Annotated in this window: 120 protein-coding genes, 1 pseudogene and 1 riboswitch (2 of these 122 cut by a window edge); of the genes and pseudogenes, 50 read left to right on the forward strand and 71 right to left on the reverse strand. The window is 70.1% G+C overall.

From position 1 onward, the window contains the following. Positions 1-200, reverse strand: the 5' portion of a protein-coding gene (locus ACOACQ_RS15080) for a hypothetical protein (RefSeq protein WP_420288656.1). It extends 94 nt beyond the left edge of the window; 200 of the gene's 294 nt are visible here — the first part of the coding sequence; the start codon lies at positions 198-200; its stop codon lies beyond the left edge, outside the window. Positions 201-262: 62 nt separating this feature from the next. On the opposite strand from ACOACQ_RS15080, the gene ACOACQ_RS15085 reads away from it, so the two are divergent. Together ACOACQ_RS15085 and ACOACQ_RS15090 are read left to right on the forward strand one after the other, a co-directional pair. Further along, positions 263-535 carry a hypothetical protein gene (locus tag ACOACQ_RS15085; RefSeq protein ID WP_378605400.1) on the forward strand — a complete coding sequence of 91 codons (273 nt, stop codon included), beginning with the start codon at positions 263-265 and terminating at the stop codon, positions 533-535. A gap of 69 nt (positions 536-604) precedes the next feature. After that, on the forward strand, positions 605-1,066 hold the full coding sequence (locus ACOACQ_RS15090) for a hypothetical protein (protein WP_378605403.1): 462 nt from the start codon (positions 605-607) through the stop codon (positions 1,064-1,066). A 120-nt stretch (positions 1,067-1,186) separates the two neighbouring features. Here ACOACQ_RS15090 and ACOACQ_RS15095 read toward each other — a convergent pair whose 3' ends face one another. The 3 genes and pseudogenes from ACOACQ_RS15095 to ACOACQ_RS15105 all read right to left on the reverse strand — a co-directional run. Beyond that, positions 1,187-2,503 carry a DUF222 domain-containing protein gene (locus tag ACOACQ_RS15095; protein WP_420288657.1) on the reverse strand — a complete coding sequence of 439 codons (1,317 nt, stop codon included), beginning with the start codon at positions 2,501-2,503 and terminating at the stop codon, positions 1,187-1,189. Between the two features lie 237 nt (positions 2,504-2,740). Beyond that, on the reverse strand, positions 2,741-3,046 hold the full coding sequence (locus ACOACQ_RS15100; RefSeq protein ID WP_378596304.1) for a cation:proton antiporter regulatory subunit: 306 nt from the start codon (positions 3,044-3,046) through the stop codon (positions 2,741-2,743). Positions 3,047-3,073: 27 nt separating this feature from the next. After that, positions 3,074-3,934, reverse strand: a pseudogene (locus ACOACQ_RS15105) (RimK family alpha-L-glutamate ligase); the annotation flags it as partial. A gap of 51 nt (positions 3,935-3,985) precedes the next feature. On the opposite strand from ACOACQ_RS15105, the gene ACOACQ_RS15110 reads away from it, so the two are divergent. The 10 genes from ACOACQ_RS15110 (at position 3,986) to ACOACQ_RS15155 (ending at position 14,770) form a co-directional block, all read left to right on the forward strand. After that, complete coding sequence (locus ACOACQ_RS15110) at positions 3,986-4,480, forward strand: ATP-dependent zinc protease (protein WP_378596274.1); 495 nt, start codon at positions 3,986-3,988, stop codon at positions 4,478-4,480. Then, positions 4,470-5,453, forward strand: a complete 984-nt coding sequence (locus ACOACQ_RS15115) for a succinylglutamate desuccinylase/aspartoacylase family protein (RefSeq protein ID WP_378596275.1) — start codon at positions 4,470-4,472, stop codon at positions 5,451-5,453. The genes ACOACQ_RS15110 and ACOACQ_RS15115 overlap by 11 nt, the downstream gene beginning before the upstream one ends. Before the next feature lie 41 nt (positions 5,454-5,494). Further along, a complete protein-coding gene (locus ACOACQ_RS15120; protein ID WP_420288658.1) occupies positions 5,495-7,012 on the forward strand; it encodes a molybdopterin-dependent oxidoreductase in 1,518 nt (505 codons plus the stop codon). Positions 7,013-7,100: 88 nt separating this feature from the next. Further along, positions 7,101-7,775, forward strand: a complete 675-nt coding sequence (locus tag ACOACQ_RS15125) for a fasciclin domain-containing protein (RefSeq protein ID WP_378605028.1) — start codon at positions 7,101-7,103, stop codon at positions 7,773-7,775. Positions 7,776-7,833: 58 nt separating this feature from the next. Beyond that, positions 7,834-8,448: an ECF RNA polymerase sigma factor SigK gene (gene sigK / locus ACOACQ_RS15130; protein WP_420288659.1), complete on the forward strand. Its 615-nt coding sequence runs from the start codon at positions 7,834-7,836 to the stop codon at positions 8,446-8,448. Continuing rightward, positions 8,445-9,194, forward strand: coding sequence for an anti-sigma factor (locus ACOACQ_RS15135; RefSeq protein ID WP_420288660.1), 750 nt, complete (start codon positions 8,445-8,447; stop codon positions 9,192-9,194). Before sigK ends, ACOACQ_RS15135 begins: the two co-directional genes overlap by 4 nt. Continuing rightward, positions 9,194-11,374, forward strand: coding sequence for an FAD-dependent oxidoreductase (locus ACOACQ_RS15140; RefSeq protein WP_420288661.1), 2,181 nt, complete (start codon positions 9,194-9,196; stop codon positions 11,372-11,374). Before ACOACQ_RS15135 ends, ACOACQ_RS15140 begins: the two co-directional genes overlap by 1 nt. Next, positions 11,371-12,645 carry a class I SAM-dependent methyltransferase gene (locus ACOACQ_RS15145; RefSeq protein WP_420288662.1) on the forward strand — a complete coding sequence of 425 codons (1,275 nt, stop codon included), beginning with the start codon at positions 11,371-11,373 and terminating at the stop codon, positions 12,643-12,645. Before ACOACQ_RS15140 ends, ACOACQ_RS15145 begins: the two co-directional genes overlap by 4 nt. Continuing rightward, positions 12,645-13,955 (forward strand): class I SAM-dependent methyltransferase, encoded by a 1,311-nt coding sequence (locus ACOACQ_RS15150; RefSeq protein ID WP_378605043.1) that lies wholly within the window; start codon positions 12,645-12,647, stop codon positions 13,953-13,955. The genes ACOACQ_RS15145 and ACOACQ_RS15150 overlap by 1 nt, the downstream gene beginning before the upstream one ends. Further along, complete coding sequence (locus tag ACOACQ_RS15155; RefSeq protein WP_420288663.1) at positions 13,955-14,770, forward strand: DUF1295 domain-containing protein; 816 nt, start codon at positions 13,955-13,957, stop codon at positions 14,768-14,770. Before ACOACQ_RS15150 ends, ACOACQ_RS15155 begins: the two co-directional genes overlap by 1 nt. A gap of 114 nt (positions 14,771-14,884) precedes the next feature. Here ACOACQ_RS15155 and ACOACQ_RS15160 read toward each other — a convergent pair whose 3' ends face one another. Next, the gene (locus ACOACQ_RS15160; protein WP_378605049.1) at positions 14,885-15,694 is read right to left on the reverse strand and encodes a dienelactone hydrolase family protein; all 810 of its coding nucleotides are present in this window, start codon (positions 15,692-15,694) and stop codon (positions 14,885-14,887) included. A gap of 44 nt (positions 15,695-15,738) precedes the next feature. Between ACOACQ_RS15160 and ACOACQ_RS15165 the strand changes: the two genes are divergently transcribed. Beyond that, positions 15,739-16,524 carry a tyrosine-protein phosphatase gene (locus ACOACQ_RS15165; protein WP_378605052.1) on the forward strand — a complete coding sequence of 262 codons (786 nt, stop codon included), beginning with the start codon at positions 15,739-15,741 and terminating at the stop codon, positions 16,522-16,524. A gap of 29 nt (positions 16,525-16,553) precedes the next feature. On the opposite strand, the gene ACOACQ_RS15170 is transcribed toward ACOACQ_RS15165, so the two are convergent. The 12 genes from ACOACQ_RS15170 to ACOACQ_RS15225 form a co-directional block, all read right to left on the reverse strand. Then, on the reverse strand, positions 16,554-17,672 hold the full coding sequence (locus ACOACQ_RS15170; RefSeq protein ID WP_378605055.1) for a YihY/virulence factor BrkB family protein: 1,119 nt from the start codon (positions 17,670-17,672) through the stop codon (positions 16,554-16,556). Between the two features lie 46 nt (positions 17,673-17,718). Continuing rightward, on the reverse strand, positions 17,719-18,639 hold the full coding sequence (locus ACOACQ_RS15175) for an AEC family transporter (RefSeq protein WP_420288664.1): 921 nt from the start codon (positions 18,637-18,639) through the stop codon (positions 17,719-17,721). Between the two features lie 42 nt (positions 18,640-18,681). Beyond that, positions 18,682-19,074: a PLD nuclease N-terminal domain-containing protein gene (locus tag ACOACQ_RS15180; protein WP_420288665.1), complete on the reverse strand. Its 393-nt coding sequence runs from the start codon at positions 19,072-19,074 to the stop codon at positions 18,682-18,684. 161 nt (positions 19,075-19,235) lie between these two features. Further along, complete coding sequence (locus ACOACQ_RS15185; RefSeq protein ID WP_420288666.1) at positions 19,236-20,405, reverse strand: acyl-CoA dehydrogenase family protein; 1,170 nt, start codon at positions 20,403-20,405, stop codon at positions 19,236-19,238. Then, positions 20,402-22,390 carry a biotin carboxylase N-terminal domain-containing protein gene (locus ACOACQ_RS15190; protein ID WP_420288667.1) on the reverse strand — a complete coding sequence of 663 codons (1,989 nt, stop codon included), beginning with the start codon at positions 22,388-22,390 and terminating at the stop codon, positions 20,402-20,404. The genes ACOACQ_RS15185 and ACOACQ_RS15190 overlap by 4 nt, the downstream gene beginning before the upstream one ends. 13 nt (positions 22,391-22,403) lie before the next feature. After that, positions 22,404-23,987 carry an acyl-CoA carboxylase subunit beta gene (locus tag ACOACQ_RS15195; RefSeq protein WP_420288819.1) on the reverse strand — a complete coding sequence of 528 codons (1,584 nt, stop codon included), beginning with the start codon at positions 23,985-23,987 and terminating at the stop codon, positions 22,404-22,406. 65 nt (positions 23,988-24,052) lie between these two features. Then, positions 24,053-24,547 carry an SRPBCC family protein gene (locus ACOACQ_RS15200; RefSeq protein ID WP_378605079.1) on the reverse strand — a complete coding sequence of 165 codons (495 nt, stop codon included), beginning with the start codon at positions 24,545-24,547 and terminating at the stop codon, positions 24,053-24,055. After that, positions 24,547-25,686, reverse strand: a complete 1,140-nt coding sequence (locus tag ACOACQ_RS15205; protein WP_420288668.1) for an acyl-CoA dehydrogenase family protein — start codon at positions 25,684-25,686, stop codon at positions 24,547-24,549. The genes ACOACQ_RS15200 and ACOACQ_RS15205 overlap by 1 nt, the downstream gene beginning before the upstream one ends. A gap of 5 nt (positions 25,687-25,691) precedes the next feature. Then, complete coding sequence (locus tag ACOACQ_RS15210; RefSeq protein ID WP_420288669.1) at positions 25,692-27,425, reverse strand: acyclic terpene utilization AtuA family protein; 1,734 nt, start codon at positions 27,423-27,425, stop codon at positions 25,692-25,694. After that, on the reverse strand, positions 27,425-28,258 hold the full coding sequence (locus tag ACOACQ_RS15215; protein WP_420288670.1) for a TIGR03084 family metal-binding protein: 834 nt from the start codon (positions 28,256-28,258) through the stop codon (positions 27,425-27,427). Before ACOACQ_RS15215 ends, ACOACQ_RS15210 begins: the two co-directional genes overlap by 1 nt. Next, on the reverse strand, positions 28,255-28,905 hold the full coding sequence (locus tag ACOACQ_RS15220; RefSeq protein WP_420288671.1) for a TetR/AcrR family transcriptional regulator: 651 nt from the start codon (positions 28,903-28,905) through the stop codon (positions 28,255-28,257). The genes ACOACQ_RS15215 and ACOACQ_RS15220 overlap by 4 nt, the downstream gene beginning before the upstream one ends. Positions 28,906-28,968: 63 nt before the next feature. Further along, positions 28,969-30,324: a cytochrome P450 gene (locus ACOACQ_RS15225; RefSeq protein ID WP_378597345.1), complete on the reverse strand. Its 1,356-nt coding sequence runs from the start codon at positions 30,322-30,324 to the stop codon at positions 28,969-28,971. A gap of 73 nt (positions 30,325-30,397) precedes the next feature. Between ACOACQ_RS15225 and ACOACQ_RS15230 the strand changes: the two genes are divergently transcribed. Together ACOACQ_RS15230 and ACOACQ_RS15235 are read left to right on the forward strand one after the other, a co-directional pair. Further along, positions 30,398-31,147: an HAD family hydrolase gene (locus ACOACQ_RS15230; protein WP_378597344.1), complete on the forward strand. Its 750-nt coding sequence runs from the start codon at positions 30,398-30,400 to the stop codon at positions 31,145-31,147. Beyond that, a complete protein-coding gene (locus ACOACQ_RS15235; RefSeq protein WP_420288672.1) occupies positions 31,147-33,669 on the forward strand; it encodes a glycoside hydrolase family 65 protein in 2,523 nt (840 codons plus the stop codon). Before ACOACQ_RS15230 ends, ACOACQ_RS15235 begins: the two co-directional genes overlap by 1 nt. Before the next feature lie 9 nt (positions 33,670-33,678). Here ACOACQ_RS15235 and ACOACQ_RS15240 read toward each other — a convergent pair whose 3' ends face one another. Next, positions 33,679-34,146 (reverse strand): hypothetical protein, encoded by a 468-nt coding sequence (locus ACOACQ_RS15240; RefSeq protein WP_420288673.1) that lies wholly within the window; start codon positions 34,144-34,146, stop codon positions 33,679-33,681. Positions 34,147-34,234: 88 nt separating this feature from the next. Between ACOACQ_RS15240 and ACOACQ_RS15245 the strand changes: the two genes are divergently transcribed. Next, positions 34,235-35,467 (forward strand): MFS transporter, encoded by a 1,233-nt coding sequence (locus tag ACOACQ_RS15245; protein WP_378597341.1) that lies wholly within the window; start codon positions 34,235-34,237, stop codon positions 35,465-35,467. On the opposite strand, the gene ACOACQ_RS15250 is transcribed toward ACOACQ_RS15245, so the two are convergent. Continuing rightward, entirely contained in the window at positions 35,460-36,332 is an 873-nt protein-coding gene (locus ACOACQ_RS15250; protein ID WP_420288674.1) for an exodeoxyribonuclease III, read from the reverse strand. The two genes, ACOACQ_RS15245 and ACOACQ_RS15250, sit on opposite strands and share 8 nt — an antisense overlap. Positions 36,333-36,366: 34 nt before the next feature. Further along, entirely contained in the window at positions 36,367-37,332 is a 966-nt protein-coding gene (locus ACOACQ_RS15255) for an NAD-dependent epimerase/dehydratase family protein (RefSeq protein WP_420288675.1), read from the reverse strand. Between the two features lie 33 nt (positions 37,333-37,365). On the opposite strand from ACOACQ_RS15255, the gene ACOACQ_RS15260 reads away from it, so the two are divergent. Both ACOACQ_RS15260 and trxA read left to right on the forward strand, forming a co-directional pair. Then, positions 37,366-38,169 carry a glycoside hydrolase family 25 protein gene (locus ACOACQ_RS15260; protein WP_420288676.1) on the forward strand — a complete coding sequence of 268 codons (804 nt, stop codon included), beginning with the start codon at positions 37,366-37,368 and terminating at the stop codon, positions 38,167-38,169. A gap of 135 nt (positions 38,170-38,304) precedes the next feature. Continuing rightward, positions 38,305-38,649 carry a thioredoxin gene (gene trxA, locus ACOACQ_RS15265; protein ID WP_378597337.1) on the forward strand — a complete coding sequence of 115 codons (345 nt, stop codon included), beginning with the start codon at positions 38,305-38,307 and terminating at the stop codon, positions 38,647-38,649. Between the two features lie 119 nt (positions 38,650-38,768). Here the strand turns inward: trxA and ACOACQ_RS15270 are convergent, their stop codons facing one another. Both ACOACQ_RS15270 and ACOACQ_RS15275 read right to left on the reverse strand, forming a co-directional pair. Next, the gene (locus ACOACQ_RS15270) at positions 38,769-39,560 is read right to left on the reverse strand and encodes a choice-of-anchor E domain-containing protein (protein WP_420288677.1); all 792 of its coding nucleotides are present in this window, start codon (positions 39,558-39,560) and stop codon (positions 38,769-38,771) included. 30 nt (positions 39,561-39,590) lie between these two features. Then, positions 39,591-41,498, reverse strand: coding sequence for a choice-of-anchor E domain-containing protein (locus ACOACQ_RS15275; protein ID WP_420288678.1), 1,908 nt, complete (start codon positions 41,496-41,498; stop codon positions 39,591-39,593). Between the two features lie 264 nt (positions 41,499-41,762). Here ACOACQ_RS15275 and ACOACQ_RS15280 point away from each other — a divergent pair, with 264 nt between their 5' ends. After that, on the forward strand, positions 41,763-42,569 hold the full coding sequence (locus tag ACOACQ_RS15280; RefSeq protein ID WP_420288679.1) for an RNA polymerase sigma factor: 807 nt from the start codon (positions 41,763-41,765) through the stop codon (positions 42,567-42,569). A 110-nt stretch (positions 42,570-42,679) separates the two neighbouring features. Here the strand turns inward: ACOACQ_RS15280 and ACOACQ_RS15285 are convergent, their stop codons facing one another. From ACOACQ_RS15285 to ACOACQ_RS15300, 4 genes are all read right to left on the reverse strand, one after another. Further along, a complete protein-coding gene (locus ACOACQ_RS15285) occupies positions 42,680-45,019 on the reverse strand; it encodes an LPXTG cell wall anchor domain-containing protein (protein WP_420288680.1) in 2,340 nt (779 codons plus the stop codon). 365 nt (positions 45,020-45,384) lie between these two features. Further along, positions 45,385-47,193, reverse strand: coding sequence for an LPXTG cell wall anchor domain-containing protein (locus tag ACOACQ_RS15290; protein WP_420288681.1), 1,809 nt, complete (start codon positions 47,191-47,193; stop codon positions 45,385-45,387). A 284-nt stretch (positions 47,194-47,477) separates the two neighbouring features. Beyond that, positions 47,478-48,902 carry a phytoene desaturase family protein gene (locus tag ACOACQ_RS15295; RefSeq protein ID WP_420288682.1) on the reverse strand — a complete coding sequence of 475 codons (1,425 nt, stop codon included), beginning with the start codon at positions 48,900-48,902 and terminating at the stop codon, positions 47,478-47,480. After that, positions 48,899-50,644, reverse strand: coding sequence for a DUF3556 domain-containing protein (locus ACOACQ_RS15300; RefSeq protein ID WP_420288683.1), 1,746 nt, complete (start codon positions 50,642-50,644; stop codon positions 48,899-48,901). Before ACOACQ_RS15300 ends, ACOACQ_RS15295 begins: the two co-directional genes overlap by 4 nt. 70 nt (positions 50,645-50,714) lie before the next feature. Here ACOACQ_RS15300 and ACOACQ_RS15305 point away from each other — a divergent pair, with 70 nt between their 5' ends. Further along, entirely contained in the window at positions 50,715-51,992 is a 1,278-nt protein-coding gene (locus ACOACQ_RS15305; protein ID WP_420288684.1) for a PucR family transcriptional regulator, read from the forward strand. Between the two features lie 130 nt (positions 51,993-52,122). Then, the gene (locus ACOACQ_RS15310; protein ID WP_378602160.1) at positions 52,123-52,314 is read left to right on the forward strand and encodes a hypothetical protein; all 192 of its coding nucleotides are present in this window, start codon (positions 52,123-52,125) and stop codon (positions 52,312-52,314) included. Here the strand turns inward: ACOACQ_RS15310 and ACOACQ_RS15315 are convergent. The 4 genes from ACOACQ_RS15315 to ACOACQ_RS15330 form a co-directional block, all read right to left on the reverse strand. After that, positions 52,268-52,921 carry a hypothetical protein gene (locus tag ACOACQ_RS15315; protein WP_378602163.1) on the reverse strand — a complete coding sequence of 218 codons (654 nt, stop codon included), beginning with the start codon at positions 52,919-52,921 and terminating at the stop codon, positions 52,268-52,270. The genes ACOACQ_RS15310 and ACOACQ_RS15315 overlap by 47 nt on opposite strands. A 172-nt stretch (positions 52,922-53,093) precedes the next feature. After that, positions 53,094-53,420 (reverse strand): 4a-hydroxytetrahydrobiopterin dehydratase, encoded by a 327-nt coding sequence (locus ACOACQ_RS15320; RefSeq protein WP_378602165.1) that lies wholly within the window; start codon positions 53,418-53,420, stop codon positions 53,094-53,096. A 1-nt stretch (position 53,421) separates the two neighbouring features. Then, positions 53,422-54,012 (reverse strand): DUF664 domain-containing protein, encoded by a 591-nt coding sequence (locus ACOACQ_RS15325; RefSeq protein ID WP_378602168.1) that lies wholly within the window; start codon positions 54,010-54,012, stop codon positions 53,422-53,424. Between the two features lie 110 nt (positions 54,013-54,122). Then, on the reverse strand, positions 54,123-56,030 hold the full coding sequence (locus tag ACOACQ_RS15330; protein ID WP_420288685.1) for an amino acid transporter: 1,908 nt from the start codon (positions 56,028-56,030) through the stop codon (positions 54,123-54,125). Between the two features lie 122 nt (positions 56,031-56,152). On the opposite strand from ACOACQ_RS15330, the gene ACOACQ_RS15335 reads away from it, so the two are divergent. Genes ACOACQ_RS15335 through ACOACQ_RS15350 form a run of 4 tightly spaced genes read left to right on the forward strand, consistent with a single transcriptional unit; the run spans position 56,153 to position 58,796 of the window. Beyond that, complete coding sequence (locus ACOACQ_RS15335) at positions 56,153-56,482, forward strand: hypothetical protein (protein ID WP_420288686.1); 330 nt, start codon at positions 56,153-56,155, stop codon at positions 56,480-56,482. Between the two features lie 47 nt (positions 56,483-56,529). Beyond that, positions 56,530-57,591, forward strand: coding sequence for a sensor histidine kinase (locus ACOACQ_RS15340; RefSeq protein WP_420288687.1), 1,062 nt, complete (start codon positions 56,530-56,532; stop codon positions 57,589-57,591). Then, complete coding sequence (locus ACOACQ_RS15345; protein ID WP_420288688.1) at positions 57,588-58,271, forward strand: response regulator; 684 nt, start codon at positions 57,588-57,590, stop codon at positions 58,269-58,271. The genes ACOACQ_RS15340 and ACOACQ_RS15345 overlap by 4 nt, the downstream gene beginning before the upstream one ends. Before the next feature lie 54 nt (positions 58,272-58,325). Beyond that, positions 58,326-58,796 carry an acyl-CoA thioesterase gene (locus ACOACQ_RS15350; protein ID WP_420288689.1) on the forward strand — a complete coding sequence of 157 codons (471 nt, stop codon included), beginning with the start codon at positions 58,326-58,328 and terminating at the stop codon, positions 58,794-58,796. On the opposite strand, the gene ACOACQ_RS15355 is transcribed toward ACOACQ_RS15350, so the two are convergent. From ACOACQ_RS15355 to ACOACQ_RS15375, 5 genes are read right to left on the reverse strand one after another with little or no spacing between them, the layout of a single operon-like run. After that, positions 58,732-59,523: a DUF4184 family protein gene (locus tag ACOACQ_RS15355; RefSeq protein ID WP_420288690.1), complete on the reverse strand. Its 792-nt coding sequence runs from the start codon at positions 59,521-59,523 to the stop codon at positions 58,732-58,734. The two genes, ACOACQ_RS15350 and ACOACQ_RS15355, sit on opposite strands and share 65 nt — an antisense overlap. 9 nt (positions 59,524-59,532) lie before the next feature. After that, positions 59,533-59,826: a DUF1905 domain-containing protein gene (locus ACOACQ_RS15360; RefSeq protein WP_378599202.1), complete on the reverse strand. Its 294-nt coding sequence runs from the start codon at positions 59,824-59,826 to the stop codon at positions 59,533-59,535. Between the two features lies 1 nt (position 59,827). Then, the gene (locus tag ACOACQ_RS15365; RefSeq protein ID WP_420288691.1) at positions 59,828-60,166 is read right to left on the reverse strand and encodes a hypothetical protein; all 339 of its coding nucleotides are present in this window, start codon (positions 60,164-60,166) and stop codon (positions 59,828-59,830) included. A 44-nt stretch (positions 60,167-60,210) separates the two neighbouring features. Next, positions 60,211-61,449: an ankyrin repeat domain-containing protein gene (locus ACOACQ_RS15370; RefSeq protein ID WP_420288692.1), complete on the reverse strand. Its 1,239-nt coding sequence runs from the start codon at positions 61,447-61,449 to the stop codon at positions 60,211-60,213. Further along, complete coding sequence (locus tag ACOACQ_RS15375; RefSeq protein WP_378599193.1) at positions 61,446-62,435, reverse strand: SMP-30/gluconolactonase/LRE family protein; 990 nt, start codon at positions 62,433-62,435, stop codon at positions 61,446-61,448. The genes ACOACQ_RS15370 and ACOACQ_RS15375 overlap by 4 nt, the downstream gene beginning before the upstream one ends. Positions 62,436-62,545: 110 nt before the next feature. Between ACOACQ_RS15375 and ACOACQ_RS15380 the strand changes: the two genes are divergently transcribed. Continuing rightward, complete coding sequence (locus tag ACOACQ_RS15380) at positions 62,546-63,769, forward strand: sensor histidine kinase (RefSeq protein WP_420288693.1); 1,224 nt, start codon at positions 62,546-62,548, stop codon at positions 63,767-63,769. Then, the gene (locus ACOACQ_RS15385) at positions 63,766-64,392 is read left to right on the forward strand and encodes a response regulator (RefSeq protein WP_378599184.1); all 627 of its coding nucleotides are present in this window, start codon (positions 63,766-63,768) and stop codon (positions 64,390-64,392) included. The genes ACOACQ_RS15380 and ACOACQ_RS15385 overlap by 4 nt, the downstream gene beginning before the upstream one ends. Before the next feature lie 25 nt (positions 64,393-64,417). Here the strand turns inward: ACOACQ_RS15385 and ACOACQ_RS15390 are convergent, their stop codons facing one another. Genes ACOACQ_RS15390 through ACOACQ_RS15400 form a run of 3 tightly spaced genes read right to left on the reverse strand, consistent with a single transcriptional unit; the run spans position 64,418 to position 66,563 of the window. Further along, positions 64,418-65,164 carry a hypothetical protein gene (locus ACOACQ_RS15390; RefSeq protein WP_378599181.1) on the reverse strand — a complete coding sequence of 249 codons (747 nt, stop codon included), beginning with the start codon at positions 65,162-65,164 and terminating at the stop codon, positions 64,418-64,420. Between the two features lie 13 nt (positions 65,165-65,177). After that, positions 65,178-65,468 (reverse strand): hypothetical protein, encoded by a 291-nt coding sequence (locus ACOACQ_RS15395; protein ID WP_420288694.1) that lies wholly within the window; start codon positions 65,466-65,468, stop codon positions 65,178-65,180. A 36-nt stretch (positions 65,469-65,504) separates the two neighbouring features. Beyond that, entirely contained in the window at positions 65,505-66,563 is a 1,059-nt protein-coding gene (locus ACOACQ_RS15400; RefSeq protein WP_420288695.1) for an oxygenase MpaB family protein, read from the reverse strand. 62 nt (positions 66,564-66,625) lie between these two features. Between ACOACQ_RS15400 and ACOACQ_RS15405 the strand changes: the two genes are divergently transcribed. Then, a complete protein-coding gene (locus ACOACQ_RS15405; RefSeq protein WP_378599173.1) occupies positions 66,626-67,246 on the forward strand; it encodes a TetR/AcrR family transcriptional regulator in 621 nt (206 codons plus the stop codon). On the opposite strand, the gene ACOACQ_RS15410 is transcribed toward ACOACQ_RS15405, so the two are convergent. Beyond that, a complete protein-coding gene (locus ACOACQ_RS15410; RefSeq protein ID WP_378599170.1) occupies positions 67,239-67,460 on the reverse strand; it encodes a hypothetical protein in 222 nt (73 codons plus the stop codon). The two genes, ACOACQ_RS15405 and ACOACQ_RS15410, sit on opposite strands and share 8 nt — an antisense overlap. 103 nt (positions 67,461-67,563) lie before the next feature. On the opposite strand from ACOACQ_RS15410, the gene ACOACQ_RS15415 reads away from it, so the two are divergent. Beyond that, positions 67,564-67,950: a VOC family protein gene (locus tag ACOACQ_RS15415; RefSeq protein WP_420288696.1), complete on the forward strand. Its 387-nt coding sequence runs from the start codon at positions 67,564-67,566 to the stop codon at positions 67,948-67,950. Between the two features lie 3 nt (positions 67,951-67,953). Here the strand turns inward: ACOACQ_RS15415 and ACOACQ_RS15420 are convergent, their stop codons facing one another. After that, positions 67,954-68,553, reverse strand: coding sequence for a dihydrofolate reductase family protein (locus tag ACOACQ_RS15420; RefSeq protein ID WP_420288697.1), 600 nt, complete (start codon positions 68,551-68,553; stop codon positions 67,954-67,956). Positions 68,554-68,622: 69 nt separating this feature from the next. Here ACOACQ_RS15420 and leuE point away from each other — a divergent pair, with 69 nt between their 5' ends. Then, the gene (gene leuE, locus ACOACQ_RS15425) at positions 68,623-69,279 is read left to right on the forward strand and encodes a leucine efflux protein LeuE (protein WP_378602912.1); all 657 of its coding nucleotides are present in this window, start codon (positions 68,623-68,625) and stop codon (positions 69,277-69,279) included. A gap of 115 nt (positions 69,280-69,394) precedes the next feature. On the opposite strand, the gene ACOACQ_RS15430 is transcribed toward leuE, so the two are convergent. The 4 genes from ACOACQ_RS15430 to ACOACQ_RS15445 are packed head-to-tail and all read right to left on the reverse strand — an operon-like array spanning position 69,395 to position 72,118. Further along, a complete protein-coding gene (locus tag ACOACQ_RS15430; RefSeq protein WP_378595925.1) occupies positions 69,395-70,444 on the reverse strand; it encodes an NAD-dependent epimerase/dehydratase family protein in 1,050 nt (349 codons plus the stop codon). Positions 70,445-70,462: 18 nt separating this feature from the next. Further along, positions 70,463-71,383, reverse strand: a complete 921-nt coding sequence (locus ACOACQ_RS15435; protein WP_378595924.1) for a cation diffusion facilitator family transporter — start codon at positions 71,381-71,383, stop codon at positions 70,463-70,465. Next, positions 71,383-71,757, reverse strand: coding sequence for an ArsR/SmtB family transcription factor (locus ACOACQ_RS15440; protein ID WP_378595923.1), 375 nt, complete (start codon positions 71,755-71,757; stop codon positions 71,383-71,385). Before ACOACQ_RS15440 ends, ACOACQ_RS15435 begins: the two co-directional genes overlap by 1 nt. 49 nt (positions 71,758-71,806) lie before the next feature. Further along, the gene (locus ACOACQ_RS15445; RefSeq protein ID WP_420288698.1) at positions 71,807-72,118 is read right to left on the reverse strand and encodes a hypothetical protein; all 312 of its coding nucleotides are present in this window, start codon (positions 72,116-72,118) and stop codon (positions 71,807-71,809) included. Between the two features lie 58 nt (positions 72,119-72,176). On the opposite strand from ACOACQ_RS15445, the gene ACOACQ_RS15450 reads away from it, so the two are divergent. Next, positions 72,177-72,971 carry a hypothetical protein gene (locus ACOACQ_RS15450; protein ID WP_378595921.1) on the forward strand — a complete coding sequence of 265 codons (795 nt, stop codon included), beginning with the start codon at positions 72,177-72,179 and terminating at the stop codon, positions 72,969-72,971. 27 nt (positions 72,972-72,998) lie between these two features. Then, entirely contained in the window at positions 72,999-73,976 is a 978-nt protein-coding gene (locus ACOACQ_RS15455) for a zinc-binding dehydrogenase (RefSeq protein ID WP_378595920.1), read from the forward strand. A 109-nt stretch (positions 73,977-74,085) separates the two neighbouring features. Here ACOACQ_RS15455 and ACOACQ_RS15460 read toward each other — a convergent pair whose 3' ends face one another. After that, a complete protein-coding gene (locus tag ACOACQ_RS15460; RefSeq protein ID WP_378595919.1) occupies positions 74,086-75,090 on the reverse strand; it encodes a zinc-binding dehydrogenase in 1,005 nt (334 codons plus the stop codon). An 88-nt stretch (positions 75,091-75,178) separates the two neighbouring features. On the opposite strand from ACOACQ_RS15460, the gene ACOACQ_RS15465 reads away from it, so the two are divergent. Beyond that, positions 75,179-75,802 (forward strand): glyoxalase, encoded by a 624-nt coding sequence (locus ACOACQ_RS15465; RefSeq protein ID WP_420288699.1) that lies wholly within the window; start codon positions 75,179-75,181, stop codon positions 75,800-75,802. Between the two features lie 6 nt (positions 75,803-75,808). Here ACOACQ_RS15465 and ACOACQ_RS15470 read toward each other — a convergent pair whose 3' ends face one another. The 6 genes from ACOACQ_RS15470 to ACOACQ_RS15495 form a co-directional block, all read right to left on the reverse strand. Then, a complete protein-coding gene (locus tag ACOACQ_RS15470) occupies positions 75,809-76,255 on the reverse strand; it encodes an SRPBCC family protein (RefSeq protein ID WP_420288700.1) in 447 nt (148 codons plus the stop codon). Positions 76,256-76,259: 4 nt separating this feature from the next. After that, complete coding sequence (locus tag ACOACQ_RS15475) at positions 76,260-77,105, reverse strand: lysophospholipid acyltransferase family protein (protein ID WP_420288701.1); 846 nt, start codon at positions 77,103-77,105, stop codon at positions 76,260-76,262. 66 nt (positions 77,106-77,171) lie between these two features. Further along, the gene (locus tag ACOACQ_RS15480; protein WP_378595915.1) at positions 77,172-77,513 is read right to left on the reverse strand and encodes a DUF2784 domain-containing protein; all 342 of its coding nucleotides are present in this window, start codon (positions 77,511-77,513) and stop codon (positions 77,172-77,174) included. Between the two features lie 52 nt (positions 77,514-77,565). Continuing rightward, entirely contained in the window at positions 77,566-78,339 is a 774-nt protein-coding gene (locus ACOACQ_RS15485) for an SDR family oxidoreductase (protein WP_378595914.1), read from the reverse strand. Positions 78,340-78,426: 87 nt separating this feature from the next. Further along, entirely contained in the window at positions 78,427-78,711 is a 285-nt protein-coding gene (locus ACOACQ_RS15490; protein ID WP_378595913.1) for a hypothetical protein, read from the reverse strand. 84 nt (positions 78,712-78,795) lie between these two features. Continuing rightward, positions 78,796-79,491, reverse strand: coding sequence for a DUF305 domain-containing protein (locus ACOACQ_RS15495; protein WP_420288702.1), 696 nt, complete (start codon positions 79,489-79,491; stop codon positions 78,796-78,798). A gap of 90 nt (positions 79,492-79,581) precedes the next feature. On the opposite strand from ACOACQ_RS15495, the gene ACOACQ_RS15500 reads away from it, so the two are divergent. From ACOACQ_RS15500 to ACOACQ_RS15520, 5 genes are all read left to right on the forward strand, one after another. Next, on the forward strand, positions 79,582-81,102 hold the full coding sequence (locus ACOACQ_RS15500; protein WP_378595911.1) for an LVIVD repeat-containing protein: 1,521 nt from the start codon (positions 79,582-79,584) through the stop codon (positions 81,100-81,102). A gap of 93 nt (positions 81,103-81,195) precedes the next feature. Next, a complete protein-coding gene (locus ACOACQ_RS15505; protein ID WP_420288703.1) occupies positions 81,196-82,674 on the forward strand; it encodes a DHA2 family efflux MFS transporter permease subunit in 1,479 nt (492 codons plus the stop codon). A gap of 109 nt (positions 82,675-82,783) precedes the next feature. Further along, positions 82,784-83,233: a DoxX family protein gene (locus ACOACQ_RS15510; protein WP_378595908.1), complete on the forward strand. Its 450-nt coding sequence runs from the start codon at positions 82,784-82,786 to the stop codon at positions 83,231-83,233. 42 nt (positions 83,234-83,275) lie between these two features. Continuing rightward, positions 83,276-83,944 (forward strand): hypothetical protein, encoded by a 669-nt coding sequence (locus ACOACQ_RS15515; protein ID WP_420288704.1) that lies wholly within the window; start codon positions 83,276-83,278, stop codon positions 83,942-83,944. Positions 83,945-83,955: 11 nt separating this feature from the next. Further along, positions 83,956-84,723: a hypothetical protein gene (locus ACOACQ_RS15520; protein WP_378595906.1), complete on the forward strand. Its 768-nt coding sequence runs from the start codon at positions 83,956-83,958 to the stop codon at positions 84,721-84,723. 16 nt (positions 84,724-84,739) lie between these two features. On the opposite strand, the gene ACOACQ_RS15525 is transcribed toward ACOACQ_RS15520, so the two are convergent. From ACOACQ_RS15525 to ACOACQ_RS15535, 3 genes are read right to left on the reverse strand one after another with little or no spacing between them, the layout of a single operon-like run. Further along, entirely contained in the window at positions 84,740-85,501 is a 762-nt protein-coding gene (locus tag ACOACQ_RS15525) for a MerR family transcriptional regulator (RefSeq protein WP_420288705.1), read from the reverse strand. Between the two features lie 4 nt (positions 85,502-85,505). Further along, the gene (locus ACOACQ_RS15530) at positions 85,506-86,294 is read right to left on the reverse strand and encodes an ABC transporter permease (RefSeq protein ID WP_378595904.1); all 789 of its coding nucleotides are present in this window, start codon (positions 86,292-86,294) and stop codon (positions 85,506-85,508) included. Further along, positions 86,291-87,082 carry an ABC transporter ATP-binding protein gene (locus ACOACQ_RS15535; RefSeq protein WP_420288706.1) on the reverse strand — a complete coding sequence of 264 codons (792 nt, stop codon included), beginning with the start codon at positions 87,080-87,082 and terminating at the stop codon, positions 86,291-86,293. Before ACOACQ_RS15535 ends, ACOACQ_RS15530 begins: the two co-directional genes overlap by 4 nt. A gap of 82 nt (positions 87,083-87,164) precedes the next feature. On the opposite strand from ACOACQ_RS15535, the gene ACOACQ_RS15540 reads away from it, so the two are divergent. Genes ACOACQ_RS15540 through ACOACQ_RS15550 form a run of 3 tightly spaced genes read left to right on the forward strand, consistent with a single transcriptional unit; the run spans position 87,165 to position 88,610 of the window. Beyond that, a complete protein-coding gene (locus ACOACQ_RS15540) occupies positions 87,165-87,539 on the forward strand; it encodes an MmcQ/YjbR family DNA-binding protein (RefSeq protein ID WP_378597564.1) in 375 nt (124 codons plus the stop codon). Between the two features lie 59 nt (positions 87,540-87,598). Then, the gene (locus ACOACQ_RS15545; RefSeq protein ID WP_378597565.1) at positions 87,599-87,976 is read left to right on the forward strand and encodes a DoxX family protein; all 378 of its coding nucleotides are present in this window, start codon (positions 87,599-87,601) and stop codon (positions 87,974-87,976) included. A 34-nt stretch (positions 87,977-88,010) separates the two neighbouring features. Then, a complete protein-coding gene (locus ACOACQ_RS15550) occupies positions 88,011-88,610 on the forward strand; it encodes a DUF305 domain-containing protein (protein WP_378597566.1) in 600 nt (199 codons plus the stop codon). Here ACOACQ_RS15550 and ACOACQ_RS15555 read toward each other — a convergent pair whose 3' ends face one another. Beyond that, positions 88,611-89,726 carry a sensor histidine kinase gene (locus tag ACOACQ_RS15555; RefSeq protein ID WP_420288707.1) on the reverse strand — a complete coding sequence of 372 codons (1,116 nt, stop codon included), beginning with the start codon at positions 89,724-89,726 and terminating at the stop codon, positions 88,611-88,613. Further along, on the reverse strand, positions 89,719-90,411 hold the full coding sequence (locus tag ACOACQ_RS15560) for a response regulator transcription factor (protein WP_378597571.1): 693 nt from the start codon (positions 90,409-90,411) through the stop codon (positions 89,719-89,721). The genes ACOACQ_RS15555 and ACOACQ_RS15560 overlap by 8 nt, the downstream gene beginning before the upstream one ends. 90 nt (positions 90,412-90,501) lie before the next feature. Between ACOACQ_RS15560 and ACOACQ_RS15565 the strand changes: the two genes are divergently transcribed. Further along, positions 90,502-91,101 carry a M15 family metallopeptidase gene (locus ACOACQ_RS15565; RefSeq protein ID WP_378597572.1) on the forward strand — a complete coding sequence of 200 codons (600 nt, stop codon included), beginning with the start codon at positions 90,502-90,504 and terminating at the stop codon, positions 91,099-91,101. Next, entirely contained in the window at positions 91,098-91,676 is a 579-nt protein-coding gene (locus tag ACOACQ_RS15570; RefSeq protein WP_378597573.1) for a VanZ family protein, read from the forward strand. The genes ACOACQ_RS15565 and ACOACQ_RS15570 overlap by 4 nt, the downstream gene beginning before the upstream one ends. Here ACOACQ_RS15570 and ACOACQ_RS15575 read toward each other — a convergent pair. Continuing rightward, positions 91,634-92,581, reverse strand: a complete 948-nt coding sequence (locus ACOACQ_RS15575; protein WP_420288708.1) for an NAD-dependent epimerase/dehydratase family protein — start codon at positions 92,579-92,581, stop codon at positions 91,634-91,636. The two genes, ACOACQ_RS15570 and ACOACQ_RS15575, sit on opposite strands and share 43 nt — an antisense overlap. Before the next feature lie 100 nt (positions 92,582-92,681). Here ACOACQ_RS15575 and ACOACQ_RS15580 point away from each other — a divergent pair, with 100 nt between their 5' ends. Both ACOACQ_RS15580 and ACOACQ_RS15585 read left to right on the forward strand, forming a co-directional pair. Further along, complete coding sequence (locus tag ACOACQ_RS15580) at positions 92,682-93,590, forward strand: RNA polymerase sigma-70 factor (protein WP_420288709.1); 909 nt, start codon at positions 92,682-92,684, stop codon at positions 93,588-93,590. A 72-nt stretch (positions 93,591-93,662) separates the two neighbouring features. Next, entirely contained in the window at positions 93,663-93,872 is a 210-nt protein-coding gene (locus ACOACQ_RS15585; RefSeq protein ID WP_378597576.1) for a hypothetical protein, read from the forward strand. On the opposite strand, the gene ACOACQ_RS15590 is transcribed toward ACOACQ_RS15585, so the two are convergent. The 6 genes from ACOACQ_RS15590 to ACOACQ_RS15615 form a co-directional block, all read right to left on the reverse strand. Then, the gene (locus ACOACQ_RS15590; protein ID WP_420288710.1) at positions 93,821-94,654 is read right to left on the reverse strand and encodes an ABC transporter ATP-binding protein; all 834 of its coding nucleotides are present in this window, start codon (positions 94,652-94,654) and stop codon (positions 93,821-93,823) included. The genes ACOACQ_RS15585 and ACOACQ_RS15590 overlap by 52 nt on opposite strands. Continuing rightward, on the reverse strand, positions 94,651-95,613 hold the full coding sequence (locus ACOACQ_RS15595; protein ID WP_420288820.1) for a FecCD family ABC transporter permease: 963 nt from the start codon (positions 95,611-95,613) through the stop codon (positions 94,651-94,653). Before ACOACQ_RS15595 ends, ACOACQ_RS15590 begins: the two co-directional genes overlap by 4 nt. Before the next feature lie 110 nt (positions 95,614-95,723). Beyond that, entirely contained in the window at positions 95,724-96,719 is a 996-nt protein-coding gene (locus ACOACQ_RS15600; RefSeq protein ID WP_420288711.1) for an ABC transporter substrate-binding protein, read from the reverse strand. Positions 96,720-96,776: 57 nt separating this feature from the next. After that, positions 96,777-96,960: riboswitch (cobalamin riboswitch) on the reverse strand. A gap of 9 nt (positions 96,961-96,969) precedes the next feature. Beyond that, positions 96,970-97,533 carry a dihydrofolate reductase family protein gene (locus ACOACQ_RS15605; protein WP_378597580.1) on the reverse strand — a complete coding sequence of 188 codons (564 nt, stop codon included), beginning with the start codon at positions 97,531-97,533 and terminating at the stop codon, positions 96,970-96,972. Beyond that, positions 97,533-98,564, reverse strand: a complete 1,032-nt coding sequence (locus tag ACOACQ_RS15610) for an RNA polymerase subunit sigma-70 (protein ID WP_420288712.1) — start codon at positions 98,562-98,564, stop codon at positions 97,533-97,535. Before ACOACQ_RS15610 ends, ACOACQ_RS15605 begins: the two co-directional genes overlap by 1 nt. A gap of 70 nt (positions 98,565-98,634) precedes the next feature. Continuing rightward, a complete protein-coding gene (locus ACOACQ_RS15615; RefSeq protein ID WP_420288713.1) occupies positions 98,635-99,561 on the reverse strand; it encodes an esterase/lipase family protein in 927 nt (308 codons plus the stop codon). 261 nt (positions 99,562-99,822) lie between these two features. On the opposite strand from ACOACQ_RS15615, the gene ACOACQ_RS15620 reads away from it, so the two are divergent. Then, positions 99,823-100,491, forward strand: a complete 669-nt coding sequence (locus tag ACOACQ_RS15620) for an enoyl-CoA hydratase-related protein (RefSeq protein WP_378598321.1) — start codon at positions 99,823-99,825, stop codon at positions 100,489-100,491. A gap of 5 nt (positions 100,492-100,496) precedes the next feature. Beyond that, on the forward strand, positions 100,497-101,141 hold the full coding sequence (locus ACOACQ_RS15625) for a TetR/AcrR family transcriptional regulator (RefSeq protein ID WP_378598319.1): 645 nt from the start codon (positions 100,497-100,499) through the stop codon (positions 101,139-101,141). On the opposite strand, the gene ACOACQ_RS15630 is transcribed toward ACOACQ_RS15625, so the two are convergent. Continuing rightward, a complete protein-coding gene (locus ACOACQ_RS15630) occupies positions 101,131-101,406 on the reverse strand; it encodes a hypothetical protein (RefSeq protein WP_378598317.1) in 276 nt (91 codons plus the stop codon). The genes ACOACQ_RS15625 and ACOACQ_RS15630 overlap by 11 nt on opposite strands. 182 nt (positions 101,407-101,588) lie before the next feature. Between ACOACQ_RS15630 and ACOACQ_RS15635 the strand changes: the two genes are divergently transcribed. After that, positions 101,589-101,984 (forward strand): hypothetical protein, encoded by a 396-nt coding sequence (locus ACOACQ_RS15635; protein ID WP_420288714.1) that lies wholly within the window; start codon positions 101,589-101,591, stop codon positions 101,982-101,984. An 86-nt stretch (positions 101,985-102,070) separates the two neighbouring features. On the opposite strand, the gene dnaB is transcribed toward ACOACQ_RS15635, so the two are convergent. Further along, complete coding sequence (gene dnaB, locus ACOACQ_RS15640; protein ID WP_420288821.1) at positions 102,071-103,375, reverse strand: replicative DNA helicase; 1,305 nt, start codon at positions 103,373-103,375, stop codon at positions 102,071-102,073. A 573-nt stretch (positions 103,376-103,948) separates the two neighbouring features. Here dnaB and ACOACQ_RS15645 point away from each other — a divergent pair. Beyond that, positions 103,949-105,328: an MATE family efflux transporter gene (locus tag ACOACQ_RS15645; RefSeq protein ID WP_420288715.1), complete on the forward strand. Its 1,380-nt coding sequence runs from the start codon at positions 103,949-103,951 to the stop codon at positions 105,326-105,328. Continuing rightward, entirely contained in the window at positions 105,325-105,870 is a 546-nt protein-coding gene (locus tag ACOACQ_RS15650; protein ID WP_378596167.1) for a hypothetical protein, read from the forward strand. Before ACOACQ_RS15645 ends, ACOACQ_RS15650 begins: the two co-directional genes overlap by 4 nt. A gap of 96 nt (positions 105,871-105,966) precedes the next feature. Here the strand turns inward: ACOACQ_RS15650 and ACOACQ_RS15655 are convergent, their stop codons facing one another. The 6 genes from ACOACQ_RS15655 to ACOACQ_RS15680 form a co-directional block, all read right to left on the reverse strand. After that, positions 105,967-106,614 carry a hypothetical protein gene (locus ACOACQ_RS15655; protein ID WP_420288716.1) on the reverse strand — a complete coding sequence of 216 codons (648 nt, stop codon included), beginning with the start codon at positions 106,612-106,614 and terminating at the stop codon, positions 105,967-105,969. Between the two features lie 119 nt (positions 106,615-106,733). Further along, positions 106,734-107,180 carry a 50S ribosomal protein L9 gene (rplI, locus tag ACOACQ_RS15660; RefSeq protein WP_182378638.1) on the reverse strand — a complete coding sequence of 149 codons (447 nt, stop codon included), beginning with the start codon at positions 107,178-107,180 and terminating at the stop codon, positions 106,734-106,736. A 28-nt stretch (positions 107,181-107,208) separates the two neighbouring features. Beyond that, positions 107,209-107,445: a 30S ribosomal protein S18 gene (gene rpsR / locus ACOACQ_RS15665; protein ID WP_182378637.1), complete on the reverse strand. Its 237-nt coding sequence runs from the start codon at positions 107,443-107,445 to the stop codon at positions 107,209-107,211. 77 nt (positions 107,446-107,522) lie between these two features. After that, positions 107,523-108,089 (reverse strand): single-stranded DNA-binding protein, encoded by a 567-nt coding sequence (locus tag ACOACQ_RS15670; protein ID WP_378596169.1) that lies wholly within the window; start codon positions 108,087-108,089, stop codon positions 107,523-107,525. Positions 108,090-108,209: 120 nt separating this feature from the next. Further along, on the reverse strand, positions 108,210-108,497 hold the full coding sequence (gene rpsF, locus ACOACQ_RS15675; RefSeq protein ID WP_056710976.1) for a 30S ribosomal protein S6: 288 nt from the start codon (positions 108,495-108,497) through the stop codon (positions 108,210-108,212). A gap of 199 nt (positions 108,498-108,696) precedes the next feature. Beyond that, on the reverse strand, positions 108,697-108,779 hold the end of the coding sequence (locus ACOACQ_RS15680; protein WP_378596170.1) for an FHA domain-containing protein. 1,918 nt of this gene lie beyond the right edge of the window; the window shows 83 of its 2,001 coding nt (coding positions 1,919-2,001); the start codon falls outside the window, past its right edge; the stop codon is at positions 108,697-108,699.

Here is a 108,779-nt window from a genome sequence, read left to right on the forward strand (position 1 = left end):
AGGCCCCAACGCCGAAAGACCATCCATGCCGCTGCGGTCGTGACCACGATGGGCACGGGAACCAGGTAGATCCAGAGACTGTCCTCGTTGAGCAGGCCGGGCTCGCGCGTTGCGATGAACGCCAGGGCGGCCAGGTTCAGCAGGGCACTGATCAGGAACACGACGGCGGCCGTTGCCCACGTCCGGAACTTTGGGTTCACGACGTCAGTGTCGGGCATGCCGGCCCGCGTTGAGGTCGATTGTGGGATGGGACCATGTGCAGATGGAACCGGAGGGCGAGGTGAAGCCCGGCAACTGGTATGAGGAACTGCTGTGGGACATCGCCGGCGGGCCTGTGTCCGTCGGCCGGTTCATCCTGGGTTGGATCTTGCTCCTGGCGGTCGCGCTCCTCGCAGCAAACCTGAGCGGAACGGTGAGCGACCCGCTGTCAGAGCGAGTGGTTGCACTCGTCTCGATCCCGTACTGGCTGTTGGTCTGTCCCGGGTGGGCGTTGCTCATCCGCCGCCGCCGAGATCGTCCTCACAGTTCTCAATGACGCGCCATGCGCGGCAGCTGGAGCTGCGAACCGGGAGCTTGCCTGCCACGAGAACGGAATACTGTCGCTGTGCGACGAGAGCCAGACGCTGACGCCTTCTTCCTGCTGCTTCTGTGCCTTGTCGCGCTGGCGGCCAGCGTCGTCGCCGTCCCGTTCGCCATCGCCGCCAGTAAGAACGAAGGCACCCCCGGCACTTTCACCGCGGTGGACAGAGACTGCGACCGCTACGCCTGCCACTGGACCGGAACTTTCGAGAGTGACGACGGCCAGATACTCGACAAACACGCATACTTCTCAGGCGAGGACGTCGAGAGAGCCGGCGACAAGGTTCGGGCCCAGAAGGGCGTCGCCGGTGACGAGTCGGTCTACTCTCCGGACAGCAAAGACTGGTTGTACATTCTGGTCGCCGATGTGGGGTGCCTTGCCTACGTGGTCTGGTACTTCCGAGCTCGGCGACGTAGCCGCCGCCGTGCACCCGAGACCACCGGTCACAACGAGGACCGCACTGCCGCCGAAGGCGGAGCCCGATGAGGGAAGCGTTCCGCAGGTCGACGCCCCGAACGCGCCAGATGTGATCAGACAGTGAGGTCTCACGGCCTCGCCCCGACATGCCGCTGGCCCCGCTGGCGGGCGGGGTGCGGGGCGGGGTGGCTAGTGGGTGGCGGGTGAGCGGGGTGGGTCGAGTGCTCTGGTGCCGTCGGGTCCGACGAGGAAGTGGTGGCCGTGCGGGCTGGTCCACAGGTAGTGACCGGGCAGGACGATCACGTACCTCCAACTGCTGAAGGTCTTGGCGCGGTGATGTCGCCGACACAGCGGGACGAGGTTGCAGGGACAGGTCGCGCCACCTTGCCCGTGGGGTGTCGCGTGGTCGAGGTCGCAGGCGGTGGCCTGTTTCGGGCAGCCGGGGAACCGGCACGAATGGTCGCGGAGCTCGACCCGCCGACGGAGGCGATCAGGGATCTCGTAGGAATCGACCGGGACACAGTCGGCGAGGTCGATCACCGGACGCACGATCACGGTCGTGTTGGGTGCCTGGAGCCATTCCTTGATCTGCGCGACGCTGACCGGCGCACGGCCTTCGTCCCACCTGCCTACGGGGTTCGCGAACGGGTTCCCGGCCTCGTCCGTGTTGAGGGCGGTGTCGGTGATGTGGACGTTGAGGACGACCTTGCGACCGGGGACCGTGGCGATCACTTCACCGGTCTCTTCGTCGGCGAACAGCAGGTCAAGGCCGAGGTCATGGCGGGCGATGTCGCCGACGGACTTGGCGCGGCGCACGTCGAAGGAGTCGGTGTCGCCGAGTTGTCCGCGGAGCTTGGCACGGCGGGACAGGGCCTGGTCGAAGTCATGCGCATCCGCGGCGTCCAGGATCGCGTGGGACTCGACCTGCCCGTTCCCGTCCACGTCGTCGAAGTACACCCGCCGTCGGTCGGCGGCGGCTTGCCGCTCTTGCTCGGCGCGGTCGGGGTCGAACCGGATCACCGCTTCAGTGACGAGGCGTTCGAGCTGGGCCCAACCCACGCCCCCGACGGCAGCGAGTTGCCGGTCCACGAACGCTGCGGCGTCAGCGTTGAGCGACCGGGTGAGGTCCGCGATCCGTTCGGCACGCCACGGCTCCAACCTGCCCTCGACCACAGCGGCGTAGACGCCGGGCAGGCGCCAGGCGCACTCGATGATCCGCCCCACGTATCCACGACCACCATCCGGGCTCCTGCCGAGGACGGCGATGAGTTCCATCAGGTTGAACTCACTGACGAGCGGCGCGCCGTCGCCGGCGATCGGGACACCGGTGTCGATCACGCCCTCGACCAGCGTGGCCGCACCCTCGACAGTGGTCACGACGTTGTCCTGGGCCCAGGCGACGACGTCGATCCACTCGTCGACCAGCTCTGCCTGGCGACGGCGAACCCGGGCGCCGACGCGCGGCAGGATCTCGGCCGTCGAGGAGGGCTGGGTTCCGAGTTCCATACATGTATTGGATCACCCAGCACCGACACAACGAAGCAGCGCAAACCTGTCTGTGGACAGAGGAAAGCCCTGATGGTGCTTGTGGGGAGTTGGTGGACGGTGCGGGGTTTCGAGGCTCGTCGCTGGCGCTCCTCGCACCTCAACCACCGGCCCGAGTGGTCTCGAGACGGTTGCTGCGCAACCTCCTCGACCAACGGGTCGCGGTCCCAGAGTGACCGCCTCGACCTACGGACCGGCTCAGGCGTCGGTGTGGATCGGCTGCTTCGGCAGCTTCTTGACCCGGGCCCGGCGCTTCGGACGCGCGGGGATCATCGAGCGCATCTCCTCGAGCTTGCCGAAGCAGAGCAGGCGGTCGTCGGGCTCGAGCACGTGGCGGTCGAACGGGTTCGGGATCACGGTCGTGCCGCGGTGCAGGGTCAGGACGGTGACGTCGAGCTCGCGCAGGCCGGAGTCACCGAGGGTCTTGCCCACGAGGTCCGCGTCGCCGTGGACGACGATCTCCGCGACGCCGTACCCCGTGGAGACCGACAACCGTTCACGCACGTCGATCTGCGGGAAGGCGACCTGGTTGTCGATGTAGTCGATGATCGCGCCGGCGACGTCGAGCTTGGTGGCCATCTCGATGCCCTCGAGGCCCGGGGACGAGTTGACCTCCATGACCAGCGGGCCGTCGTCACCCTCGAGCATGTCGACACCGGCGACCTTGAGGCCCATGATCTGCGCGGCGCGCACCGCGACCTGCTCGTAGGCCGGGTCGAGGTCGACGCGTTCGACGGTGCCGCCGCGGTGGACGTTGGACCGGAACTCGTCACCCTGTGCGACCCGCCGCATCGCAGCGACGACCCGGTCACCGACGACGAGGGCGCGGATGTCGCGACCCCTGCTCTCCTTGACGAAGCGCTGGATCAGCACCTGCTGACGCGTGGACTGGAGCGTCTCGATGATCGCCTCGGCGACCTTCAGCGTGGGCGCGAGGATCACGCCGATGCCCTGGGTGCCCTCGAGGAGCTTGATCACGACCGGCGCGCCACCCACCCGTTCGATCGCGGGGATCACGTCGGCGCGGTCCCAGACGAAGGTCGTCGCGGGCATGCCGATGTTGTGGCGCGACAGGATCTGCGAGGCCCGCAGCTTGTCGCGGGAGTTGCCGATGCCGTTCGCGGTGTTGGGCGTGTAGACGTCCATCTGCTCGAACTGTCGTACGACGGCAGTACCGAAGTACGTGATCGAGTTGCCGATCCGCGGCAGGACCGCGTCGTAGTCCGACAGCTGGCGACCCCGGAACTGCAGGTCCGGATCCTCGCCCGAGAGGTCGATCGCGAACCGGAGCGTGTTGAGGACCTTGACGTCGTGCCCACGGTCGAGCGCCGCCGTACGGAGGCGCTGCGTGCTGTAGGACCGCGGGGCGCGCGAAAGGATGGCGAGCTTCATGATCGACCTGCTTGTTTCCCGACCTGATTGGATGGCCGTGTGGATGCGAGCGTGGTGAGACCCCATTCAAGCAGCCCGCAGGTCACTGCCGGCTGGCGAGAGTGGGTTCGTCTTCCCGGTCTGGGCGTCAACAACGTGAAGGCCAAGCTGGACACCGGCGCCCGCACGTCGGCGCTGCACGCCTTCGACCTCACCGAGTTCGAGCAGGACGGCGCCGAATGGGTCCGGTTCTCGGTGCACCCGTGGCAACGCTCCGCCGAGGACGCCGTCTTCGTCGAGTGCCCGGTGCACGACCGGCGTGTCGTCCGCAGCTCCACCGGCCACGCCCAGGAACGGATCGTCATCCTGACCGACCTCAAGCTCGTGGGTCGCAAGATCACCACCGAGATCACCCTGACCCGTCGTGACGAAATGGGCTTCCGGCTGTTGATCGGGCGCGAGGCACTCCGCCAGGGCTTCGTCGTCGACGCCAGCCACTCGTACCTCGGCGGTCGACCCACACGGCGCGTACGCCGCAGGAACCGGGGGGTCAGCAGTGGCGCGTGAGTCCTTTGCGATCGGCAACGTCCGGGTGCGCGCCGGCTCGTCCAAGGAGGTCGAGCTCCCGATCACGCGTCTCGTGACAGGCGGTGACGTCAGCCTGCCCGTCCGCGTGATCCACGGCCGCGAACCCGGCCCCACCGTCTGGGTGAATGCCGCGATCCACGGCGACGAGGTGCTCGGTGTCGAGGTGATCCGGCGGGCCCTCGCGCCCCTGTCGGCGAAGACGCTGCGCGGCACCCTGCTCGCCGTACCCGTCGTCAACGTCCTCGGCTTCATGACCGGCGACCGCTACCTGCCGGACCGTCGCGACCTCAACCGGTCGTTCCCCGGGTCGTCCCGCGGGTCGCTGGCGAGCCGGATCGCGCACCTGTTCATGACCGAGGTGGTCAGCAAGTGCGACGTCGGCATCGACCTGCACACCGCCGCCGACCGCCGCGAGAACCTCCCCCAGATCCGCGCGGACCTCGACGACCCCCGCACCCGCGAGCTGGCCCAGGCCTTCGGCGCCCCCGTGATGCTGCACGCGAAGCTGCGCGACGGTTCGTTGCGCCAGGCCGCCCGGGACCGCGGCGCCATCGTGCTGCTCTACGAAGCCGGTGAGGTGATGCGCTTCGACGAGGAGCCGATCGCCGTCGGCGTCGAAGGCGTACGACGCGTGCTGACCTCGCTGGACATGATCGACCCCACGACGGCGGACCTCGCCGAGGTCGTCGGGGCGATCGATCCCGTGCCCACACCCGTGGAGGCGCGCGGCAGCGGCTGGGTCCGCGCCCGCGGCACCGGGATCCTGCACCTCGAGGTCGGCCTCGGTGAGTACGTCGAGGTCGGCCGTCGTCTCGGCGGCCTTTCCGACACGTTCGGTCGCCGGGTCCGCCTCGTGCACGCCGACCGGGCGGGCATCGTGATCGGGCTGACCCGGGCGCCGATCGTCAACGCCGGCGATGCGTTGTTCCACATCGCCACCCCTGCTTCGTAGGGCCGACCCATCCGCTGAGCCGTCGGCTCCGAAGCACTCGCATGAAGCTGCGACTGCTGTGGCCCTGGTACGGCGTCCTCGCGACCCTGGTCGGTATCGGACTCGCGCACGCCGTCGCGGCCCTCACCGACCCGGCGTCCTCGCCCGTCCTCGCGGTCGGCTCCGCCGTCATCGACCTGACGCCGACGCCGATGAAGGAATGGGCGATCCGGAACTTCGGCAGCGCCGACAAGGTCATCCTGGTCGGCTCGGTCCTCGATGGCGTACTGGTCCTCGCGGCCGTCGCCGGTGTGCTCGCGCGACGGAGGCTGGCCTGGGGGGCCAGCCTGCTCGTCGTCCTCGTCGGTATTGCTGCTGTTGCCGTCCTGAGCCGTCCCGAGGCCCGGGCGCTCGACCTGCTCCCGAGCGTCGTCGCCGCGGTCACCGCCCCGCTCGCCCTCGCGTTCCTGGCCCGCCAGCAGCACAAGGTCACCGCCCCTGACGCCACGGGCGAGAGCTCCACCGGACGCCGCGGCGTGCTGATCGGCATCGGCGCCCTGACCGCGATCGCCGCCGTTGGTGGCGTGGCCGGTCGCGTGATCAACAAGCTGCGCCTGCGCCCCGAGGACGTCGACCTCCCGACGGCGGCGAGCCCCGCGCCGCCGCTGCCGCGCGGCCTCGACGACCAGGTCCCCGGGATCACGCCGTTCGAGACGCCGATCAAGGACTTCTACCGGGTCGACACCCGCCTCGACACCCCCATCGTGGGCGCCGACGACTGGACCCTGACCGTCGACGGCGACGTGGACAAGAAGCTCACGATCACCTTCGACGAGCTCCTCGCGATGCCGATGATCGAGCGCAACATCACCCTCACGTGCGTCTCCAACAGCGTCGGCGGCCCCTACATCGGCAGCGCCCGCTGGCTCGGCGTCCCGCTCCAGGACGTCCTCGACCTGGCCGGCGTCGGCACGAAGGCCGACCAGATCCTGTCCACCGACTTCGACGGCATGACGATCAGCACGCCGCTCGACCTCGCCACCGACGGGCGCGACGCGATGATCGTCGTCGGCATGAACGGCAAGCCGCTCCCGCGTGAGCACGGCTTCCCCGTCCGGATGATCATCCCCGGCCTCTACGGCTTCATCAGCGCCACCAAGTGGCTCACCCGGCTCACCCTGACGACGTACGACGACCAGAAGGCGTACTGGACCGACCGGGACTGGGCGACGGACGCTCCCATCAAGATCTCCGCGCGCATCGACACGCCCAAGGCGCTGGCGAACCTCGACCCGGGCAAGGTCGTCATCGGCGGCGTCGCGTGGGCCCAGGAGCGCGACGGCATCTCCGGCGTCCAGGTCCGCATCGACGGCGGGGGCTGGGTCGACGCGACCCTCGGCCCGGACGGCGGCGAGAACTACTGGCGCCAGTGGTTCTACCCCTGGGACGCGAAGAAGGGCTCCCACCGGCTCGCCGTACGGGCGATGTCGGGCAACGGCGAGGCCCAGGTCGCCGTACGCGCCGAACCCTTCCCGAACGGCGCCAGTGGGCTGCACGAGCTGATCGTCAACGTCTCCTAGAAATCTTCCGATCCGGCCAATCCGGATCGGCGGCACCTCCGAATCACCTGCAACACCAACACGAACAGACTCAACGGAAGGCACCACCATGAAGCTCCAGAACCTCCGCCGCAACGCCGGGATCGCCGCCGCGGCCCTCGCCCTGTCCGTGTCCCTGGCCGCGTGCGGCGAGGACGAGCCCAGTGGCTCGGACAGCACCGACAACACCAGCAAGACCCCCGACGGTGCCGACGGCGCCAAGGCTGACGGTGCCGGCGCCCAGACATTCGGCGACGGTTGCGCGAACGTCCCCACCTCGGGTGCCGGTTCGTTCGACGGCATGGTCAAGGACCCGGTCGCCACCGCTGCGAGCAACAACCCGCTCCTCAAGACGCTGGTCGCCGCCGTGACCTCGATCGACGGCCTCGCCGACACCCTCAACGGTGCCGAGGCCCTGACCGTGTTCGCGCCGTTCGACGGTGCGTTCGCCGAGATCCCCGAGGCCGACCTCAACGGTCTGGTCATGGAGGGCCAGGAGAAGGGCCAGGAGAGCACGCTCTACAAGATCCTCGCCCACCACGTGGTCGGCGCGAACGAGGACAAGGACTCCATCGCCGGCAGCCAGGAGACCCTCGCGGGCGACAAGCTGACGATCGAGGGCGACGCCGAGTCGGGCATGACCGTCACCGACGGCACCGTGACCGCCAACGTCATCTGCGGCAACGTCCCCACGGCCAACGCCACGGTCTACGTCATCGACAAGGTGCTGACCGGGGTCAAGTGACCCAGGTCAGTTGATCAAAGCCTCGTCAGCCACCTCCTGAAAGCGCAAGGATCACCTCATGGATCCGGTCCAGGACAACCCGATCGGCGTCCCCCTCGCGGGGGCGTCGGTCGGCGCTGACTCCAGCACCGCCGATCTCAGCGCGCTGCTCAAGCGGGCGTCGCGAGGCGACACCGAAGCGTTCGCAGCGGTCTACGACGCCACCGCAGCACGAGTCCACGGACTCGTGCTGCGGGTGGTGCGGGACCCGGCTCAGTCCGAAGAGGTCACCCAGGAGGTGTTCCTCGAGGTCTGGCGCCAGTCCAGTCGGTACGACGCCGAGCGCGGCAGTGCCCTGGCCTGGCTGATGACCATCGCCCACCGCAAGGCGGTCGACCGGGTCCGCAGCGCGGAGGCTGCCAGCCGGCGGGACGAGAAGTACGAACAGCGCAACCACACACCCGAGCACGACACCACGGCCGAAGCCGCCCACGCCTCCTTCGAGGCACACCGGGTACGGGCGGCCCTGGCCCACCTGACCGAAGTCCAGCGCGAAGCGATCGAGCTGGCCTACTTCGGCGGCTACACCCACACCGAAGTGGCCGCCCTGCTCGACCTACCGGTCGGGACCGCAAAAACCCGGATCCGCGACGGCCTCATCAGGCTCCGCGACACCATCGGAGTAGGACGATGACCGATTACCAGCCCACGAGCGGAGGAGACGACGTGCACGCACTTTCCGGCGCCTACGCCGTCGACGCCCTGGAGCCCGACGAGCGTGCCCGCTTCGAAGCCCACCTCCGCCAGTGCGCGGACTGCCGCGACGAGGTCGACAGCCTCCGTGAGGCAGCTGCGGTCCTCGGCACCGACGACGTGGCTCCGCCCGCCGCGCTCCGCGACCGCCTCCTCTCCGACATCACGAACATCCGTCCGCTCCCTCCGCTGCCCGTCGCACCGGTGGTCCAGCTCGACAGCCGCCGCCGTCCCGGCGCCCGGATCCCGTTGCTCGTTGCCGCGGCCGCCGTACTCATCGCCGGCGTTGGTGGCGCGATCGTCCGACCCTGGGCCGACGAGACACAGCCCGATCTCGGACCGCCCACCGCCGAGCAGGTCCTGGCCGCAGCTGACGCCACGAGCGTCGAGAAGCGCTTCCCCGACGGAGCCGAGGCCACGGTCGTCGTGTCCCGCTCGCTCCACGGCGCCGTGATCCAGACCGAGAACATGCGCGCCGCCCCGACCGGCAAGGACTACCAGCTCTGGCTGCAGACCCCTGCCGGGGTGATGGAGCCGGCCGGCCTGATGCCGGACCTTCGTGACGCCACCGTGCTGCTCGACGGTGACCCCGCGGATGCAGTCGGCGTCGGGATCACCGTCGAGCCCGACGGCGGCTCCGAACGCCCGACCAGCGAACCCATCGCAGTCTTCGCACTGGATTCGTGATGGACCAGCAACGACCACGGCGCCTCGCCGTGGTGGGTTCCGGCATTGCCGGACTCACCGCCGCCTACGTCGCCTCACGCTCCCACCAGGGTCAGGCAGGCGTCCACGTGACCCTGCTCGAGGCAGACACCCGCCTCGGCGGCCACGCCGACACGCACCGGGTGACCGACCCCACCGGCCGCGAGCTCGCGATCGACAGCGGCTTCATCGTCCACAACCGTCGTACCTATCCGGTGCTGATCCGGATCTTCGACGAGCTGGGCGTGCCGACCCAGGCCTCCGAGATGTCGATGTCGATCAGCGACGAGGGGACCGGCCTGGAATGGGCCGGCGCCCTCGGCCGACGCGGGCTGTTCCCGGACGGTGCCGGCAACCAGAGGCACCCGCGCTACCTGAAGATGCTCGGCGAGATCCCGCGCTTCCACCGCCAGGCGCGGCGCCTGCTGGACCGCCAGGACGACCCGTCGCGACCGACCGGGGACCTGACCACGCTCGCCGAATTCCTCGACCAGGGCCGGTTCTCGCCGTACTTCCGTCGCCACTTCATGGAGCCCCTCGTGGCAGCCGTGTGGTCGTGCGACCCCGACACCGCACGGGACTACCCGGCGGCGTACCTGTTCGCCTTCCTCCAGCACCACGGCATGTTGCAGGTGTTCGGGTCGCCCACCTGGCGCACCGTCACCGGAGGTTCGCGGGCGTACGTCGACCGGCTGGCCGCCGCGGTCCGTGCGACGGGCGGCGACATCCGCACCGGGACGCCCGTCGTGGCCGTCCGCGAGACGCCGCACGGGGTCGAGGTCACCACCACCGGCGCCGGTCGTGAGGAGTACGACGCCGTCGTGCTCGCCACGCACCCGCACCAGGCGCTGACGATGCTGGACGACCCGACGCCACTGCAACGCGAGCTCCTCGACGCGCTCCCCTACGTCCACAACACGGCGCTGCTGCACACGGACACGAGCGTGATGCCCGCTGCGCGCGATGCATGGGCGTCGTGGAACTTCCGCCGCCCGACGACCGCGAACGACAGCGTGCAGGTGACCTATGACCTGACCCGCCTGCAGCGGCTCGACACCGCGACGCACTACCTGGTCACCCTCGGTGGCGAGGACGTCGTGGACCCGGCGACCGTGCTGGTGCGTCGCGAGTACGAGCACCCGCTCTACACGCCGACCTCCGTCGCGGCTCGGTCCCGGTTGCCCGAGATCGACTCGGACCGGCTGGTCTTCGCCGGGGCGTACCACGGGTGGGGGTTCCACGAGGACGGTGCGCGGTCGGGGTTGCGGGCCGTCGAGCGGCTGGGGTTGTCGTGGCCGGAGGTTTCGAGGCTCGCTGGCGCTCGCACCTCAACCACCGGTGGGCTCGCTGGCGCTCGCACCTCAACCACCGGGGTTGCGTCGCTGGTTGAGGTGCGAGGAGCGTCAGCGACGAGCCTCGAGACCAAGGCGCCCGCGACGTCGTACGACACCGTCCTGGTCCACAAGCGCCGCGAGCCGCTCAGGAACAGCTTCCGGCTGAAGTCCCACCTGTACGTCGTCGACCTCGACCAGGTCTCGGAACGAGGGAGCATCGACGGCGCGCACGGCCGCTTCCTGGGCCGGGACCACTTCGACGGCGACACCGTGTCGGTGCGCGAGGGGCTGGACCGCTTCCTCGCCCGACACGACCTCGACCTGCGGGCCGGCCGCGCGCTGATGGCAAGTCAGCCCCGTGCGTTCGGACACTGTTTCAATCCGATCTCGGTCCACTGGTGCTGGGCCGATGAGCATGGAAACGGTCGGCCCGCAGCCACCGTCGTCGAGGTGCACAACACGTACGGCGACCGGCACGCCTACCTGCTCGACACCGACGAGGACGGCCGCGGCCGCGTGGACAAGGCGATGTACGTGTCGCCGTTCCACGGCACCGACGGCCACTACGACGTCCTCGCGCCCCCGCCCGACCCGGTCACCGGGGCGATCCGGCTCGGGATCACCCTGCACACCGACGCCGGGTCCCGGTTCGACGCCGGCCTCACCGGTGAGCCGGGGGTCGCTCCGTTGCTGCCGCTGTCCGGCCTGCGTGGGGCCGCCCTGATCCGGGTGCACGGCATCGCGCTGTGGGCGCGTCGGGTTCCCGTCCATCCGCGACCGCTGCACGAGCCCGATCCCGCTCCGACCGAGGAAGGCGTTCTCCGATGACCCAGACCACCGCTCCCCAGCTCCTGGCGTGGCCGGACCTCGACCCTGCTCCGAGTGGAGGCTTCTCGGCCCGGATCGCCCGGCGCCTGTTCCGCTCGGCCGTCTCCCGGCTCGACGTGACGGTGCACCTGCACCGCGGCGACGGGACGATCGAGCAGCTGGGCCGCGGCGGTCCCGCGATCGTCGTACGACGTCCGGACGAGTTCTTCGCACGCCTGGGCCGTGACCAGCTGATCGGGTTCGGCGAGGCGTACATGACGGGCGCGTGGTGCGAGGACGGCACGCCCGGCGACGGCGTCCTCGGGGACTTCCTCACCGTGCTGGCGGCGGAGCTGCCGTCGCTGGTGCCGCCGAGCCTGCAGCGGCTGCGCTCGCTGGTCGTCACCAGGATTCCCCGCACCCAGCGCGGCACCCGCGAGAACACGCAGAGCAACGTCGCGCACCACTACGACCTGTCCAACGACCTGTTCGCGGCGTTCCTCGACCCGACGCTCTCCTACTCCAGCGCACTGTTCGAGGACCCGGCCACGGCAACGGCCGAGCACCACGTCGAGGCCCAGCACCGCAAGATCGACCGGCTGCTCGACCAGGCCGGCGTCACCCAGGGCACCCGGCTCCTCGAGATCGGCACCGGTTGGGGCGAGCTGGCGATCCGCGCCGCCGCCCGGGGTGCGCTGGTCCGGAGCATCACGCTGTCGGTCGAGCAGCAGGCCCTGGCGCGCGAGCGGATCGCCGCCGCCGGGCACGCCCACGACGTGCAGGTCGACCTGTGCGACTACCGCGCGCTGCTCGACGAGCCCGCCGGTGCGTACGACGCCGTGGTGTCGGTCGAGATGATCGAGGCCGTCGGCTGGCAGTACTGGCCGACGTACTTCAGCACCCTTGACCACGTGCTCGCCCCCGGAGGACGCGTCGCGATCCAGGCGATCACGATGCCCCACGACCGGATGCTCGCGACCCGCTCGACCCACACCTTCATCACCAAGTACATCTTCCCCGGCGGTGCCCTGCCGTCGGTCCAGGCGATCGAGGAGACCGTCGGCAGGCACACCCGGTTGCGGGTCGTCGACACGTTGCCGATCGGCGCGCACTACGCCCGGACCCTGCAGCTGTGGGACGACGCGTTCGTCGCGTCCCGGCAGGCCGTGGCCGACCTGGGGTTCGACGAGACCTTCGGCCGGATGTGGCACTTCTACCTCGAGTACTGCCGCGCGGGCTTCGCCGCCGGCTACATCGACGACCACCAGCTCACCTTCGCTCGGGAGGCGTGATGAGCACCGTGACCACCACCGGAAATACCCAGCGGGAGGCGATGCCGGGGGGCGTCGCCTCCCGGCTGGCCGAAGCGCTCCGCCCGTTCATCGGCGGTGATCTGCCCGTGCGCCTCATCGCATGGGACGGCTCTGCGGCCGGGCCCGAGGAGGGCCCGGTCGTCGAGCTGCGTTCTCCCGACGCCCTGCGGCGCCTGCTCTGGCACCCGGGCGAGCTCGGTGCGGCGCAGGCCTACGTCACCGGCGAGCTCGAGGTCCACGGTGATCTCGACGCCGCCCTGACCCACGCCTTCGCGGTCGCCGCCGAACGCGGTCTCAGCGGGAAGCGTCCGTCGCTGAAGGCGATCGCGGGCGCGATCCGGACCGCCATCGGACTGGACCTGCTCGGTCGCCCACCCGCACCACCCGCCACCCAGGCCCAGCTGGGTGGGCGCCTGCACAGCAAGGGGCGCGACCGGAAGGCGATCAGCCACCACTACGACACGACCGCCGAGTTCTACTCGCTGATCCTCGACGAGCAGACGATGGCCTACTCCAGCGGCTACCACCCCTCGCCCGCCGCGTCCCTCGAGGAAGCGCAGAACGCCAAGCTGGACCTGGTCTGCCGCAAGCTCGGCCTCGAGCCCGGCATGCGCCTGCTCGACGTCGGCTGTGGCTGGGGCTCGCTGTCCCTGCACGCGGCCGAGCAGTTCGGTGCGCGCGTGGTCGGCGTGACCATCTCGGCGGAGCAGAAGCGCTTCGCCGAAGCGGCAGCCCGCCGCCGGGGCCTGTCGGACCGCGTCGAGTTCCAGCTCTGCGACTACCGCGACGCCGTACCCCTGCCGGGTGCGGAGTACGACGCCGTCGCCTCCCTGGAGATGGGCGAGCACGTCGGCGAGAAGAACTACCCGACGTACGCGAAGGTGCTCCACGACGCCGTACGACCGGGTGGGCGGGTGCTCGTGCAGCAGATGTCGCGCACCGGCCGCTGGCCCGGCGGCGGTCCGTTCATCGAGTCCTTCATCGCGCCGGACATGTACATGCGGCCGGTCGGTGCAACGGTCGCGCTGCTCGAGGAAGCAGGCCTGGAGATGCGTGACGTGCAGGCCCTGCGCGAGCACTACGTGCTGACCGTCGCGGGCTGGCTGGACCGCTTCGAGGCCAATGTCGATGCCATCACCGCCCTCGTCGGCGAGGAGCTCGTGCGCGTGTGGCGGCTCTACCTCGTGGGCGGCTCGATGGCGTTCCGCGACGGCCGGATGGGCGTCGACCAGATGCTCATGGTGCGTCCCGGCGCGGACCACTCGCTGCCCTGGACGCGGAGCTGGTGATGGCCGAACCGGTACAGGTGGCCCTGTCCCTCGGTGCGGCGGTCCTGGCCGCCGTGGCCGTGATGACCGTGACGGCGCTCGTTGCGCGTCGCCAGGGTCGCGTGGTGGTCGTGGACGTCGCCTGGGGACTGGGCTTCGTCGTGATCGCCGCCGCGTGCGCGCTGGTGGCGACCGCGGTCGGTGCGGGCGAGGGACTCCGCACCGGCGTCCTCGTCGTGATCGTGGGTGTGTGGGGGCTGCGGCTGGGATGGCACATCCACCGCCGCAGCAGTGCCCCCGACCACGGCGAGGATCCTCGCTACCTGGCCGTGCTCGGCGGCCCGCTCTCCGAGGTCGGAATGGGCGTCGCCGTACGCAAGGTCTTCGGCGTGCAGGGCGCCGTCATGGCAGTGATCGCGTTGCCGGTCGCCGTCGGCGTCGTGAGCGACGTCTGGTGCTGGCCCCTGGTCGCCGTCGGCGGAGTCGTGTGGCTGGTCGGTCTGGTCTTCGAGTCCGTCGGCGACGCCCAGCTCGCGGCCTACAAGTCGCTGCCGCGAGAGTCGCGCCCTGCGGTGCTGGACAGCAGGTTGTGGCGCTACACGCGCCACCCGAACTACTTCGGCGACGCCTGCGTGTGGTGGGGGGTGTGGCTGGCCGGCGGCCTCGCGTCGGGCTGGGTCGCCGGACTCGCCACCCTGATCGCACCCGTGGCGATGACCTGGTTCCTCGTCTCGGTCACCGGCGTGAAGCTGCTGGAGCAGACGATGATGCAGCGCCCGGCGTACGTCGAGTACGCATCCCGTACGTCCTCGTTCTTCCCCCTCCCGCCGAAGTAGCGCGAGTTGGGGTTTGTCACCCGCGACTTGGGGTTTGTCACCCGCGAGTTGGGGTTTGTGGACGGCAGCGCCGTCGACAAGTCACAACTCGACGGTGACAAACCCCAACTCGCGCTACCTGGTCGGGACGAGCAGCTTCGACCGGAACAGGGCGAGTACGTCGTCGAGGGCTTGCCGGGTGCGGCTGCCGGGCTCGTCGATCAGGTGCTCGGTCAGCACCGAGTGCGGCGGCAGCAGGCCGTCCGGGTTGGCGTCCTCGTCGTCCAGCTCGACCCCGACGAACGCGTCGCCGAGCTGTTCACGCAGGAATGCGAAGCGGCTGTCCGGGACGAGCTTGTCGCTGCGGAACCGGAGCCCCATCACCTGCAGGCCGGCCGCACAACGGTCCTTGACGATCGCCAGGTCCTCGTCGGAGATGTCGATGCTGCGCCGTCCCCTCGGCGAGATCGGGAGCGAGGGCTGGGAGAGGACGGGCGCGAGGAGCCGTTCGTCGGTGGCCATCGCCAGGGCGAAGCCACCGGTCAGGCACATCCCGACCGCACCGACGCCCGGGCCGCCGCAGCGCTCGTGCTCGTGCTCGGCAAGGGCCCGCAGCCAGGTCACCACGGGCGACGTCCGGCCCGTCGCGAACAGGCTGAACTCGCGGCTGACGCACACGCGGCCGAGCGCCTTGGTCGTCATGGCCACCGCGCCCAGCACGCCGGCGTTGGGGTCCCCGCCCGGGGCACCGAAGAGGCTGGGCATGATCACCGAGAAGCCCTCGTCGCGGACCCGCCGCGCGAAGTCGGCGACCTTGGGCGTGATCCCCGGGATCTCTGCGATCACGATCACCGCGGGACCGGTGCCCGATCGGTAGAGCGGATGCGTGACGCCGTCCGCGGTGAAGGTGCCGGTCTCGAATTCGCTCAGGGCGTCGTCGGTCATGGGCGGGACTCTAGGGCCAACGGCGCCCCGGTAGCGTCGGATCCATGAGCGAGCGCCCCGTGCCCGCGCCCGGTGACGAGGAGCGCGAGCTCCTCCGCCTGGCGTCGGTCGACAACTTCCGCGACGTCGCCGGCCCGGGCTACCCGACCCGCGACGGCGGCCGGGTGCGTACGGGCGTGTTCTTCCGCTCGAACGACCTGCGGCTCGCGGAGGAGGACCACACCACGATCGCCGACCTCGGCCTGCGCGCCATCCTCGACCTGCGCTCGGACGTCGAGATCGCGCTCCACCCCGACCCGGTCGTCCCCGGCGCCGAGCCCCTGCACTTCGACGCGATCGGCATCCCGATCGAGCGCCTCTCCACCCTCTCGACCCGTGCCGAGGCGATCGCCCTGATGGACGAGGTCTACCGCGGCTTCGTCGTCGAGCAGCACTGCCGTACGGCGTTCGGCGGCGTGCTGCGCCAGCTCGCCACCGGCGGCCCGCAGCTCTTCCACTGCTCCCAGGGCAAGGACCGCACCGGCTGGGTCGCCGCCCTGCTGCTCCATGTCGCCGGTGTCGACGACCCCACGATCGCGAGCGACTACCTGCTCACCAATGCCCTGACCGCCGCGAGCCGCGCGCGGGTCGAGGCCGAGATCGAGCTCCACGGCGGCCCCGACCTGCTCGACGTCTACGAGCCCACGTTGATCGTGGACATGGAGTACCTCAATGCCGCCTGGACAGCCGTCGAGGAGCTGTACGGCGACCGGTCGTCGTACCTCCGCGAAGGGCTGGGGCTCGACGACTCCGTCATCGCGCGGCTGCGGGAGCTGTTGCTCGCCGACTGATCCGCGCCGCCGTGGCCGACCGCCAACAGTCAGATGGACGGCGGCAGGTTGATCGGCATCGTCGGCTCGTCCGCCGCCTCGGGACGGGGCGGGGAACCGGGGATGTGCTGCTTGATGATCTCTTCGGTCTTCGGGTCGAGCAGGATCTCGTGGCTGTCGCCGTCGCGGCCGTCGAAGCGGACAGCGACGGTCTCGAAGCCCTTGTGGCGCTGCATCTGGGCGTACATCGCGTAGGCCCGGCGGTCGGCCTCCGTCAGATCGACCTGGTCGGTGAACGGGGTGAGCAGGGCGCGCGGCCAGAGCCGGCGGGCGAGGACGACGTTGACCTCGATGCCGAGGACGCCCATGACGGCGCCGATGTACAGCAGGCCCATCAGGCCCAGGACGACGCCGAAGGTCTCGGTCATGCTGTTGCGGTCGGCGCTGGCGACGACGTTGGTGACGTAGACGGTCCCGACCCACTGCAGCAGCTGCCACAGCGCGGCGATCGTGTAGCCGCCGGGGGCGGCCCGGACCACGTTGGCGCGGATCGCCCGGGCGGCTGCCATCCGGAGCAGGACGGTCATCGCGAAGCCGACGATGAGCATCGTCAGCAGGCGCACCAGCCAGTGGAACCAGGTGTGCTGGGACAGCTCACCGACGAGCCGGGTCTCGGTGAGGATGGCGGAGCCGACCGAGATCGCGAAGATGGTGGTGCCGGCCGCAGCCAGGATGAACAGGCTGTTGACCCGGGTCATCACGGGGTGCGGGCGGCTGTTGCGCGGCACCGCCCAGGCGGCGGACTGCACGTTCTGCAGGGCCAGCCCGAGGCCGAGTGCACCGTAGAGCGCCGTCAGCGAGCCGACGATGATGCCGCCGGTCGATCCCTGCAGGCCGTCGGGGCGGCCGAGCGCGTCGCCGATGATCGGGAACTGCGCGAGGGCCGAGTCGAGCACCTGCTTCTGCAGCGTCGGGTTGCCCTCCAGGATGAAGCCGAGGATCGAGGTGGCGAGCAGCAGCAGCGGGAAGATCGAGAGGAAGGCGTAGAAGGTGAGGATCGCCGCGAGGTAGTTCCCCTGGTCGTCGAAGAACTTGTAGATCACGGCCAGGGGGAACCCGAACACCGAATTGCGGCGCTGGCCGCGATCGATGTCCCCAACAAGTCCCACGGCCGAAACTTACGGCATGGGGTGCTGTCAACCCGGCAGCGCGACGTCAGGCGAGCAACGCAGCGATCACGACCGCGATCGGAGCGGACGCGATCGTGCTCACGAAGATGGCGTCGCGGGCGAGCAGGATGCCGCGGTCGTACCGGGTCGCGACGACGAAGACGTTCTGTGCCGTGGGCAGTGCCGAGAGCAGGGTGACGGCGAACAGGTCGGCATCATCGAGGCCCACGACGAACCGCCCGACGACGTACGCCGTCACCGGCTGCACGACCATCTTCAGCACCGTGACCGTGCCGAGCGCCTGGGCGCTCACCCCACGCCCGGGCAGTGGCCCGAGACGCAACGCGACGCCGTACGCGATCAACATGGCGGGGACCGCCATCCCCCCGACGAGCTCCAGCGGCGCGTGGACGGCGCCCGGCAGCTCGGTGTCGGTGAGGGCCAGCACCAGGCCGAGCATCGACGCGATGGTGAGCGGGTTGGTGACCGGCCGCGACAGGATCTTGCCGATGGACGGTCGCGTCGGGCTGGTCACGACGTCGAGCACGGTCAGCGCGAGCGGCTGCAGGAAGAGCAGCTGCATCAACAGGGCCGGTACGACGAGCGCTGCGTCCCCCAGCGCGTAGGCGGCGATGGGGATGCCGAGGTTGCCGGCGTTGACGTACGCCGAGCAGAGCGCACCGATCACGGCTGTCCCGGAGTCGAGCCCGCGCGCGATCGCGACCGCGATCAGGATCCCCGCGGCGACCACCACGCCGGCCGCCGTCGCGATCAGCGGCCCCGAGAGCACGCTGGACGGGTCGGAGTCCTCCAGCACCGTCACCAGCAGCGCCGGGCTGGCGACGTAGAACGCGGTGAGCGAGAGGCTGCGCTGGCCGCGCAGGTCGACGATGCCGAGGTGCGCGAGCAGGGACCCGAGCGCGATGACCACCGCGATCGTCAGGAACCCCTCGAGCACGCCGGTCATGGGTCGATCCCATCACGGCGTGCGCCGCGCGACCCAGCAGCCTCAGTCGGCCAGCGGCGGCCGCTCGTCATCGGAAGCGGGCTTGTCGGCGTCGCGCCGCTCGCGCTCGTACCGGAGCCGCTGCTCCTCGGCCCGCTCGCGCACCTTCCGCAGGAACTCCTCGTCGGCGGCGGGGTCGCTGGCCGCGAACCGTCCCGGGCGGCCGTACTCCGGGAAGTTCGGCGCCGCGCCCTGCTCGCGGGTCAGCGGGCGCTCGGGCGTCGGCCGGCCGGCGATCAACCAGGCGATCGACCCCGCGAGCGGGAAGAAGAACACGATGACGATCCACCACGTCTTGGCCAGGTTGCGTACGCCGTCCTCGCGGGCGCTGATGACGTCCACGAGGCAGTAGATCCACAGGACGAGGACGAGGACTCCCGGCAGCAACCTCAGCATGGGTGGCATTCTCGCCCGGCGCGGCCGCCCCCGTCCCGGGAATGGCCGCCGTTGGTCGAGGAGGCCGGCCACGGCCGTCTCGAGACCACCGGCAGCGTCGAGGCTGCGGAGGTCTCGAGACGGTTGCTGCGCAACCTCCTCGACCGACGCCGCTTCGCTTCTCAGTAGGACTTCGGCAGCCCCAGCGAGTGCATGGCCACGAAGTTCAGGATCATCTCCCGCGACACGGGGGCGATCCGGCCCAGGCGGGCGGCGATCAGCATGTTGCCGAGGCCGTACTCCTGGGTGAGGCCGTTGCCGCCGTGGGTGTGGACCGCGACGTCGGTGGCGTTGCAGGCGACCTCGCCGCCGGCGTACTTCGCCATGTTGGCGTACTCACCGGCCGTGAAGTCGTCGCCGGCGTCGTAGAGCGCTGCGGCCTTCTGCCAGAGCAGGCGGGCCTGCTCGAGCTCGATCTTCACCTTCGCCAGCGGGTGCGCGATGCCCTGGTGGGCGCCGATCGGCTGGTCCTTCCAGACGCTCCGCTCCTTGGCGTAGTCGACGGCCTTCTCCAGCGCGTAGCGGGCGATGCCGCACGAGAACGCGCCGCCCATGATCCGCTCCGGGTTGAGGCCGGCGAACAGCTGCCACAGGCCGCCGTCCTCGTCGCCGACCAGGGCGTCGGCAGGCACGCGGACGTTGTCGAGGAACAGGGTGAACTGCTTCTCCGGCGCCTGCCATGTCATCGGGATCGGCTGGGCGGTGAAGCCCTCGGCGTCGGTCGGTACGACGAACAGCGCCGGCTTGAGCTTGCCCGTCTTGGCGTCCTCGGTGCGCGACACGATGAGCACCGACTGGGCCTCGTCGACACCGGAGATGAACGTCTTCTGGCCCTTGATCACCCAGCCGTCACCGTCGCGGGTGGCCGTCGTGGTGATGTTGTGTGAGTTCGAGCCCGCGTCCGCCTCGGTGATGCCGAACGCCATCAGGTGCGTGCCGTCGGCGATGCCGGGCAGCCACTGCTGCTTCTGCTCCTCGGTGCCGCAGCGGGTGATGATCGACCCGCAGATCGCCGGCGAGACGACCATCATCAGCAGCGGGGCGCCGGCGGCAGCCGACTCCTCGAGCACCGCGGCCAGGTCGGCCATGCCGCCGCCCCCGCCGCCGTACGCCTCGGGGATGTTGACGCCGAGGAAGCCGTTGCGGCCCATCTCGAGCCACATCTCGGTCATCTTGCCGCCCTCGCGGGCCTGCTTCTCGACGAACTCGCGGCCGTACTTGCTGGCCAGCTTCTTGACCGCCTCACGCAGCGCGACGCGCTCTTCCGGCTCGCTGAACATGGTCTGGGTCATGCCTCTGCTCCTTCGGCTGATGCCAACGGTTCGGTGGGTTCGACAACGGCGAGCACGGTGCCCGCCTCGACCTGCTGGCCGGCACTCGCCGACAGCTCGGTGACGGTGCCGTCGTACGGCGCCGCGATGGTGTGCTGCATCTTCATGGCCTCCATCACGAGGATGGGCTGGCCCTTCTGTACGACGTCCCCGACCGCCGCACTGACGGTGATGACGCTGCCCGGCATGGGCGCGAGCAGCGAGCCCTCGGCCACCTGGCTCGCGGGATCCACGAACCGCGGCACGATCCGCAGCGTGGCGCCGCGGTACGGCGAGTCGACCAGCACGACGTCGCCCTGGATGCGGACCCGGTGCCGGGTGGTCGATCCCCCGCGGTCGATGACCACGAGGTCCGGGCTGGCCTCGACCACGGTGACCGGCCGGTCGCTGTCCGGCCCGGCGAGGCGGTAACCCTCACGACCGCCGAACCACTCGACCGCAACCTCTTCACCGGCGACCTCGAAGCGGGTGACCTGCGGCTGGGAGACCACGTTGCGGAATCCGGCGGGGATCCGGTTCTGCACCCTGGCCGTGAGCCGGCGGTGCTCGGCGAGCGCAACGGCACCGATGAACGGGGCCAGGTCGTCGGACTGCTGCTGCTGCAGGAGATCCGGGTGGTCGTCGTAGAACGACGTGGCCAGGTTGCCCGCGAGGAAGTCGGCGTCCTGCAGGGAGAACACCAGCTGGTCGCGGTTGGTGACCAGGCCGTGGATCGCCGCCGTCTCGAGGCGGCGCGCCAGCACCCGCGCTGCCTGCTCGCGCGTCGGCGCCCAGGCGATCACCTTGGCGAGCATCGCGTCGTAGAACGTGCCGACCTCGTCGCCGGGACCGAACCCGGAGTCGAGGCGGACGCCGGACGTCGCTGACCCGAACCCGGTGAACTCGACCTCGTGGGCGATGTCGAAGTCCAGCAGGGTGCCCGTCTGCGGCGAGTAGTCCGTGGCCGGGTTCTCGGCGTACAGCCGTACCTCGATGGCGTGGCCGCGCGGCTCGGGCACCTCGGGCAGCCCGCGTCCCTCCGCGACGGCGATCTGGAGCTCGACCAGGTCCACGCCGTAGATCGCCTCGGTGACGGGGTGCTCGACCTGGAGTCGGGTGTTCATCTCCAGGAAGTAGAACGACTCCTTCTCGGGGTCGTACAGGAACTCCACGGTGCCAGCGCCGATGTAGCCCACCGACGTGGCAGCAGCGCGCGCGGCCTCATGGATTGCCGTCCGCGTCGCGTCGGAGAGACCGGGGGCTGGAGCCTCCTCCACCACCTTCTGGTGGCGGCGCTGCAACGAGCAGTCACGCGTGCCGAAGACGACGGCGTCCGAGCCGTCGCCGACGACCTGCACCTCGACGTGGCGGCCCCGCTGGACGTAGGGCTCGACGAAGACGGTGCCGTCGCCGAACGCCGACTCCGCCTCGGCGGACGCCTTGGCGACCTCGCCGGCGAGGTCCTCGAGCCGGGTGACGACCCGCATGCCGCGACCGCCACCTCCAGCGGACGCCTTGACCAGCAGGGGCAGGTCGCCGTCGCGAGCCGTGTCCGGCGTGAAGTTGCCCAGCACCGGGACGCCGGCGGCCTCCATCAGCTTCTTGGACTCGATCTTCGAGCCCATCCGCTCGATCGAGTCGGGCGCCGGTCCGATCCAGACCAGACCGGCCTCGGCGACGGCGCGCGCGAAGTCGGCGTTCTCCGACAGGAAGCCGTAGCCGGGGTGGATCGCGTCGCAGCCGGCAGCACGGGCCGCATTGAGGATCAGGTCGGCGCGGAGGTAGGTCTCGGCCGGGGTGTTGCCGGGCAGCCGGATCGCGCTGTCCGCGTCCAGCACGAACGGCATTCCCGCGTCGGCGTCCGAGTGGACGGCGACGGTCTCGATGCCGAGGTCGCGACAGGTGCGGAACACCCGGCGCGCGATCTCGCCGCGGTTGGCGACGAGCAGACGATTGATGGTGGTCATCGAAGGTTCCCCGTCACATTCTGAAGACGCCGAAGTTCATGGCGCCCTCAATCGGCTGGTTGTCGATCACGGACAGGCAGATGCCCAGGACGGTGCGGGTGTCCCGCGGGTCGATGACGCCGTCGTCGTAGACCATTCCGGACAGGAAGTACGGCAGCGACTGCTCCTCGATCATCCCCTCGACCATCTCCTTGACGGCGACGAAGCCGTCGGCGTCGAAGACCTGTCCCTTCTTCTCGGCCGATTCGCGGGCGACGATCTCGAGCACGCCGGCGAGCTGTGCCGGACCCATCACCGCCGACTTCGCGGACGGCCAGGTGAAGAGGAACCGCGGGTCGTAGGCGCGGCCGTTCATGCCGTAGTTCCCGGCGCCGTACGACGCCCCCATGATCACGGTCAGGTGCGGCACCGTGGAGTTGGAGACGGCGTTGATCATCATCGCGCCGTGCTTGATGATCCCGCCCTGCTCGTACTCCTTGCCGACCATGTAGCCGGTGGTGTTGTGCAGGAACAGGAGCGGGGTGTCCTTCTGGTTCGCCAGCTGGATGAACTGGGTGGCCTTCTGGGCCTCCTCGCTCATCAGGACGCCGCGGGCGTTGGCGATGATGCCGATCTCGTGGCCGTGCAGCCGGGCCCAGCCGACGCACAGCGACGAGCCGTAGAGCGGCTTGAACTCGTCGAACGCGATCTCGTTGGTGGCGTCCGTCCCGTCGACGATCCGCAGGATCGCCTCGCGCGGGTCGAAGGGTTCCTTGAGGTCGGTCGGGATCAGGTCGAGCAGGTCCTCGGGGTCGAGGTCGGGCTCGGCGTAGGTCTCGAGACGGTCGCTGAGCGACCTCCTCGACCACCGGCTGTTGTCCAGGCCCCTCTTGCGCCAGTTGAGGCGGGCGACCGTACGCCGCGCGAGCCGGATGGCGTCGTACTCGTCGACCGCGAGGAAGTCGGAGGACCCGGAGATCCGCGAGTGCATCTCGGCTCCGCCGAGGCTCTCGTCGTCGGACTCCTCACCGGTGGCCATCTTGACCAGGGGCGGGCCGGCGAGGAAGACCTTCGCCTGCTCCTTGACCATGATCACGTAGTCGCTCATGCCCGGGACGTACGCGCCGCCGGCGGTCGAGTTGCCGAACACCACCGAGATCGTGGGCTGCTTGCGCGCCGACGACCGGGTCAGGTTGCGGAAGCCGCGGCCACCCGGGATGAAGATGTCCTTCTGCGTCGGCAGGTCGGCCCCGCCGGACTCGGTCAGGTTGATCGACGGGAGGAAGTTCTGTTCCGCGATCTCCCCGGCCCGGAACGACTTCTTCAGCGACCAGGGGTTGAGGGCGCCGCCCTTCACCGTCGGGTCGTTGGCGATGATCATGCACTCGACGCCCTCGACCACCCCGATCCCGGTGACCATCGAGGCACCGACCGCGAAGTCGCTGCCCCAACCGGCGAGCGGCATCAGCTCGAGGAAGGCCGAGCCCTCGTCCACGAGGAGCTCGATCCGCTCGCGGGCGGTGAGCTTGCCGCGCTCGCGGTGCCGGGCGATGTACTTGCCGCCGGCCTCGACCGCCTTGGCCTGCTCGACGTGCAGGTCGTCGATCTTGGCCTGCATGGAGGCCCTGCGGTCTCGAGACGGTTGCTGAGCAACCTCCTCGACCAGCGAATCATCTGTCGCGGTCATGATTCGACCACCGCCTTCACCCTCTCGAGAGTCGTGCGCATGCCGCGCTCGTTGGTCCTGCTGCGGAGCTGGCCCAGGACCAGCCAGTACGCGCGCAGGTAGATCGCCGGCGTCAGCCGGAAGTACTCGGTGACGCGGGTCCGTTCGCCGCCCGGGCCCTCGGCCTCGAGCCGGTAGCCCCAGGTGTTCATCGGGTTCTGGTCGAGGCCGACCGCGAACTCGAAGACGCCCGTCCCGTCGGCACCGGGCTCGACGGCCTTCGTCACCGTGCACGGCGTCCAGTACGTCGGCCCGACACCGTTGCGCTTCACGTGCCCCTTGAACCGGGCGCCCACGGCGGGCCCGGTGGCACCGTGCGTCCACGTCGCCTCGAACGTCTCGGGCGAGAACTCGCCGATCCGGGTGACGTCGCTGACCAGCGACCAGACCTTCTCGGGCGCCGCGTCCATCGTCACGCTCACCTCACCGCCGAGCGGCTTGAGGAGGCCCATCAGCCCGTGTAGCCGAGGAGCTTCGCCGCGAGGTCGGTCAGGACCTCCGTGGCACCGCCACCGATGGGGAGCAGCCGGGCGTCGCGGTAGTGCCGCTCGACCTCGGTGCCGTGCATGTAGCCGGCGCCGCCGAACAGCTGCACCGCTTCGTTGCTGACGTCGACCGCGGTGTCGACGGCGGTCTGCTTCGCCAGGCACGCCTCGGCGATGACCTGCTCGCCCGCGATGTGCCGCGCGGCCACGTCGAGCGTGTAGGTGCGCGCGACCTCCACCTGGCGGTGCATCTCGACGAGCTTGGCCCGCACCACCTGGTTGCTGATCAGCGGCTTGCCGAAGGTCTCCCGGTCGCGGCAGTACTGCGCCGCGAGGTCCAGGCAGCGCTTCGCGTGTCCGTAGCCCATCAGCGCGAGGAAGATCCGCTCCACGACGAACTGCTCGGCGATGTAGTAGAACGCCTGGTTCTCCTCGCCGACCAGGTTCGTGGCGGGGACCCGTACGTCGACGTACGACAGCTCGGCGGTGTCCGAGCAGTGCCAGCCCATCTTCTTCAGCGAGCGCTGGACGGTGAAGCCGGGCGTGCCCTTGTCGACGACGATCAGCGAGAGGCCGCCATGGCCGGGGCCACCGGTGCGGCAGGCGGTGACCACGAAGTCGCCACGGACGGCCGAGGTGATGAATGTCTTGGCGCCGTTGATGACGTAGTCGTCGCCGTCGCGGACGGCCTTGGTCGTGATGCCCGCGACGTCGGAGCCGCCGCCGGGTTCGGTGATCCCGAGCGATCCGATCAGCTCGCCGGCCAGCGTGGGGCGGACGTAGCGATCGATGAGGTCAGGCGATCCGTGGGCGATCATGTGCGGCACCGAGATGCCGTGCGTGTAGAGCGACGCCATCAGGCCGCCCGACGCACCAGCGTCCATCAGGCCTTCCTGCAGCGCGCAAGCGTCGAGCAGGTCGCCGCCGTCGCCACCTGCGTCCTCGGGGTAGCCGACACTGAGCATGCCGGCCTTCGCAGCGGCCTGGGTGAGGCTGCGCGGCAGCTCGCCGGCGTCCTCCCACTCCTGCAGGCCCGGGATGATCTCGCGGCGCGCGAACTCCGTCGCCGACTCCTTGAGCGCCTGGCGCTCCTCGCTCCACTTCATGCCGACTAGACCAATCCTTCCTGGATGTGGACGATCCGGCTGCGGACCCATTCACCGAGGCCCTTGGCCTGGGGGTCGAACCGGGTGGAGGCGGCGACACCGTCACCGAGCAGGCCGTGGATGACGATGTTGATCGCGCCGAGGTTCGGCAGCACGAAGACCTCGAGGTCGAGGTCCTTCGCCTCCGGCACCAGCTCGCGCACCTTGCGCGGGTTGAACATCTTCGCCAGCCACTGCACGCGGTCCGCGTACTTCGGAGAACCGTCGTTCTTCACCCAAAGGCCGAGGTTGGCGTTGCCGCCCTTGTCCCCGGAGCGCGCGTGGACGAAGGTGCCGAGCGGCATCCGCCGGGTCATCGTGTCCGTCGGTGCGGGGTACGGCGACGGGCGGAGGCCGAGCGTCGGGTCGAGCTCTTCGGGGGCGACCTGCTCCACGAACTCCGTCGGGTCGGCGATCACCTCGCGGGTCCCGTCGGCGTGGACCACCGTGTGCTGCACGGCCGACCGGTCGACGTACTCGGGGCGGTAGATGCCGAACGGCGAGGGCTTCTGGGGCGGCGTGGTCATGGTGAAGCCGGGGTACGACGCCAGGGCGATCTCGACGGCCGGGCCGGTGAACGGCTTGCCGAGCGGGCCGGCCGCCGGGTCCTTGCCGATGCAGCGCAACAGCACCGACGCGCCCTCCTCGGTGTCGGCGTCGCCAGTGCGGGCGGGCGTCTGGATCCAGGCGATCTCGGCGGCGGTGAACTGGTCGTCGAGCTGCGAGCGCACCCAGGCGGCCTTCGCCTCGATGTCCAGGCCGGTGAGCACGAACTCGACCTGGTTGCGGTACCCGCCGAGCGTGTTGACCGCGACCTTGAGCTTCTCGGACGGGGCCGTGCCGGTGACACCGGTGATCTGGACCCGGTCCGGTCCCTGCTGGCTGAGCTGGATCGAGTCGAGGCGGGTCGTGACGTCCGGGTTGAGGTAGCGGGTCGTCTGGATCTCGTAGAGCAGCTGCGCGGTGACCGTGTCGATCGTGACCGCGCCGCCGGTGCCTTCGTGCTTGGTGATGACGCTGCTGCCGTCGGCCGCGATCTCGGCGATCGGGAAGCCGAGCGGCTTGTCCATCGGCGCGCCGGCGCGGAACAGGTCGGTGAAGCCGGAGAAGTTCCCGCCCGTGGCCTGGGTGCCGCACTCGATGACGTGACCCGCGACGACGGCGCCGGCGAGGGCGTCGTACTCGGTCGGGGTCCAGCCGTGGTGCGCGATCGCGGGTCCGACGACGACGGAGGCGTCGGTGACCCGGCCGGTGACGACGACGTCGGCGCCGCGGGTGAGCGCGGAGGCGATGCCGAAGGCGCCGAGGTAGGCGTTGGCGGTCAGCGCGCCGTCGAAGAGGTTCGCGCTGCGCAGGTCGTCGCCCTCGACGTGGGCGATCTTCGCGTCGAGCCCGAGCCTTGCGGCGACCTCGCGGAGCTTGTCCGCCAGGCCGGCCGGGTTCAGGCCGCCCGCGTTGCTCACGATCTTCACGCCCTTGTCGAGCGCCAGCCCGAGCGTGTCCTCGACCTGCCGCACGAACGTGCGGGCGTAGCCGAGGTCGGCGTCGCGGAGCGTGTCCATGCCGAGGATCAGCATGGTGAGCTCGGCGAGGTAGTCGCCGGTGACGACGTCGACGTCGCCGCCCTCGATCTGCTCGCGCAGCGCGGAAAGACGGTCGCCGTAGAAGCCGGAGCAGTTGGCGATGCGGAGCGGGTTCATCAGCTCTCCTCGGTGGTTGAGGTGCGAGCGCCAGCGAGCCTCGAAACCCTTCCGCCGCCGGCGGGACCGGCGAAGGCTTGCGCGATGGTGAGCCACTTCTCGGCGTCGTCACCCTCGGCGACGAGGTCCGTGTCGTCGCGGTGGATGCGCTGGGTGACGAGCTGGCAGAAGTCGAACGCGGAGCCGCTCACTGTCTGTGCTGCGCCCTCCGGTCCCCATGCCCAGAGCTCGCCGCTCGGAGCCGTGAGCTCGATCCGGAACTCCTCGGCCGGGGCCGGGAGCTCGTTGTTGGCGAAGGAGAAGTTGCGGGTGCGCACGCCGATGTGGGCGACGTGGCGGATCCGGTCGGTCACGTCGGGCGTGAGGCCGAGGGCGTCGTACACGTCGAGGGCGTGCGCCCAGGTCTCCATGAACCGGGCGGTCGCCATCGAGGTGGGCGACATCGGCGGGCCGAACCACGGCATCTTGAACCCGTCGGGGTAGGCGCGCAGTGCCTCGGGGAGCGCGACGCGGCCGGCGTCCCAGCGGGCCAACAGCTCCTCCGGGGCCAGGGCGCCGAGCTCGAGCGCTCCCTTGTCGACGAACCCGGTCGGGTCCTCGATCGCCCGGAGCACGACGGCGTCCCATGCCTTCTTGCCCTCGTCGGTCAGCGCACCGGCAGCCAGCACGGCCACCTCGTCGGTCCAGAGCAGGTGCCCGACGGTGGTCGCGACGGTCCACCCCTCGGCGGGCGTGAACGTGGTCCACCCGTCGCTGTCGAGACCGGCGACCGCAGCGCGGAGCTGGTCCCCTTCAGCGGTGAGGTCGGCGATCACGCCGTCCAGGACAGTCATGTTTTCCTCTCGGTGGTTGAGGTGCGAGCGGAGCGAGCCTCGAAACCAAGCGCTTCGTCGAGCGTGCGCGCCCATTCGTCGAGGATCCGGTGGCGACGGCGGGCGTCGTCACCCAGCGTGTTGGCCAGGCCCAGGCCGCGAACCAGGTCGAGGGTCGCCTGGACGAGTTCACGGACGCCGGGAGCGGCTTCGTCGACGTCGAGCAGTTGCACGGTCAGCCGGTGCGTCTCGCGGCCGACCCGCTCCTCGAGGGGGGCGACGGCTTCGAGCAGGGCGGCGTCGGTACGCGCCGCGACCCACAGCTCGAGAGCCGCGGTGAAGACGGGCGACGCGAAGTGGTCGCCGAGCATCCCGACGATCGCGCGGGTGCGGTTCCTGCCGCGGGGCAGCTGTGCCGCAGCCGCGGCCAGTTCCTGACCGCGGATCTCGGTGAGATGGGCGACCGCCGCGACGACCAGGTCGTTCTTGGTCGGGAAGTGGTGCAGCTGGGCACCCCGGCTCACGCCGGCCCGCTCGGAGACGAGCGTGGTCGTCGTACCGCTGAAGCCCTTCTCGACGAGGAGGTCGACGGTGGCCTCCATCAGCCGCTGCCGCATGACGCGCGTGCGCTCCTCCTGGGGCACACGGGTCACGGCAGGGGTCGACACACCGCCAGCATGGACCCCAACTCACAAACAGTCAAGCATGACTGTTTGTTTACGTCGTCGTGATCAGGCGGTGACGGACTCCCGGTCACTGCCGTTGAGGTGGACCGGCAACGCCTCGACGCCGTACACGGCCGAGAGCTTGCGGAACTCCAGCGCCGAGATGTCGGCGGCCATGCTCAGGTCGGGGAAGCGCTCGGCGAGCATCCGCAGCGACGTGCGCAGCTCCATCCGGGCCAGCTCGGCCCCGACGCAGCGGTGCATGCCCCAGCCGAAGGCCAGGTGGCGCGTGGGTTCGCGGGTGGGGTCGAAGTCGCCGAGGCCCTCGCCGAGCTTCGGGTCGCGGTTCGCGGCGAGCAGCGAGACGCCCACCGCGTCGCCTGCCTTGATCTTCACGCCACCGACGACGACGTCGGTCTTGGCGAAGCGCAGGAAGGCGAGCTGGACCACGCACAGGTGGCGGAGCAGCTCCTCCACGACCCGGTCGACCGAGTCCGGGTCCGAGCGGAGCATCCGGCCGGCCTCGGGCGTGGTCGCGATCAGGTAGGTGCCGAGGGCGAGCATGCTCGCCGAGGTCTCGTAGCCGCCGAGGAAGACGCCGTCGGCGATGCCGCCGAGCGTCACGTCGTCGAGCTCGTCACCGTGCTCCTTGAGGAGCGCACCGATCAGGCCGTCGCCCGGGTTCTTGCGCTGCTCGCGCACCGCGTTGATCAGGAACTCGCGGGTGTGGGCGGCTGCGCCGAAGGCACCGGCTCCACCTTCGGTGAGGTCGAAGCGCGCGACGCCGAGCTCGAGGAACCGCGCCCGGTCGTCGACCGGCAGCCCGAGCAGGTCGCAGATGACGTCGAACGGTACGGCGAAGGCGAACTCCTGCACCATGTCGACCGACTGGCCGTCGGCTCCGGCCGCAGCCATCGCGTCCAGGCGCTGCGTGACGATGGTCTCGATGCCGGGCTGCAGCCGTGCGAGGCGGCGCATCGTGAACTCGGGGGTGAGGTACTTCCGCAGCTGCGTGTGCAGCGGCGGGTCGATCATGCCGAGCCCGCCGATCTGCTCCTCGTCGGACTTGCCCTCCTGGGAGACGAACTGGCCGAGGTCGTTGGACCACGACGCGGCGTCCCCGGCGAGGACGTCGCGGGCCTCGTCGTACCCGCTGACCAGCCAGACCGTCTTGCCGAACATGTCGGCGAGCTTCTTGACCGGCGCCTCGGCCTGGACGTCCATCAGCGCGGGCAGCGGGTCGAGCCCGTCGCGCTTGAGCGGCAGCGTCACCGAGTCGGGCAGGAAGCGCAGCTTGCGCAGGTCGATGCCGTTGCGCATGGTCCGGTTGAGCAACCAGATGCCGACACGCTGTCTGAGCGGGCCGAAGATGGGATCGAACACCGGCCCGACCTTGGGACCGACGAGGGGGAGGCGACGCATGGCTCCATTCCACCAGACGATTCGTGACACGCGCGAAACCGATGTGCTCGCCACTGAGGGCTAGCCTGACCGCGTGGCTGATCACACCGTGCGCTGGGACGACTGGGATGCCGTGCTCTTCGACCTCGACGGGGTGGTGACGCCGACCGCCGAGGTCCACATGCACGCGTGGGCGGCGATGTTCAGCGCGTTCCTCGTGGAGCAGTCGGCGAAGGACGGCGTCACCTACCCGCCGTACACGGAGCAGGACTACTTCGACCACATCGACGGCAAGCCGCGGTACGACGGCGTGCGGGCCTTCCTCGCCTCGCGCGGCATCACGCTTCCCGAGGGCTCTCCGTCGGACCCGCCGAGCGAGGCCACCGTGTGCGGTCTCGGCAACCGCAAGAACGATGTCTTCTCCGAGGTGCTGGCCACCGACGGGGTCGTCGCCTACCCCGGGTCGGTCGCCCTCGTCGAGGACCTGCACCGCCGCGGCAAGGCGATGGCGATCGTGTCGTCGTCGCGCAACGCACCGGCCGTGCTGGCCGCGGCCGGCCTCACCGACTACTTCGGGATCATCGTGCACGGCGGCCTGGCCGCCGAGCTGGGACTGCCGGGCAAGCCGGCGCCCGACACCTTCTCCTACGCGGCCGCGCACTTCGGCGCCACCGATGCCCGATCGGTCGTCCTCGAGGACGCCACCAGTGGCGTGGCCGCGGGACGCGCAGGCGCCTTCGGACTCGTGATCGGCGTCGACCGCGGCGCCGGACCGGACGCCCTGGTCGAGGCCGGTGCGGACCTCGTCGTCACCGATCTCGACCAGTTGCTGGAGGAGTCCTGATGAACGCTCCCGAAGGGCCCGGCCCCTCCCACAAGGCCCCACCGGTCGCCGATCCACTCGACCGGACCCGCTTCCCCATCGACGAGTGGCGACTGGTCGAGACCCGCTTCTCGGGCGCCGACCTCGGCACGACCGAGTCGCTGTTCACCGTCGGCAACGGCTACCTCGGCCTGCGCGGCAACTACTCCGAGAGCCGCGACGCCCACCTCGACGGCACCTTCATCAACGGGTTCCACGAGACCTGGCCGATCTCCCACGCCGAGGAGGCCTACGGCTTCGCCCGGATCGGGCAGACGATCGTCAACGTCCCCGATCCCAAGGTGATCAGGCTGTACGTCGACGACGAGCCGCTGCAGGTCTCCGTCGCCGACCTCATCGAGTACGAACGCGCGCTCGACTTCCGCACGGGCGTCCTGACGCGGGAGCTGGTCTGGCGCACCCCCGGCGGCAAGCGGGTGCGGGTGCGCAGCACCCGGATGGTGCCGCTCGAGCAGCGTCACCTCGCCGTCCTCACCTTCGAGGTGACCCTCCTCGACGAGCGGGCGTCGCTGGCGATCTCGTCGCAGCTGATCAACCGGCAGGACATCGAGCCCGAGGCCCCGACCGACGACGGTGACACCGGCGCCGGCTCAGACCCCCGCAAGGCCGAGTCGTTCAAGGGCCGCGTGCTGGTGCCCCGCCTGCACGACGCCGACCCGAACACCGGACGCGTCAAGCTCGGCTACCGCACGGCCCAGAGCGGCATGACGCTCGGCGTCGTCGCCGACCACACGCTGGAAACCGTCGCGCACACGTCGATGAGCGTGCACTCCGAGGACGACATGGCGAAGGTGATCTACCGCGTCGCCGCCGAGCCCGGGGTCACCGTGAAGCTCACCAAGGTCGTCTCCTTCCACACCGCCGACTCGGTGCCGCCGCGCGAGCTGATCGACCGCTGCGAGCGAACCCTCGACCGGACGCACGAGGAGGGCATCGCCCACCAGTACTCCGCCCAGGAGGCGTGGCTCGCCGACTTCTGGCAGCGCGCCGACGTCGAGGTGCCCGGCCAGCCCGCCATCCAGCAGGCGGTCCGGTGGAACCTCTTCTCGATCCTGCAGGCCTCGGCGCGCGCCGAGGGGCGCGGCATCGCGGCGAAGGGAGTGAGCGGCTCCGGGTACGGCGGCCACTACTTCTGGGACACCGAGATCTACGTGATGCCGTTCCTCACCTACACGATCCCGTGGGCCGCCCGGAACGCCTTGCGGTTCCGCCACGCCCTGCTCGACAGCGCCCGGTCCCGCGCCCGCGAGCTCTCCCAGAAGGGAGCGCTCTTCCCGTGGCGGACCATCAACGGCCACGAGGCATCGGCCTACTACGCCGCCGGCACCGCGCAGTACCACATCGACGCGGACGTCGCGTACGCCCTGAGCCAGTACGTCGGCGCCACCGGTGACCAGGAGTTCCTGGCCCACGCAGCCGTCGACATCTTCGTCGAGACCGCCCGCCTGTGGGCCGACCTGGGCTTCTGGCGCGACGAGAGCCGCCGGACGTTCCACATCCACGGCGTCACCGGGCCCGACGAGTACACGACCGTCGTGAACGACAACCTCTACACGAACGTGCTCGCGCGCTTCAACCTCCGTCGCGCGGCCCGGGCGGTGTGGGAGCTGGAGCGCGACGACCCCGAGGCGCACGCGGCGCTGGTCCGTCGTACCGGGTTGGCTCCGGAGGAGCCACAGGAATGGGCCGACTGCGCGCAGGGGATGTTCATCCCGTTCGACGAGTTCCTCGGCATCCACCCGCAGGACGGCCACTTCCTCGAGCGCGAGATGTGGGACCTCGAGAACACGCCGCTGGAGAAGCGCCCGCTGCTGCTGAGCTACCACCCGCTGGTGATCTACCGGTTCCAGGTGCTCAAGCAGGCCGACGTGGTGCTCGCGTTGTTCCTGCAGGGCGAGGAGTTCACGCCCGAGCAGAAGAAGGCAGACTTCGACTACTACGACCCCATCACCACCGGCGACTCGACACTGTCCGCCGTGATGCAGTCGATCGTCGCGGCCGAGGTCGGCTACCACGAGCTCGCGCTGCGCTACTTCGTCTCAGCCCTGTACGTCGACCTCGACGACCGCCACAACAACACCGCCGACGGCGTGCACGTCGCGTCCACCGGCGGCGTGTGGAGCGCGCTGGTGTCCGGCTTCGGCGGCTTCCGCGACATCGGGACCGCTGCCGGCGACCAGCAGTGGCAGATCGATCCGCGGCTTCCCGACGACTGGTCGTCGCTCGTCTACCGGGTGACGCTGCACGGCACCCGGGTCCGGGTCACCGTCCGTCCCGAGGAGCTCGAGCTGTTCGTCGAGGACGGCACGGACCCGGTGACCTTCTCGGTGCGCTCGGAGCTGGTCACAGTCGGCGCCGGGTCACCGGTGACCCTGTCGTTGAAGCACCAGGGACCGCGCCTGGAGGGCGAACCGCCGTACCCGGCCGGGATCCAGCGCGCCGACGGAACGGTGATCTCGGCGATCGTCCCGACGGGCGACTGAACCCTCCGGTCAGCTGGCGCCGCAGACCTCGAAGCCGTAGTCCTGGGCGATCTTGTTGGCGTCGGCGAACGGGTCGCCCTGGAGGATGGCGAGCGGGTCCGCCTCGACCTCGACAAGGCCCGACTCGATGGAGTCGAGCATCTCGTTGATCGTGGCCGCGTCCTCGGCCGGCGCCTTCAGCGCGCGCAGGTCCTCGACCTGGCCCTTGACCTCGGGGACGAGCGTGTCGTTGACCGCCGCCCGGAACTCCGCCTCGGTCGGGTTCTCCGGGTCGATGAACCGGTCGTCGGCCGCGTCGATCTTCTCGTTGCTCGCCTTGCAGATCGCGTCGCCCTGCTCGATCAGCTCGGCCTTGGTGAGCGTCTGGTCCCGGGTCTCGGACGCCTTGTCGTCGGACTTGGCGGGTTCGTCGTCACCGCCGCATCCGGAGAGGCTGACGCAACAGGCAAGGACAGTGGCGATGGCGAGCTTCTTCACGCCCGGAGTCTAGGGGGAGACCGATCTCACAGCCCGGGTCGGGCGGAACGATGTGCGTCGCGGGGACGCCCGGGCGTTCACTGGACCCGTGACCTCGACCGCCGCCCCCGAGCAGATCAGCATCGCTCGTCGCTGGGCGATGCTCGCGGTCGGCACCGGGTCGCAGGCGGCGTCGGCGGCCATGGTCGTCGCGCCGGCATTCCTGATCCCCGAGCTGCACCGTCCGGTCTCCGAGGGCGGGCACGGCATGAGCCTGGCCGAGGCCGGTCTCGTCGCGTCCGCATCGATGGCCGGGATGATGCTCACCCTCGTGCTCTGGGGCATGGTCGTCGACCGCCACGGTGAGCGGTTCGCGTTGCTCAGCGGCCTGCTCGTAGCCGCCGCCGGCGGTGCACTGGCCACCATGGCCGGCGGTCCGTGGCCGATGGCGGCCGCCCTGGCCCTGGCCGGCATCGGCGCCGCAGCCACCAACTCCGCCTCCGGCCGTGTGGTCGTGGGGTGGTTCCCGCCAGAGAGGCGCGGCTTCGCGATGGGGATCCGGCAGACCGGCCAGCCCCTCGGTGTCGGCCTCGCAGCCGGCACCGTCGCCGTCATCGCCCACGCACACGGCATCGGCCCGGCGCTGTGGGTGCCGACCGGCGCCGTCGCCCTGGGCGCCCTCCTCGTTGCGTTGGTCGTGATCGACCCGCCCCGCCCGTCGGTCGTCGCGGGCAGCCTGGCGAACCCGTATCGCACCGACTCCTTCCTCGCCCGCATCCACGGCGCCTCGGTGCTGCTGGTCGTCCCGCAGTTCCTCGTGTGGACCTTCGGCCTGACCTGGCTCGTCGAGGACCTCGACTGGTCCCCCGGCCTCGCCGGGCTCGTCATCGCCGGAACCCAGGTCGCGGGCGCCGCCGCCCGGATCGGCGCCGGCTGGGTGTCCGACGTCGTCGGCAGCCGGATGCGGCCGATGCGGTCGGTCGCACTGCTCGCTGCCGTGACGATGGCGTTGCTCGGGCTGGCGGCCGGCCAGGCGGGCCCCGACGGATCGACGTGGGTGACGGCGCTCGCCGTCGTCCTGCTCGTCGTCGCCTCCGCCATCACCGTCGCCGACAACGGCCTCGCCTTCACCGCGGTCGCCGAGCGGGCCGGCCCGTTCTGGTCCGGCCGCGCCCTGGGCATGCAGAACACCGCCCAGCACATCGCCGCCGCCGCGGTCCCTCCCGTGGCCGGCCTGTCCATCACGGTCTGGGGGTACGGCGCCACGTTCGCCCTCGCCGGCCTGCTCCCCCTGCTAGCGATCGCCGTCGTGCCGGTCGCGGCCGAGGGCGACTTCAGCTGACGTCGTAGTCGACGACGACCGGTGCGTGGTCGCTGAGCCTGGTGCCGCGGTGGTCGCGGTCGACCACCGCGCTGCGGGCCGAGCGCGCCAGTGCGGGTGTCGCGAGGTGGTAGTCGATGCGCCACCCGGCGTCCTTCTCGTACGCGCGGCCGAGCCAGCTCCACCACGAGTACGGACCGTCCACGTCAGGATGCAGGCGGCGCACCACGTCGACCAGGGTGCGCGGTGTCAGCTGGCTGTCCAGCCAGGCCCGCTCCTCGGGGAGGAAGCCCTCGACCTGGTTGCTGCGCCGCCAGTTCGCGACGTCCTGGCGGTCGTGCGCGACATTGAGGTCGCCGGTCAGGAGGAACTCCCGTCCGGCGGATGCTGCGGCACGGCGGGCGGTCGTCAGGTGCCGCGCGAACCCGGCGAGGAAGGCCATCTTCCGCTCGTACTTCGCTCCGCCGTCCGGCGCCTCCCGCATCCGCTTCGGGTCCTGCAGGTGCACCGGCAACCCACCCTTCGGAAGGTAGAGGCTGGCCACCGTGATCGGGTGGTCGGCGAGGTCCACCTCGATGTAGCGGCCCTCCAGCGCATGGGGACGCAGCGCTCGTGGCAGCGGCTGCGCGAGGTCCGGCGCCGCCCACGTGCGCACCGCCGCGGGCGGAGTCCGGGTGAGCACGGCCACCCCGTTTCGCCCGGGGATCGTCCCCGCGTCGTACGCGGCGTGGAAGTCACCGAACGCCCCGTCGGGCAACGCCTCGACGGGGCAGCGCACCTCCTGGAGAGTGATGACGTCGCAGCCGCGGGTCGCCATCCAGTCGTCGAAGCCACGGCGGTGCGCGGCCCGGATTCCGTTGATGTTGGCGGTGGCGATGCGGAGCACCGGGCGAGGCTAGTCGCCTGTTGCGCAGGCTGGGTCAGCGGTCCTTCCAGGCGGCCAGCAGCTCGGCCTCCCGCTCGGTCGTGATCCCGTCGATGCGGGCCGCCGGATCCGACTCGAGCCAGGCCCGCGTGTCGCTGGTCGTGTCCTTGACGGGACGGAGCACCAGCCCCGCGGCAACGGCCGGCGCTGCGTCGTGGGCCAGCATGCCGTCGTACTCGGGACGGGGGAGCCAGAGCGGGATGCTCTCCGGGCCGGCCCACGGCTGCACGCCCTGCTCGCTGAGGAACTCCTGGTCCACCCACACGACCGTGGCGTCGGGGAGTGCCTCGCGCAGCAGGTCCGCGAACGGGACCGCCGGCCCGATGGCGTCGAAGGTGCCGGGCGTACGACGGTCGGCGAGGTCCACCAGCCAGGCCGCGAGGTCGCGGACATCGATCACCTGGACCAGGTCGGCCGGGTCGCCGGGCCCGAGGACCTCGCCCGTCGCCACGGACCGGCGGGCCCAGTAGCTGAACCGCCCGGTCGGGTCACCGGGGCCGACGATCAGTCCGGGACGGACGACCGCCGCCGAGGACGCGGCACCCAGGACCAGCTGTTCGCAGGTGACCTTGAGGCCGCCGTACGCCTCGGGATCCGTGGCGAGGTCGACGTCATCGGCGATGGGGGTCTTCAGCGGGCCGACCCCGGGACCGGACGGGTCGGCGTCGTCGGCGTACACCGAGATCGAGGAGACGTAGACCCAGTGCGCGTCGGCGACCGCGTCGAGCGCGTGCCGCACGTGGGAGGGCTGGCGGGCGATGTCGATCACCGCGTCGAAGCCGGCGTCGGCCAGCGCGGCGGGCGCCGGTTCCGCCCGGTCCCAGCGCACCTGCGTGACGCCGGGCGGGACGCTGCCCGACTGGCCGCGGTTGGCGCACACCACCTCGTGTCCCCGTCGTACGGCGTCCGCCGCGACCGCGTAGGACAGGAACCGGGTACCACCGAGGACGAGGAGTCTCATCCCTCCATCTGAGCACGTGGTTGGCTGGGCGCCATGAATCACCGGAGTGCCGTGGCACTGGTCGTGGCCGGGCTGGTCGTGGCCGGGCTGCTGACAGGATGTGGCGACACCAGCGATCCCGCCTCGTCCTCCGGCCCGGGCGAACCGACGACCGCGACCTCCAGCACAGCCACCTCCCCCACCTCGACCCCCAGCCCGGCCGGCTCTTCGGCCACCGCCTCGGCGACCGAGTCCGAGGCGGAGGTCGGCGGCGACCTCTCGCCGCGACAGGGCATCGACGCCTCCCACCACCAGGGCCCGATCGACTGGGCGAAGGTGGCCGACCACGGGATCTCCTTCGCCTACCTCAAGGCCACCGAGGGCACCGGCTTCGTCGACCCGCGCTTCGCCGCCCACCGCAGGAGCGCGGGCAAGTACGGCATCGCGGTCGCCGGCTACCACTACTTCCAGCTCTGCACGGACGGTGCCGCCCAGGCAGCCCACTTCATCGACGTCCTCGGTGACGGTGGCGCGGAGGCCCTCGCCCCTGCCGTGGACCTCGAGCTCGTCGGGAGCTGCACGAACCCGCCCGCGCGCGCCACCCTGCTCGCCGAGGTGCGCGAGTTCCTCGCTGCCGTCGACAAGGAGTACGACACCAGGACGGTGGTCTACCTGTACCCCGACTTCGAGAAGCGCTTCGGCTTCGCCGCCGACCTCGCCGACCACCCGCAGTGGGTCCGCCGGATCGGGGACCGGGCACCGCGGCGCCCCTGGGACATCTGGCAGTACGACGACCACGGCTCCGTCCCCGGCGTCTCCGGCCCCGCCGACCTGAACCTGATGCAGCCGTCGGCCTGAGTCCCGACCGATCCACCACTCGCCGCCTCGCCGCCGCTCGGTGGGCGTGATCCGGTGTCCCCAGTGGTCGAGCGGTGGATCCGGCGGTCCCCTCAGTATCCGGAACACTCTGACCACGTGACGCGTTGACGAGACATGTCCACCATCGACCTGACGTCCGGCAACTTCGAGCAGACCGTGCTCGACAACGAGATCGTCTTCGTTGACTTCTGGGCGTCGTGGTGCGGCCCGTGTCGCAACTTCGCGCCCATCTACGAGTCCGCGGCGGAGCAGCACGGCGACCTGGTCTTCGGGTCGGTCAACACCGAGGAGGAGCAGCAGCTCGCCTCGGCGGCCCGGGTGTCGTCGATCCCCACGCTGATGGCGTTCAAGAAGGGGACGCTGGTCTTCTCCCAGGCCGGCGCCCTCCCCGCACCCGCACTCGAGCAGGTCATCGCCGCGGTGCGCGCGGTCGAGGTCCCCACGGAGACGAACGACTGAAATGTCGTTCGCCCCGCCGCAAGAGCTCCTGCGGCGGGGCGAACACCCGGGTAACCGGGTTCGTCAGATGCCCCTCACTGCTCCCAGACCTTCGTCCGGAGAGGACCACCCGACCATGGTCAGGCGGAGTGGGGACGCCTCACCATGACCAATGCGGCACCGGCGAGTACCAAGCCGGCACCGACAGGAACGAGCCATCCGTCAGGACCACCCGTGTTGGGGAGGTCACCGTCGTTGTCGACGATCCCACCGACGTCCCCTTCGTCATAGGTGTAGGTCACGTTGACCTCACCTGCTCCCGAGGCCAGGAACACCAGCGTCCACTCGGACGGCTGGGCCAGGTCGGACGCGGAGGAGGCCGTGTAGTCGAAGCCCACCGTGCCCGTCCCCGTGTACGGCGCCAGCGCGGCCTCGTCGGTGATGGTGGTCGAGAACGTGTCGCTGTCCGACCCTGCCGTCAGGCTGCTGTTCGCACCTGCCGGTGGAGTGTTCGGATCAGCGCCCGCCTCCAGCCATGCCGAGCACCCGTCGCTTCCCTCGTTGGGCGGAAGCTCGACCGCGGGCACCGCCATGGCACCCGAGGTCTGGGCGATGACATCACCGGCGAACGTCAGGGGCGCTGCGCCCGAGACGTTGCCGCTGTTGACCGACGCCGCTGCCTCGCTGAGGTTGGTGACGCAGACCGCGAAGTCCATCGTCACCTCGGCCTCGATCTTCACGGAGGTCAACTCGCCGAGGGCGGGATCGAACTGCTCGATCTGTCCCGTCCCCGACGCGTCGAGGTCTCCCAGGTCGAAGGTCACGGTCTGGGTTTCGCCGGTGACTGCTGATGCCGGCGCCACCCCCATGGTCAAGACCGTGACCGATGCTGCTGCCGTGGCCGCCGCGATCCGCAGTGTCCGCTTGGTCATCAATGCTCCTCGCATGATCATCGCCTCCCTCTACTCGCCCGCAGGCGCGTCGCCTGCAGCCGGCTCGGGGGTGGGCTCGGGCTCGGGCGCCGGGGCGGGTTCAGGCGGCGGTGGCGGCGTCTCCTCCACCTGTGGCTCGGGCTCGGGTGCGGGTTCCGGCTCGGGCTCCGGGTCGACATCCCCTTCGCCCTCGTCCTTCTTCGGCGCGGGGACCGGGTCGACCTTGGCCGCCGGCTGTTCCTTGGACTTCTTCTGGTCCTCACCCGGGGTCTTCGCGGTGAGGCCAGCGGGGCCCTCGGCTTCGTCCGGCTCCACGCACAGGTGGCTGAGGCCGTACCACTTGCCGCTGTTCGGGTTGAGGATCGCGTGCAGCCCCGTCCCGCTCGTGGCACCGTCGGGTGCGTAGGAGTAGAACTGCGGGTCGTTGTCGACCGGACCACCCTTCACCGTGATCGCAAGGATCGGCACCGTCGACGTCCAGTCGAAGACCTGTCCTGCATCGGTGTTGTAGATGTCGGTGATCGTGAAGACTCCATGGTCGCCCTCGGTCACCGGGTCGATCTTGAATCCTTCGTCCTGCACACACTGGTTGGAGGCGGGGTCGCAACCTTCCATGGTCGGGTCGTCCTCGCACGTGGGCTCGTCACAGCCCTCCATGGTCGGGTCGTCCTCGCAGGTCGGCTCGGAGTCGCCCGCGCACACCGTGAGGTGGCTCAGCCCGTAGTACTTGCCGCTGTTCGGGTTGTCCGGAGCGTGCAGGCCTTCGCCCGACAGCGCGCCTTGCGGCTGGTAGTCGTAGAACTGCTGCGGAATCGCCTGGGGGCCACCCTTGACGCTGATCCAGAAGATCGGGACGTCGGAGGTCCAGTCGAAGGTCTCGCCGAGCTCCTCGCTCTCGTGCTTGACGATCGTGAAGGTTCCGCCGCCCGGCAACGCGTGGTCGCCGGCGCTGACCGGATCGATCTTGAAGGCGTCAGCCTCGAGGCAGTCCGGAGGCGAGCAACCCTCCATCTCCGGGTCGGTCTCGCAGTTCGGCACCGGTTCGGAGCACACCAGGATGTAGTTCACCGAGTGCCACGTGTCCTGGCTGATCTGGAGCGGCGCGTGCAACCCCTCGTCACCCATGGAACCGCCCGGGTACAGGTACGGCTCGAAGCCCGGACCACCCTTGACCTGGATCTCGAACACGTTGACCGTCGAGGTCCAGTTGAAGATCTCGCCGATCGGGTTGGACTCCGCCAGGAGCGTCATCGAGAACGTGCCGCCACCGTCGAGGTCGAAGACCTGCTCGGTCTCGTTCTTGACGGGCGCGATCTTCGTGACGCTGACGCCTTCGGTGCTGCAGTCCGGTTCGGCCGGCGAACAGACCTCGTTCTCCGGGTCGACGACACAGGTGTCCTCGTAGGTGTAGTCGATCTTGACGGTCGCCTCACCCTCCGCGACACCGGTCGTCTTGTACGGCGCCGGCCCGTCGATGTGGACGTTGATCTCACTGTCCACCGTGTAGTCGAGGTCGTCGTCCCCGACGAAGCCTTCGAGCACGACGGGATCGGTGATCGTGACCTCGATCGAATCACCGGTGCCCAGCAGTGTGATCGGCTGGGTCTCGCCGGGCGCGAGGTTCCACGTCTCGCTGTCGGCTCCGGCCGCGTCGAGATTCTCGACGCCGACGCCGTTGACGACGATCGACGCATCGAAGTCCCCGTTCAGCGTCTTGTCCTGGGAGTCGCTCAGGTTCGTGACCGCACCCTCGAGCTCGCCGTCGACGGTCGCGACGACCTTGACCTTGGTCAGCGTCAGCAGACCGTCCTCGTCATTGAACTTGTCGACGAGGATGTGCTGGGTGTTCGGGAATGACTCGATCGCTACCGAGCCCTCTTCAGTGATGGTGATGTCTGCGGCATGCGCCGGAGCGGCAGCGATGAACGGAATACCCATCGCAGCGGTTCCGACCAGAAAAGCGACCCCAATTCGCCTTCGAGCCGTACCGATTGACCTCATAGGGAGGCTCTCCTGTACTCGAGGTTCGCCGCCCAGACGGGAGCATCGCGGGCGACCGGGACAAAGTCCCTACGCCTCCATGACGAAGTCCGGCGACACGTATGACGCGTGATCTGTAAAAACATTGGTAAAGACTTCGCCGATCCGGCCGCGAAGTTCTCCATTCCCCGGCGGAACCCACGGGGCCGTGATTACCGTCGAATGATCCGAATCCCCGTCGAGGTGGCCATCGTGATCACGACACCGGAACCGTCCGCGGACGACACCGCTCTCCTGACTCGCGCGCGCACCGGCGACGGCTCTGCGATCGGTGAGCTGTACGCGATCCACCGGCCCGCTGCCCACCGGCTGGCCGTCCTGCTGGTCGGCTTCGACGAGGCGGACGACCTCCTGGCCGACGCCTTCGCCCGGGTCGTCGCGCGGTTCACCTCCGGCGCGGGACCGACCACCAACTTCCACGGCTACCTGTTCACCACGATGCGCAACCGGCACCGCGACTTGCAGCGACGCGGCGGACACGAGGAACCCGCATCGGACCACCCGTGGTTGCTCGAGGCGGCCGTGGCCCCGAGCGAGGACACGTCCGAGGACTTCGACACCGACCTCGCCGCCGCGGCACTGGCCAGCCTGCCGCCCGCCTGGCAGCAGGTGATCCACCTGCTCGAGGTCGAAGAGCGGACCGTCGCCGAGGCGGCCGCCCTGCTCGGCCTGCGACCGGCAGCGCTGTCGTCACTGGCGTATCGCGGACGCGAGGGTCTCCGGGCGGCGTACCTCGACCAGCTGATCAAGCTCGCCCCGGCCCGCACCAGCGAGTGCGACTGGGTCCGCCAGCGAATGAGCCGGTACGTCCGCGGCACCCTGTGCGGTTCCTCCGTCGCCCGTTCCGACAGTCATCTGCTCCTGTGTACGACGTGCGCCCCGCTGCTGGGCCACCTGCGCCAGGTCAACGGCAAGTTCCGCTTCCTGCGCCTGCGCAGCACCAGCGCGGACCGGCAGCTGGCCGGCTGACCCGGAAACCAGCACCGACTCCCCCGACCAACCAGCCAGCAAGACGGCGATCGCCCCGCCGCAGCTGTGCTGCGGCGGGGCGATCATCCGGTCAGACCGTCTGGTTCACCTCAGACGGTCTCGCGGCGACGTGCGAGCACCAGGGCGGCACCTGCCAGCACCAGCCCGGAGCCGAGCGGCACCAGCCAGCCGGCGGGACCGCCGGTGTCCGGCAGCTCGACGATGCCACCGACCGTCGGCGGCTCCTCGACGATGCCCGCCACCGCGCCGCAGAGCGTCGCAGCGTCGAACGCGCTCAGGTCCACACCTTCCGGCAGCTCCTGGAGGATCGTCACCTCCGAGGCACCCTGTGCGTAGGTGTACGGGAAGGTTCCGAGGAAGCCGTTCAGGAGCGCTTCGGCCTGGTCGACAATCGCGAGGACACCCTTCGGGATCAACGAGAGCGCGACGCGAGGTGCGACGTCATCCACCTGTGCGGTCGGGTAGACACAGGCCACGTAGATCGGGCACGCCTCTCCGCTGTCGGTGACCTCGTAGACGATCACGAGCGTGTCCTGCTCGTCGAACGCGTTGCCCTCGGTGGCAGTGATCGTGATCTTGGTCGGGTTCACCTCGGGCTCGGCCACCACCGTGTACTCGTCGGTGCTCTCCGGCACCGTCGTGTAGTAGGCGTTGTCCGGACCACAGTCATCGGTGACGTCCGGCTCCTCGGGGGCGACGACGACGCAGAGGTCGCCGGAGTCCTCGACGGTGTAGACGACCGGTGCGTCGGGGGTGAAGACGAAGCCCTCATTGGCCGTGATCGTGATCGTCGTCGGCTTCTCCGCCGGCTCGGCCACCACCGTGTACTCCTCGGTGCTCTCCGGCACCGTCGTGAAGTACGCGTTGTCCGGACCACAGTCATCGGTCACTGCCGGCTCGTCCGGAGCCGTCGCAGGACACGGGGTGTTGGAGTCCTCGACCGTGTAGATGACCGGTGCGTCGGGCTCGAACACGAAACCGTCGTTGGCCGTGATCGTGATCGTCGTCGGCTTCTCCGCCGGCTCGGCCACCACCGTGTACTCCTCGGTGCTCTCCGGCACGTTGGTGTAGTACGCGTTGTTCGGACCACAGTCATCGATGACGTCCGGCTCGGCAGGTGCGGCACCGATGCACGGCTCGTCCGAGTCGACCGCCGTGTAGACGACCGGCTCGTCGGGGGTGAACACGAAGCCAGGGTTGGCCGTGATCGTGATCGTCGTCGGCTTCTCCGCCGGCTCGGCCACCACCGTGTACTCCTCGGTGCTCTCCGGCACCGTCGTGAAGTACGCGTTGTCCGGACCACAGTCATCGGTCACTGCCGGCTCGTCCGGAGCCGTCGCAGGACACGGGGTGTTGGAGTCCTCGACCGTGTAGATGACCGGTGCGTCGGGCTCGAACACGAAACCGTCGTTGGCCGTGATCGTGATCGTCGTCGGCTTCTCCGCCGGCTCGGCCACCACCGTGTACTCCTCGGTGCTCTCCGGCACGTTGGTGTAGTACGCGTTGTTCGGACCACAGTCATCGATGACGTCCGGCTCGGCAGGAGCCGTCGCAGGACACGGCGCGTTCGAGTCCACGGGCGCCGGGTAGCTGTGGGTGGGCAGGTCGCCCTCGAAGACGTAGCCCTCGTTGGCGGTCAGCAGGATGCTGCCGTCCGGGTTGATCGTGACGGAGTAGTTGCCGGCCGGCACCGGGTTGTAGGCGGCGTTGCCCGGACCACACGGGTCGTTGACCGTCAGGTCAGGCGCAACCACCAGGCCCGGCGGAACGTACGGCGGGCACTCGGCATCGATGTCGAGCTCGTTGGAGTTCTCGCCGTCCAGCGGGTGCCGGATCGCGATCGAGGCGATCTGTGCGTCGTTGAAGAAGAAGGGGAAGGAGACGGGGTCGGGGAAGTCGTTCGGCGTGTCACGGATGATGACCGTCTGGGCCTTCTCGCCGATCTCCGGCGTCGCGGAGTACTTGCAGATGACCACCTTCTTGGTGTTGATGTCTGCAAGGGCCACCACCTTCGCCACGAGGCGGGCGCCGGTGTCGGCGGCCTTGCCCGCGGGGACCGCGTCCTCGGGGATCTCGATCGGCGTCGCCTCGGCCTCCTCGGTGGCCTCCTCGCTCGCCTCCTCGCTCGCCTCGTCGCCGGACTCGTCGTCGGACTTGTCGTCCTTCGGCTCCGGCTTGGGCTCGGGCTTCGGGTCGTCCTTGGGCTCCGGCTTGGGCTCGGGCTTGGGCTCGGCCTCCGGCGCCGGCTCGGCCGGCGGCGTCTCGGTCTCGGTGACGGCAGGCGGGTCGCCGCCGTCATCGGGCGTCACGTCGTCAGCGAAGCTGGGCGAGACCATCGCGGTGATGGCCAGGAGCGCGGTCGGTACGACCAGCGCGAGCCGTCCTCCGCGAGGAAGTGGGCGGCGCAGGCGCCGCGAAGAGCTTGTCATCTCGATATGTCCCCATGTCCTTGTCGGCGCGGGAGCCCCGCGACCGTCTACTACTCACAACAGGACGGCCCGATACCGAAAAGGGAGCGCCCGGACCCGTCCGCGCAGCGTTGCGTGGACACGGTCGAACACTCCCTCTTGCTGACCACAACCCCACTCGTGGCTCAGCTCCCACCGACGACGGTAGGCGCGTCACTAGCGCCAGAGACGTGAAATTCGGCGGATTTTGCCCAAAACCATCGGAAACGATAGTCCCGCGGGGCCCGAAACCAGCGAAACCGGCAAACCGGTCACCAAAAACCCGATCACCCCGCCGCAGCAGGGCTGCGACGGGGCGATCATCCGGTCAGACCGGTTGCCTCAGGTCAGGCGGTCTCGCGACGACGTGCGAGCACCAGGGCTGCACCCGCCAGGACCAGCCCGGCGCCGAGCGGCACCAGGAAGCCCGACGGGCCACCGGTGTTCGGGAGCTCGGCGGCTTCGACGATGCCACCGACCTCACCGGGAACCTCGGTCCCCGGCTGCTCCTCGACCTCACCAGCGACGCCACACAGGACGCCTTCGATGTCCTCGGCCACCTCGCCCTCCGAGGCGAAGCGGATCGCCGTCCACGTGGCACCGGCGTCGCTGTACTCGTACGGGAAGAGACCCGCGAAGCCGTGGGCGACCAGGTCGGCCAGGTCGAGGATCACGACCGTGCCGAGCACGTCGGAAGCCCGTGCGACGTCCGGGTAGGTGCACAGCACGACGCGGGTGTCGTCGACCACCGGGCAGGCCTCGGTGTTCTCCTCGACCAGCACCGGGTAGGTGTGCATCGTCGCGTCACCCGGGAAGTGGAAGCCCTCGTGGGCCTCCAGCGTGATGCTGCCGTCCTGGTTGTAGGTGATGACGTAGTCACCGAGCGGCACCTCGCCGTACGACGCGTTCCCGGTGTCACACGGGTCGTTGACCGGTACCTCGGGCACGTCGATCTCCGACGGCTCTTCCTCGGTCGGGCAGTTGACCAGCTCTTCGTCACCGGGCTGCTCGTTGCCGATCGCCCAGCGGATGGCAACCGAGTCCTGCGCGTCGGCGAACGGTCCCGGGAACTGGCCCTCGACCCAACCCTGGTTGAGCGCGGAGGCCTTGCTCACCACGATGATGTGGTCCGGAACGCCGGGGGGCGGGCCGACGTACTTGCAGACGACGACCTTGTCCTCGTCCTCGCCCTCGGCGCAGACCACGCCGTTGTCGACCAGGGCGGGGTACGTGTGGGTCGGGCCGTCGGCGAACGTCGAGCCCTCGTGGGCGGTCAGCGTGATGCTGCCGTCGTCGTTGAGCGCCACGTCGTAGTCGCCGGCCGGAACCTCGCCGTAGGCGACGTTGTCGGGTCCGCACGGGTCACTTGAGGGAACCGTGGGTGCGTCGATGAGGACGGGCTCACAGGGAACGTTCTCGTCGGTCGGTGCCGGGTAGACGTTCTCGTCCGTGCCGCCCGGGAACTCGTAGCCGGGGTCGGCCTTCAGCGTGATCGAGCCGTCCAGGTTGCGCACGATCGTGTAGTTGCCGGTCGGCACCGCGCCGTACGCGGCGTTGTCAGGACCACAGGGGTCGTTGACCGGGATCTCGGGGAGGGCTTCCTCCGCGAGCGGGCAGCTGCCCAGCTCCTCGTCGCCCGGCTGCTCGTTGCCGACCGCCCAGCGAATGGCAACCGAGTCGTGCGCGTCGGCGAACGGGCCCGGGAACTGCCCCTCGGTCCATCCGGCAGCGAGCGCGGCGTTCTTGCTGACCACGATGACGTGGTGCGGAACGCCCGGAGGGGTGCCGACGTACTTGCAGACGACGACCTTCTTGTTGTCCGGCTCGTCGTCCTTGGCGGCCGCCTGGACCCGCAGCGACACCTTGGCCTGGGCGGCGTCGCTGAACGCAGCACCCGCCGTGGGCGCCGGGGCGGCCTTCGGCTCGGACTTGGCGTCGGGCTTGGGCTCCGACTTCGGCTCGGGTGCCTCGGCTTCGGGAGCCGGGTCGACCTCGGGGGTCGGGTCGGGCTCGGCCGACGGAACGGGCGTCTCGGTCACGGCAGGCGTCTCGCCCCCGTCACCGGGCGTCACGTCGTCAGCGAAGCTGGGCGAGACCATCGCCGTGATGGCCAGGAGCGCGGTCGGTACGACCAGCGCGAACCGGCCTCCACGCATGAGCGGGCGCCGCAAAGGGCGCGAAGAATCAAGCATCGTGTATCCCCACGTTTTCGGGCGCGTTGGTTCGCGACCTCGTCGTACAACAACCAGGAATCGGTTCGGAAGAACGCGACGCGGAGTGGCTGGCCCACGCGTCCCTGCGCGGCCGTCCGAGAACTCCACCCTCTGGTTGCGCCCCCCGCAACCAGTCCCGGACACAACGTAGGTGAGCCTGACCGGGACCATGTCCTGAATTTGTAGGGATTGCGCAGATTTAACTGTGCGTGCGAGTGATTTGTGTCTCAGCGCCCCAGGTCGGCCAGCGCCTTGCGGGCTGCGAGGTGCCCGCACATGCCGTGGGCGCCCGCGCCGGGCGGGGTGGCGGCGGAGCAGAGATAGACCCCCTCCACCCCGGTGGAGTACGGCGACAGGCCGGCCCGCGGCCGGAAGACGAGCTGTCGCGCGTCGTTGGCGCCCGTGGTGATGTCGCCGCCGACGTAGTTGGCGTTGTGCTGCGCCATGCCCGCTGCCGAGCGGACGTGGGTGGCCAGGATCCGGTCACGGAAGCCCGGGGCGTGCTCCTCGATGCGGGCGATGATCGCCTCGGTCACCACGTCGTCGGGTCCGTCGTAGCCCGCGGGGACGTGGGCGTAGGAGTAGAGGGGGTGGGTGTCGCCGACGGAACGGGACGGATCGGCGAGCCACTGCTGGCCGACCAGGACGAAGGGACGTTCGGGCAGCACGCCCCGGGCGACGGACCGCTCGGCGGCGACGGTCTCCTCGAAGCGGCCCCCGAGGTGGACGGTGCCGGCACGACGGGCCGGCTCGTAGGACCACGGAACGCCTTCGGCGACGGCGAAGTCGACCTTGAAGGCGCCGGGACCGTGGCGGAACCGGCGGAAGCCGCGGCGCACCCGTCCGGGCACCCGGTCTCCGAGGATCTGCAGCGCGGCGCCCGGGGTGGTGTCGAGCAGCACGAGGTCCGCGTCGGTGATCTCGTCGTAGGCCGTGACGGTGCGGCCGGTCTCCGTCGTGACGTCGTACTCCTCGCACCTGCGCAAGATGGCGTCACGGATCGCGGACGAGCCACCCTCCGCGACAGGCCAGCCGAACGCATGGGCGGCGGTGGTGAGCGCGACACCGATGGCCGACGACAGCGGACGGTCCAGCCGGTTGAAGGCGTGGGCCGCCACGCCCCCGAACAACGCCCGCGCGGGATCCTCCCGGAAGCGGCGGCCGAGCAGGGTGGCCGGCGGTGCGGAGAAGGCGCCGAAGCGGGCCAGGTGGAGCGGGTGCTTCGGCACGTGCAGCATCGGCTGCAGGAACTCGCCACTGATGGTGCCGAACCGCTCGGCCAGTGGGCCGAACGTCCGTTGCCACCGGTCGCCGTCGCCGCCGAGGCCCGCGGCGGTCTCGGCCACGGAGCGCAGCAGGACGGCACCTTCGGACCCGGAGAGCGGGTGCGCCAGTTCCGCCGGGGCCCAGAGCCAGGTCAGGCCGGCGCCCGCGAGGTCGAAGTCGCGGCCGAACGAGGAGCCGAGCGCGAAGGGGTGGAACGCCGAGCACTCGTCGTGGACCAGGCCGGGCAGCGTGAGCTCGGCCGACCGGACGCCGCCACCGAGCACGTCGGCGGCCTCGATGATCCGCACCCGGACGCCGGCGGCCGCCAGGGTCAGGGCAGCAGCCAGCCCGTTCGGGCCGCTGCCGACGACGACGGCTGAGGTCACGTGGTCACTTCGCTGGTCACTCCGCTGGCGGCCTCCGCGCGCCAGGTCACCTCGAGCGGGATCGGGCCGTCCGGCAGCCACGGCTGCTGGGCGACCGCGTCGGCCACCCGCCAGGTCCCGCGCTCGATGACGCCCAGGGCGGCGTCGATGACGCGGTACTCCTGGACCCGCTTGTGGACCGGCTGCGACTCGACGAACACCACGATCAGCTCGCCGGGCTCGAACCCGACGCGGGCCTGGATGGCGGCGATCATCCGTTCATCGTGCAGGTGCCCGTCACCGAAGTTCCAGCCACGGACCCAGTTGGACATGAACTCGCCTTCGCGCACCGTTCGCTGGTCGATGTCGTCGTACCGGTCGATCAGGACGCTGAACAGGCCGCGGCCCTGGCTGTGCAGCGAGCGCCAGCCGGCGATCAAGGACATGCACTGCTCGGCGGTCGGGCGGTCGTACTTCAGCAGCGCCATCAGCTGGTCGGTCATCGGGGGTGCCGGGAGGTCGAGCCTCGACATCTTCTCCTCGGCGCCCGGGGAGAACGCCCACACGGCCGAGGCCCAGTTGCCGGCGTACTGCCGCATCGACGGCAGGAACGAGACCTTGTCCGGCCGCAGGTTCCCGATGACCGGGCAGGTCAGCAAGGCCGCGGCGATCAGGGCGAGCAACCACGGCTCGCTGAAGTCGCTCAGGGCGTAGCCGTCACTCGCGTGGTGACCCCAGAACAGGAACACCGCCAGGAAGGCGAACAGCACGTTCCACTCCAGCGGCACGGCCAGCGGGAACGTCATCGTGATGAAGAGGTGGAAGCTCACCATCACGCCCACCGCGAGCAGGGTGACCGTCTCGTTCGTGGAGAACAGCAGGACCAGCGGCGTCAGGATCTCCACGCAGGTGCCGCCGAAGTGCGCCAGTCCCCAGGAGAGCTTCGAGGGACGCAGGTCGTCGGGGGCGTCCTTGTAGTGCAGGCGTCGCGCGAACGTGCCCGGCACGAACGGGGCGTTCGACACCATCGGCGGGATCACGTTGGCGAAGTGCAGCCCGAACTTCGAGAAGCCGGCGCCGATCCACACCGTCACGATCAGCACCTTCGCGGCGATGACGAGGTCGGCGCCGTCGAGAATCGCGGTGAAGACCAGGGCCGGGAGGTACTGCTCGCCCCGCGCGGCCAGGAACACGATCGAGTCGCGCAGCCCGTTCACGACCAGGAGTACGGCGGCCCCGGCTGCCAGCGCGGCCGGCACCCGGTCGCCCTGCCACACGACGGCGGTGGCGAGCGACACCAGCAGGGCGGCGTACAGGGCGATGTCGACGAGGGTGCGGCTGTCGCCGGCGGTCCCGGGGACCCAGCGCCACGGGGCGACCCGGATCGTGCCGGGCCGCAGCCAGTAGCGTGCGCCGCCGGTGAACGGCTTGAAGTGCGCGCAGAGCGGGCCCCAGGCGCCGCCGAACCCGACCACCTCCATCAGCACCGTCCAGGCGACCGCCTTCTGGTAGACGACCGGCTCCTTCCACCACTGGTCGATGTTGCCGAGGCCACCGAGATCGCTGGTCGCGGAGATGATCAGCAGGCCGCCGAGGGAGTACCAGACGGTGACCTTGAGGATGTAGACGAGGTGGACGTAGCGGGGGGTGCCGAAGCCGTTGTCGGCCCAGAAGGTCGCCGCGATCCGGATCCGCTCGCGCAACGGCAGCGTGGCGTGGACGACCGGGTCGACGTCGGGGAGAACCGCTCGGAGCAAGGGCATGATGCGACTCTAGGGACGGCGTGTGGCGTCGGTCACTGGATCGGGAGCACAATGTGTCCGTGAGGTCGGGATGAGCGCTGCGGGGGATGCCACCGCCGCCTTCGACCGTGCGTGGAACGACCGGGTGGCGGCTCTCGGGACGAGCATGGCCGGCCAGCTGCCGGCACTCACCGACCGGCTGCACGCGGGCCTCCTCGCCCACATCCCCGAGCTGAAGAGCGACCCCGTCCTCGAGGACCTGCTGCGCAGCAGCGTCGACGCCAACCTCGAGACCGTTGCCCACCTGCTCCAGCACGACCTCGACGTCGAGGACGCGACGGTCCCGGTCGCCGCTCGCGAGTACTCCCGACGCCTGGCCCAGCGCGGGGTGAACTCGACGGCCCTGGTGCGGGCGTACCGGCTCGGCCAGCAGTGGATCTCCGACTGGGCGTTCGAGGAGATCCGCGGCAAGGAGAAGGATCCCGACGTCGCCTACCGCGCGATCCGGGAGATGATCGACGTCACCTTCCACTACATCGACCAGATCACCGAGCAGGTCATCGCGGCCTACGAGACCGAGCGCAAGAAGTGGCTCGCCCACCAGAACACCGTGCGCACCCAGCTGCTCGAGCAGCTGCTCGCGGGCGAGCCGATCGATGCCGTGACCGCCGAGACGACCCTCGGCCACCGGATGCGCCAGCACCACGTGGGCGCCGTGCTCTGGGCGGTGGACGCGGCCACCGACGTGCTCGGCGACCTCGAACGGCTGGCCGGCACGATCGCCCAGGAGATCGGCGCGGTCGGCGCTCCGTTCGTGGCCCCGCGCGACCGGTCGACGACCTGGGCGTGGTTCCCGATGGGCACCTCCACGACGCCTCCGGAGCTCCCCGACAGCGTGGTCGGCGCGGCCGGTCCGGTCCGCGTCTCCCTCGGTGCCCCGGCCTCCGGCGTGGCCGGGTTCCGGGCCACGCACGACCAGGCCATGGCCGCTGCGTACGTCGCCCGGCTGGCCGGTGAGCGCGGGCAGCGCGTGACGTCGTACTCCGCCAACGGGCTGCGCGCGGCGACCCTGCTGGCCGCCGACCTCGGGGGCAGCCGGCGGCTGGTGACCGACGTTCTCGGTGGACTGGCCTCGGCCGACGGCGGCGCCACCCGGCTGCGCGACACCCTGCTGGTGTTCCTCGACTCGGGCGGCAGCTACCTCGCCACCGCCGAGCTGCTGCACCTGCACAAGAACACCGTGCGCTACCGGGTGGAGAAGGCCGTCGAGCTCCGCGGCCGGAGCCTGGACGAGGCGCCGCTGGAGCTGCACCTGGCGCTCCTGGCCTGTCACTGGCTGGGCGACGCCGTGCTCTCTCCGACGACCTGATCGGGCCTCACGACGGGTTGTATCCGGAGTCCAAAGGAGTCCCACGACTTCGTCGGCGCACGCCGACGACTCCGTGCCGGCGCGCGCCCAGACTCGGGGACATCGAGAACCCGATCCCACGGAGGCGACCATGAAGGACCTGCTGCAGGTGCTGCCGATCTACGCGTTCATGCTGATCCCGGTGTGGATCCCGCTCATCGCCATGACGGTCGGCGGCCTGCGCGACATGATCGCTGCCCCGGCCCGCCGTGCGAGCCAGCCCGCGGTCCGGACGGTCAGATCCGCCGGTCCTCGGGTCCCCGCGGCAGGAACTGCTGCGTGAGCGCAGGCCACGCCTCGGCGATCAGCTCCTCCATGTCGAGGTTCATCGCCTTCTGCACGTAGGACTTGTTGAGCTCGGTATCGATGACCTTCAGCACGAAGCGTCGGAGCTCACCGTCGATGCCGGCGATCTTGCGGATCACCGACCCCCGACGCGTGTCGGTGTGGAGCTGGAGCTGGATCTGCTCCTCGGTCGGCGTCCGGATCTCGAGGCGCAGCCGCAGCGGCTCCTCGGTGTGCACCACCAGCACGAGCGGGATGACGACCTCGCCGTTGAAGGTCAACCGGTCCATCGGCAGGTCGAGGTCGAAGACCACGGTGATCGGCAGGTTGATCGCATAGGTCAGCAGCTCGGCAGGGATCTCGTGGCCGGTGGTCGGGTGGAACGTGCCGACGAAGCTGATGCTCGCGAAGGCGCGCCCCGGACCGGCACCGATCGGCCCGAGCGCGAGCTGGTCACCCAGCACCTGGTCGACCGTCGTCAGGATGCGATCGAGGTGGAGCACCCGGTGGACCCAGTTCACCCCGAAGCGTTCGTACGACGACGGCGCGTCGTCGTACAGCACCGGAGCGGGCACCTCGGCCATCCCCATCAGTCCGTCGACCACGGCTTCCCCCCTGTCACCGCGAGGCGGAAACCCCCATCGGCGTTGATGATTCTTCTACACGGTGACACAGTTCGGGCGAGAACAACCGGTTCTGGCCAGCGCGTTCTTCGCCACAGGTCCCGCCCGTCACCGCAGGTCGAGGAGATCGCCCTGCGACCGTCTCGAGACGTCCTCAGGCCTCGGCATCCGGCTCGGCGGCGACCCCGAGAGCGCGCGCAGCGGCGGAGATCGCCTGGGCCAGGTCGCGGTCGGCGGTGGTGAGGGTGCCGGTGTCGTGGGTGGAGAGGCTGACGCCGACCTTCGGGTAGGTGAGGGTCAGGTCGGGGTGGTGGTTGGCCTCCTCGGCCAGCCGCCCGATCTCGTTGACCAGGGCCAGGCCGGTGACGAAGGTGCCGGTGGCGAAGACCGCGCGGGCCTCGACGCCCTGGACACGCCAGTCCTCGACCCCGTCGGCGACCGTGAACTCGTCGGCCGTGAGGCGTTCGTAGGCGTGGGCCATCTCAGCCGTCCAGACGCGGATAGGTGGTGACCTCGCCGGGCGGGTCCTCGCCGGTCAGTCCGTCGATCGACTCCCGCAGGAGGTCGGCGTGGCCGACGTGGCGGGCGTACTCCTCGATCATGTCGACGACGAGCCGGCGCAGGCTCGGGTGTCCGCCGTGCACGAACGCGTCGGCCGGGTGGTCGAGCCCGTCGCTGCGCATCGCCTTCGCGACCGCGGCCCGCGAGCGGCGGACCGACGACTGCCAGAGCGCGTAGAGCGACTCGGCACCGTCGTCGGCCGCGGTGCGCCACTCCCAGTCGGAGTCCCGCTCCCAATCGACGCCGTCCCACGGGGCCGGCAGCGGCCGACCCAGCAGCGCCCGGGTGAACACCTCGTCCTCGACCAGCGCGAGGTGCTTGAGGAGCCCCCCGAGCGTCATCGTCGACCTGCCGAGGGTGAGCCCGAGCTCCTCGTCAGCCAGGTCGCCACACTTCCACGCGAACGTGAGGCGCTGGCGCTCGAGCGAGCCCAGCAGGGTGGCCGTCTCGTCACCCGCCAGCGGTGGTTCGGGGCGGGCGACGTCGATGTCGAGCGTGAAGGAAGCCGTCATGCTTCGACGCTAGAACGGCCCGCCGACATCCGGCTAGGGGTGACTGGTGAGTAACGGGTCTCGAGAGGCCGTTGGTCGAGGAGGGCCGTCTCACGGCCCGTCTCGAGACCTCACCCGGCGTGGACGTGCGGGCGCCTCTTCGGATCCTTCTCGGCCCGCCGGACCACCTCGCGCGTCAGCGGGGCCACCTCGCCCGTGCCGAACAGCAGGAACCTGCCCAGCTGCGCGATCGGGCTGCCCTCGGTCCACTCGAAGTACATGTGCGGACGGACACCGCTGCGGTCGCGCAGGTCGAGCAGCAGCGCGGCGAGTGCGTTCGGGATGGTCGCCGCGTGCACCCGGAGCACCCGGAACTCGCCGTGCACGACGGAACCCTCGACCGCGATCCGGCTCTCGAAGTCGGAGTAGTCCTCGACCACGACCTCCACGAAGACCAGGTCGCCGCCGTTCTGCAGGTCGTGCGAGTCGACGATCTGGCGCACCTTCGCGCGATAGGCACCGGCGTCGCGGTGCTCCGGGTCGTGGGCGACCAGCCGGAGGGTACGACGGGCGCAGTCGCGGATGAAGGCGTCCGCCTTGGCGTCGTACTCGATCTCGGTGGTGCGGAGCTCCAGCGAACGGGTCAGCCGCGAGAGCAGGGAGACCGCGATGATCGCCGCGATGAAGCAGCCACCGATCTTCACGCCGTCGGGACGCTCGTAGATGTTGTCGAGGGTCGTGTAGGTGAACACGATCGCGATCAGGGTGAAGCCGATCGTCCAGCCACGCTGGCGTGCCTTGCGCGCGGCCAGCGCCACCGCGACGCTCGCCGAGGTGATCAGCACCAGCACGCCGGTGGCGTAGGCGCCGCCCTGCGCGTCGACGTCCGCGTCGAAGATCCAGGTGATCAGGAAGGCGGTCGCGGTGAGCACGCAGACGAGCGGCTTCACCGCGCCGGCCCATTCCGGCGCCATGCCGTAGCGCGGCAGGTAGCGCGGGATCAGGGCCAGCATCGCAGCCATCGCCGATGCGCCGGCGAACCACAGGATCAGGATGGTCGAGACGTCGTACGCCGTGCCGAAGGTGTTGCCGAGGTACTCGTGGGCCAGGAACGCCAGGGCGCGGCCGTTCGCCTCGCCGCCGTCCTCGAAGGCCTCGGTGGGGATCAACAGGGTCGTGACCAGGCTGGACGCGATCAGGTAGACGCTCATGATCAGCGCCGCCGCGGTCAGCAGCCGCTTCGTGTTGCGGATGCGTACGACGGGCCGGACCGGGTCGTCGCCGGGGGCACCTCGGACGTGGCCCATCACGGCGACACCCGTCTCGAACCCGGACAGGCCGAGCGCCAGCTTCGGGAACAGCGTCAGCGACACCGCGATCATCAGCGCGATGTTGCCGTGCTCGGCGGTCAGCGAGGTCGACCAGTCGGTGACGACGTGGCCGTTCTGGATCACGTGCACCGCGCTGACTCCGATGACGACGGCGTTGAGCAACAGGTAGGTCAGGACGAGGACGACCGCGACCCCGACGGCCTCCTTGAAGCCACGGAGGAACACCCCGCCCAGCAGGGCGATCAGGCCCAGCGTGATCCACAGCTCCTGGCCGTGCAGGAACCCGGGGACGTGGGGGTTCTCCACGACGTGCGCGCTCGCGTCGGCGGCGGACAGGGTGATGGTGATGATGAAGTCGGTCATCGCGAAGCCGAGCAGGACGAGCACGAAGATCTTGCCGCGCCAGCGCGGCAGCAGTCGCTCGAGCATCGCGATGGAGCCCTGCCCGTGCGGGCTCTCCTGCGCGACGCGGCGATAGACCGGCAGCGCGCCGAACAGGGTGAGCAGGACCAGGATGATCGTCGCCAGCGGGCTGAGCAGTCCGGCCGCGAGGAACGCGATGCCCGGCTGGTAGCCCAGGGTGGAGAAGTAGTCGACGCCGGTCAGGCACATCACCTGCCACCAGGGGCGGGTGTGCTCGTCGGCGCTCGCGGGAGCCGGCCCGGCCGTCGGTTCGACGGTCACGGACGGCGTGGTGGAGGTGGACACGGATCCATGCAACTCCTGCCGGAGCCCGTTTCCCCGTGCCCTAACGGACCCCTAACAGGGCGGCGCGTCAGGATGTTGTCAGGACGCGGGGTTTCCGCGGAGAGGCCGCCTTCACTGGAGGCATGCAGCAGCAGACCCTGCGTACCGCGACTCCCCTCGGTCGACCCGAGGTCCGCTTCGGCATGGCCGGCGGCTCGTTGTTCGTGACAACCGGCCTGTGCGTGGCGCTCTCGCTCCACGGTTGGTACGGCGTCGTGGTGCTCCTCGCGGTAGCGACGGCCTGGTGCGTGGTGCTCCCCCTGGGGTTCGCCGTCGGCGTCGGGGTCTCCGCGTGGGCGTTCGCGACCGGCTTCGCCATCAACGACTTCGGCCTGCTCACCTTCCTGCCGGCCGACCTGCTGCGCCTCGCCCTGTACGCCGGCGTGGCCGTGCTGGTGTCGGGAGCACAATGAGCACCGTCCGTCGGTACGACGACCGGCGCGCAGGTCAGGAGGTGGGGATGAGCACGAGCCTGAGTCGGCCGCGCCGTCGTACCGGCCTGGTCGTGGCGGTCGTCGCTCCCCTGCTGCTGCTCCCGGTCCTGGTGCCGTTGCGGGACCGGTTGAACCTCGCCAGCGACGTCGCGCTGTTCCTGGTCGTGGTGGTGGCGTCGGCGCTGGTCGGTGGGCTGGTGCCCGCCCTCGTCGCCGCGTTCCTCTGCGCGACAGTGCTGAACTTCTTCTTCACCGCGCCCTTCCACGAGTTCGCCGTCAGGGACGGGAACAACGTGGTGGCCCTGGTGGCGTTCGTCGTCGTGGCCGTGATGGTGGCGTGGGTGGTCGACCTGGCTGCGCGTCGGGCGAAGGCGGCCGCCGCGGCCGCCGAGATCGAGGCCGCCGACCGGCTCCGTACGGCGTTGCTCGCTGCCGTCGGCCACGACCTGCGGACCCCGCTGGCCGCGGCGAAGGCGTCCGTGTCGGGCCTGCGCAGTCCCGGGCTCGTGCTGCCTGCCGAGGACCGCGACGAGCTGCTCGCGACGGCCGATCGCTCGCTGGACCGGCTGACCGGCCTGGTGGAGAACCTGCTCGACATGAGCCGCCTGCAGGTGGGCGCGATGCCCGTCCACCTGCGCCCCGTCGCCCTCGGTGACGTGCTGGCGCGGGCGCTGGACGACCTCGGTGTGGCGCCGCGGGGAGTACTGCTCGACGTACCCGACGACCTGCCGGACGTCCTCGCCGACGCGGGCCTGCTGGAGCGGGTGCTGGTCAACCTCGTCGCCAACAGCCAGCGCTTCTCGCCGCCCGGCCGGCCGGCGCTGGTCAGCGCCGCTGTGATGGGCGCGGGCATCGAGCTGCTCGTGATCGACCACGGGCCCGGCATCGCCGCGACCGACGAGGAACGGATCTTCCTGCCCTTCCAGCGACTGGGCGACACCGACACCACCACGGGCATCGGCCTCGGGCTCGCCCTGGCCCGCGGACTCACCGAGGCGATGGGCGGGACCCTGCTGCCGCGGGAGACGCCCGGTGGCGGGCTGACGATGGCGCTGACCCTGCCGGTCTCGCAGGAGGTGGGGCCGTGAGCAAGGTGCTGGTCGTCGACGACGAACCACAGATCGTCCGCGCCCTCGGCATCCACCTGCGCGCCCGCGGCTGGGAGGTGGTCACGGCCGGCGACGGCGCCGAGGCATTGGCGGTCGCCGACGCGGCCCAGCCCGACGTCGTCGTACTCGACCTCGGGCTGCCCGACCTCGACGGCGTCGACGTGATCACCCGGCTCCGGGAACGATCGGCCGTCCCGATCCTGGTCCTGTCCGGGCGCAGCGACAGCGCCGACAAGGTCGACGCCCTCGACGCGGGTGCCGATGACTACGTCACCAAGCCGTTCGGGATGGACGAGCTGCTCGCGCGGCTGCGGGTGATGCTCCGGCGCAGCGCGCCGGTCGAGGCCGGCGACGACGTCGTCGAGTTCGGTGCCGTGCGGGTGGACCTCGGCGCCACGCGCGCCACCGTCGACGGCGAGGAGGTCCGGCTCACGCCGACCGAGTGGCACCTGCTCACCGTCCTGGTCCGCAACCCCGGGCGGCTGATGAGCCAGGGCCGGCTCCTCACCGAGGTCTGGGGACCGGGCTACGAGACCGCCCACGGCAACCTGCGGCTCTACATGGCGCAGCTGCGGCGCAAGCTGGAAGCCGACCCGGCCAGGCCGGTGCACTTCCGCAACGAACCGGGCATGGGCTACCGCTTCGAGCCCGGTGGTTGAGGTGCGAGGCCGCCCGCGGCCGAGCCTCGAAGCCCCCGGCCCCACAATGTGACCGTGGGTGACTACTTCGAGTGCGAGATCCAGGCCCGGCTGCGCGACGTGAACCTCGGCGGCCACGTCGACAACGTCGAAGCGCTCCGGGTGCTCGACGAGGCGCGGCTGCTGTTCTTCCGCTTCGCCCCGCTGCCGGGGTCCGACCTGCCCGGCCTGTTCCGCGACGTGCCCGCCGGCATCACCGACCTGATGGGCTCGCAGCAGGTCAACTACAACGCCGAGATGCGGTTCGTCGCCTACCAGCCGTTCCTGGTGCGGATGTGGGTCGGTCACGTAGGGCGTTCCTCGCTGGCGCTCTCCTGCGAGCTGCGCGTCGCGCCCGATCACGAGCCGGCGATCGTCGCGGAGAGCACGGTCGTGCTCTGGGACCCGGCCGCCCAGTCGTCGTGGCAGCTCTCCGACGCGGTCAGGGAGACGCTGGCGTCGTACTCGAGGGAGCCGGTGGCACTGCGGGAGCGTCCGGGGCGCTGACCGGCGGATTGACGGGCTGCGCCCACACCCAGGCCACGGTGACCGTCCCGACCGCGATGCCGAGGCCGACGATCCCGGCCACCGCGGCGTAGAAGGCCGCGGGGTGCGCGCCCGTCCCGAGCCGCGCGAGGAAGGTGCCGACCGAGACCAGGCTGGCGATCGCGAACGCCGCCGGCAGTACGACGCCCGGCAGTCGTCGTGGCCGAGGGGTATCGGGCAGCACCGGACCCTGCACCACGGCCAGGATCGCCGCCCCGACGACGAGCAGACCCAGGATCCCGCTCGCGAACTGTGCCCACTGCGAGCCGTGCATCCCTGCGTGCGTCTCGTGCAGCCACGGAATCGCCTGCACGCCCCATCGGCCCGCGTGGGTGAAGGCGTCCCACAGGACATGGGTGGCCGATCCCAGGACCGCGCCCAGCGGCGCGAGCAGCCAGGCAGTCCGTCCGATCCGGACCCGCCCGGGCATCCGGTTCCGCACCCACGACGGCGCGGTGTCGACGAGGGCGTCGCGACCCCAGCGGTCCCAGAACCCCAGCAGGAGCAGGGTGATCGCGAGGTCGATGGTGACGAGACCGACCAGGCTGTGCGTGAACTCGTAGATCCCCCACGACTGCGAGAACACCGGCAGGTCCGGCGCCATCGAGCCGATCACCATCGCCGAAAGCGGAAGGCCGAGTCCTCGCAACGGCAGCACCGCTGCCGGATGGGCGAGGGTGACAGGCATGCGCCGAGGCTAACCGGGCCGCGAAGCCAGGCTCAGCGAAGCGGTCAGTTCGGCGTCGAGCTCGATGCCCGCGGTTCGTCGTACGGCTGCCTTGAGGGGAACGAGGTAGCGGCCGTCCTTCGGGAACAGGGCCGTGGTGAAGTCCGTGTCGCCGATGCGGACCTCGACGGCCACCTGCCCCCAGTACTCCTGGCCCCGCGCCGCTTCCTTGATGTCGTCGCTGTCCTCGACGGGCACCGCGAGGAAGAAGTACGGCGCCGGGCCGCGCCACTCGATGACCGGGCCGGTGAAGGTGAACTCCACGTCAGCGACCGATGTCCTCGAACGGGTCGTACTCGTAGTCGTCGTAGTAGTCGGGCGGCCGCTCGTTCCCGATCTCGCAGATCACGGCAGGCGACACCAGCCCGGGTTCGCCGGCCTTCTTCTCGGCGACGCAGTCGTAGAAGCCGGAGTAGTCGGGCTCGGGGTCCGACGACCCGATGGCGATGCTGCCAACGGCGATCACCGCCGTTGCGACGACACCCACGACCGCACCGGCACCGCGCGACCGCATGCCGCTCGCGACGATCGGCGGCCGCCGGGTCGCGCGCTGCGCCGGCGGCTGCTCGGACTCCTCGCCGGGCGGTTGGTACTGCTCCCACATGGCGTCATCATCGCCGATCGCGAGGTCGGCAAACGTCCGGACGGTCAGTCCCGCAGCAGCGCCGCGATCTCGTCGTACCCGCGACGCTCGGCGTGCTGCAACGCGCTGACCCCGTCGGCATCGGCGATGGTCCGGTCGGCACCGGCGGCGAGCAGGGTGCGGACGACGTCCTGGTGGTCACGACCCCCGTCGCCGAGGATCACCGCCTCCAGCAGGGCCGTCCAGCCCAGGTCGTTGACGTGGTCGAGGTCGATGCCGGTCTGGACGACGCGGCGCACGTAGTCGGCGTGGCCGCGTTCGCTGGCCGGGATCACGGACAGGCCGCCGAACCGGTTGCGGATCGTCAGGTCCGGGTGCGCGGGCAGCAGCGCCTCAAGCATGGCGACGCTGCCGGTCACGCCGGTGACCAGCCAGGGGGTGTCGTGCCGGTCGTCGAGGGCGTCCGGGTCGGCACCCATCGCGACGAGCAGCTCGGCGACGGCGACCCGGTCGTGGGTGCTGGCGAGCAGGAGCGCGGTGCGCTCGTGTCCGTCGCGGGCCTCGATGTCGGCTCCGGCACGCAGGGCCACGGCGACCGCATCGGCATCGCCGCGCTCGGCAGCGCGGAGCAGGGCCGCGTCCGCGTCGGCCGGGGGCTGGGCAGTGGTCACGGTGGTCAGGATCCTCTCCAGTCGGTCGAACCCGCGCTCGCGGGCCATCTGCAGCGGGGTCAGCCCCGCGGTGGTCGAACGGTCCTGGAGCCGCACTCCGCCGGCGGCCAGCACCCGCACGGTGGTCGCGTACGACGCCGTGTCCTCGCCGAGCCACACGGCCTCGTGGATCGCCTGGTAGCCGATCCGGTTCACGTGGTCGCGATCGACGCCCGCCCGGAGCAGCTCCCCCACCACCAGCCCGTGACCGCGCTCGGCAGCCCGGATCAGGCCGGTGCCGTTCCAGCTGTCCTTGTCGTCGGCCTTCGCGCCGTTGCTGAGGGTGAGCCGGAGCAGCTCGAGGTGGCCCTCGCTCGTCGCGACGAGGTACGCCGACTGCTCGGTGCCGTCCTTGGCGTTGACGTCGGCGCCCTGCCGGACCAGCCGACGAGCGGCCGGTACGTCGTTCGCCCAGGCTGCGTCGCGGAGCTGCTGGTCCAGCGCGGCCTGCTGCTCGGGGTCTCGAGACGGTCGCGGGGCGACCTCCTCGACCTGCGGGGGCGGGGCGACCTCCCCGGCATCCGGCGTGGCGCCACCCCCGCACGCGCCCAGGACGAGCGCGAGCGGGAGGGCGGCCAGGACGGAACGCTTCATCGCGTCGGGTCGGTGACGACGTCGTACGGGCCGGAGGCGACGGCCTCGTCGAACTTGCTGTCGACGTACAGGACCCGGCCGCGCAACGTCTTCGCCGTGGTCAGCACGCGGTCCGCGGAGGACGCCTCCTGGCCGAGGGTGACCAGGCGGCTGCCGTCGGGCGAGACCCGCAGGGTCGCGATCATCCTGCTGAAGTTGCGGACCACGGTGAGCCGGTTGCCCTGGCGGACCAGGCCGTCGGCGTTGACCAGGTCGGTGTCGGTCTCGATCGCGGTGGCCTCGCCGGTGCGGGCATCGAAGCGCCACATCCGGCCCACGTTGCCCTGCGCAACGACGAAGCCGCTGCGGTCCGCGGAGAGCACGATGCCCCCGAGGTTGAAGCCCGCCGAGCGGGTGATGGTGCCGGTCGCGTCCGCCCACAGCGTCGCCTCCCAGCCGTTCGCACCCGCGGCAACCCGGAAGACCTGCGGGTCGTTGGAGTTGGTGAAGTACGCCGCGCCGTCGGGGCCGATCGCGACGTCGTTGAGGAACGCGTCGGCGGTGCCGGGCACGCGGAGCGCGGTCAGCAGCTCGCCCTGCGGGGAGTAGACCCACAGGTCGGGGCGACCGGTGCCGATGCCGTTCGGGCCACCGGCGACGTAGACCCGTCCGGCGGCGTCGACCGTGATGCCGCGGGCCGTGTAGCGACCGTCGGTGCCGTGGCCGGCGATCCACTCCCCGGTCTGCGCCGAGGTCGCCGAGCCGCGGTGGATCTCGCCACCGGTGACCTCGCTGACGTAGAAGAGGCCGCGGCGCTCGTCGGCACCGATGCCCTCGAACTTCGATCCGGCGGGGTTCGCCGGGCCGACGGCGTCGCCTTCGAGCTGGTACGACGACGGGCGGCCGGGTGCGTCGGCGCTCGCGGTCGTCGTACTGCCGACGGCGAGGGCGGAGAGCGTGAGCAGGCTGCTGATGACCGTGGTGGTGACGAGGTGGGTTCGCTTCATGCCTCCACCTTGCGTCGGCAACGGGGTCCCGGACGTCGGGCGGGCGGCTACCGCTCGATAGCCAATTGGATGATGCCGCCCGCGCCCGCGATCCCTAGTCTGGATCGACCATGAACGCGACATCCACGGGGCCTACGGAGCGCCGCCGCCCCGGCGTGCACGGCATCCTCGCCCCGGCCGCGGGACTGGACCGCTGGCTGCTCGTGGTCCTGGTGGTCCTGCTCGTCACCTGTGCGGTGCGGTACGTCGACCGGCACGGCCTCGGCGCGACCGGCGTCGCCGTGCTGGCGGGTGCGCTGGTGCTCGCCCTGGCGTACGCGACCCGGGCGCTGCTCCCCGGGCGCTCCTGGTGGCCGACCGCCTGGGTGGTCGCGATGGTGGTGCTGTGGGGTGCCCTGACCACGGTGGCCCCGTCCTTCGCGTGGTGCGCGGTGCCGGTGGCGTTCGCCGTGCTCCGGGTGTTGCCGTTCCCCTGGGCGGTCGGAACGGTGGTGGCGATGACGGCGCTGTTGACCGCGGCGTGGTCGCGCATCACCGACGACACCGACCCGGTGCAGGTCGCCGGCCCGATCGGCGTCGCCCTCCTCACCGTCCTCGCCTACCGCGCGCTCGACCTCGAGACGCAGGCCCGCCAGGACCTGCTCGACGAGCTGGTCGACGCACAGGCCGACCTCGCCGAGGAGCAGCACCGCTCCGGCGCGCTTGCCGAGCGCACCCGCCTGTCGCGCGAGATCCACGACTCCGTCGGCCAGGGACTGTCGAGCATCAACCTGCTGCTCCAGGCCGCCGAACAGGACTGGGACGCGCAGCCGGCGTCCGCCCGCCAGCACGTCCACACGGCCGCGGCCACCGCCCGCGACGGCCTGGACGAGGTACGACGAGTGGTGCGCGACCTCGCACCCGCCGATCTCGCCGCCGACTCCACGGGCGCTGCCCTCCCCGACGCACTGCGCCGGACCGCTGCCCAGGCTGCACTCGCGATCGACACCGAGGTACGGGTCCACGGCACGCCGGTCGTGGTGGCGCCGGACGTCGCGTCCGCCCTCGTCCGCACGGCCCGGGGCGCGCTGGCCAACGTGCGCGAGCACGCCGACGCCGGCCGCGTGGCGCTCACCCTGACCTACCAGCAGGACGAGGTCGTGCTGGACGTGCGCGACGACGGCCGCGGCTTCGAACCCGACCACGTCCGGGCCGCCGGGTCCCGTGGGCGCGGGCTGACGGGGATCCGCGACCGCGCTGCGTCCCTCGGCGGGCAGGTCGACGTCGAGAGCGCTCCGGGCGAGGGCACCACTGTCTCGGTGCGCTTCCCGGTCACGAAGGAGGAGGCGCCGTGATCCGGATCGTGCTCGTCGACGACCACCCCGTCGTGCGCGCCGGGCTGCGGGCACTCATCGACGGACAGGCCGACCTGTCCGTGGTCGGTGAGGCCGACGGACTCGACCGCGCGCTGGCCGTGGTCGCGGCGGACCGGCCGGACGTCGTACTCATGGACCTGAGCCTGGGTGCCGGCCAGCCCAGCGGCGCCGAGGTGACTGCTCGGTTGCGGGCGCTCGCGACGCCGCCCGAGGTGCTGGTGCTGACGACCTACGACACCGAGTCCGACATCCTGCGGGCGCTCGACGCCGGGGCGCGCGGCTACCTGCTCAAGGACGCGCCGCCCGAGGAGCTGTTCGCCGGGATCCGCGCGACGGCCCGCGGTGACACGGTGCTCGCGCCGTCCGTCGCCGCCACGCTGGTCCGCCGTACGACGCCGGGCGCCACCACCATCACCGAGCGCGAGGTCGAGGTGCTCGAGCTGCTGTCGCGCGGCCTCGGCAACAAGGAGATGGCGCGCGAGCTCTTCGTGTCCGAGGCGACCGTCAAGTCCCACCTGTCGCACATCTACACCAAGCTCGGCGTCGACACCCGGGCCGGCGCCGTGGCGGCCGCGATCGACCGGCGGATCATCCGCTCCTGACCCAGCCTTCGTGCGCTCGTCCGGGTCAGGTGTAGTCGAAGGTCAGCAGCGCCAGGCGTTCGACCGGTTCGAAGAACAACAGGATCCCGTCGGCGCCGGCCGTGCGGTAGTGCCAGCCCGGCACCTCGGCGACGAAGTGGAACCGACGGCCGGCCGGGCTCATCGGGGTCGCGGTGGACTCGTCGCGGGAGAGCTCGATCGGGAAGTCGTCCATGGCCCAGTTGCCGGCGCCGGCAGCCCCACCCAGCTGGCACAGCACCGGGACCGGACGGGTGTTGCCGTACGCGGCCACGCCGCGCCGGTCCAGCCGGACCAGGGTGTCGTTGCGGGCGAACCACCGCCGGGTGGCGTCGTACGACCTCGCCTGCTCCTCACCGAAGGCGCGGAGTCTGTCGTAGGCGGGCCCCTCCATGGGGGCGTCGTCACGGTCGTAGGAGAGAGCGAAGTAGCGCTCGTCGCCGAGGAAGCGCATCCGGTCACCTTCGACCCGGAACGGCATCCAGTTCTCACGGAGCATGCCGGTCGGGTCCGCGGCCGCCGCGACCTCGGCGGTGCGCCAACCGATGGTGACCTCGTCCGGCTCGATCGGACTGAGCAGGTGGATCCAGCCGGACCATCGCTTGTTCACCCGCGCCAGGTCGATCGAGACGAGCGGATGCACGTGCGCGGCCAGCCACTGCTGGTCGTCGACGAACACGTCCGCGGCATCGGGAAGGACGCGCAGGCCCTTCGCCGGCCAGTGCAGGTCGTGCTCGGCCTTGCCTCTGCGCATGCGCGCCAGCCTGTCAGCCCTTCTCGACGGCCGCCAGCACCTTGTCGAGCTTGGCCTTGACGTCGGGGACCTCGTCGAGCAGCACCAGCTTGTCGTTCAGGTCACCGAGCAGCGTCTGCACCTCGGACAGGACCACCTTGGTCTCCGCGAGGGTCGCGTCGACCGTGGCGAGCTTCTCGTCGACTCCGGTGAGGGTGCCGTCGACGGTCCCGAGCGTCTGGTCGACATTGCTCAGTGCGGTCTCCGCCGCCTTGAGCGTCTTGTCGGTCCGCTTGAGGATGTCGGCAACAGGATTCAGTCCCACGGTTTCTCCTTGTCGTACGTCGTTGTGCCCACCTTCTCAGGCAAGGCGTCCCAGGACCGGCTCCGACTCGAGCAGGCCGGCATCGCTCGGCGCCTCGCCGAGGCCGAACACCTTCTCGTGCTGCTTCTGCCGCCACGCCAGGTGCGCCTCGGCCGGCTTGTCGAAGCCGTAGCGGGCGCGGGCCTCGGCAGGCGTGAGGACCTCGGGGTTGGCCGGCGCGACGCCCCTGAAGACCGGCGTGACGACCTTGATGGTGCTGGGCGAGAGCAGTGCGAGGACCCGCAGCTGCAGGCCCTTGCTCAGCGCGATCGCCATGAAGGTGGCCCGCAGGATCGGGCGCACCGCGATGTCGACAGCACGCCGCTGGGGCAGGTCGCCCATCTCGCGCATCCAGCCGGGCAGGGTGGCGATCACGCCGGCGGTGAAGAACTTGCTGACGACCCACTGGGCCGGGCGCAGCACCAGCGGCACCTGGACCAGCTGGTCGATGTCCATCAGGTGGTGCATCGCCTTCTGCGCGATCGGCGAGCCGGACATCAGCGGGTGCATCCGCTCGTAGTAGGCGTGCAGCTCGGCGCGGTCGCGGGGCACGTCGTCGGGGTTGCAGGTCTGCAGCTCCGCAGCGATCGCGCACTCCTCCCAGAACCGGAGCTCGTCGGCTTCCGACAGCTTCCCGGGGCCGTACATCTCGTAGGCCTTGAGGACCGAGTGCCAGCCCGTGACGAGGATCCACAGCTGCGAGTCGGGGTCGTTGGCGTCGTACTTCCCGCCGCCGTACGGCTCGGTGCCGATCGCCTTGCTGTGCACCTTGACGAGGACGTCGGCGGCGCGGCTGGTGCTGCGGCTGTCGCCGAAGGCGACCAGCGCGAAGTAGTGGATGGTGCGGTCGTAGCGGGTCTTGGGGCGCTTGTAGATGTCCTGGGTCCGGTCGACGGACGCGACGAGGTTCGGGTCCAGCTCCTCGACGACGACGGCCCGGCTGAAGCCGATGGTCAGGGAGGTGGGGTAACCCCACACCTTCCAGGCGACCGAGTCGGGGCCGAAGAAGCCGTAGTCCTCGGCGGGAGTGATCTCGCGCTGCTTGCGAAGTGCCATACCGACAGAATGCTACAGTTGTGTAGTAAATGGAAGACCTATCGCTCACCTAAGGTGTGATCATGTCCGACCTGGCCCGGAAGAGACGGCCGTACGCCGCCCGCGTTCCGATGGCCGAACGCCGCGAGCAGCTCCTCGACGCCGCCTTGAGGATCATCGATCGCGACGGGTACGACGGGGTCTCGATCGACGCGATCGCGAAGGAGGCCGGCGTCACCCGACCCGTCGTGTACGGCGCCTTCGAGAGCCTCGGCCCGTTGCTGATGGCCCTGCTCGAGCGCCAGCAGCAACGCGCCCTGCTGCAGCTGTTCGGCGCCCTTCCCCACGACCTCGGGGACGGCAAGCCGGCCGACCTCATCCGTCAGGCCGGGCCGCCCCTGCACCAGATGCTGCTCGACGACCCGGTGACCTGGCGGGCGATCCTGCAGAGCGCCACCCACGCACCGGAAGCGGTGCGCGAGCGCGTCGAGGCCGACCGCGAGCAGGTCCGGCTCGCCGTCGAACGGCTGGTCGCCGGGGCCCTCGGACGCAAGGCGGACTCAGAAGTGCTGTCGCACGCGCTCATCGCCGTGCTCGAGCGGTTCGGGCAGCTCGTCATCGCGGATCCGGAACGCTTCACCGCCGAGCGACTGACCGAAGCGGTCGTCGCCCTGCTGGGGCCGGCGCCCCGACGCGTCACTTGAGCGTGATGTCGCTGAAGATCAGCAGCGGCCAGGCGACGATCTCCCCGAGGTAGGAGAAGAACGCGTCCGGGCCGTAGAGGCCGTCGAGGTGCTTCTGGTGGGCGTCCGCCCACAGGACGCCGACGATCACGTAGGGAATGCCCAGCCAGATCGCCACGATGAACAGGTCCTTGACGGTGATCGGCTTCTTCTCGGTCTCGGTCGAGGTCGTCATGGAATCCACCGTAGGTGAATCCGGGCGCAATTGCTACATGTGTGTAGTAATTAGTCCGGTCTCCCCGGAGGGCGATGTCGGTGGCGAGGTGCACGCTGGATCCATGACCACTTCCACCACCCCGATCACCGAGCTGATCGCGTTCACCATCGACTCGTCCGACGCCGCACGCCTCGCGAAGTTCTACGCCGACCTCACCGGAGGCGAGGTGACCGGCGACTACCCGGAGTACGGCTACGCCGCCGCGTCGATCCTCGGCTCGGCCTTCAACTTCCAGACCGTGGCCGACTACGCCCGCCCGCAGTGGCCCGGCCAGGAGCACCCCCAGCAGTTCCACATCGACCTGCGCGTCACCGACGTGGCCGCGGCCGCCGACCACGCCATCTCACTGGGCGCGACCGTGGCCGGCGAGCAGCCCGGCGGTGGTGCGTGGCAGGTGATGATCGACCCCGACGGTCACCCGTTCTGCCTCTGCCCGCCGAAGGACTGAGTCTCAGCCGCGCCGGTAGGTCAGGTGCGTGACGTGCGGCGTCACGCGCGAGGCCACCGGCACGAGGTCGCTCGTCGGGACACCGGCGAAGAGGCGTGACCCCTCGGCGAGCCCCGAGACCTGCGGTGCGACGTGCCAGCGGAGCTCGTCGAGCAACCCGGCCGCGAGGTAGGCGTTGACGGTCGAGGCACCACCCGCGATCGCCACGTTGGCGTCGCCGGCGGCCTCGCGCGCCCGGTCCAGCGCCTCCTCGATCCCGCCCGTCACGAAGTGGAACGTGGTGCCACCCGCCATCTCCACCGGCTCGCGCTCGTGATGGGTCAGCACGAACACCGGTGCGCGGTACGGCGGCTCCTCGCCCCACCACCCCCGCCAGGCCAGGTCCCAGTCACCGCGGCCCGGGGAGAACATGTTGCGCCCCATGATGAAGGCGCCGGCGTCGAGGATGCCGGCAGCCTCGTCCGCGTTGTCGTCACGGTGCTCGATCTGCCACGCATGCAGGCGCAGGTGGTCCAGGCTGCCGAACGGGTGCTCGAGGCTCTGGTCGGCCGCCGCCCCGAACCCGTCGACGGTGGTGGTGATGTCCGCGGTCACGATGCCCATGCCGAACCAGACCCGCGCGCCCTCGAAAACTCATCGTTCGGGTGATCCACCCCGTGGGAGGATCGGCCCGTGCTGGGCATCACCGACCTGTCGACGTACCTCGTCGGACTGATCCTGATCATCCTGCTGCCCGGACCGAACTCGCTCTACGTCCTCTCCGTGGCAGCACGCCGTGGAGTGCGCGACGGCTACTCCGCAGCCGCCGGCGTCTTCACGGGCGACGCCGTCCTGATGACGCTGTCGGCCGCCGGCGTCGCCTCGCTGCTGCAGGCCAACGACCTGGCCTTCTCCATCGTGAAGTGGGTCGGCGCCGGCTACCTCGGCTACCTCGCCTTCACCATGCTGCGCGGCGCCTTCCTGATGTGGCGCGCGCGGCACCGCGCGGTCCAGGCCGTCGCCGACGGCTCGCCGCCGCTGGCGCCCGACGAGCGTCCGTACCGCCGCGCCCTGGTGATCAGCCTGCTCAACCCGAAGGCGATCTTGTTCTTCGTCGCCTTCTTCGTGCAGTTCGTCGACCCGGCCTACGCCCACCCGGCCCTGTCGTTCCTGGTGCTGGGGATCTTCGCCCAGATCGCGAGCGTGGCGTACCTGTCCGCGCTGATCTTCGGCGGCACCCGCCTCGCCGAGGCCTTCCGGCGCCGCAAGTCGCTGTCCGCGGTCGGCACCTCAGCCGTCGGCGCGATCTTCCTCGGCTTCGCCCTCAAGCTCTCGCTCGCCCACGCCTGACCGCGACTTGGGGTTTGTCACCGCCGAGTTGGGGTTTGTCACGCGCGACTTGAGGTTTGTCACCGCCGTACCGGCGCCAAGTCACAACTCGACGGTGACAAACCCCAACTCGGCGTCAGGCCTTCGCGAGCCCGTCGTCGATCATCTGCTGGTAGTGCTCGGTGACCGTCTCGGCGACGGGGCGGAAGTCGATGCCCAGCTCAGCGGTGGTGCGGCTGCTGTCGTACGCCAGCGGGTGGCCGACGTTCTTCTCGACGTACTCACGGGTCAGGCCGGCGAACGGGGCGCTCACCTTGACGGCCAGCTTGGGGGCGATCATCCGCGGGAAGGTGAGCTTGTTGCCGAAGGACGCGGCCAGGATCCGGCCGATGCCGAGCATGCTGATCGTGTCCGCGTTGGTGAGGTAGCGACCCTTGGCCTCGGGGGTGAAGCCAGCAGCGATGTGCGCCCGCGCGACATCGCGTACGTCGACCACGCCGAGGTAGAGCTTCGGGACACCGAGGGTCAGGGAGTAGTCGGTGAAGTGCTTCATCGTGTCCATCGAGCCGGAGACGCTCGAGGTGGTCAGCGCCGGGCCGAGCACGAGGCCGGGGTGGATGGTGACCAGGTCCCACCGCTCCTGGGCCTCGGCGATCGCCCAGGCGTCCTTCTCGGCGACGGTCTTGGAGTACGGGTAGGGCTGGTGCTCCAGGCTGCTGGTGGTGTTCCAGTCGGCCTCGGTGACCGGCCGACCGACGATGTCGCAGTTGTCGCCGTGCAGGGCGACCACGCTGCTGGTGAGGACCACCCGCTTGACGCTCTCGGTGGCGTTGACGCTCGCCAGCACGTTGCGGGTGCCGTCGAGGGCGGGGTCGACGAGCTGTGCCTGCGGGTCCTTCACCTTGCCGAGCAGGAACGGCGACGCCGTGTGGATGACCAGCTCGACGCCGTCCATCGCGGCCGTGAAGCTGCCCTCGTCGAGCAGGTCGGCCTGGTGGAGGGTCAGCCGGCCGGGGTGCGCGTCGGCCAGCGCGTGCAGGTGCTCGAGACCGTTCGGCTTCTGCGGGTTGCGCACGGTGGCGCGAACGGTGCGGCCGTCCTCGAGCAGCTGGCGCACGATCCAGCTGGCGACATAGCCGCTTCCACCGGTGACGAGGACGGGTGCGGCGAGATCTATCTGCGTCATGCGGTCACACTAGATGGCTCACCAGCTGACGGCGTCGCAGTCCGTGGAGCGGTGGCCCTCGATCTGCAGCGTGGCGTGCTCGATCTGGAACTGGTCGCGCAGCAGTGCCTGCCCGGCGCGCAGCGCGCCGCCGCTGTCGGCACCGTCGTCGAGCACGAGGTGCGCGGTGGCGACGTTCATGCCGGAGGTCAGGGTCCAGGCGTGCAGGTCGTGGACGTCGCGCACGCCGTCGATCGCGGCGAGCGCGGAGGTGACGACGTCGATCTCCAGTCCTGCCGGGACGTGCTGCCCCAGGACCGCCAGCACCTCGCGCCCCAGCATGACCGCTCGGATGGCGACGAAGCCGCCGATCAGGAAGGCGACGACGGTGTCCCAGACACTCGACCCGGTGGCGATGATCAATCCACCGGCGATGAGTACGCCGACGCTGCCGGCCGTGTCCGCGACGACTTCGAGGTACGCGCCCCTGACGTTGATGGAGTCCTTCGCGCCGGCACGCAGGAGGAACAGGGCGATCACGTTGACGACGAGGCCGAGGAAGCCCACGACGAGCAACGGGCCGCTGGCCACGTCGGGGTCCTCGCCGATGCGCGTGACGGCTTCGATGACGACGTACACGGAGACGCCGAGCATCATCAGCACGGCCAGGCCGGAGGCGAAGACCTCGGCCCGGTAGGACCCATAGGTACGACGACCGGTGCTGTCCTCGCGGGTCGCGATCTTCGTTGCGACGAGTGCGGCACCCAGGGCCACCACGTCCGCCGCCATGTGCCCGGCGTCGGAGATCAGCGCGAGGGAACCGGTGGCGATGCCGACGACGAGCTCCACGACGAAGAAGGCCGCGACCAGGCCGAACGACAGCGCCAACCGCCAACGGTGGCGCGCGCCCGCATGGCCCGTGGCAGCCGGAGTGTGGCCGTGCCCGTGTCCGACGCCCATCACCACTCCTCGTCGTGCAGGGCCGCGGGCCCGAAGTTCGCGCTGAGCACGACCGCTTCGCCGGTGGCCTCGAGCAGGCGCTCGGTGGCGCGCAGGATCTCGGCGGTCGCCGCGGGGTGCGCGAGCGAGAACATCGAGGCCCGGCCGCTCGGCCGCGACACGACCAGGCCGCAGTCGCGGAGCAGGGCCAGGTGCTTGGAGACCGTCGACTGGGCGAGGCCGAGGTGGTCGGTGAGGTCGATGACGCGGTGCTCGCCGAGGGCGAGGTGCTGCAGGATCGCGAGCCGGTTCGGGTCACTGAGGCCGTGCAGCAGGCAGGCCGCCGCGACGAGCGCCTCGACCTCGCTGGCCGTCTCCACCTGATTCATCGCCATATGGCGATGTAATCACCATCTGGCGTCGCCGGTCAAGTCCGGTCCGGGATCAGAACGGCAGGCTCAGCACCACGCGGAGCGGCAGTCCCGGCCACGCGACACCGAGCCACAGGCTCCGGGCGACGACACATCCCGGGTGCAGGTGGCCGCGGGCGAGGGAGGTCGCCCCACCCACGACGGCGGCCAGCGCGAGGACTCCGAGCACGCCCCAGCCCACGAGGTGCGGTGTCTCCGGGACCACGACGGCCGCCACCCCGAACCCGAGCAGCACCAGGCCCGCCAGGAACGAGGCGGGGCTGACCGGGGTGTCCCGCTGCCGCCACGGTTGTTGGACCGGACGGCCGCATGCGCAGCGCTTCATGGCGGGAACGTACCCGGGCCCCCTCCCGTCCCACCCGTTCGGTGCCTATGCTCCGATCGTGCTGATTCGACCGGGCGAGCTCGACGCCATCCGTGCGGGCGACATCGACCTGGCCTTCCGCCGCTGGGACCGGGCCCGGGTGAAGGTCGGCACCCACCTGCGCACGGCCGTCGGCCTGCTCGAGGTGACCAGCGTCGAAGCGGTCGCCCTCTCGGCCCTGCGCGCGGACGACGCACGCCGCTGCGGCGCGGCATCGCTCGCCGCCCTCAAGGACGCACTCAGCGTCCGCAAGGACGGCCAGGTCTTCCGGATCGGTCTCCGCTACGCCGGCCCCGATCCGCGCGAGGTCCTGCGCGAGTCCGTCCCGACCGCCGACGAGCTGGTCGACATCCTGGCCCGGCTCGACCGCCTCGACGCGGCCTCACGGATCGGCCCCTGGACCCGCGCGACGCTCCGGCTGATCGACGCGAACCCCGAGGTGCGCGCCCCCGAGCTCGCGGAGCAGATGGGGCGTCCGACGCCGGAGTTCAAGGTCGACGTACGCAAGCTCAAGGAGCGGGGGCTGACCGAGTCGCTCGCGATCGGCTACCGCCTGTCACCGCGCGGCGAGGCGGTCCTGGACCACGAGGACGGCCCGCGCGAACGGGCACCCCGGCGCACCGGAACGCCACTCCCGCGCACCATCGGCGCCCCCGCCACCCGCGCCCTGCGGGCCGTCGACCTGCACACCCTCGAAGCCGTCAGCGGCTGGACCCGGCGCGATCTCGCCGCGTTGCACGGGGTCGGTCCGATCGCACTCGACCGGATGGCCGCCGCGATGGCTGCCGGCGGCCTGTCCTACGCGCCGGACTGAGCTTTCCCCGCGTGCTGCAATGGACCCATGCGCGCTGTCATCCACCACGAGTTCGGCAACCCTGCGGAAGTCCTCGGCGTCGAGGACGTGGAGGTGCCCGAGCCGGGTCCCGGCGAGGTGCGCGTGCGCACCCTGCTGGCGGCGATCCACAACCACGACCTCTGGACGATCCGTGGTTCCTACGGCTTCAAGCCCGAGCTGCCGGCCCGCGCCGGCACCGAAGCGGTCGGTGTCATCGACGCCGTCGGTGAGGGCGTGGACAGGTTCCAGGTCGGCCAGCGGGTCGCGAGCGGAGGGACGTTCGGCGCGTGGTCGGAGCTGTTCATCGCCAAGGCGGGCGGGCTGATCCCCGTCGCCGACGGGATTCCGGACGAGGTCGCCGCGCAGCTGGTCTCGATGCCGTTCAGCGCGATCAGCCTGCTCGAGTCACTGGAGCTCGCCCCGGGTGACTGGGTCGTCCAGAACGCCGCCAACGGAGCGGTCGGCCGGATGGTCGCCCAGCTCGGCGCCGCCCGCGGCATCAACGTCATCGGGCTCGTCCGGCGCGCCGCGGGCGTCGAGGAGCTCGCCGACCAGGGCATCACGAACGTCGTCGCCACCGACGCCGACGGCTGGGCCGACCAGGTCCGCGCGATCACCGGCGGAGCGCCGATCAAGGCCGGCGTCGACTCCGTCGGCGGACCCGCCAGCGGCGACGTCCTGTCCCTGCTCGCCGAGAACGCGACCCTCGTCGTGTTCGGCGCGATGGAGTCGCCCACGATGGAGCTGTCTTCCGGCGACCTGATCTTCAAGCAGGCCACGGTGAAGGGCTTCTGGGGCAGCACGGTCAGCCAGACCATGCCCGCCGAGCAGCGCCGCGCACTGTTCGGCGAGCTGATCGAGCGGATCGCGCAGGGCAAGCTGACCCTGCCCGTCGACACGGTCTACTCGTTCGACGAGGTCCGGGCCGCTGCCGCCGCGAACGGCGAGCCCGGCCGCAAGGGCAAGGTCCTGCTGCGCCCCTGAGCCGCTGCGGGTTCATCAAGGTATGTGGCCGAGTTGGCACTTCCCAGTGGTTGCCCACCGTGGGGAGTGCACCTTGGCCTGCATCCCTTGATGAAGCCGCACGTGCCAGTCAGGTGACGACGACGAGCTTGCCCGCGTAGGTCCCGTCCTCGAGGTCGCGGTGCGCCTGGACGATCTCGTCGAACTCGTAGACGTGGCCGATCGGCACCTGCACGCGACCGGCCTCGGCGTCGTCCAACCAGGCCTGGAGCACGTCGGCAGGCAGGTCGCCCGCGCCGCCGGAATAGCCGCCCAGCCACACGCCGCGCGGCAGGTCGCCCGTCGGGTAGAAGTCCGGCAGCGTCCACGAGTTCGACAGCATTCCGGTCATGCAGGCCACGCCGTGCACGCGGACGGTGGCGAGGGTGTCGAGCAGGGTCGGCGCCCCGACCAGTTCGAGGGCACGATCGACGCCGTCGGGGAACAGCGCCCGCACCTTGTGCGCGATCGTGCCGTCATCGATGACGACGTGGTCGGCGCCGAGGTCCCGCAGCACCTGCTCCCGGGCCGCCGAACGCGTCGTGGAGACCACCGTCATGCCGCGCTGCTTGGCCAGGATCGTCGCGGCCTGGCCCACCGACGACGTACCGCCGCGGACCAGGAGGGTCTCGCCGGGCTGCGCATCGAGGCCGACGGTGAGGGAGCCGTAGGCGGTCTGCAGCATCTCGGGCACGGCACCGAAAGTGGCCCAGTCGAGGCCGGTGGTGACCGCGATCGTGTTCTCGACCCGTACGACGACCCACTCCGCGTAGCCGCCGTTGAAGGTGCGGCCCATCCCGCCCATCATCGCGACCACCTGCTGCCCGACAGGGAGCTCGCCACCGGGGCACGCGGCCACCTCGCCCGTCGCCTCGATCCCGAGGACCCGCGGGAAGGTGACGCCGTGGGCCAGGCCGATCCGGGTGTGCAGCTCGGAGCGGTTGAGCCCGAAGGCGCGCACGCGGATCAGGACTTCACCGACGCCCGGCACCGGCACGGGGAGCTCACGGATGACGAGGCCCTCGGGCGGAGCCGGTGCCTCGTCGAGGACCACCGCGCGCATCGTGTCTGTCGGCTGCTTCTGCCCTGTCGTCATGGGACCAGAACCTACGCCGACGGCGAGCGATTCCAGTCGGTCAGGAATCAAGAAGCACGGCCGGCGGACCGCGCCTAACGTCGTCCACATGTTCACCAACGACACCCAGACCACACTGTCCGCCCTCACCCTCGAGGTGGCCGACCCGGCCGCCGCCCGGGCCTTCTACGCCGAAGCGTTCGGCTTCGACACCCAGATCGACTTCCGCGCCACCGACGACACCACGAGCGGCTTCCGGGGCTTCTCGCTCTCCCTCACCGTCGCCCAGCCGGCCAACGTCAACGCCTTCATCGATGCCGCGATCGCGGCCGGGGCGAGCGTCCTCAAGCCGGCCACCAAGTCGTTCTGGGGGTACGGCGGCGTCGTCCAGGCTCCCGACGGGACGATCTGGAAGGTCGCCACGTCGAACAAGAAGGACACCGCCCCCGCCGAGAAGAAGTACGACGACCTGGTGCTCCTGCTCGGCGCGTCCGACGTGGCCGCGACCAAGCGGTTCTACGTCGAGCAGGGCCTGAAGGTCGCCAAGAGCTATGGCCGCAAGTACGTGGAGTTCGAGGCCGGCTCCGGCCCGGTCAAGCTCGCCCTCTACGGCCGGCGTGCGCTGGCCAAGGACGTGGGCGTGCCGGAGGACGGCGCCGGCTCGCACCGTCTCGTCCTCGGCGGCTTCACCGCGACGGACCCCGACGGATTCATCTGGGAAGCCTCGGCCTGAGAGCCCTCAGCCCTGCTCCCACTCCAGGTGGTGCCGCAGCTGCTGGATGGCCGCCTCGAGGTGCCGGTGCATGATGCCGCGGGCGAACTGCTCCGCGATCCGTGACATCACCAGCCCCGACAGGGTGATCGTCATCGTCATCGTGACGAGGGACCGCTCGGCGCCATCGGGTTCGACGAGCAGGTCGAAGGTGTGGCGGGTGCCGCGCCGGGCGGTCCACGCCAGGTGGTGGTCGGCGGTCCGGTCGACGTCCACGGCCCCGCCGATGTGCAGGGTGCCGACGTCGAGGAAGACCTCCCACTCCTCATGACCGGTCTCCTCGAGTCCTCCGAGGAACCGGAACCGGCCGAACCCGCTGATCAGCGGCAGCACCCGCTGGGGGTCGGTGGCGATCGCCGAGACCAGGTCGCGCGGGCGAGCGACGGTGGCGGTGACGGTGGCCGTCGCACTCACGCCGTCACCCGAGCACCGGCAGGACGGTCTTCGCGGCGAGGGTCGAGAGGCCGGCCTGCATCACGCTGGTGACGTAGTCGTACGCCTCGTCCCAGTCGGGCTCGTCGCCGAACCGCTCGGACAGGTCGATCGGGTCGAGCACCTGGATCCGGATCTTCGCCGGCAGCGGGATGTGCGGCAGGTCGCCCGGCAGGAAGCCCCACGGGATGCTGAACGAGATCGGCAGGGTCTTGACGCGCAGCAGCTTGTCGAAGCGCAGCAGCTTCGCGGTCTTCCGCCCGTCGTTCAGGACGAAGAAGGTGTCCTGGCCGCCGGTCGCCACGACCGGCACGATCTTCACCCCGTTCTCGTACGCCAGTCGGAGGAAGCCCTTGCGCCCGTCGAAGACGATCTTGTGGCGGTCGCGCCACGGGCGCAGTGCCTCGACGTCGCCGCCGGGATAGACCAGCACCGAACCGTCCTGCGCGAACACGTCGGCCGCCGCCCGCGGGGTGGCGGTGACCACGCCGAACTTGCGGGCGAAGCCGCCGACCCCGGGCAGCGAGGTCACCATCTCGTGGCCGAGCGAGAACAGCGGTCGGCCCTCGACGGTCATGTAGGTGTTGTAGGCGAGCAGGAAGACGAAGGTGTCCGGTACGCCGGCCCCGCCACTGTGGTTGCCGACGAACAGCACCGGCTCGTCGGGCACCTTCTCGAAGCCGTCGACGTCGGCCCGGAACCACACACTGGCCACCAGCCACAGCCGCGGCAGCATCCGCCGGATGAAGGCCGGGTCACGCCCGCTGAGGTCCGCCAACGGCGCCTTCAGCAGTCGGCTCTTGCCGGCGGGGCGATCACTGCTGCTGGCCACGAGCGATCAACGAGGCGGTGGGCGGCGAGTGACGTGTGGCCCTGGTGCGCAGCGCCGGGAGCCTGGTCAGCGAACGACGAAGCCGAGCCACGAGCCCACGACGAGCGTCCCGACCAGGACCTCGACCCGGCGGGCGATCTTCGCGGGGTACACATTTCCCTCGAAGTAATGGGCGATGAAGCCGCGCTCGCTCATCGGCTGCCGACCCGCACCCTCGCGTCCCCAGTCCTCGATCCGCGACAGCGGGCACGCCGCACGCGAGATCGACATCCGGCCTCCCCAGGCCGCAGCGGCGAGGTGGGGCAGGAAGACCCACGGCATCAACCAGGCGAGGAAGCCGCCGAGGACGGTGAAGGCAACGAAGAGCATGTGGACGACGCACGCCGCGGCGGCCACCAGTCGATGCATGCCTCGACACTAGGGCCGCCGGGGTGGCCGCCCGTCATCCTCGACCCGGTCACTACCAGGCGACCGGGCCTGCTGCATCGAAGAAGGTCCCCGACGGTCCGTCGTCGTCCAGCAGGGCGGCACGGGCGACGACGACGGCCGCCTCGTCTGCGGGAGACGGGGCTGCGGCGCGGTTCTCGGGGCCGCCCAGGTCGGTCTGCACCCAGCCGGGACAGACCGAGTTGACCTTGAGGGGCGAGTCGGCGAGCTTCTTCGACAGCGCGATCGTCACGGCGTTCAGCGCCGCCTTCGACGCCTGGTAGGCGGGGACCACCAGGCCGAAGTACGGCGACGCCGGGTCGAGCTGGTCGTTGAGCGAGCCCATCGTGCTCGACACGTTGACGATCCGGCCCGCGTCGGAGCGCATCAGAAGAGGCAGGAAGGCCTGGGTCACAGCCACCGCACCGAGCACGTTGGTCTGGAAGGTACGACGGAACAGCTCGACATCGAGCGGCTGGTCCTGATCGGGGCTGGTCGCCTCCGGCAGGATCCCCGCGTTGTTGACGAGGATGTCCAGGCGGCCGAACTCGCGGGTGACCCGAGCGGCGGCTTCCTGCACGCTCCCCGGATCCTCGACGTCGAGTGCCACGGCGCTCGCCCAGATCCCCTCCGCGCGCAGCTCGAGCACGGCAGCCTTCGACCGTACGTCGTCGCGTGCCGCCAGCACGACGGTCGCGCCGGCCTTGCCGAGCAGGCGGGCTGTGGCCAGGCCGAGGCCGCGGTTGCCGCCCGTGACCAGCGCCATGGTGCCGGCCCGTACGGTGTGGTCCTTCGTGATCGTTGTCATGTCAACGATCTTCGGTGAGCCGCCGTTCAGGTGCTGGCGGAAATCCGACCTGGCACTCAGCGCACGAGCACTCAGCGGGCAGGCAGCTCAGCGACGGTGCTGGCTGAAGAACCCGCCCGGCCGTTCGGCGGTGTCGTCGAGGGGACTGCTGCGCTTCCACTCCGCGAAGGTGCTGCGGGCGTCGAGGTCGATGCCCGGATTCGCGCGGGCGTACTCCGCGACGGCCACGGCCGGATCGACGCGTTCACGACGCTCGATCAGCCGCTGGTAGGCGACGAGCTGCCGGATGGAGTAGACGGCCGGCGGGCGGTGGGCCTGCGTGCCCGGGCCCGCCGCTGTGTGGGCGCCAGCATGTTCATGATCCCGAGTCATGTGCTCCACGCTAACCCGAGAAGCGACCTCGGGCGCAATGCCGTTCCCGGAATCCGGCGTCAGCCGGGCCCCGGGCAGCGGCGATCAGAGCTCGGCGAGCAGGGCCTTCATCCGGTCGATCTCGGCGCCCTGGCCGATCACGATCTCGCTGGCGATCTCGGTGACCTGGACGTCGGTGCCTCCGGTCGCGACGGCATCGGCCATCGTGATCGCACCTTCGTGGTGCTGGATCATGCCCTCGAGGAAGAGCCTGTCGAACTCCGCGCCGTCCGCGTTCCTCAGGGCCTTCAGCTGGGCGTCGGTGAGCATCCCGTGCATCGTGTCGTGGCCGTGCTCGCCGTGGTCGAAGTCGGCCGGGTCGTCCTTGGCCGACGGTACGGCGACGCCCTTGTTCTCGAGCCACGCGGCCATGGTCAGGATCTCGGGGCGCTGCGCGGCCAGGATCCGGCGCGCGATGGACTTCACCGCGGGCGACTCCGCCCGGGTGCGGGCCAGCTTCGACATGGTCAGTGCCTGCGCATGGTGGGGAATCATCATCTGCATGAAGGCGATGTCGTCATGGGCGACGTCGGACTGCTTCACCACCTGGCCGGGATCGACGGTGGTCTCGTCGTCCCCCGGTCCGCCGGGCTGCACGACCCGGGGTGACGACGAGGCGCCCGGCTCCGCGTCGTTCTCCTTCTCCAGACAGCCGCTGAGGGAGAGCGCCGCCACGGGGGCGACGAGGACAGCGCACAACGACGTCCGCCAGGACATCCACCAGGACCGAGACCGAGACACCGAGAAGCTCCTCAAAGGGGTTGCGTGAAGCCCTCACCATAGGCGAGGGTCGAAGCTCGGATCCGCAGCCAACTTTTCTCGGGAGTGAACATGGCGATCCCTGTCCCCCTGCGCCTGCGCAGGCTCGGCGTCACCACGCTGGGCGTGCTGGCCCTCGGCATCACGGCAGTGACCCTGCCCGCCGACGCCCATGACGGCAACCACGACGACCCGGGCGGGCACGCATGTCCACCCGGCCAGGAGCGCGCCGCCGAAAGGGCCGGCGACAACTTCGACGATGCCTGCCAGCCGGGCCAGGACATCGCGCAGCTCGATGACAGCGCCGCGGTCCTCGCACCCGGCGAGGTCGACAAGAGCCGCAACATCTCGTTGCTCGCCAACCTCCCCAAGTCCGGCGCGTTCACGGCCGAGTCGTCGTTCGAGACCGACCTCGCCTTCCAGGGCAACTACGCCTTCCAGGGCAACTACGACGGCCTGACCGTCTACGACATCCGCAAGCCGCACAAGCCGAAGATCGTGACCCAGGTGCTCTGCCCCGGGTCGCAGAACGACATCTCGGTCCACGGCGACCTGCTCGTCCTCAGTGTGGACTCGAGCCGCAGCAACAACACCTGCGACAACGTGCCCCAGTCGGCGACGATCAAGGAGTCGTGGGAGGGCATCCGGGTCTTCGACATCAGTGACCCGACCTCGCCGCAGTACGTCGCAGCGGTCGAGACCGCGTGCGGGTCCCACACCCACACGCTGGCGCCGTCGGAGGACGGCAAGGACGTGTTCGTCTACGCGTCGTCGTACTCACCGAACGCGAACTTCCCCGACTGCCAGCCGCCGCACGACCAGATCAGCGTGGTGAAGGTGCCGGTGGATGCGCCGGAGGACGCGGCGATCGTGAGCACGCCCGTGCTGTTCCCCGAGGGCGGCAACCCCGCGGGTGGGTACTCCCGCGAGACCTCCGGCTGCCACGACCTGACGGCGTACCCGGCCAAGGACATCGCGGCCGGCGCCTGCATGGGTGACGGCGTGCTGCTCGACATCTCCGACCGGGCGAACCCGGTGGTGACCGAGCAGGTCCGCGACACGGAGAACTTCGCGTTCTGGCACTCCGCCACGTTCAACAACGCCGGCACCAAGGTCGTCTTCACCGACGAGCTCGGCGGCGGCGGTGGCCCGACCTGCAACCCGACCGTCGGTGACGTGAAGGGGGCCGACGGCATCTACGACATCGTCGGCGGCAAGCTGCAGTTCCGCTCGTACTTCAAGATCCCGCGGACCCAGGCCAACACGGAGAACTGTGTGGCCCACAACGGCTCGCTGGTGCCGGTGAAGGGCCGCGACATCATGGTCCAGGCGTGGTACCAGGGCGGCATCTCGGTGTGGGACTTCACCGACTCGGCCCACCCCAAGGAGATCGCGTACTACGACCGTGGACCCCTCTCGGAGGAGCGGCTGATCCTCGGCGGCTCGTGGTCGGCGTACTGGTACAACGGCCACATCTACTCCAGTGACATCCAGCTGGGCTTCGACGTGTTCAAGGTGAACGACCCGCGCGTCGCCCCGGCCCAGGGTGTGTCGATCGGCGAGCTGAACGTGCAGTCGCAGACGTCGTACTAGCCGCAAGCACGGAAGCCCCCGCAACTCTGGCGGGGGCTTTCGTGTGTCCGGAGGACTTGACCTCAACGAAAGTTGAGGTTGGACGGTAGGTCCATGACCGCCGTCACCAGCCCGTCCCTCGCGTCCCGCAGCGCCACCACCGTCGCCCTCACCGTCATCGCCGGGACGGTGATGATCCCGCTCGACGTCACCGTCGTGGCCGTGGCGCTCGCACCCCTCGCCCAGGAGACGGGCGCGTCGCTGCCGGTGATCCAGTGGGTCAGCACCGGCTACACGCTCGCACTGGCCAGCGTGATTCCTGCCGCCGCCTGGGCGATCCGGAGGTACGGCGCCCGATCGGTCTTCCTGATGGCGATCGCCCTGTTCACCGCAGGATCGGCACTGGTCGCCACGGCCTGGGACGCACCGAGCCTGATCGCCTTCCGGGTGGTCCAGGGCATCGGCGGCGGGTTCGTGATGCCGGCGGCGATGACCCTCGCGCTGCGTGCCGCGCCGGCCGGTGACCGCGGCCGGGTGATGGCGCTGCTCGGGCTGCCCATCCTGGTCGGGCCGGTCCTCGGGCCGCCGCTCGGCGGCTGGGTACTGGACACCCTGTCGTGGCGCTGGATCTTCCTGGTCAACGTGCCCGTCGGACTGGTTGCGCTGTGGCTGGGCCGGCGCAACCTGCCTGCGGTGCCGGGCGACCCGACCGTGCCCCTCGACCGGGCCGGCCTGTTCCTGCTGGCTCCGGCGATGGCGCTGCTGGTGGTGGGGACGTCCCTGTCCGAGGGCAGCCTCTCGGACCTCAGGTCGGTGCTGCCGATCGGGCTGGGACTGGTGCTGCTCGCCGGGTTCGTGCGGCATGCCCTGGGCACCGCCGTACCGCTGCTGAAGGTGCGCCTGCTCGGGGTGCGGGCCACGGGCGGCGGAGCTCTGCTGCTCGTCCTCTTCGCCGGCGGCTACTTCTCGACGCTCATCCTGGTGCCGCTCTACTTCCAGGTCGCGCGCGGCGAGACGGCCACCACGGCCGGACTGCTGATGGTTCCCCAGGCGATCGTCGCCGGGATCTCGATCCAGGTCTCCGGCCGTCTGATCGACCGGGTGCCGCCCGTGCGGGTGATCTCGACCGGGATCGCGATGGCGGTGGTCGGGTACGGCGGCTTCACCCTGCAACTGGCTGCCGACACTTCGTACTGGTCCCTGGTGCCGTTCCTGATGCTCGGCACGACCGGGGCGGGAGCGACCATGCTTCCGACGATCACCCTGGCGACCCGCGACCTGGCGGACGACGACATCCCGTCGGGCAGCACGATGATCAACGTCCTCAACCAGCTCGCCGCCTCGGTCACCACGGCCGCCGTCGCGGTGCTCCTCGCCGGCCAGCTGTCGACGCGGCTTCCCCGGTTGGGCGACGACGGGATCGGCGAACTGCAAGGACTCTCCACCGCTGAACGGCTCGCCCTCGCACCGGACGTCAGCGCTGCCGTGCAGTCGGCCTTCTGGCTCCCCGTGGCCATGATGGCCGGGGCGCTGGTCGTCGCCCTGGTGGTGCTCCGTCCCCGTACGACATCGGCTGATCGCGCCGCCACCTGACCGGAGGTGCACCGGATTCCTTCAGGAACCCCACAGGTTCGTGCGCCAGCATTGGATGAAGGTTCAACTACCTTGGACCGCTCATCAACGACGCCCACTCGGAGGCACCATGCACGCCCTTCTCGGATTCAGCACGCCCGCTCCACTGCGCGACATCGTCCTGCTCGTCGCCCGTGTGGGCCTCGGCATCGTCCTGCTCACCCACGGTCTCGACAAGCAGGAGTCCGGCTTCGGCCCCACCGCCGACGGCTTCGCGGCCATGGGGATCCCGTTGCCGGAGGTCGCCGCCGGCTACGCGCTCGTGGCCGAGATCGGCGGTGGAGCCCTCCTCATCGCCGGACTGCTGACTCCCCTGGCCGGACTGCTGGTGGTGGGCCAGATGGCCGGCGCGTTCTGGTACGCCCACCGCGGCACCGAGGTGCTCTCCTCGGCCGGTGGCTGGGAACTGGTCGGCGTGATCGGGTTCCTCGCGCTCGTCCTGGCCGGCACCGGGGCCGGGCGGATTTCCCTCGACCGGCTGATCGTCGGGCGCGCCGAGCCCGCCCCGGTCACCAGCTGACCCCTGGTCCGATCCGCCGGGGTCTGGTGGGAGGCTGGATCCATGCACGACGAGTCCAACGCCTGCCGGTCGACCGCTTCGGGATCATCCGAGGTCGGGGCGCAGCTGGCGGCGTGGCTCGAGGAGCTCGACCTCGCCCAGCACCTGGGCGAGGCCGGGCTTCCGACATTCGAGCGCGACTCCGACGGGGTGGCCCGGTGGCGCGATCCTGCGACCGGGTTGCCGATGAGCGCGGACCAGATCCAGGCCCTGGACCGGATGCTGCACCAGGACGGGGACGACCCGGCCCACGCGGTCCCGCTGGCGCTGGTGCAGCTGCGGCGACAGGCACGGGTCCGCACGGCCCTGCTCGCCACGGCGTCGCACAGCTACGCGAGCCTCGCCGAGATCCGCGGCGCGTCGGAGAACGCGACCCGGTTCGACGTCCACAAGGCAGCGGAGCGCCGCGCCCTGCTGGTCGTGCCGCACGACGGCGGCACCCTGGTCCCGGCGTTCCAGCTCGATGCGGCCGGTGAGCTGCGCGCCGAGCTCGGCCCGGTGCTCGAGCCACTGCTCGCCTCGACGATGGATGCGTGGCAGGTGTGGGCGTGGCTCACCCAGCCCGCCGGGCTGCTGGGTGGTGCGGTCCCGCACGAGGCCGCGCGCGACAGTGAGGAAGCCGCGATCGTCCGGCATGCCGCCGTACGACTGGCGGAACGGGCAGCTCGTTGAACGAGGGCCCCGTGGGCGCGGACCTGGAGGATCGCATCCTGTCCGTTCTGCCGTTCGGATCGGCGTCGGAGCGCGAGCACCTCATGGCCAACCTTGGCCGGGTCGGTGGCAACCGCACATTGGCGGTGCTGATCCCGATCGTCGATGGCTCGACGAAGACGTCGGGTTCGGAGCGCGACGTCGCGCTGCAAACTCTCGGTGCTCACCGGTCGGCCGCGGACCACGTGCACCTGTATGCGCGGGCGCTCAAGGAGCGGAACCTGCACAACCAGTGCGTCGCCCTGATGCTGCTGCGGCGCTGGGACACGACAGGGGCCGCAGCCCCTGCGGTGGCAGCGTGGGTCAAGCAACGCCTGCACGGTCGAACGGCCAGAAAGACCAAGGACTTCGCTGAGCTGCCGATGGCCATCGGCTACTTCGCGGGCATCGACGATCTCGCCACACTGGCGTCGCTTTTCGAGCGGTACGACGACCAGGTGGATGGTGTCGACCGTCTGGTGCTGGAGTTCATGTGGCCCCGCGAACAGCGACAGCGGTGGGCGAGCGGAGCCACAGCAGACCGGCCCAACCTCGACGGACTCGGCGACCACGGCCACTCGTATCAGTTCTACCTCCGCTACGACGCCCTGCTGGCCGGGATCGAGAACCTCCAGTTGCCGCCTGAGATCGGCGCCGAGGAGGAGGCTCAGTGGGCAGCTGAACGAGAGCTGGAGTGGGAAGCCGAGCTCACCCAACTCCTGACCAAGCTGGAACGTCGCCGGGACAAGGCCCGTTCGTAGCCCCACCCTGAGCCACTCAGATGCGCTCCAGCTTCGTCCACCCGGTCCAGCCGCGCTCCTCGAGGAGCCCGAGCAACGTGCGGGCCAGGGGCACGGCGTCGAGGAACACCGAGTCGAGCAGCTCGACGAGGTCGTTGGGGAGCTCGAAGGCCTCCCACTCCTCGAGGTCGGTCTCCTCGCTGGCCTCGAACATCGACACCATCCGGTCGGCGAACGCGGGGAGGCGCGGGTCGTCGGGCGCCCATTCGAGGGCTTCGTCGAGGTCGCCGTAGAAGTCGGCGACCACGGGGTCGTCCAGCTGGTTGCCCTTGAGCTCCATGAAGAGCGGCATGTGCTCCGGGAGCTGCGCAGCGACGAGGATCCACGCGTCGCGCTCGCCCTCGATCAGGCGCTCCGAGACCCCCGCTGCCCGCAGCCGGTCGAGGTAGGCCACGGCTTCGGGCGGCAGCGCGAGGTTGTCACCGGCCGCGAGCTGGGCGATCCGCTCGCGGTGCCGCTGGCGTTCGCGGATCTCGGCCCGCAACCGCTGGTCGATGTCGGTGACCGCGACCGCGAACTCGTCAGGGTCGGCGGCGAGCAGCTCCTGGACCCTGGCCAGGGGCACGCCGGCCTCCGCCAGCGTGCGGATCTTGATCAGGTCGGCGACCGCCCTGGCGTCGTACCGCCGGTAGCCGGAGTGATTGCGTTCAGGCTCCGGCATCAGGCCCTTCGCGTGATAGTGGCGTACGGCGCGCACCGTCACTCCGGCGTACGACGCCAGCTCACCGATCGTCAGCATGGGATCAGCGTGCCTGAGCCCGGGCGAAGAGTCGGCGTGCCCACGCGAAGCTGAGCACGGTGATCAGCACGCACCAGGCGATCGCCCACGCCAGGTCGGCGCCCGGGGCACGACCGTCGAAGCAGGCGCGGAGGGTGTCGATGATCGGGGTGAAGGGCTGGTTCTCCGCCACCCAGGCCAGCCCGGTCGACATGGAATCGGTGGGTACGAACGCGCTGGAGATGAACGGCAGCAGCACCAGGAACATCGGGGTGTTGCTGGCCGTCTCCACGCTGTCCGCAACGAGGCCGAGGGCGACGCAGAGCCAGGTGAGCGCGATGGCCAGCAGCGTCAGGACGCCGATCGCACCGAGCCAGCCCACGGGACCGGCGTCGGGGCGCCAGCCCAGCGCGACCGCGATCGCCAGCACCACCGTCACAGCCAGGACGGTCTGCACCAGTGCGGCCAGGACGAGACCGGTCAACACGGACGACTTCGCGATCGGCATCGTGCGGAACCGGTCGATGATCCCCTCGGTGGCGTCCTTCGCGGCATAGATCGCGATGCTGAGCGCGACCGAGGACACGGTCACCAGCAGGATCGCGGGCGACACGTAGGCGAGGTAGTCGTCGCGGTCGCCGCCACCGGGCAGCCCGGCGCCCATGGTGCCGCCGAAGACATAGACGAACAGCAGCAGGAACAGGACCGGCTGCGCGATCAGCATGATCGTGAGCGACGGGTAACGGACCATGTGCTTGAGGTTGCGGCGCAGCATGGTGATCGAGTCGCGGGCGGTGAGGGCGAGCGTCGTCATCGGACCGGCTCCTTGGTGTCGTCGTTGCTGTCGAGGTCGGTGGCCGGGGTGGCCGGATGACCGGTTAGGGCGAGGAAGACGTCGTCGAGCGTCTCCCCTCCCGCCAGTGCCTTGAGCTCGGCCGGTGTCCCCTCGGCGACCAGCCGGCCGTTGTCGAGCAGCCCCACTTGGTGGGCGAGCTGGTCGGCCTCCTCGAGGTACTGGGTGGTGAGGAAGACCGTCACCCCTTCGGTGAGGAGCTCGCGCACGATCTGCCACAGGTCCCGGCGGCTGCGCGGATCCAGGCCCGTCGTCGGCTCGTCGAGGAAGATCAGCTGCGGTCGGCTCACCAGCGTCATGGCCAGGTCGAGCCGCCGCTTCATGCCGCCGGAGTACGTCGCCGCACGCCGGTCAGCCGCGTCGGTCAGGCCGAAGCGTTCGAGCAGCTCGGCCGCGCGCGCCGCTGCCTCCCGCCGGGGCAGGTGCGCCAGGTCGGCCATCAACCGGACGTTCTCCCGGCCGGTGAGCAGCTCGTCGATGGCGGAGAACTGCCCGGTCACCCCGATCGATCGTCGTACGTCGTCCGACTGGGTGCGGACGTCGTACCCGGCGACGCGGGCGGAGCCCCCGTCGGCGGTGGTGAGGGTGGAGAGGATGCGGACGATGGTGGTCTTGCCGGCGCCGTTGGGGCCGAGCAGGGCGTAGACCGTGCCCTCGGCCACGGCGATGTCGACGCCGTCGAGGACGGTGTGGTCGCCGTACGCCTTGCGCAGCCCGACGACGTCGATGGCGGTTGCTGTCTGGTTCATGCGACCACCCTCAAGGGTTGACGCTGCGTCAGGGTCAAGCCCTGTTTTCGAACGACCAAAAACGCGAGAGGCTGGGTCCACCATGGCCGTGATCGAGGACGTACGAGCGCTGGGCTCCGAGCTCGAGCGCTCCTACGAGGTGTACGTGCGCAACCGCCTGAAGTTCCGGGTCAAGCAGATCGTGTACGCCGCCTTCTCCCTCGACGAGACGGTGATGGGCTTCGCCTTCCCCAAGGAGGAACGGGCCGCGCTGGTCGCAGGCGATCCGCACAAGTTCCAGCTGCCGTCGGAGTCGGACCTGCGCTTCCACTGGGTGCACGCGAGCCTGGCGGCGCTGGACCCGGTCGAGGCACGCGAGCTCGTCGTCGACGCCTGGCGGATGGTGGTGCCGCAGAAGGTCGCGCGTGCCTACGACCTCACGCACGCCGACGGACCCGGCGAGCCGACGGAGTCGTAGACACGTCCACTAGCCTCGACGGTGACCGGAACATTCGAGTTCCACCGAAGGAGCCTGCGTTGAACGTCGTCGTCTGGATCGTCTCGGGCCTGCTGGCCGCGCTGTTCCTCATGGCCGGCACCATGAAGCTGGCCAAGTCCAAGGAACAGATCCTCGCTGACCCGAAGATGGGTTGGGCCGAGTCGTTCTCTCCGGGGACGATCAAGCTCATCGGCGCAGCGGAGGTCGCCGGCGCCCTCGGCCTGATCCTGCCGGGCGCCTTCGACGTCGCCACCTGGCTGGTCCCGGCCGCGGCCATCGGCCTGGCCGTCACGATGGCCGGCGCGGCGATCACCCACACCCGCCGCAACGAGTGGCCGAGCGTCGCGTTCACCGTCGTCCTGCTGGCGCTCGCTGTCTTCGTCGCGGTGGAGCGGATCGGCCCGCAGGCCTTCTGACGGACGCGACCACCACCCGGGGAGAACCAGCACCATGAACAAGAACGTCCTGGCCCTTCTGGTGGCGGTGTCGCTCAGCCTCGCCGCCTGTTCAGACGACCCGGAGCACGGCGCTGACCACCCCTCCTCCAGCATCGCGGAGAGCGAGGACTTCAACCAGGCCGATGTCGACTTCGCGACCGACATGATCCAGCACCACGCCCAGGCCCTGTCGATGGTCGACCTGGTCGATGCCGACGCGTCCCTCGAGCTGACCACCTTGGCCGAACAGATCCGGCTCGCCCAGGGTCCCGAGATCGAGACTATGGTCGACTGGCTGACCGACTGGGGCCAGCCCATCCCCGAGACCATGCGCGACCACGCCAACGCGCACAGCGACGACGAGATGGCAGTGGACTCCGACATGCCCGGCATGGTCAGTGCCGAGGACCTGGACGATCTCGACGCCGCTCAGGGCGAGGAATTCGAACGGAGGTGGCTGCAGCTGATGATCGAGCACCACGAGGGCGCCATCGAGATGGCCCGCGACGAGGAGTCCACGGGCGAACACCCCGACGCACGCGACCTCGCCGAGACGATCATCGAGACCCAGCAGGCCGAGATCGACGCGATGAAGGCGCTGCTCGGGTCCTGACTAGCCCGTCGCCGAAGGCAGCACCACGCTGACGACCAGCCCGCCCTCGGGGCGCGGCGTCAGGGTGAGCGTGCCGTCGTGCGCCTTCACGATGCTCTGGACGATGGCCAGTCCCAGGCCGATGCCGGCGTGGTCGGTACGGATCCGCTGGTTCCCGCGCTGGAAGGGCTCGACGAGGGTCGCCACCAGTTGAGGGGTGAGCTTCTCTCCCGTGCTCTCGACCGTGAGTACGACGCCCGCCCGATGTGCGCCGGTTCGTACCCACACCGCCCCGGACTCGGGCAGGTTGTGCACGATCGCGTTGTGCACGAGGTTCGTCGTCATCTGCAGGAGGAGCGCCTGCGAGCCGGTGGTCAGTGCCTGGTCGCCGGACGTCTCGATGGTGGTCCCACGCTTCTCGGCGAGCGGGAGCAGCGTCTCCGTTGCCTCCTCGGCAGCGAGTGAGAGGTCGACGGCGCCGCGGGCGAAGGCCTGCTGGTCGGCGCGGCTGAGCATCAGCAGCGCCTCGGTGAGGTCGATCGCGCGCGCGTTGACGTGGTGCAGCCGGTCGATGAGCTCGTCGACGTTGCGGGTCGGTTCGTTGCGGGCGACCTCGAGCAGGGTCTGGGTGATCGTCAGCGGCGTGCGCAGCTCGTGCGACGCATTCGCGGCGAAGCGCTGTTGCTCGGCGACATGCGCCTCGAGGCGCGCGAGCATGGCGTCGAAGTCGTCCGCGAGCTGGCGGAACTCGTCGTTGCGCCCCTCCATCTGGATCCGGTGGGAGAGCGAGCCGGTCGTGGCCTGTCGCGTGGCGCGGGTGATCCGGTTCAGTGGCGCGAGCATGCGGCCGGCGAGGATCCATCCACCGACAAGCCCGAACAGCAGCATGCAGCCGAGCGCGATCGCTGCCTTGGGCACGAATGCGCGTTCGAGGTCGGACCGGTTCGGGATGAAGGCGGGCTGTGGGGAGGACCGATCGGGGACGACGAATCCGCCCCCGGTGCTGGTCACCTCCGGCACGTAGCGCAGCAGGAACACCCACACCACCGCGAGCAGCAGCGTCCCGGCCACCATCAGGAACCCGGCATAGCTGAGGGTCAGCTTGAGCCGCACGCTCAGGCCCGGCGACCTACGCACTGCCAGCTCCTTCAGCGGTCGACGGAGTGGTGTCGATCCGGTAGCCGACCCCGGGCACCGTCGCGATCAGCCACGGTTCACCGAGCCGCTTGCGCAGCGACGACACGGTGATCCGTACGGCGTTGGTGAACGGGTCGGCGTTCTCGTCCCACGCCCGCTCCAGCAGCTCCTCGGCGCTGATCACGCCTCCCTCTGCCCCGACCAGGACCTCGAGGACGGCGAACTGCTTGCGGGTGAGCGCGACGTACCGACCGTCGCGGTAGACCTCGCGGCGGAACGGGTCGAGCCGCAGGCCGGCGATCTCGCTGACGGGCGGCCGGTTGTGGGCTCGCCGACGATCGAGCGCCCGCAGCCGGAGCACCAGCTCACGCAGGTCGAAGGGCTTGGTGAGGTAGTCGTCCGCGCCGAGCTCGAAGCCGGTGGCCTTGTCGTCGAGCCGGTCGGCGGCGGTGAGCATCAGGATCGGCATCCCGCTTCCGGACGCGACGATGCGCTCGGCGACCTCGTCGCCCGACGGACCGGGGATGTCGCGGTCGAGGACCGCGATGTCGTAGGTGTTGATGCCCAGCAGTTCCAGTGCCGTGTCGCCGTCGCCGGCGATGTCGGCAGCGATCGCCTCCAGGCGCAGGCCATCGCGGATGGCAACTGCAAGCAGGGGTTCGTCCTCGACGATCAGCACGCGCATGGCAATGCCGATGCTACGAGCACGCGCATATCGCCGACATATCGAAAACCGCATACGGGCCGGCAACGCCGCATTGCCTTGGCTGGACGCATGAACTACGCCAAGACCATCGCGGTCGGGACGATCGTGCTCACCGCAGCGATCGCGGTCCCGCTGAGCCAGCAGGTGCTGGGCTCCACCGCTTCCACCATCACGACCCCGTTCGACGCCTTCCTCGGTGGCGACGACGGCGCCCTGGGTGAGGACGGCGGTGAGCTCCCTGACGGCGTGACCGTCTTCGACGACGACTACCCGGCCGTGGCCAACCTCGATCCCGACCTGCTGCAGGCGCTGCGCGACGCCGCGGACGATGCGGCCGGCGCCGGCATCGCCTTCCAGGTCAACAGCGGCTGGCGCTCCGAGGCGTACCAGGAGCAGCTGCTCGACGACGCTGTCGACAAGTACGGCTCCCGCGAGGAGGCGGCCCGCTGGGTGGCCACCCCGGAGACCTCCGCGCACGTCTCCGGTGACGCCGTCGACATCTCCCAGGGTGAGGCCACGAGCTGGCTGGCACGCCACGGGTCGTCGTACGGCCTCTGCCAGATCTACCGCAACGAGCCGTGGCACTTCGAGCTGCGGCCGGAAGCCACCGAGATCGGGTGTCCGCGCCCGTACGCCGACCCGACCGAGGACCCGAGGTTGCAGCAGTGAGAGGACCCGGAGTGCACGACATCCTTGGTACGGCGACGGGTATCGCCTTCGGCGCCGTCGCCCTGTTTCCCCTTGCCCTGCTGGGGATCTGGGCCCTGGCCCGTCTGCGCGTCCTCACCGGTACGCCGACCAGGTGGGCCTGGCGCACGGCGCTGGCCGACGTGGGAATCGTCTACGGGACGGTGCCGTGGGTCTGGATGACGATGTTGCCCGGCAACCAGGCGGGGCTGGTCACGGGCGCCGTGAGCCTCGTGCCGTTGCGCGACCTCGAGACGATGTCCGAGATCCAGGTCGTCGGCAACCTCGTGCTGCTCTCGGCACTGGGCTTCTTCGTCCCACTGCGGTTCCGGTCGTTGGCGTCACTGCCACGGATCGTCGTGCTCGCGGGGTGCTGCTCGGCGCTGATCGAGTCGGCGCAGTACCTGCTTCGACTCGACCGTGTGTCGTCGGTGGACGACATCCTCCTCAACACTGCAGGTGCCGGGATCGCCGCGCTGCTCTCACTCCCCTGGTGGCACCGTCCCGCAGACGATCAGCCGATCCCGGTCCGGAACCCCTCGCGCCAGCTCGTGTAGCGCGGCGCCCAGACCAGCTCGCGCTTGGCCTTCGCGTTCGACGACCCCCGCACGGTGGTCATCAGGGCCAGCCCGAACTGGCCGATCAGCGGCCGGGCCAGCCAGGCCGGCAACCTCATCGGCAACTTGCCGTCGAGCTGCTCGGCCAGGTAGGGCAGCCACTCGGCGACGGGCGCGGGGTCGTCGTCGACGACGTTGTAGATGCCCGCGGCTCCCCGTTCGATCGCGGCCACCGTCGCGGCAGCGGCGTCGTCGATGTGGATCCACGACCACACCCCCGCCCCACCGCCGACCACCGGGAACTTCGCACGCCGCACCATCTCCCCCATCTCGCCGTCACGCGACAGGGCGTTGCCCGGGCCGTAGAAGTTGCCGTAGCGAAGAACCACGCCCTCGATACCGGGCGCCGCGGTGACGACCTCCTCGACGTGCTTGATGGCGCGCAGCGTCTCCCGCGCCTCCTTGCCGGGGTCCGCCACGAGCGGGTCGTCCTCGGTCTTGACCCACCCACCGGCGCGCTCGTTGGTCCAGTGCCCGCCGTAGCTCTGCGCGACGAAGCGTCGGACACCGGACTCCCGAGCGGCCGCGATCAGGTGGTCCGTGCCCTCGATCCGCAGCCGGTTCGTCATCGCGAAGTCCTGGTCCCACTTCTTCATGTTTCCCGAGAGCGCGCTCAGCGCGGTGAGCTGGTGGACGACGACGTCGGGCTTCGCCTCGGCGACAGCGGCGCGCACGCTGTCCGCGTCGAGCGGGTCCATCACGATCCCGATGGCGCCCAGGGCATCGACGGCGGCGCGGCCGGCCTCGTTGCGGCTCGAGCCGAACACCTCGTGGCCGGCTTCGGCCAGCAGGGGCACGAGGCGGCTTCCCAGCGCTCCGGTGGCACCGGCAATGAAGATTCGCATGATCCTTTTCCCTTCGGTTGGGGGCTTGTACCCCTTCGACGGGACAGGCCTGTCAGGTGTGACAAGTCCCTGGAAGTTCTTGGCTAGTCTTGGCCGGACGATGACGGATCTCGCCCTGGCGCACGACGAACTGCGCCCGCTGATGTTCTCGATCGCCTACCGGATGCTCGGCAGCGTCGTGGAGGCCGAGGACGTCGTCCAGGACGCCTTCCTCCGTCTCCACCGCAGTTCCCTGGAGGGCGTGGACAACCTCGACGCGTACGCCACCACCGTCACCACCCGGCTCGCCATCGACACCTTGCGCTCGGCCCGCGTCCGTCGGGAGCAGTACGTCGGCCCCTGGCTGCCGGAGCCGATCGTCGACTCCGACGACGCCGACCCGGCGCACCGCATCGTGCTGGACGAAACGGTGTCGACGGCCTTCCTCGTGCTGCTCGAGGCACTCTCACCGGTGGAGCGTGCGGTGTTCGTGCTGCGCGACGTCATCGGCTACGAATACGCAGAGATCGCGGACGTCGTCGACAAGAGCGAGGCGAACTGCCGACAGATCTTCGCCCGTGCAAAGAGGCGGATCAACGACGGCAAGCCGCGCTTCGAGGCGACCCACGAAGACCGCGACCGGCTGGCCTCGGAGTTCCTCGCCGCGATGAACGACGGCGACCTGGCCGGCCTCGAGCGGTTGCTCGCCGAGGACGTCGTGTTCGTCGGCGACGGCGGCGGCCGGGCACCGGCGATCCAGAAGCCGATGGTGGGCGCGCTGGCCGTGGCCCGCTTCCTGCTCGGCCTCGTGCGTCAGGGCGACCGGTTCGGCGTCCTCCTCGACCTGGTGCAGGCCAACGGCCAACCGGCACTGCGCACCCGCGACGCCGACGGCGCGCTCCTGTGCGTGATGACGATCGATGTCGACGCCGGACGGATCGTCGGACTCGGCAACCTCCTCAACCCGGAGAAGCTCGGCCACCTCGGCGCGGTCGGTGACCTGAACACGCTCCTCGGCCACCGCGACTGAGAACCGTGCCCTCGCGCTGAACCCGGCTCTTCTGGGTACCGCAGGGGCGACGGCAGACCCGAGGAGGTCAACATGCGACAGACATCAGGCATCGGCGGCATCGTGGTGGTGATCTGGCTGGTCTTCGGCGTGCTGGCCGCGGTCCAGCGCGGCTACTTCAGCGACGACCGCGAGGTGAACTGCAAGACGTTCAGCGACACCGCGCTGACCATCGTGGCCGGCCCGCTGAACTACTTCGGCGTGAACCCGAAGGTCGAGTGCGACACCGAACCGTCTGAGTGAACGTCTGACTCAGGCGCGGTGCGCTCCCGGTGGTGCCACACGACGTGGAGCCGGCCCGACTCCGGGTGCGGGCCGACCGAGGTCTGCACCCCGTAGACCCGCTGGATCGTGGCCGGGGTCAGCACGTCCGCGGCGGCCCCCGCCGCCACGACCGCGCCGTCCTGGAGCAGCACCAGCTGGTCACAGAACGCGGCTGCCAGGTCGAGGTCGTGCAGCGCCGCGACCACCGTCAGCCCCAGTCGCCGCACCGTGGTGAGGAAGTCGATCTGGTGACCCAGGTCGAGGTGGTTCGTCGGCTCGTCGAGGATCAGGATCTCCGGCTCCTGCGCCAGCGCGCGGGCGAGCTGGACCCGCTGGCGCTCCCCACCGGACAGGGTCTGCCACCTCCGGTCGAGCAGGTCGCCGACCTCGGCCAGCCGGACGGCCCGGGCGATCGCATCCCGCCCCTCGGTGCGCGACGCGGGCCACCGGCCGCGGTGCGGGATCCGTCCGAGCTCGATCACCTGGCGCACCTGCAGGTCCAGCCCGGTGACCGAGTGCTGCTCGAGCACCGCCACCCTGCGGGCCCGGTCGCGGGCAGGGAGCCGGTGGAGGCTCTCCTCACCGAGGTGCACCTGGCCGGCGTCCGGGCGACGCAGCCCCGCGAGGACGTGCAGCAGCGAGGTCTTGCCCGAGCCGTTCGGACCGAGCAGTCCGGTCACGGTGCCCGGCGGGCACTCCAGCGACACGTTGCGGAGGATCGTGCGTTCCGGCACGCCCCACGTGATCGATTCTGCCCTCATCGCGCACGCTCCCGTCGAAGCAGTACGGCGAACACCGGGGCACCGAGCACGGCCGTGACCACGCCGATCGGGATCTCCTGGCCGTCGATGATCGACCGGGCCGCCGTATCGGCCCACACCAGCAGGATCGCCCCGACCAGTGCGCTCAACGGCAGCAGCCGACGGTGGCTCGGTCCCACCAGCAACCGCACGACGTGCGGCACCACGAGACCGATGAAGCCGATGGCACCGGTGTAGGCCACCAGGCTGGCGGTGACGAGCGCCGTACCCGTGAGCAGGATCCAGCGGGTCCGGTTGACCGAGACACCCAGCGAGCTGGCCGCCGACTCCCCGAACGCGAAGGCGTCGAGGTCCGAGGTGAACGCAAGGACTGCGACCGACGCGACCACGGCGACGACCAGCAACAGGATCGCCGAGTCCCAGCGCAGCCCGGCCAGTGACCCCATCGTCCAGGCGAGCACGCGGCGAGCGGCGTCGTGGTCGCCACTCATGATGGTGACGAACGACGTGTACGCCGCGCACACCTGCCCGACCGCCACACCGGCCAGCACGGTGCGCGCCGGTGGCAGGTCCCCCGCCCGGCCGGTGGCCAGCAGGAGGACCGCGACCAGCGCACCGAGCGCGCCGAGGAACGAGCCGAGAGTGAGCATCGTGGTGGCGAGCAGGCCGCCGACCGACACCCCGAGCACCAGCACGCTGACCGCGCCGACAGCCGCACCGCCGGAGATGCCGAGCAGGTAGGGGTCGGCGAGGTCGTTGCGGGTCAACGACTGCAGCACCACGCCGACGAGCGCCAGGGCCGCACCCGTGGCCGCGGCCCCGAGCACGCGCGGCATCCGCAACTGCCAGACGATCTGGTCGTCGAGCAGGGACACGTCCCCACCGAGACCGAAGCGTTGCGCGATGACCTCGAGCACGGTCGACGTCGGGATGGGCACCGAGCCGATCCCGACGCCCATCACCACCGTGACCACGAGTACGGCGACGAGCAGCGCACCCAGGCCGACCGCGAGCAGGCCACCCGTCGCGCCGGGCCCGCTGGCCCGGCGCGACGCGAGTGCCACGGACATCAGCGCGGCAGCTTGTCGAGCTGCCCACCGACGTTGACGGCACCATCGGCGAGGCGGACCCCGGGCGTGGTCTCCGAGAACGGCAGCGCCACGAAGGCCCCGGCCTTCACGGCGCGCATCTTGCTGAGCACCGGGTCGTTCCTGAGGTAGGCGATCTTCTCCTTCGCCGTGGACCACGAGGCGTCGGCGAGGACGATGACATCGGGGTCGGCCGCGATGACCTTCTCCCACGCGACATCGGTCCAGCCGTGCGGGATGTCCGCGAACACGTTGGTCGCACCGACCGCATCGAGGATCAGCTGCGGGCCACCCTCGCCGGTGCCGACGTACGGCGTCTTGTCACCCGAGTCGTACCAGAAGACGTCGATGCCGGCGCCGGGCTTCTCGGCCTCCAGTTCCTCCAGCACCTCCGACTGTGCGGTGCGGATGGCTTCCGCCCGTTCCGGGACGCCGAACGCCCTCGCCACCAGGTCGACCTCGTCCCAGACCGTCTCGAACGTGGTGCCGCCCTCCGGCTTGGCGTCGCCGTCACCGCACCCGAAGAGCGAGGTCATCGAGGCGATGCCCAGCTTCTCGAGCTGCTCCTGCGAACCGGCGGCCTCGTCGTCGTACGCACTGATGTAGGAGCCGTAGATGAAGTCGGGCTTCGCGTTGATCACGGTCTCGTGGTCGGGGTACTGGTCGGAGAGCACCGGCACCGCGTCGTAGGCCGCCTTCCACTTCGCGGGGACCGCGTCGTCGATGTAGCCCGTGCCGACGAGCTGGTCCTCGACGCCCAGGGCGAGCGCGACCTCGGTCGCGCCCTGGTTCATCGTGATCGCCCGGGTGGGGCGGGCGTCGAGGGTGGAGGTGAAGCCACAGGTGGTGACCTCGAGCGGGTAGCCGCCCTGCGGGGACGCCGCCTTCTCCTCGCTCGGAGCACCCGCGCAGGCGGTGAGTGCCGTGAGGAGCGAGACGGAGGCAAGGGTCGCCAGGGGTCGGGAAATGCGCATCATGAGTTCTCATCTCATGTCGAGACCTTTGTCGCGAGGCCTGTTGGACAGATCACGCGGACGTTGTCGTCCACGGCCAGCAGGTCTTCGGACTCGGGATCACCCAGACGAGGCGCCTTCCCGGATCGCAATGATCCAGTGGCAAAGTGCCCCGCCCGTCACCCTCACCGCTGCGCGTCAGTCCCGGATTCGCACCGGGTTCCCTGACTCCGTTCGGAGTACGACTGGCGTTCGAGAACGTAGCAGAGGCAGGTCACCGCTTCACGCGGTGACGGAGGAAGACCACCCCGGAGTCGAAGGCGCGGGTCTCGACGAGCTCGAGGTCCACCCGCCGCTCCCGGTGGACGAAGAAGGGCGTCCCGCCGCCGACCAGCACCGGGCAGACCCGGATCCGGTACTCGTCGATGAGGCCGAGCTCGGCCGCCTCGGCCGCGAGGGTCGCGCCGCCGATCGCGATGTCCCCCTCGCCGGGCTCGGAGCGCAACCGCTCGATCTCCTCGGCGATCGTGCCAGTGGCCAGCCGGGCACTCCCCCGCACCTCGGCGAGCGTGGTGGAGAAGACCACCTTGGGGAGCGGGTTCCAGAGACCGGCCCATTCGAGCTCCGCTCCGTCGAAGCCCGCCTGGTGCTCGGGCTCCTCCCAGTACAGCATCGTCTCGTAGAGTCGCCGCCCCATCAGGTGGACGCCGACGCCCCGGATCTCGTCCATGGACAGCTGGAAGACCTCGTCGGAGGGCGCGCTCCAGTCAATGCCGCCGTCCGGGTCGGTGACGTAGCCGTCGAGGGACATGGACATCGAGTAGGTCACGTCACGCATCACAGCTCCTCCGGGAGGCCGAACCGTTCGAACATCTCGGGTCCGAAGGTGAGCAGCTCGGCAATGAGCCCACCCTCCACCCGCAGGACGTCCATCGCGAGGGCTTCGTACGTCGAGGACCCGGGTGGGCGGTAGTACGCCGCCACGGCCGGCTGGCCGTTGGCCGTCGTCGTCAGGCACCGGAAGCCGGTCGGGTCGGCGTCGCTGAGCCCGTCGACCCAGGTCTGGAAGACCGCCTCGAGACCGACCCACACACCGACCTGCGGCGGCATCGCGAACCGGACGTCGTCACGCAGGAGCTCGCTCAACCCCTCGAGGTCGAGCTTCTCGAGCCGCTCGACGTACGCCGACACCAGCGTCTGCTCCTGCTCGCTCAACCCCTGCCCGGCTCGGGCGCTCCAGTCGAGCCGACCGTCGGGGAGGTGCTGGCGCATCGTGGTCCGACCCCGGGCCAGCGCGCTGTTGGCCGAGGCCAGGGTCAGGTCGAGGGCGTCAGCCGTCTGCTGCGCCGGCCACCCGAGCACGTCCCGGAGGATCAGTACGGCGCGCTGGCGTGCGGGCAGGTGCTGGACGGCCACGATGAACGCCAGCTCGATGGTCTCCCGGGCCACCGCCTGCGTGTGTGGGTCCTGCGGCTGGCTGTCCGGCCACGGCTGCAGGTAGAGCACCTCGGTGCCCGTCCCGCCCGCACCGTGCAGGTCGGCCGGGACCGGCGTGCGGTCGCGCCGCTTCTCGAGGAAGTCCAGGCAGGCGTTGGTGGCGATCCGGTACAGCCAGGTGCGCAGCGACGCCCGTCCCTGGAACGACTCGCGCTTCGCCCACGCCCGCAGGAAGGTCTCCTGCGTGAGGTCCTGCGCGTCGTCGTACGACGCGAGCATGCGGTAGCAGTGGACCTGCAGCTCCCTGCGGTACCGCTCGGTCAGCAGCGCGAACCGACCGCCGTCACCGGCGCGGGCCGCCTGCATGAACTCGGCTTCGTCCGCTCCGAGCGGACCGGCCGGTCCGGTCGGGGTGGGTGCTGTCGTCTTCATGTCGTCTCCTGGGATCGCTGGAACTGTCGCAGGTAACGACGGTCGAGCTCCGGAGAAGTGATCGGTCAGCTCACAGCCACTGGGGGCCGTAGTCCCAGCAGACGGGCCAGAACCACGACGGTCCGTCGGTGAGCGCGTTCAGCGTCAATTGCATCGTGGGTCCGTCGAAGGCCAGCCCCGCATGGCCGATGTTGTCGTTCCAGCAGTAGTCCTGGACGACGAGGTTGCGCACGTTGGTGCCCGCGAGCCGCTGGCTGGAGTACGGCGTCACGACGGCGTCCCAGCGCGACATGATCACGGTGTACTTCGGCCCGGTCGGGACGGTGTTGGTGTCGGCCCAGAGCGCCTTCGTGTAGGCGCTGGTCAGCATCTGGTCGGTGACCCCGCGGGTGCCGAGGTAGGCCGACGCGTCATTGATGAAGCCCAGCGCGTCAAGGTCCTCGGCGAGGGTGACGATGCCGTTGAGGTCGGTGCCGTGCGAGGACGGCGCCAGGCCGACGTAGTGGGCGGTCCTGGCCGCTCCGCCCATCCGCTTCATCCAGTAGATGGGGACGTTGCCGCCCTGCGAGTGCCCGACGATGTCGACCTTGGCTGCGCCGGTCGCGGTGCGCACCCTGGCCACGAAGGCGTCGAGCTCGCGGGCGGAATTAACGATCGGGCCGAGGCCCCCGACCCGGCCGTTGGAGAGGGCTGTCATGCCGTAGTTGAGCCCGAAGACGCAGAAGCCGTCGTTCTTCAGGCGCGGTGCGAGCTTGGTGAAGTTGGCGCCGAGATTGGCGAAGGTGCCGGGAACCAGGACGACGGGGTTGGGCCGGGCCGCGGTGGGCTTGCAGGTCCAGTCGTTGCCGCCGGGCAGGTAGTCGGGCCGGTGGATGTAGTTGTAGACGGCCTCGCTGAGACCACCCTCCGGTACGGCGGCCTGGGCCGGCAGCGTTCCCCCGACGAGCACCGAGAAGGTCACCCCGACGGTGACGAGCAACGTCCTGAACGAGCGCATGCCAGATCCTCTTCCTCCCAAGATGTGACGGGCGTCACAAGGTCTGGAGGACAAGTTACTGACGCGTTGCGTTGCTGGGAACCCTTGCCTGCTGCACGGGCCCGGCCGTGAGGCCCACGTTCCCAGGACCACTGCATGTGAGGTGGCCAACAAGTCAATCTTTTAGAGCAGATGCTCTATTAATCTCGAACCGGAACGGCGGTGATGAACCAGGGCCGCCGCCGACAACATGTCGAACCGACGACCCAAGGAGCAGTAGCGATGGTGACGATCTCCACCGACGGACCGATCTGGACCCTGGATCTCGGCGCGGACGAGAACCGCTTCACGCCCGAATGGCTTGATGAAGTGAACGCCGCCCTCGACAAGGTCGAGACGGCCGAGGGACCAGCCGTCCTGGTCACGTCCGGGCACGGCAAGTTCTACTCGAACGGTCTGGACCTCGACTGGCTGGGCCAGAACTTCGATCAGTACGCCGCCTACGTCGAGCGAGTCCAGACCTTGTTGGCACGCCTCCTGACCTTCCCGGTGCCGACGGTCGCGGCGCTCAACGGTCACGCCTTCGGTGCTGGTGCGATGCTGGCCATCGCCCACGACTATCGCGTGATGCGGGAGGACCGGGGTTACTTCTGTTTCCCGGAGATCGACATCCAGATCCCCTTCACTCCGGGCATGAACGCTCTCATCACGAGCAAGCTGACCCCTCGTTCTGCGTTCAATGCAATGGCCACGGGACGCCGCTACTCCGGTCCCGACGCACTGGCAGAAGGGCTCGTCGACGCCACCGCCGGCCTGGACCAGCTGACCCGGACTGCCAGCGACCAGGTGATCGAACTGGCAACCAAGGATCGGGCAACACTGGGCACCATCAAGGCCCGACTCTTTGCCAGCGTGGTCGATGCCCTGCGCGACGTCGACGCGAGCGCGTAGAGACGATGGGACGCCCCCGGCAGCATGGCCTCGAAGACCTTCTCGACCAGGCGCGCAGCCTGTGGATCGAGGACGGTGTCGCCGGGGTGACCATCCGTGCCCTCAGCACAGCATCGGGAGCCTCGAACGGCGCCATCTATCACGCCTTCGGTTCGCGCGACTGCCTGCTGGCGAGTGTCTGGACCCGCGAGGCTGACAAGTTCCTGTCGTTCCAACGCGATCTCGTCGAGCGCGCCATGGGCGAGGGCGGTCCTGTGGATGGGCTTGTCGCCGCAGCTCTCGCGCCAGCGGCCTACGCCGCTCGGGACGATCAAGGAGCACGCCTGCTCCTGACGGCATCGCTCAGCGACCTGCTCACTCCGGAGCTGGACGACGATCGACGCTCTGACCTCCTGCGGCTCCAGCGCGAACTGGGTGGCCTGATGGGCGAGCTCGCCGAGGCGCTGTGGAGCCGCCGCGACGGCGCAGCCATCACCACGGTGCGGTATTGCGTGGTCGACCTGCCCGGCGCCTTGCTCCTCAAGGCCTCGGCGGTGACCGACCCCGTTGCCCGCCATGCCCTCGAACGAGCCGTTCGTGGCATCGCGTCGATGCCTCCCCCCGCCTCGCCCCGCAAGACCAGGGCGTCGACGTCGACCGTCAGGGAGTGACCCCGAGGTCGCCGCACTCCTTCTCCACGGCCTTCAGGAACTTGTCCTCGTCGCCCGTCGCGTCCTTGTTGTCCTCGGCCCAGTCCAGGAGGTCTTCGTTGGCCTCCTTGACCTTTTCCGGATCGCCCGACTTGGCGGCGTCGGCCGACTTCTTTGCGAGATCGCAGTATTCGCTGGCGAGATCGCTCTCGCTGGCGCCACAGGCAGTGAAGGTGAGGGCAGCCGCCAGAACGATGGTGCCAAGACCGAGCGTGTTCTTCTTCATGAGACATCCCTCAAGGTGAAGTGACTGGACCCCACCGGACGCTAGCGGATGCTGGCGCATCGCGCGATGGGTGCGTCGTCTGCGATCGCGCGACAGCATTGACCGGCCTTCACCTGTCTGCGACGCTCCGACGAACCGTGCGGGCGTGCCCTGTGCCCGACGACCCACAGGAGGCAATGCGAATGCTTCACACAGTCCGCTCACACAGGATCGTCGGTCGCCGTATCTCACGACTGACGGCCATCTCCTCCGCAGCCGTGATCGCGATCGGGCTGGGTGCGTCGCCAGCATTCGCCGCCAACGTCACGGCGAACAACGGCAACGGCACCATGACCCACATCGACGACGGTGACCGGTTCAAGGTCTGTGACACGCGGGTCAACGGCGTGGGAGTCACCGGCACCCTCGGCTGGACCATCCCCGGTGTCCAGACCCGCATCGTGAAGACGATCCAGGACGGCGGTGACGCTGGCTGCGACTACTTCACGTACGACATCGACGATGACGTGTTGTGGTTCATCTCCATCTGCGACACCGGCGCCAGCAGCGGTTGCGACAGCAAGTTCTTCAGGGAGTAGAGGTCCCGAGAGACGGCCTGCTCCGGGCCGCGACCAAGAGGGGCAGGTCCCCATGGGGAACCTGGCCCTCTTGCATGGGGCAGCTCTCAGTGGGCCATGTCGACGAAGCGGCTGTAGTGACCCTGGAAGGCCACGGTGACGTCGCGGGTGGCGCCGTTACGGTGCTTGGCGACGATCAGGTCGGCCTCGCCGGGGCGGGTCGACTCCTTCTCGTAGACGTCCTCGCGGTGCAGCAGGATCACCATGTCGGCATCCTGCTCAATTGACCCGGATTCGCGAAGGTCGCTCATCATCGGCTTCTTGTCGGCGCGCTGCTCGGGACCACGGTTCAGCTGCGACAGCGCGATGATCGGGACCTCGAGCTCCTTGGCCAGCAGCTTCATCTGACGGGAGAACTCCGAGACCTCGAGCTGACGCGACTCGACCTTCTTGCCGGAGCTCATCAGCTGGAGGTAGTCGATGACGAGGATCCGGAGGTCGTGCTTCTGCTTGAGCCGGCGCGCCTTGGCGCGGATCTCGGTCATCGTCATGTTCGGGGAGTCGTCGATGAACATCGGCGCCGCGGAGATCTTGGCGACGTGGCGGGCCAGGCGGTCCCACTCCTCGGTGCCCATCTTGCCGTTGCGGATGTGGTTGAGCGGGATGCGTGCCTCGGCCGAGAGCAGGCGCATCACGATCTCGGCGCGCGTCATCTCGAGGCTGAAGAAGGCGCTCGTCATGTTGTTGTGGATCGAGGCGGCGCGGCAGAAATCGAGAGCCAGCGTTGACTTGCCCATGGCCGGTCGAGCGGCGACGACGATCATCTGGCCGGCGTGCAGGCCGTTGGTCAGGTCGTCGAGGTCGGCGAACCCGGTCGGGACGCCGTAGATGCCGGACTCACGGTTCTCGATCGCCTCGATCTCGTCGAGGACGCCGTCCATGATGTCGCCCAGCGGCGCGTAGTCCTCGGCCTTGCGGCGGTCGGTGACCTGGTAGACCTCGGCCTGCGCCTCGTTGACGATGCTGTCGACGTCGCCCTCGCCGGCGTAGCTGATCTGGACGATCTTGGTGCCGGCGTTGACCAGGCGGCGCAGGATCGACTTCTCGCGCACGATCTCGGCGTAGAAGCCGGCGTTGGCGGCGATCGGGACGTTGGCGGCCAGGGTGTGGAGGTACGGCGCCCCGCCCACCTTCTGCAGCTCGCCACGGCGCTGCAGCTCGCCGGCGACCGTGACCATGTCGGCCGGTTCGCCGCGACTGTAGAGGTCGAGGATCGTCTCGTGGATCGCCTCGTGGGCCGGACGGTAGTAGTCGGGGCCGCGAAGGACCTCGACGACGTCGGCGATGGCGTCCTTGGAGATGAGCATGGCGCCGAGCACGGACTGCTCCGCCGCCATGTCCTGCGGTGGCACGCGGCCACCGGCGGACTGCTGCGGGGAGTCACCCGGTGCGTACGCCGCGGGACCATCACCCCACTGCGCGGGTGGCTCCGACGTCCACGACGGCGCGTCGTCCGTGAGACTCACGGTGCCCTCTCCCTCTGTCGTTGCACTGCTGTTTGATCGAACGAACTGGCCAACACGGTACGGACCGGCCCCGACTCAAAGGGGGAGCCACGCGCCATACCCCGGGAGGGGCGTCGTGCACCCGGACTGGCAACCTACGGGTCAGTAGCCCTGCCGCGAAAGCGGCCTGTACACAGGGGCTGGGGATAACCTGCGACACCCCGTGGACGACACGCGGAGACGGTGTGCACGGGCTGGGGAGGAACCTGTGGAGGGAGGGGACATGCAAGGGGCAAAATGGCCGCTGACCTGCACAAACATTCTCCCAAGCCTGTGGATGAAGAAAAAGATCAGTGTGATCCCGTTCACTTTCCGGACATCCGGGTGTCACAAGGGGTCTGCCCTCCGCCACCCCGGGGCTGACGCCACCGCGATCGCCTATCCACAACTGCACCCGAGTTATCCACCGGTCGGGTTCACATGCGTGTGAACCCTCTCGCCCGACGCCCCGAGCACCGGTTGCTCGACCGGGAGATCGCCCGGCTGGCCGTCCCCGCGTTCCTGGCCCTGGTCGCCGAGCCGCTGTTCCTGCTCGGCGACGCCGCCGTCGTCGGCCACCTCGGCACCCGCGAGCTCGCCGGCCTCGGCATCGCCGGGACCGTGCTGGCCACCATCGTCGGACTCTGCGTGTTCCTCGCGTACGGCACGACGGCCAGCGTCGCTCGCCAGCTCGGCGCCGGGCACCGCCGCGCGGCGCTCGCCCAGGGGATCGACGGCCTTTGGCTCGCCATCGCGATCGGCGTCCCGGTGACCCTCGCGACCACCCTGCTGGCCGGTCCGCTCGTCTCCCTGTTCGGCGCGTCCGCGGCGGTCAACGACCCCGCGACGACGTACCTCCGGATCGCCGCAGGCGGCATCACGCCGCTGCTCCTCGTCCTCGCCACGACCGGGGTGCTGCGCGGCCTCCAGGACACACGGACGCCGCTCGTCGTCGCCATCGTCGGCAACATCGCGAACATCGGCCTCAACATCCTCCTCGTGTACGGCGGCGGGCCGGTCCCGCGCCTGGAGATCGCCGGTTCGGCGCTCGGGTCGGTGATCGCGCAGGCCGCGATGGCCGTGGCGCTGGTGCTCGTCGTGATCCGGGCCGCGCGCCGGGAGGGCGCCGACCTGCGTCCCGACCTGCCCGGGGTGCGTGCGGCAGCCCGGGCCGGCGTACCCCTGCTGGTGCGGACCCTGACCCTGCGCGCATCGCTGCTCGTCACGACGTACGCGGTGGTGATCGCGGCCGGCTCGACCGGCCCGGCCGGCGACGACGCGGTCCCCATCGCCACCCACCAGCTGGCGCTGACCCTGTGGGGCTTCCTCGCGTTCGTGCTCGACGCGATCGCAATCGCCGCCCAGGCCATCACCGGACGCCATCTCGGCGCAGGCGACGTGGCCGCCGCTCGTGCCGTAACGAACCGGATGGTGGGCTGGGGCATCGTGAGCGGCGTCGTCACCGGCGTCCTGCTCGCCGCTTCGAGCCCGTGGCTCGGTGCGCTGTTCACTCCCGACCAGGGCGTGCGCGACGCGCTGGTCCCGGTGCTGCTGGTCGCAGCCGCCGCCCAGCCGATCGCCGGTGTCGTCTTCGTGCTGGACGGCGTCCTGATCGGGGCCGGTGACGGCCGCTACCTGGCGGTCGCCGGGCTGATCGTGCTCTGCGGCTACGCTCCGGTCGTGCTGCTGACGAGTGGGCTGGGCGCCGGGCTGCCCTGGCTGTGGGTGGTTTTCGGTGTGCTCTTCATGGGCGGACGCCTGGCCACGCTGCTGCACCGCTCCGCCGGTGACCGCTGGTTGGTCACGGGCGCGGGCCGATGAAGCCGCTGTACTGGATCGCCGCCGGCCTCGCGCTCGTGGTGTTCACCAAGGCGCCGCCCGACCGCTACGACTACTCAGAGGTGCTCGGCACGGCGTTCGTCCTGATCGGCTGGATCAAGCTCGCCCGGGCCCGCCCGGAGATCCCCCTGCGCCTGACGCTCTGGTACCTCGCCGTGCTGGCGTTCCTGCTCTCCACCGTGCTCAGCGCCGTCCCCGCCCGCGACTGGCTCGAGGACGCCGACGCGGCCGTGGTCTGGGCGGCGTCCCTGCCCGCACTCGGCTTCCAGGCCGCGCTCTGCCACGCGCTGACCCGCCAGGCCCGCGCCGCCCGGGCCCGTAGCGGCTGGTGGTGGACGGTCGCCGAGGCCGGCATCCTGATCGCCCTCGTCGCCACGGTGCTGTACGAAGGGGCGGACTGGAGCTGGCTCTACGGCGTCGGCACCGTCGGGCTCGCCGGGGTGCTCCTCGTGATGATCCTGTGCCTGGTCCACGGGCCGGCCGACTGGGCGGGTGGGCCGGAGCCGGAGACCGAAGCCGCCTGATGCAGGAGTACCCGCTTCAGCGGGGAAACTGGCGCTTCTTGGCCGTTGCAACGGCCAAGAAGTGCAGGGATACCCGCTGAAGCGGGGATTCCTGCATCACCCCTGCAGCGCCGCCAGCACCAGCTCGGCAATCGCGATGGACTGGCTGCGCGGGTCGCCCTCGTAGTCGACGCCGTCCTCGTACTCCAGCTCGACCTCGACGAGCGCCGTCGCGGAGCAGGCTCGCAGCGTTGCCTCCAACGGCGGGGCGTCGCTGACCTTCCACCAGCCGTCGGTGGCGCCGGCGATGTCGTCGACCGGCTCCACGATGGCCGCGATCTCGGTGGGCTGCGGGCAGCCGAAGGTGCCGGCCGTGAAGTCGTCGGGGGCGGTGAGCTTGACCTTCACCTCGACCAGGCCCTGGGCCTCGAAGGCGCAGTTGTCGCTCTTCCAGTCGACACCCTGTTCGCTGGTGGAACCGCCACCGATCTCGCCTGCCCCGAACGACACGCCGAAGGCCTTCGCGACGTCGTCGGAGGTGACCACGTCGCACGCGGCGGGCAGTCCGGACGGTGCAGCCGACGTGGTCTCGGCCGCCGAGGTCGTCTCGGTCGGAGCAGTGGTCGTGTCGGACGGGGCCGGGGTGCTCGAGGTGTCCGTGGGCGTCGTGAGGCCCGATCCGTCGACGCCTCCGTCCTCGCTGCAGCCGGTCAGGACCGGGACGAGGAGCAGGAAGGCAGCAGGCCAGAGACGTCGTACTCGCACAGGAACTCCTGGGGTGGGGGAAGTCCTCCAAAACTAACCGCGTGGCCGGCCCCGAAGGGACCGGCCACGCGGATGATCTCGAGACGGTTGCTACGCAACCTCCTCGATCAACGATGCATTCAGCCAGGGATCACGTTGAGCGCGACCGCGACGGTCACGTCGTCGTGCAGCTTCACCGACACGGCGTGGTTGCCCAGCGCCTTGATCGGGTTGCCGAGCACGATGGTCCGCTTGTCGATCGCCTCGCCGGCGGCCTCGCCGAGCGCGGCGGCGATGTCGGCAGCGGTGACCGCGCCGAACAGCCGGCCGCCCTGGCCGGCCTTCACCTTGACGTCGACCGGCTTGCCCTCGAGCTTGGCCTTGATCTCGGCGGCGTGCGCCTCGTCACGAACCGCGCGAGCGGCCCGGGCCTGCTTGATGGAGTCGGCCTGCGCCTGCGCGCCACGGGTCCAACGAATACCGAAGCCGCGCGGGAGGAGGTAGTTACGGCCGTAGCCGTCCTTGACCTCGACCACGTCGCCAGCGGCACCGAGGCCGTCGACTTCCTGGGTCAGGATGATCTTCATTGTTCAGTCTCCTTCTTCGCGTCGCTGATCAGCGGCCGGCGGAGGTGTAGGGCAACAGTGCGACCTCGCGGGCGTTCTTCACCGCGATGGCGACGTCCCGCTGGTGCTGGACGCAGTTGCCGGTCACCCGACGGGCGCGGATCTTGCCGCGGTCGGAGATGAACTTCTTCAGCAGGCCGGTGTCCTTGTAGTCGACACCGGTCGCCTTCTCCTTGCAAAACTGGCAAACCTTCTTCTTCGGCTTGCGGACGACTGCCTTCGCCATTGTGGTGCTCCTCCTCAGAGCCCGGCCGCGCCCGCCTGGTCAGGCGGCGACGGCCGGAATGGTTGATGTGTTGTTGCCTAGAAAGGGGGCTCGTCGGCCGAGACACCCGGTGCGGCCCACGGGTCGCCAGCCGGCGCCCCGCCACCGGACGGCGCCGCAGCACCGCCGCCGTTGCCCCACGGGTCATTGCCGGCCGGACGGCCGCCACCCTGGTTGCCGCCACCCTGGCCGCCGCCGTAGCCGCCGCCCTGGTTGCCGCCACCCTGGCCGCCGCCGGAGCGGGCAGCACGGGTGACCTTGGCCGTGGCGAACGTGAGCGACGGGCCGATTTCCTCGACCTGAAGCTCGTTGACCGTGCGCTTCTCGCCCTCACGGGTTTCGTAGGAGCGGGACACGAGTCGGCCCTGAGCGATGACCTTCATGCCCTTCTGGAGGGACTCGGCGACGTTCTCCGCCGCCTGCCGCCAGATCGAGCACCGCAGGAAGAGGGTCTCCCCGTCCTCCCAGGCGTTGCTCTCGCGCTTGAAGATGCGAGGGGTCGACGCCACCGTGAAGTTGGCAACCGCGGCGCCGGAGGGCGTGAAACGCAGCTCCGGGTCGTCGGTCAGGTTGCCGATTACGGTGATGATGGTGTCGCCAGCCATGGTGCTCTCCTGATGAGGGTGGGTTCGAGTGGCCAACCCGGGTCAGACCCGGGCGATGGCCCCCATCGTTGCCTGTGGTGCCGACATTGAGTAGCGGTCGTCCACAGGCGACGGGGATCCTCAGATGGTGGGTCGGATGACCTTGGTCCGCAGGATGACCTCGTTGAGGCCCAGCTGGCGGTCGAACTCGTCGACGGTCGCCGGCTCAGCGGTCAGCTTGATGATCGCGTAGATGCCTTCGGCATTCTTCTTGATCTCGTAGGCAAGACGGCGCTTGCCCCAGATGTCGACGTTGTCGACGGTTCCTCCGTCATTACGGATGACGTTGAGGTACTTGTCGAGCGACGGCTGAACCGTACGCTCATCGAGGCTCGGGTCGAGGATGACCACGACTTCATAGTTACGCAAAGCGGTCTCCACCTCCTCTGGACTCAGGCGGCCGCGGACTTTCCGTGGCAGGAGGGCTCTGCAAACCGATCCGGATCTGCCCGGCTCGGTCGGACCGGCGCCTTGCGGCACCGGACAGGAGAGGTTAACAGCGCAGGCGACGCGCCTCACAATCGAGCCAGCAGGCCATCGACCGGGCCACCCGACCCGGGCTCCCGGACTACTCGAACAGCACCGGGTTCTGGATCTCGACGTCGCCGATGACCAGCACCGCATTGGCCCCGTCCAGGTCCGCGGGCAGGT

Source organism: Nocardioides sp. CPCC 206347 (genome assembly GCF_048654605.1).
Classification (GTDB): Bacteria; Actinomycetota; Actinomycetes; order Propionibacteriales; family Nocardioidaceae; genus Nocardioides.

Coding starts and splice junctions, on each gene's coding strand:
- ACOACQ_RS15085 (WP_378605400.1), top strand. CDS start 263: ATGGAACCGGAGGGCGAGGTGAAGCCCGGCAACTGGTATGAGGAACTG.
- ACOACQ_RS15095 (WP_420288657.1), bottom strand. CDS start 2,503: ATGGAACTCGGAACCCAGCCCTCCTCGACGGCCGAGATCCTGCCGCGC.
- ACOACQ_RS15120 (WP_420288658.1), top strand. CDS start 5,495: ATGAAGCTGCGACTGCTGTGGCCCTGGTACGGCGTCCTCGCGACCCTG.
- ACOACQ_RS15125 (WP_378605028.1), top strand. CDS start 7,101: ATGAAGCTCCAGAACCTCCGCCGCAACGCCGGGATCGCCGCCGCGGCC.
- sigK (WP_420288659.1), top strand. CDS start 7,834: ATGGATCCGGTCCAGGACAACCCGATCGGCGTCCCCCTCGCGGGGGCG.
- ACOACQ_RS15135 (WP_420288660.1), top strand. CDS start 8,445: ATGACCGATTACCAGCCCACGAGCGGAGGAGACGACGTGCACGCACTT.
- ACOACQ_RS15140 (WP_420288661.1), top strand. CDS start 9,194: ATGGACCAGCAACGACCACGGCGCCTCGCCGTGGTGGGTTCCGGCATT.
- ACOACQ_RS15145 (WP_420288662.1), top strand. CDS start 11,371: ATGACCCAGACCACCGCTCCCCAGCTCCTGGCGTGGCCGGACCTCGAC.
- ACOACQ_RS15150 (WP_378605043.1), top strand. CDS start 12,645: ATGAGCACCGTGACCACCACCGGAAATACCCAGCGGGAGGCGATGCCG.
- ACOACQ_RS15155 (WP_420288663.1), top strand. CDS start 13,955: ATGGCCGAACCGGTACAGGTGGCCCTGTCCCTCGGTGCGGCGGTCCTG.
- ACOACQ_RS15160 (WP_378605049.1), bottom strand. CDS start 15,694: ATGACCGACGACGCCCTGAGCGAATTCGAGACCGGCACCTTCACCGCG.
- ACOACQ_RS15165 (WP_378605052.1), top strand. CDS start 15,739: ATGAGCGAGCGCCCCGTGCCCGCGCCCGGTGACGAGGAGCGCGAGCTC.
- ACOACQ_RS15175 (WP_420288664.1), bottom strand. CDS start 18,639: ATGACCGGCGTGCTCGAGGGGTTCCTGACGATCGCGGTGGTCATCGCG.
- ACOACQ_RS15180 (WP_420288665.1), bottom strand. CDS start 19,074: ATGCTGAGGTTGCTGCCGGGAGTCCTCGTCCTCGTCCTGTGGATCTAC.
- ACOACQ_RS15185 (WP_420288666.1), bottom strand. CDS start 20,405: ATGACCCAGACCATGTTCAGCGAGCCGGAAGAGCGCGTCGCGCTGCGT.
- ACOACQ_RS15190 (WP_420288667.1), bottom strand. CDS start 22,390: ATGACCACCATCAATCGTCTGCTCGTCGCCAACCGCGGCGAGATCGCG.
- ACOACQ_RS15195 (WP_420288819.1), bottom strand. CDS start 23,987: ATGCAGGCCAAGATCGACGACCTGCACGTCGAGCAGGCCAAGGCGGTC.
- ACOACQ_RS15200 (WP_378605079.1), bottom strand. CDS start 24,547: ATGGGCCTCCTCAAGCCGCTCGGCGGTGAGGTGAGCGTGACGATGGAC.
- ACOACQ_RS15205 (WP_420288668.1), bottom strand. CDS start 25,686: ATGAAGTGGAGCGAGGAGCGCCAGGCGCTCAAGGAGTCGGCGACGGAG.
- ACOACQ_RS15210 (WP_420288669.1), bottom strand. CDS start 27,425: ATGAACCCGCTCCGCATCGCCAACTGCTCCGGCTTCTACGGCGACCGT.
- ACOACQ_RS15215 (WP_420288670.1), bottom strand. CDS start 28,258: ATGACTGTCCTGGACGGCGTGATCGCCGACCTCACCGCTGAAGGGGAC.
- ACOACQ_RS15225 (WP_378597345.1), bottom strand. CDS start 30,324: ATGCGTCGCCTCCCCCTCGTCGGTCCCAAGGTCGGGCCGGTGTTCGAT.
- ACOACQ_RS15235 (WP_420288672.1), top strand. CDS start 31,147: ATGAACGCTCCCGAAGGGCCCGGCCCCTCCCACAAGGCCCCACCGGTC.
- ACOACQ_RS15255 (WP_420288675.1), bottom strand. CDS start 37,332: ATGAGACTCCTCGTCCTCGGTGGTACCCGGTTCCTGTCCTACGCGGTC.
- ACOACQ_RS15260 (WP_420288676.1), top strand. CDS start 37,366: ATGAATCACCGGAGTGCCGTGGCACTGGTCGTGGCCGGGCTGGTCGTG.
- trxA (WP_378597337.1), top strand. CDS start 38,305: ATGTCCACCATCGACCTGACGTCCGGCAACTTCGAGCAGACCGTGCTC.
- ACOACQ_RS15270 (WP_420288677.1), bottom strand. CDS start 39,560: ATGACCAAGCGGACACTGCGGATCGCGGCGGCCACGGCAGCAGCATCG.
- ACOACQ_RS15275 (WP_420288678.1), bottom strand. CDS start 41,498: ATGGGTATTCCGTTCATCGCTGCCGCTCCGGCGCATGCCGCAGACATC.
- ACOACQ_RS15280 (WP_420288679.1), top strand. CDS start 41,763: ATGATCCGAATCCCCGTCGAGGTGGCCATCGTGATCACGACACCGGAA.
- ACOACQ_RS15285 (WP_420288680.1), bottom strand. CDS start 45,019: ATGACAAGCTCTTCGCGGCGCCTGCGCCGCCCACTTCCTCGCGGAGGA.
- ACOACQ_RS15290 (WP_420288681.1), bottom strand. CDS start 47,193: ATGCGTGGAGGCCGGTTCGCGCTGGTCGTACCGACCGCGCTCCTGGCC.
- ACOACQ_RS15300 (WP_420288683.1), bottom strand. CDS start 50,644: ATGCCCTTGCTCCGAGCGGTTCTCCCCGACGTCGACCCGGTCGTCCAC.
- ACOACQ_RS15305 (WP_420288684.1), top strand. CDS start 50,715: ATGAGCGCTGCGGGGGATGCCACCGCCGCCTTCGACCGTGCGTGGAAC.
- ACOACQ_RS15310 (WP_378602160.1), top strand. CDS start 52,123: ATGAAGGACCTGCTGCAGGTGCTGCCGATCTACGCGTTCATGCTGATC.
- ACOACQ_RS15320 (WP_378602165.1), bottom strand. CDS start 53,420: ATGGCCCACGCCTACGAACGCCTCACGGCCGACGAGTTCACGGTCGCC.
- ACOACQ_RS15325 (WP_378602168.1), bottom strand. CDS start 54,012: ATGACGGCTTCCTTCACGCTCGACATCGACGTCGCCCGCCCCGAACCA.
- ACOACQ_RS15335 (WP_420288686.1), top strand. CDS start 56,153: ATGCAGCAGCAGACCCTGCGTACCGCGACTCCCCTCGGTCGACCCGAG.
- ACOACQ_RS15340 (WP_420288687.1), top strand. CDS start 56,530: ATGAGCACGAGCCTGAGTCGGCCGCGCCGTCGTACCGGCCTGGTCGTG.
- ACOACQ_RS15355 (WP_420288690.1), bottom strand. CDS start 59,523: ATGCCTGTCACCCTCGCCCATCCGGCAGCGGTGCTGCCGTTGCGAGGA.
- ACOACQ_RS15365 (WP_420288691.1), bottom strand. CDS start 60,166: ATGTGGGAGCAGTACCAACCGCCCGGCGAGGAGTCCGAGCAGCCGCCG.
- ACOACQ_RS15370 (WP_420288692.1), bottom strand. CDS start 61,449: ATGAAGCGTTCCGTCCTGGCCGCCCTCCCGCTCGCGCTCGTCCTGGGC.
- ACOACQ_RS15375 (WP_378599193.1), bottom strand. CDS start 62,435: ATGAAGCGAACCCACCTCGTCACCACCACGGTCATCAGCAGCCTGCTC.
- ACOACQ_RS15380 (WP_420288693.1), top strand. CDS start 62,546: ATGAACGCGACATCCACGGGGCCTACGGAGCGCCGCCGCCCCGGCGTG.
- ACOACQ_RS15390 (WP_378599181.1), bottom strand. CDS start 65,164: ATGCGCAGAGGCAAGGCCGAGCACGACCTGCACTGGCCGGCGAAGGGC.
- ACOACQ_RS15400 (WP_420288695.1), bottom strand. CDS start 66,563: ATGGCACTTCGCAAGCAGCGCGAGATCACTCCCGCCGAGGACTACGGC.
- ACOACQ_RS15405 (WP_378599173.1), top strand. CDS start 66,626: ATGTCCGACCTGGCCCGGAAGAGACGGCCGTACGCCGCCCGCGTTCCG.
- ACOACQ_RS15410 (WP_378599170.1), bottom strand. CDS start 67,460: ATGACGACCTCGACCGAGACCGAGAAGAAGCCGATCACCGTCAAGGAC.
- ACOACQ_RS15415 (WP_420288696.1), top strand. CDS start 67,564: ATGACCACTTCCACCACCCCGATCACCGAGCTGATCGCGTTCACCATC.
- ACOACQ_RS15420 (WP_420288697.1), bottom strand. CDS start 68,553: ATGGGCATCGTGACCGCGGACATCACCACCACCGTCGACGGGTTCGGG.
- ACOACQ_RS15430 (WP_378595925.1), bottom strand. CDS start 70,444: ATGACGCAGATAGATCTCGCCGCACCCGTCCTCGTCACCGGTGGAAGC.
- ACOACQ_RS15435 (WP_378595924.1), bottom strand. CDS start 71,383: ATGGGCGTCGGACACGGGCACGGCCACACTCCGGCTGCCACGGGCCAT.
- ACOACQ_RS15440 (WP_378595923.1), bottom strand. CDS start 71,757: ATGGCGATGAATCAGGTGGAGACGGCCAGCGAGGTCGAGGCGCTCGTC.
- ACOACQ_RS15445 (WP_420288698.1), bottom strand. CDS start 72,118: ATGAAGCGCTGCGCATGCGGCCGTCCGGTCCAACAACCGTGGCGGCAG.
- ACOACQ_RS15455 (WP_378595920.1), top strand. CDS start 72,999: ATGCGCGCTGTCATCCACCACGAGTTCGGCAACCCTGCGGAAGTCCTC.
- ACOACQ_RS15460 (WP_378595919.1), bottom strand. CDS start 75,090: ATGACGACAGGGCAGAAGCAGCCGACAGACACGATGCGCGCGGTGGTC.
- ACOACQ_RS15465 (WP_420288699.1), top strand. CDS start 75,179: ATGTTCACCAACGACACCCAGACCACACTGTCCGCCCTCACCCTCGAG.
- ACOACQ_RS15480 (WP_378595915.1), bottom strand. CDS start 77,513: ATGCATCGACTGGTGGCCGCCGCGGCGTGCGTCGTCCACATGCTCTTC.
- ACOACQ_RS15485 (WP_378595914.1), bottom strand. CDS start 78,339: ATGACAACGATCACGAAGGACCACACCGTACGGGCCGGCACCATGGCG.
- ACOACQ_RS15490 (WP_378595913.1), bottom strand. CDS start 78,711: ATGACTCGGGATCATGAACATGCTGGCGCCCACACAGCGGCGGGCCCG.
- ACOACQ_RS15500 (WP_378595911.1), top strand. CDS start 79,582: ATGGCGATCCCTGTCCCCCTGCGCCTGCGCAGGCTCGGCGTCACCACG.
- ACOACQ_RS15505 (WP_420288703.1), top strand. CDS start 81,196: ATGACCGCCGTCACCAGCCCGTCCCTCGCGTCCCGCAGCGCCACCACC.
- ACOACQ_RS15510 (WP_378595908.1), top strand. CDS start 82,784: ATGCACGCCCTTCTCGGATTCAGCACGCCCGCTCCACTGCGCGACATC.
- ACOACQ_RS15515 (WP_420288704.1), top strand. CDS start 83,276: ATGCACGACGAGTCCAACGCCTGCCGGTCGACCGCTTCGGGATCATCC.
- ACOACQ_RS15525 (WP_420288705.1), bottom strand. CDS start 85,501: ATGCTGACGATCGGTGAGCTGGCGTCGTACGCCGGAGTGACGGTGCGC.
- ACOACQ_RS15530 (WP_378595904.1), bottom strand. CDS start 86,294: ATGACGACGCTCGCCCTCACCGCCCGCGACTCGATCACCATGCTGCGC.
- ACOACQ_RS15535 (WP_420288706.1), bottom strand. CDS start 87,082: ATGAACCAGACAGCAACCGCCATCGACGTCGTCGGGCTGCGCAAGGCG.
- ACOACQ_RS15540 (WP_378597564.1), top strand. CDS start 87,165: ATGGCCGTGATCGAGGACGTACGAGCGCTGGGCTCCGAGCTCGAGCGC.
- ACOACQ_RS15550 (WP_378597566.1), top strand. CDS start 88,011: ATGAACAAGAACGTCCTGGCCCTTCTGGTGGCGGTGTCGCTCAGCCTC.
- ACOACQ_RS15560 (WP_378597571.1), bottom strand. CDS start 90,411: ATGCGCGTGCTGATCGTCGAGGACGAACCCCTGCTTGCAGTTGCCATC.
- ACOACQ_RS15565 (WP_378597572.1), top strand. CDS start 90,502: ATGAACTACGCCAAGACCATCGCGGTCGGGACGATCGTGCTCACCGCA.
- ACOACQ_RS15575 (WP_420288708.1), bottom strand. CDS start 92,581: ATGCGAATCTTCATTGCCGGTGCCACCGGAGCGCTGGGAAGCCGCCTC.
- ACOACQ_RS15580 (WP_420288709.1), top strand. CDS start 92,682: ATGACGGATCTCGCCCTGGCGCACGACGAACTGCGCCCGCTGATGTTC.
- ACOACQ_RS15585 (WP_378597576.1), top strand. CDS start 93,663: ATGCGACAGACATCAGGCATCGGCGGCATCGTGGTGGTGATCTGGCTG.
- ACOACQ_RS15590 (WP_420288710.1), bottom strand. CDS start 94,654: ATGAGGGCAGAATCGATCACGTGGGGCGTGCCGGAACGCACGATCCTC.
- ACOACQ_RS15595 (WP_420288820.1), bottom strand. CDS start 95,613: ATGGGCGTCGGGATCGGCTCGGTGCCCATCCCGACGTCGACCGTGCTC.
- ACOACQ_RS15600 (WP_420288711.1), bottom strand. CDS start 96,719: ATGATGCGCATTTCCCGACCCCTGGCGACCCTTGCCTCCGTCTCGCTC.
- ACOACQ_RS15605 (WP_378597580.1), bottom strand. CDS start 97,533: ATGCGTGACGTGACCTACTCGATGTCCATGTCCCTCGACGGCTACGTC.
- ACOACQ_RS15610 (WP_420288712.1), bottom strand. CDS start 98,564: ATGAAGACGACAGCACCCACCCCGACCGGACCGGCCGGTCCGCTCGGA.
- ACOACQ_RS15615 (WP_420288713.1), bottom strand. CDS start 99,561: ATGCGCTCGTTCAGGACGTTGCTCGTCACCGTCGGGGTGACCTTCTCG.
- ACOACQ_RS15620 (WP_378598321.1), top strand. CDS start 99,823: ATGGTGACGATCTCCACCGACGGACCGATCTGGACCCTGGATCTCGGC.
- ACOACQ_RS15625 (WP_378598319.1), top strand. CDS start 100,497: ATGGGACGCCCCCGGCAGCATGGCCTCGAAGACCTTCTCGACCAGGCG.
- ACOACQ_RS15630 (WP_378598317.1), bottom strand. CDS start 101,406: ATGAAGAAGAACACGCTCGGTCTTGGCACCATCGTTCTGGCGGCTGCC.
- ACOACQ_RS15635 (WP_420288714.1), top strand. CDS start 101,589: ATGCTTCACACAGTCCGCTCACACAGGATCGTCGGTCGCCGTATCTCA.
- ACOACQ_RS15645 (WP_420288715.1), top strand. CDS start 103,949: ATGCGTGTGAACCCTCTCGCCCGACGCCCCGAGCACCGGTTGCTCGAC.
- ACOACQ_RS15650 (WP_378596167.1), top strand. CDS start 105,325: ATGAAGCCGCTGTACTGGATCGCCGCCGGCCTCGCGCTCGTGGTGTTC.
- rplI (WP_182378638.1), bottom strand. CDS start 107,180: ATGAAGATCATCCTGACCCAGGAAGTCGACGGCCTCGGTGCCGCTGGC.
- rpsR (WP_182378637.1), bottom strand. CDS start 107,445: ATGGCGAAGGCAGTCGTCCGCAAGCCGAAGAAGAAGGTTTGCCAGTTT.
- ACOACQ_RS15670 (WP_378596169.1), bottom strand. CDS start 108,089: ATGGCTGGCGACACCATCATCACCGTAATCGGCAACCTGACCGACGAC.